Below are 112,935 nucleotides of genomic sequence, written 5' to 3'. Positions count from 1 at the left end.
TGGAAGGCTTCACCGTCGGGGTGACGGCGGCCCGCCGGGCCGAGGAGCTGGGCGCGCTGCTGGAGCGCCGCGGCGCCCAGGTGGTGCACGCCCCGGCGCTGCGCATCGTGCCGCTGTCGGACGACGCCGAACTGCTCGCCGTCACCCGCGCGCTGGCCGACGAACCGCCGGACGTGGTGGTGGCCACCACCGCCATCGGGTTCCGCGGCTGGATCGAGGCGGCGGACGGCTGGGGACTGGGCGAGGCGCTGCTGGGCCGGCTGGCCGGGACGGAACTGCTGGCCCGCGGCCCGAAGGTGCGCGGCGCGATCCGGGCGGCCGGTCTGACCGAGAAGTGGTCGCCGGCCTCGGAGTCGATGGCGGAGGTGCTCGACCATCTGATGGCGGCGGGCGTCGCCGGGCGGCGGATCGCCGTCCAGCTGCACGGGGAGCCGCTGCCGGGGTTCGTCGAGTCGCTGCGGGCCGGCGGCGCGGAGGTGATCGGGGTGCCCGTCTACCGCTGGATGCCGCCGACCGACCTCGGGCCCGTGGACCGGCTGCTGGACGCCGTCCTGGCGCGTGGCCTGGACGCGGTGACGTTCACCAGCGCGCCGGCCGCCGCCTCGCTGCTGCGCCGGGCCGCCGAGCGCGGCATCCAGCCGGAGCTGCTGGCCGCGCTGCGGCAGGACGTGCTGGTGGCGTGCGTGGGGCCGGTGACGGCGCTCCCGCTGGAGGCGCTGGAGGTGCCCAACCGGCAGCCGGAGCGGTTCCGGCTGGGCCCGCTGGTGCAGCTGCTGTGCCGGGAACTCCCGGGCCGGATACCGCCGTTGCCGGTCGCCGGCCGGCGGCTGGAGATCCGCGGCCGGGCCGCCGTGGTGGACGGCGCGCTGCGCCCGGTGCCGCCCGCCGGGATGGCGCTGCTGCGCGCCCTGGCCCGCCGCCCCGGCTGGGTGGTGGCCCGCGCCGAACTGCTGCGGGTGCTGCCGGGTGCCGGCCGGGACGAGCACGCGGTGGAGACCGCGATGGCGCGGCTGCGGACGGCGCTGGGGGAGCCCCGGCTGATCCAGACGGTGGTCAAGCGCGGCTACCGGCTGGCCCTGGACGCGGCGGCGGAGTCCGGGAAGTACTCCGGGGAGTACGGGGACGGGCGCTGAGGCGGGTCTGACGCGGGCCTGACGGGCCGCCGCGCCCCTCAGGCAGGGTTGCTCACCCGGATCTTGGACTGGCCGTGCGGCCGGGTCTCCCAGTCCTCCATGAAGCGCGCGGCCAGCCCGTGCCTGCGGGCCAGCCGCAGCAGGGTCTCGGTCCGGTAGTAGAAGTCCTCGCGCAGGACCTGGTGTTCGGCGCCCTCGGTGCGGTCGAAGGTGAAGTCGAAGAAGCCGCCCGGGGCCAGGATGCGCCCGACGTGCGCCAGGCACTCGTCGATGACGGGCAGCGGCGAGTGCGAGAAGACGCTGTGCGCGTGGACGATGTCGAAGTGCGCGTCGGGCAGGAAGTCCAGCTTCAGGTCCTGAGTGATCGTCAGATGCGGGAGCTTGTCCTGGAGTTCGTAGGTGGCGAGGGTCCGCTTGGCGGCTATCAGGATGTCCGGCGAGATGTCGATGCCGTAGTAGCCGCCGGTGTCCAGGTGGGCGATGAAGCGCCAGCCGGCCCGGAGGTTGCCGCAGCCGATGTCGAGCATCCGGTGGTCGGGGCGCAGCCCGTGCTCCACGAGGTAGTCGAACTGCATCTCACCCAGCGCCAGCCAGCGTTCGTGGCTGCGGCTGCCGACCGCGGCCTCCGGGTTGCGGCCGGTGTCCGAGGCCATCACCGCGCGGTAGTACGCGACGTGGTCGGGGTGCTTCAGGCGCAGCCAGGTGTCGCGGGCGGTGCGCCTGACGTAGGGGGCGATCCGGGCCGGGTTGCGGACCGCGTAGCCGAGCTTGTGGGTCAGCGCGGAGCGGTTCTTGAGCAGCGGGGAGGACGACATGCCGCGGACTATACAACACGTGTATACGCGCGGTGTCTACACGGGGTGTCGAGGTGCGGCGTCCATGCGGGGGCTGCCGGTGCCCGCGTGAAGTGCCCGCGCCGGGCGTCCACTTGGCGCGCCGCGCGCCGCCCTGCTCCGCCCGCGGCCTTCCGGTGGGCGGCGCGGGCGGGCACCCTGGGAACGCTCCCGTACGCCCCCGGCGCTCCCTTTCCCGTGTCCCCGTGTCCGTTCCCAAGGAGTGACAGGCACATGGCAGCCATGGCAGCCCTCTACGACCTCCGGTTCGACTGCGGGCGGATCTGTCTGGACCTGGTGGCCACCGCCGGCGGCGCCCCGGCCGCCGGCGAGCGGCTCACCGGCCCGGCGTCGCTGGCCGCCTGGCTGACCGGCGCGGGAGTGGTGCCGCCCGGCGCCCCGCTCGACGCCGTCGACGCCGGCTGGGTCGCCCGTTTCCAGGCGCTGCGCGAGCTGCTGGGCCGGGTCGTCCGGGCCGAGGTGCGCGGCCGGGCCGCCGCGGCCGACCTGGCGCTGCTCAACACCGCGGCCGAGTGCGCCGCGCCGCCCGCCGTGCGTGCGGTCCGCGGCCCGGACGGCACGCTCGCCGGCGCCCTGGCCGGTCCGCCCGACTGTGCCGGGCTGCTGGCCGCGGTGGCCCGGGACGCCGTCGCGCTGCTCACCGACCCGGCGGCGCGCGGCCGGCTGCGGCAGTGCGCCGGCGACGGCTGCCCGCTGGTCTACCTGGACACCTCGCGCGGCCGGCGCCGCCGCTGGTGCTCCAGCGAGGTCTGCGGCAACCGCGCCCGGGTCGCCCGGCACCGGCGGCGGACCGCGGGGGCCGTGTGACGCGCGGCCGGGTTCGCCCCCGTGGCCGGATCCGGTGACCGGCGCCCGGCATCCGACCGCTTTGGCCGGGTCTGCCCGACCGAACCGCCTTCCGAGTCAACATCCGACCGCCGACGTCCGGTTTTGTCCATACCTCCAGGTGCGCACCGTGCCGGGTTCGCGTACGGTTGACGGCTGCCCTACGCACAGCAGAAGGGGGCTTGGGTGGCCGCGCACAACGCCACGCACGCACCGGACCACGCACCGGATTCCGTTCGGGACCGCGAGATCGAGGCCGAGCAGGCACATCTCGACCGCGTCTACCGGCGCCTCGAGGAGAAGATCCACGAGGCCGAGTTCCTGATGGACGACGCCGCCAAGCGCGGCCAGGTCGGCACGCCCGGCGCGCTCGCCGAACGCGACGCCCAGGTCTTCCAGGCCGGCGTCCACCTCCACCGGCTCAACTCCGAGTACGAGGACTTCCTCTTCGGCCGGATCGACCTGCTCCTGGGCAAGGACGGCAAGAAGGGCCCGGACGGCGCCCACACCTCCGTCGAGCCCGCCGACGGCGTCATCCGGGACGGCCGCGCCGCCATCGCCGAGACGCTGCACATCGGCCGCCTCGGGGTCCTGGACGCGGACTACTCCCCGCTGGTCATCGACTGGCGGGCGCCGGCCGCCGCGCCCTTCTACCGCGCCACCCCGGTCGCCCCCGGACGGGTCGTCCGCCGCCGGGTGATCCGCTCCAAGGGCCGCCGGGTGCTGGGCGTCGAGGACGACCTGATGCGCCCGGAGGTCACCGCCACCCTGGACGGCCGGGAGCTGCCGGCGGTCGGCGACGGCGCGCTGATGGCCGCGCTGGGCCGGGCCCGCAGCCACACCATGCGGGACATCGTCTCCTCCATCCAGGCCGAGCAGGACATGGTCATCCGGGCCCCCGCCGCCTCCGTCACCGAGGTCGAGGGCGGGCCCGGCACCGGCAAGACCGCGGTCGCCCTGCACCGCGCCGCCTACCTCCTCTACCAGGACCGCCGCCGCTACGCCGGCGGCATCCTGATCGTCTCCCCGACCCCGCTGCTGGTCGCCTACACCGAGGGCGTGCTGCCCTCCCTCGGCGAGGAGGGGCAGGTCGCCATCCGGGCGCTCGGCTCGCTCGTCGAGGGCGCCGAGGCGACCGCCTACGACCCGCCCGCGGTCGCCCGCGTCAAGGGCTCGGCGCGGATGCAGAAGCTGCTGCGCAAGGCGGCCCGCGGGTCCCTGGAGGGGGCCGCGCCCGCCCCGTCCCGGGCCCGCGCCACCGAGGACGCCCAGCTGTCCCTGGAGGACCTCGCCGCCCCGGCCGGCGACGCCCCGGCCCCGCCGACCCGCCTGCGCGTCGTCGCCTTCGGCACCCGGCTCGAACTGGACGAGGCCGAGCTGCGCGCCGTCCGCCAGTCCGCGCTGGGCGGCACCGCCCCGGTCAACCTCCTGCGCCCGCGGGCCCGCCGGCTGATCCTGGACGCCCTGTGGGCCAAGTCCGGCGCCGCCCGCCGCTACTCGGACCCGGAGCTGGCCGCCGAGGCCCGCCAGGGCTTCGACGAGGACCTCGTCACCGAACCCGACTTCCAGGCGTTCCTCGACGCCTGGTGGCCGGAGCTCACCCCGCGCGGCGTCCTGGCCGCGATGGCCGACGAGCGCCGCCTCGGCCGCTGGGCGCGCCGCCTGCTCAACCCCCGCGAGGTGCGCCAACTCGCCCGCTCGCTGAGACGGTTGGGCGACGACGGCCGGGGCCCGCTGTCGGTGCACGACGTCGCGCTGCTGGACGAGCTCCAGCAGATCCTGGGCGCCCCCGCCCGGCCGGCCCGCCCCCGCGAGGCCGACCCGCTGGACCAGCTGACCGGCCTGGAGGAGCTGACCACCTACGCGGACCGGCTCTCCGCCGGCCGGGGCCGCAGGGAGCGCCTGGAGGAGGAGCGCACCGACTACGCCCATGTCATCGTCGACGAGGCCCAGGACCTGACGCCGATGCAGTGGCGGATGGTCGGCCGCCGCGGCCGGCACGCCACCTGGACCGTGGTCGGCGACCCGGCGCAGTCCTCGTGGTCGGACCCGGACGAGGCCGCCGAGGCCCGCGACGAGGCGCTCGGCACCCGTCCGCGCCGCCGTTTCACCCTCACCGTGAACTACCGCAACCCGGCCGAGATCGCCGAGCTGGCGTCCCGGGTGCTGGCCCTGGCCATGCCCGGCACCCCGGCCCCCAGGGCGGTCCGCTCGACCGGCCTGGAGCCGCGCTTCGGCGTCGTCGGCGGCGCCGGGGGCGCGGCCGGCACCGCCGACGAGGCGCTGGCCCGGGCCACCGTCGCCGAGGCCGAACGGCTGCTGGCCGAGGTCGAGGGCACGGTCGGTGTCGTGGTGGCGATGCGCCGCCGCGCACAGGCCCGCGACTGGCTGGCCGGCCTCGGCGACCGCGTGGTGGCGCTGGGCTCCCTGGAGGCCAAGGGCCTGGAGTACGACGCCACCCTGGTGGTCTCGCCCGCCGAGATCGCCGACGAGTCCCCGGCCGGCCTGCGGGTCCTCTACGTCGCCCTGACCCGCGCCACCCAGCAGCTGACGGTGCTCTCCGCCGCCCCGGACGACCCGGACGAGTCCGGCGTCCCGGACCTGCTGCGCGACTAGGCCCCGGAGCCGGGGCCCGGAGCCTGTGTGCTGCCATCCGAGGGGTTGTGAAATCGGGTGCGCGGGACGGGATTCGCTTGCCGGGATGGTTTGTTAGCCTTGGTGGCGGCACCGGCTCGATCCAAGCCCCCGGGCCCAACCATCGTCGCTACGAGCGACCACTTGCCGCGAGGCGAGCATGGCGGGTCGGTGTCATCAGCAACGGCGTGGGCGTCCCTCCTCCGGGAGGGGCGCCCACGGTCGTTTCCGCCCCGGCCGTGCCCGCGTGCGCGCGGTGGCTGATTCGTGTGGGGCGGTAGGGGTTCCGCCCGGGCGACCACTTCTCGTATGGTGGAAGAGTCTTTCCGGAATTCGTAGCTGGTTACCGTGTACCGGCTGGTAGGTGGGACGATCGAACGACGCGCTCCGGCTCGGCAACCCCTGAGATCCGGAGCCGCACAGAGCCAAACCAGGGAAAGCAGAGGAAGTCGGCCATGGCAACGGCGCCTAGCGTCTCGTATTCGATGACGGTGCGACTGGAGGTGCCCGCGAGCGGCACCGCCGTCAGCCAGCTCACCACGGCCGTGGAGTCCTCCGGCGGGTCGGTCACCGGCCTCGACGTGACCGCGTCCGGCCACGAGAAACTCCGGATCGACGTCACGATCGCCGCCACCTCCACCGCGCACGCCCAGGAGATCGTCTCCAAGCTGCGCGGCATCGAGGGCGTCTCGCTCGGCAAGGTCTCCGACCGGACCTTCCTGATGCACCTCGGCGGCAAGATCGAGATGTCGTCCAAGCACCCGATCCGGAACCGCGACGACCTGTCCATGGTCTACACCCCCGGCGTCGCCCGGGTCTGCCAGGCCATCGCCGACAACCCCGAGGACGCCCGCCGGCTCACCATCAAGCGCAACAGCGTCGCGGTGGTCACCGACGGCTCCGCCGTCCTCGGCCTCGGCAACATCGGCCCCAAGGCCGCCCTGCCCGTCATGGAGGGCAAGGCGGCCCTCTTCAAGCGCTTCGCCGGCATCGACGCCTGGCCGCTCTGCCTGGACACCCAGGACACCGACGCGATCGTCGAGATCGTCAAGGCCATCGCCCCCGGCTTCGCGGGCATCAACCTGGAGGACATCTCCGCGCCCCGCTGCTTCGAGATCGAGGCCCGGCTGCGCGAGGCCCTGGACATCCCGGTCTTCCACGACGACCAGCACGGCACCGCCATCGTGGTGCTCGCCGCGCTCACCAACGCGCTGCGCGTCGTCGGCAAGAAGATCGAGGACGTCCGGGTCGTGATGTCCGGCGCCGGCGCCGCCGGCACCGCCATCCTCAAGCTGCTGCTGGCCGCCGGCGTCCGGCACGCGGTGGTCGCCGACATCCACGGCGTGGTGCACGCCGCCCGCGCCGACCTGGTCGACGCCGACCCCGACTCGGCGCTGCGCTGGATCGCCGACAACACCAACCCCGAGGGCGTCACCGGCACCCTCAAGGAGGCCGTGGACGGCGCCGACGTCTTCATCGGCGTCTCCGCCCCCAACGTCCTCGACGGCGACGACGTGGCCCGGATGGCCGACGGCGCGATCGTCTTCGCGCTGGCCAACCCGGACCCGGAGGTCGACCCGGCCCTCGCCCGGCAGACCGCCGCCGTCGTCGCCACCGGCCGCTCCGACTTCCCCAACCAGATCAACAACGTCCTGGTGTTCCCCGGCGTCTTCCGCGGCCTGCTCGACGCCGCCTCGCGTACGGTGAACACCGAGATGATGCTGGCCGCGGCCCGCGCACTCGCCGACGTCGTCCTGGACGACGAGCTCAACGCGAACTACATCATCCCCAGCGTCTTCAACGAGAAGGTCGCGGGCGCGGTGGCCGGCGCGGTGCGGGACGCGGCGAAGTCCGCGGGCGAGGCTGTGACGGCCGCCACGGGGGTCTGAGACGGCGCGTCGCAGGACGTGCCCCCAGCAGGCCACCCATAGGGTGGCGGGTGACCCTCCAGGGTGCCGGATTGGCTTTACCGCCGCAGGTGGGGGCAGGATGCGTATTCGGGCGCGAGGGTCTGGCAAGCAGACCCGGGTCCGGAGACTGTCCGAGGGCCCTGGCAGCATCGGCTTCGCTGAGCCCAAACATGCGGCTGGGCCGCGTGGCACGCCGCATTGGCAAGAAGAACACGGGAGTACATACATGAACCGCAGTGAGCTGGTGGCCGCTCTGGCCGACCGGGCCGAGGTGACCCGCAAGGACGCCGACGCCGTTCTGGCCGCGCTCGCCGAGACCGTCGGCGAGGTCGTCGCCAAGGGCGACGAGAAGGTCACCATCCCCGGCTTCCTGACCTTCGAGCGCACCCACCGTGCCGCTCGCACCGCGCGCAACCCGCAGACGGGTGAGCCGATCCAGATCGCGGCCGGCTACAGCGTGAAGGTCTCCGCGGGCTCGAAGCTCAAGGAAGCCGCCAAGGGCAAGTAAGGCCCTTCCCACGGCATGTCGGGCGGCCACCCTTCCCGGAAGGGTGGCCGCCTTGCGTATGCCCGCGTACGCGCCGCTCAGGGCCCTCGGCGGGGCATCCGCAGGTGTCGCGGAGGGTCGGGGAGTGACCGGGGACGGGGACGCGGGGCCGGGAAGCGCGAAGGCGCCGCGCGGTGGTCGCGGTGCGACCGGCGCGCGGCGCCTCCTGATGCGCGGGGGCGGGGGGTCAGCCCCTCGGGTTGCCGTTCGGCAGCTCCACCTTGGCGCCCAGCTCGACGAGCTTCTCCATGAAGTTCTCGTAGCCGCGGTTGATCAGGTCGATGCCGTGCACCCGGGAGGTGCCCTGCGCCGCCAGCGCCGCGATCAGGTACGAGAAGCCGCCGCGCAGGTCGGGGATGACCAGGTCGGCGCCCTGGAGCCGGGTGGGCCCGGAGACGACCGCGGAGTGCAGGAAGTTGCGCTGGCCGAAGCGGCAGGCGGAGCCGCCCAGGCACTCGCGGTAGAGCTGGATGTGGGCGCCCATCTGGTTGAGCGCTTCGGTGAAGCCGAGCCGGGACTCGTAGACCGTCTCGTGGACGATCGACAGGCCCGACGCCTGGGTCAGCGCGACCACCAGGGGCTGCTGCCAGTCGGTCTGGAAACCGGGGTGGACGTCGGTCTCCAGGGCGATGGCGTCGAGCGAGCCGCCCGGGTGCCAGAAGCGGATGCCCTCGTCGTCGATCTCGAAGGCGCCGCCGACCTTACGGAAGGTGTTGAGGAAGGTCATCATGGAGCGCTGCTGGGCGCCCCGGACGTAGATGTTGCCCTCGGTGGCCAGCGCCGCGGACGCCCAGGAGGCGGCCTCCAGGCGGTCCGGGAGGGCCCGGTGGGTGTAGCCGTCGAGCTTGTCGACACCGGTGATCCGGATCGTCCGGTCGGTGTCCATGGAGATGATCGCGCCCATCTTCTGCAGGACGCAGATCAGGTCCTCGATCTCCGGCTCCACGGCGGCGTTCGACAGCTCGGTGACGCCCTCGGCCAGGACGGCCGTCAGCAGCACCTGCTCGGTCGAGCCGACCGACGGGTACGGCAGCCGGATCTTGCAGCCGCGCAGCCGCTGCGGGGCCTCCAGGTACTGCCCGTCGGCGCGCTTCTCGATCTTCGCGCCGAACTGCCGCAGCACGTCGAAGTGGAAGTCGACCGGCCGGCCGCCGATGTCGCAGCCGCCCAGGCCCGGGATGAAGGCGTGGCCCAGCCGGTGCAGCAGCGGACCGCAGAACAGGATCGGGATCCGCGAGGAGCCGGCGTGCGCGTCGATGTCCGCGACGTTGGCGCTCTCCACGTGCGAGGGGTCGAGGACCAGCTCGCCGGACTCGTCGCCCGGGCGCACCGTGACGCCGTGCAGCTGGAGCAGCCCGCGCACCACGCGGACGTCCCGGATGTCGGGGACGTTGCGCAGTCGGCTCGGACCACTTCCCAGGAGGGCGGCGACCATGGCCTTGGGTACAAGGTTCTTCGCACCGCGAACCCGGATCTCGCCCTCCAGCGGGGTGCCGCCGTGGACAATCAGTACGTCGTCAGTGGAGACGGTCATGGATCTCGCGTTCCTGGAGTCGGTCTGGGCCACGAGAAATGGTAAGGGCGGCCGAGGGGGTGCCCGTGGCGATGGACCGGGTCCGGCCATGTAATGGCTTTGTCACAACACGCTCCGCTACGGGCCGCCTGTGATTCGTCATCGCCTTTCGCGGTGAATGCGAAGAATGTCGCGAATGCGTCATTCGGTGCCGGACGTGTGCGCCGGGGCCTGCCGCCGTACGCCCGCCCTGTTCTCCCGGCGGGTCCGGGCGTTGACTCCCCCTTCGGGACGGAAGTGCGGGATCATGTGGCCATGACCGAGGTGTCCTCGCTCACAGGGCGGCTGCTCGTCGCCACTCCCGCGCTCGCCGACCCGAATTTCGACCGGGCGGTGGTGCTCCTCCTCGACCACGACGAGGAGGGGTCCCTCGGCGTGATCCTCAACCGCCCCACCCCGGTCGGCGTCGCCGACATCCTCGCCCCCTGGGCCGAGCTGACCGGGGAGCCCGGGGTGGTCTTCCAGGGCGGCCCGGTCTCGCTGGACTCGGCGCTCGGGGTGGCCGTGGTGCCCGGCGGCGGGACGCCCGGCGAGAGCGCCCCCTCCGCGGGCAGTGCGAGCCACGCCGGCGGCGCGGTAGGCGGGACGGCGGGTGCGCCGGTCGCGGACCCGGCCGACGGCGCCGGGCCCGGCGACGAGCCGCTGGGCTGGCGCCGGGTGCACGGCGCGATCGGCCTGGTGGACCTGGAAGCCCCGCCGGAGCTGCTCGCCGCGGTCCTCGGCAGCCTGCGGATCTTCGCCGGGTACGCCGGCTGGGGCCCCGGCCAGCTGGAGGACGAGCTGGTGGACGGGGCCTGGTACGTCGTCGAGTCCGAGCCGGGTGACGTCTCCTCGCCCGATCCGGAGCAGCTGTGGCGCGCGGTGCTGCGGCGGCAGCGCAACGAGCTGGCCATGGTGGCGACCTATCCCGACGACCCGTCGCTGAACTGAACCGCTGAACCGAACCGCCGAACCGAACTGCTGAACCGGACCGCCGGCTGCCGTCGGGCCGGGCTGCCGGGCCGTGCCGGGCGCCGCCGTACCGCGGGCGACGGGACCCGCGCGCCGGGTGGTGCGCCAGGGCGCGTGCCGGGCACTTTGTGACGGCTTCGCCATGGGGCGTTGTCGGACCCCGTCGCTATCGTTCGCAGTGCCAGGAACGTTGCGCGGTCGCACGGGCGCGACCGCGCCGAACGGACGGGGGAGAGCACCATGCACAGGCCGAGCGTGCCCGGGGACCTGGACCATCCGGAGCAGGTGTGGGCGCGGGCCGCGACACTGGCGGTGGCGGCCGCGGCCATGAGCGACGGCGACGAGTACTCCTTCGGCCCGGACGGCCTGGCCTGCTGGAACTGCGGCGGCTCGTACTGGTGGCGGCTCGGGCTCTACGACGACGGCCGCGCCCTGCTCTGCGGCCAGGACTCCGACGGCAGCTACACCCACAGCGGCGACCGGCAGATCGACTTCCTGGCCGGCGGCCCCGCATGGCTGCCCTGGGAGCAGCTGCGGGACGACGCCCGGGGCAACCTCCTCGGCTTCGCCTACTGGTACGAGGACGGCGCCTGGGCCCGTGCCCCGTATCCCGCGGCGATGCCGGACGACGGCCTGGAGACGGCGATGGGCTGGGCGGCGCCCGGTGACGCGGCGGTGCAGGAGATCACCGAGCATCTGGTGGCCCTCACCGAGACCGATGTGCACCCCGCGGAGACGGTCCGCGCGTTCATCGGGGCCGCCGCGGCCCGCACGGTCCGGGCGGCGGACGTCGCCGCGCTGCTGGACGCGGTCTGCGGCCCGGACTGCTGGTACGACGTCAGCCCGGAGGCCGCGCTGGCGTTCGCCGCGGAGCTGGGACTGACGGCGGGGGAGCGGGGTGCGGTGCCGGCGGTGGCCTCGTAGGCCCGTGCCGCCGAACTCCCGCCCGCCTCGCGGCTCTTCGCGTCGACGTCGCGCATACCGGACGCCGCGGGGCCGCCTCCGGGTGAACGGCGTGACCGGCGGGGGTTCGGCGGCAACGCCCGGCGCCGGCCGGTCGCCGCGCTGCGTTCGGCCGGGCCCAGGGGCGACGACGGCGGCCGGTCCCGGTGGCCGGCAGCGTGGCCGTCAGTGCCGGCGCGCTCCACCCAGGGCGAGGAAGCGCTCGGCCAGCGGGTGGGCGTCCCGGGCCGGCAGGGCGAGCCGCACGGGCACCGGCGGCGCGTTCTTCAGCCGGACGTAGCGGATGCCGGGGTGCGGGTGCCGTTCGGCCACCCCCTCCGGGGCCACCCCGATCCCGTGCCCGGCCGCGACGGCCTCCAGCCACTCGTCGAAGTTGTCCGCGGTGCAGGCGAGGCGGGGGCGCCGCCCGGCCGGCCACAGCTCGGGCCGGGTGGTGCCGGTGACGGTGTTGACCACCAGCGGCAGCTCGGCCAGCTCGGCCCAGTCCAGCACCCGCCGACGGGCTAGGCTCCCCGGGGCGGCGGCCCGCGGCACGGCGGCCACCCGTGGCTCCCGGAACAGCAGCGCGGTGCGCAGCCCGGCGTCCCGCGGCACTTCGCCGCGGAGCACGACGACGTCCGAATCCCCGGTCTCCAGCCCGGCCAGTGGGGTGTCCCGGCGGACGAGCCGGACCTCGGCGCCGCTCGCCGCCCTGAACTCCGTGACCAGCGTGCGGCAGGCGGCCGGCAGCATCGAGGTGAAGCCCAGCCGCAGCGTCCCCGGCCCGGTGGGGGAGCGGAGCGCGGCGGCGAGCCGGGGCAGCAGCGGCGCGAGGTCGGCGTAGAGGCGGCGGCCGGCGTCGGTGAGGGCGACCCGGCGGGTGGTGCGGTCCAGCAGCCGCACGCCGAGTGTGGTCTCCAGGGCCCGGACGGCCCGGGTCAGCGCGGGCTGGCCGATCCGCAGCCGGTCCGCGGCGTGGGTGAAGCTGCGCTCCTCCGCCACGGCGAGGAAGCCCCGCAGATGCCGTAGTTCGACTCCGTCGAGGGCCGGGTCGGTGAGCCGGTCGTCGGTGCCGGGGGCGGGCTCGCCGATGTCGTCATGGGCCGGACCCGCCGCGGTGCCGGCGCCGTCCTCGATACCGCGCAGACCATTCATGCCGCCCCAGCATAAGTGCTCCGTGCGGGCATTTCCCCGAACATCCGGAGACTGCCTACGTTTCCCCGCAAGCGGTCCGCCCCGGGCCGGGGAAGGTCCCCGGCCCGCCGGACCACCAGGGGAGATGAGCGCGGTGCGCAAGGTCTGGTTGCTGACGCTGGGGGCCTTCACCCTCGGCCTGGACGCGTATGTGATGGCGGGGCTGCTACCGGTCATCGCCGCGGACGTGGGCACCCGGGTGTCCCTCGCCGGCCAGCTGGTGACGGCCTTCACCCTGGCCTACGCGATCGCCGCGCCGCTGGTCGCCGGACTGCTCTCCGGCGTGCGGCCCCGGCTGCTGATCCTGGTCGCGCTGGCCGTCTTCACCCTCGGCAACGGCCTGACCGCGCTGGCCCCTTCGCTGGGCACGCTGCTGGCCGCCCGGGTCGTCGCGGGCGCCGGAGCCGGGGTCTACTCCGCGCTGTCCACTGCGGCCGCCGCGGCGCTCGCCCCCGCCGAGCAGCGCGGCCGGGCGCTGGCGCTCGTCATGGGCGGGATGAGCGCGGGCACCGTGCTGGGCGTGCCGATCGGGGTGCTGCTGGCCGAGCACACCGGCTGGCGGGCCACGCTCTGGCTGGTCACCGGGCTGGGCGCGGTCGCGTTCGGCGGGCTGGCGGCGCTGCTGCCGCAGGTCCCCGCGGCGCCCGCCGTCCCGGTGCGGGCCCGGCTGGCGGCCATCGCCGACCGCAACGTGGCGCCCGTCGTCACCGTCTCCTTCCTCGCCGCGGTGGCAAGCCTCGGCCTCTACACCTATCTCGCGCCGGTGCTGGCCGCGGCCGGCGGCGTCCACGAGGTCACCCCCTATCTGTGGGCCTGGGGCGCCGGCGGCGTCCTGGGGAGTGTGCTGGCCGGGCCGCTGGTGGACCGCACCGGGCGGGTGCGGACGCTGGCCGGCGCGGTGCTGCTGGTGGTCGCCGCCGCCCAGGCCCTGCTGCCCACCCTGGCGGACGTGGCGCTGCCCGGCGCGGCGGCCGCGCTGGTCGCCTGGGGCGCGGCCGGCTGGGCCTTCCAGGTGCCGCAGCAGCACCGGCTGCTCCAGGCGGGCGAGCAGCGCGGCACGGTCGCCCTCGCGCTGAACAACTCGGCCCTCTATCTGGGCAGTGCGGTCGGCTCGGCGCTCGGCGGACTGGCCCTGGCGGCGGGCCTGCCGCCGGCGGCGCTCCCCTGGGCGGCGGCCGGCGTCGCGGCCCTGGGACTGCTGGTGCATCTGGCGGCGGGCCGACGCTCCCGGCCCGCGCCGCGCGTGAGTACCCTTGGCACTTATGAGCACTCTTGAGCCCGAGCGCGGGGCAGGTACGGGGACCCTCGTAGAGCCGACACCGCAGGTGTCGCACGGCGACGGCGACCACGAGCGCTTCGCCCACTACGTCCAGAAGGACAAGATCATGGCGAGTGCGCTCGACGGCACTCCCGTCGTGGCGCTCTGCGGGAAGGTCTGGGTACCGGGCCGCGACCCGAAGAAGTACCCGGTCTGCCCGCTGTGCAAGGAGATCTTCGAATCCATGGGCGCCGGCGGCGACAAGGACAAGGACGGCGGGAAGAAGTAACCGCCGGCCGCGGCGCGCGCCTGCAAGGCGCGGCGCCCCGGCCCGCCGCCCCGCGCACGAGGGTCCGCACGGGCCCGGGTCCCTGGTGGGCCCGGGCCCGTCGCCGTGCCCGGCGCCTGTGCCGCCCCGGCCCGGGACGGGCCGGACGTCGGCACGGGCCGCCCGGGGCGGGTTTCTCCGCGCGGCGGCACGGTGAAGACTGACGTCGTGACAGATCTGGAGACCGCACCCCCCACGGGTCTGATCCCGGCCCCGCTCAGCCGCGACCCGGGCGACGCCGGAGCCCGCCCCCGGACCGTGCGGCTCGGCGCGGAGACCGCGCTGGCCGCCGCCCCCGGCACCGAGGACACCGCCCGCTGGCTGCGCGCCACGCTCGGCGCCGCCTTCGCCCTGCCGCTGCCGCCCGGCTCCGCCGAGGCACCGGACACCCTGGCGCTCGCCCTCGACCCGGCCCTCCCCGAGGAGGGCTACCGCCTCGACGCCGACGCCCGCTGGGGCGTGCGCCTGACCGGCGGCGGCCCGGCCGGCGTCTTCTGGGGCGCCCAGACGCTCCGTCAGCTCCTCGGCCCGGCCGCCTTCCGGCGCGCCCCGCTCGACCCGCGGCACACACCGGGCCTGCCCGAGCAGACAGTCGAGGACGCCCCCCGCTTCAGCTGGCGCGGCCTGATGCTGGACGTCGCCCGGCACTTCCTCCCCAAGGACGGGGTGCTGCGCTACCTGGACCTGATGGCCGCCCACAAGCTGAACGTCCTCCACCTCCATCTCACCGACGACCAGGGCTGGCGGATCGAGATCCTGCGGTATCCGCGGCTGACCGCGGTCGGCGCCTGGCGCGAGCGCACCCGGCTCGGCCACCGCGACTCCCCGCTCTGGGACCCGCGCCCGCACGGCGGCCACTACACCCAGGACGACATCCGCGAGATCGTCGCCTACGCCGCCGAGCGGCAGATCACCGTCGTCCCCGAGATCGATATCCCCGGCCACTCCCAGGCCGCCATCGCGGCATACCCGGAACTGGGCAACACCGACGTCATCGACACCACCTCCCTGAAGGTCTGGGACACCTGGGGCGTCAACCCCAACGTACTGGCACCCACCGACAACACCCTGCGCTTCTACGAGCACGTGCTGGAGGAGGTCCTCGGCCTCTTCCCGTCGACCTTCGTGCACCTCGGCGGCGACGAGTGCCCCAAGGACCAGTGGCGGGCCTCGCCCACCGCCCAGGCCCGGATCGCCGCGCTGGGCCTGGACGGCGAGGACGGCCTGCAGAGCTGGTTCGTCCGGCACTTCGACCGCTGGCTCACCGCCCGCGGCCGGCGCCTGGTCGGCTGGGACGAGATCCTCGAAGGGGGCCTGGCCGACGGTGCGACGGTCTCCTCCTGGCGCGGCTGCGCGGGCGGGATCGCCGCCGCCAAGGCCGGCCACGACGTCGTCATGTGCCCCGAGCAGCAGGTGTACCTGGACCACCGTCAGGACCCCTCCCCGGACGAGCCGGTGCCGATCGGCCACGTACGGACCCTGGAGGACGTCTACCGCTTCGAGCCGGTGCCACCGGAGCTGACGGGCGAACAGGCCGCGCGGATCCTCGGCACCCAGGCCAACGCCTGGACCGAGGTCATGGACAGCCCGCAGCGCCTCGACTACCAGGTCTTCCCGCGGCTGGCCGCGTTCGCCGAGGTCGCCTGGTCCCGGCTGCCCGCCCCGTCCGCCCGCGACTACCAGGACTTCACCCGCCGGATGGCCGACCACTACGCCCGCCTCGACGCCCTCGGGGTGGACTACCGCCCGCCCGGCGGCCCCCACCCCTGGCAGCGTCGCCCCGGCATCCTCGGACGCCCCTTCGACGGGTCGCCCCCAATCGTGTGAGCCCTCCGGCAAGCGGGGCGCCCGTCCCGCCGGACCCTGGAACGGTGGAGCACGTCCACCGGAACCGGCGGACGGAACCGGCACGGGCCCCGCACCCTCTTCGGGGACGAACACCGCTTCGCGCACCCTCGCGTACCGGGTCCGCGAAGATGTGCCAGAGTTGCCACGTCCGGGCCGTGAGCACGTACCGTACGGCGGAGCGGAACTGCCGGGACACCGGGGAAGGGGCAGCTGGGTTGACCACGCACGCACCGCACGCGTCGCAATCGGTGACGTTGCCGGCCTCGCTCGACGAGGCGGTGGCGGCACTCACCGCCATGCCCGCCGCCGTGCCCGTCGCGGGCGGCACGGATCTCATGGCGGCGGTCAACGCCGGACTCCTCAGACCCGCGGGCCTGGTGGGCCTCGGCCGGATCAGCGAGATCCGCGGCTGGCAGTACCTCGACGGCCATGCGCTGCTCGGCGCCGGCCTCACCCTCGCCCGTATGGGGCGCCCCGACTTCGCCGCCCTGATTCCCGGTCTGGCGGCCGCGGCCCGGGCGGCCGGCCCGCCGCAGATCCGCAACGCCGGGACCCTCGGCGGCAACATCGTCAGCTGCGCCCCCACCGGCGACACCCTCCCGGTGCTGGCCGCCCTGGAGGCCACGGTGATCATCGCCGGCCCCGGGGGCGCCCGCCGCGAGATCCCGGTCAGCCATCTGCTCACCGGCCGCGAGATGCTCGATCCCGGCGAACTCGTCGGCTTTGTACGGGTTCCGCTGCTGCACGCCCCGCAGACCTTCCTCAAGGCCACCGGGCGCACCGGCCCCGGCCGCGCCACCGCCTCCGTCGCGCTGGTCCTGGACCCGGCCCGGCGCTCGGTGCGCTGCGCCGTCGGCGCGGTCGCCGCGATGCCGCTGCGGCCCCTGGAGGCCGAGCAGTGGGTGGCCTCGCTCATCGACTGGGACGGCGAACGCGGCCTGGTCCCCGAGGCGCTGGCCGCCTTCGGCGACTACGTGGCCGCCGCCTGCATCCCCGACCCGGCGCCGCCGCAGGACGGCACCGAACCGGCGACCCTGCCGCCGGCCGCCCTGCACCTGCGCCGTACGGTGGCAGCACTGGCCCGCCGCGCACTTGGGAGGGCGCTCTCGTGAGCGATGCAGACAACCGCCATCCGCAGCAGCCGCACCCCGAGCAGGGTTGGCAGCCGCTGCCGCCGGGCGGCGAGTACGAGTCGGAGGCCACCGCCTTCGTCCAGCTCCCCGAAGGCTTCACCACCGGCGCGTACGGCGCCGGTTACCGCACGCCGGGCGCCGACCCGCTGGCCGCGCCCGGCCACGGCTACACCCCGCCGGCCTCGTTCCCCGCGCACTCGGCCGTGCCCCCGGTACCGGGCGCGGGCACCGACCCGGCGGCCACCGGGCAGTGGACGATGCCGTTCACCGACCCGTCCACCGGCTACGCCGACCCCGCGGCGGGCTACCCCGATCCCGCAGGACGGCAGGAGGCCGCACCGCACCAGGACCCGGCCGCCGCCTATCAGGCCAACACCCCCGAGGGCGCCCAGCCGTGGGGTGGCGAGCAGGTGCACTGGCCGGTCGCCGGCAGCCCGGAGGCGGCCGGCGGCGCGTGGACCGTCCCGGCGGCCGACGACGTCCTGGAGGAGTCCGGCGAGTACCGCGTCGGCGACGACCACCTGGCCGGCCACGGCGGCGCCGCGGCCTATCAGGGCGGCGGCTACCCCGGCGTGCCCTACGAGGGCGAAGGGGCCGCCGGCCGGGCCGACTCCGGGGAGACCGGCGCCACCGGCCACTGGAACTTCACCGCCGGCCTCGACGCCACCGGCGTGACCGCAGGGGCCCCCGGGACCGTCGACGCGGACCACGCCACCGGTGCCGCGGGGGGCGCCGCCGCGGGGGAGCCGTTCCCCGCGCCCGCCGACGCCCCCTACGCACCGGGCGCCACGCCGGCCCCCACGGGTGGTGCGACCGGCCACTGGTCGCTGCCCGCCGACGCGCTGGCCCAGTGGCCGCCGGCCGGGGGGACCCACCCGCAGGACGGGACCGCCGGCCAGGACATCGCCACCGAGGTGCCCGCCCCGGCGGGCGCCGAGGGCTGGTCGGTCCCGGTGGTGCAGGGCGAACAGCACGACACCACGGGGGAGTTCGCGCTCGGCGCCGTCGGCCACGACGCCGGAGCCGGTGCCCCCGCCGCTCCTGCCGCCGCCCCCGGCATGCCCGCCGGGGAGCACACCGCCGCCGGGCCCGCGGCGCTCGACACCCACGGCGCCCTCGCGACGCCGGAGGCCCCTGCGCAGGCCCCTGCCGCCGCCGTGGCCGCTCCGGAGGCCGTGGACGCCGGCCCGGTGCCGGCGGGGCCGCACGCGGCCGCGGAGGCCCCCGAGGCGCCCGCTCCGGACGCCGCGCGGGCCGAGCACCCGGCGGAGCCCGCCGCGGAGCCCGGTGCCTCCGCCGCCGGACCGGCCCCCGCCGGCGCCGAAGCGCCCGCGCCCGCCCGCGACATCGAGGACGCCCCGGCCGCCGTCGCCACGGCGCCCCCCGCGCCCGAGCCGCCCCCCGCCGCCCCGGAGGGCGCCGCCGCGCCGGACGCCCCGGAGGCCGTGGACGCCCCGGCCTTCCTCGACGGCCACGACGAACACGACGAACACGACGAACACCCCTCGGCCTCCTACATGCTGTGCGTCAACGGCATCGACCGCCCGGTCAAGGACGCCTGGATCGGCGAGTCGCTGCTCTACGTGCTGCGCGAGCGGCTCGGCCTGGCCGGGGCCAAGGACGGCTGCTCCCAAGGGGAGTGCGGGGCCTGCTCGGTCCAGGTGGACGGGCGGCTGGTCGCCTCCTGCCTGGTGCCCGCCGCCACCACGGCCGGCAGCGAGGTCCGCACCGTCGAGGGGCTCGCGCAGAACGGCGTCCCCTCCGACGTCCAGCAGGCGCTGGCCGCCTCCGGGGCGGTGCAGTGCGGCTACTGCGTACCGGGCATGGCGATGACCGTGCACGACCTCCTGGAGGGCAACCACGCCCCCACGGAACTGGAGACCCGCAAGGCGCTCTGCGGCAACCTCTGCCGCTGCTCGGGCTACCGCGGTGTCCTGGACGCCGTCGCCGACGTGGTGAAGTCCCGCGCCCAGGCCGGCGAGGCGGCCGAGGCCGCCGCCGCGGAGGCACCGGCCGAGACCGCCCGCATCCCCCACCAGGCGGGACCCGCCGACCCGATGGACGGGGCACCGCACAACCAGGATCCGCAGCCGGGAGGCGCTGGATGAGTGAGCGCGGCATCGGGTTCCCCCCGGCCGGCAGCCGGATGAGGACCGTCGACGGGCGCGCGCCCCGCGCAGGCGGGTGCGAGTGGAGCGGGGTCTCGGCATGAGTGGAACGACTGAAGGCGCCGTGACCGCGACGCCCGCGGCGGGCGTCCAGATCCCCGTCGAGCCGCCGCACGGGCTCGGCGTCTCCCTGATGCCCGCCGACGCGGGGGCCAAGACGGAGGGCACCTTCCCGTACGCCGCCGACCTGTGGGCCGAGGGCCTGCTGTGGGCGGCCGTGCTGCGCTCCCCGCACCCCCGGGCGCGGATCCGCTCCGTGGACATCCGGCACGCCACGGAGATGCCGGGCGTGCGCGCCGTCGTCACCCACGAGGACGTGCCCGGCGACAAGGGATACGGCCGGGGCACCGCCGACCGGCCGGTGTTCGCCCGGGACGAGGTCCGCTACCACGGCGAGCCGATCGCCGCGGTGGCCGCCGACCACCCCGACACGGCACGGCTGGCCGCCGCCGCCATCGTCGTCGAGTACGAGGTCCTGGAGGCCGTCACCGACCCCCAGCTCGCCTTCGAGGCCGAGCCGTTGCACCCCGACGGCAACCTCGTCCGGCACATCCCGCTCCGCTTCGGCGACGCCGAGGCGGTGGGCGAGGTGATGGTCGAGGGCTTCTACCGGATCGGCCGGCAGGACCCGGCGCCCATCGGGGCCGAGGCCGCCCTCGCGGTGCCGCGCCCGGACGGCGGGGTGGAGATCTACACGGCCTCCACGGACCCGCACGGCGACCGTGACCTGGCCGCGGCCTCCTTCGGCCTGGAGCGGGAACAGGTCAAGGTCGTGGTGACCGGCGTGCCCGGCGCCACCGCGGACCGCGAGGACCCCGGCATCCAGCTGTCCCTGGGGCTGCTGGCGCTCCGTACGGGCTGCCCGGTGAAGCTGGCCGCCACCCGGGAGGAGTCCTTCCTCGCGCACGCCCACCGGCACCCGACGCTGCTGCGCTACCGCCACCATGCCGACGCCGACGGCAAGTTGGTCAAGGTGGAGGCGCAGATCCTGATGGACGCGGGGGCCTACGCGGACACCTCCGCCGAGGCGCTGGCCGCCGCGGTCTCGTTCGCCTGCGGTCCGTACGTCGTCCCGCACGCCGTCGTCGAGGGCTGGGCGGTGCGCACCAACAACCCGCCGTCCGGGCACATGCGCGGCGAGGGCGCGCTCCAGGTCTGCGCCGCCTACGAGGGCCAGATGGACAAGCTCGCCGCCCACCTGGGACTGGAGCCGGACGAGATCCGCCGGCGCAACGTCATGGCCACCGGCGACCTGCTCCCCACCGGGCAGACCGTCACCTGCCCCGCCCCGGTGGGCGAGCTGCTGCGCGCCGTCACCGAGGCGCCGCTGCCCGAGCTGCCCAAGGACACCCCCGAGGCGGACTGGCTGCTGCCGGGCGGCCCCGAGGGCGCGGGCGAACCGGGCGCGGTCCGCCGCGGGGTCGGCTACGCCCTGGGCATGGTGCACATGCTGGGCGCGGAGGGCGCCGACGAGGTGTCCACGGCGACCGTCAAGGTCAGCGGCTCGGTCGCGACCGTCATCTGCGCGGCGGTGGAGACCGGTTCGGGGTTCTCCACACTGGCGCGGCAGATCGTCCAGGAGACCCTGGGCGTCGACGAGGTGCACGTCGCGGGCGTGGACACCGATCAGCCCCCGGCCGGCCGGGCCTGCCACGGGCGGCACACCTGGGTCTCCGGCGGCGCCGTCGAGCGGGCCGCGAAGATGGTCCGCACCCAGCTCCTCCAGCCGCTGGCCCACAAGTTCGGGATGTCCACCGAGCTGCTCCAGATCGCCGACGGCAAGATCACCTCGTACGACGGGGTGCTCAGCACCACCGTCGCCGAGGCGCTGGACGGCAAGGAACTGTGGGCCACCGCCCAGTGCCGGCCGCACCCCACCGAGCCGCTGGACGAGACGGGGCAGGGCGACGCGTTCGTCGGCCTCGCCTTCTGCGCCGTCCGCTGCGTCGCCGACGTGGACATCGAGCTGGGCACCGTCCGGGTGGTGGAGATGACCGTGGCCCAGGACGTGGGCCGGGTGCTCAACCCCCGTCAGCTGCGGGCCCGTATCGAGGCCGGGGTGACCCAGGGGCTGGGCGCCGCGCTGATGGAGAACCTCCGCACCACGCGCGGCCAGGTCCGCCACCCCGACCTGACCGGCTATGCGCTGCCGACCGCGCTGGACGCCCCGGACATCCGGATCGTCAAGCTGGTCGAGGAACGCGACGTGGTCGCGCCGTTCGGCGCCAAGGCGGCCAGCGCGGTGCCGGTGGTGACCGCGCCGGCCGCGGTCGCGTCGGCGGTCCGCGCCGCCACCGGCCGTCCGATCGGCCGGCTGCCGATCCGACCCCAGGCGGCCGTGGCGCAGCCGGTGCAGATGCCGGCGACCTCCCAGCCGCAGTGACGACGCCGCGCGGCGCGGGGCCGGCCTCGGCCCCGCACCGCGCGGTCCCGCCGATCCGCGCGCATCCCCTCCACGACCTGCGATTTCACTCTCCGTCACGGCGATTGTCAGTGCGGTCACCTACCGTTGTTTTCAGCGTGCGAATCCGCGCGCGGCGCCGGTGATCGGTGACGGCGACGACGTCGAGGCGACGTTGCCGGTGACCGGCGGACGGCCGACCGGCGGCAGGTGCCGCCGGACGCGAGGGGGGCGAGCAAGGTGCGCGAACTGCACGGGGGACGGGGACACGGCCGCACGGGAGCCGGAGCCGGCCGGGCCCGAACTCGCGGGCGCAACAGGGGAGTCGGCGCGGTCCGGAGCCTTCCGGCGCGCCTGAGGGCGGCCCCCGCCGTTGTCGGGGCCGCCGTCGGACGACTGCGCCGAAGCGCCCGCGCACGATGCGCCGAGGCGCTGCGCGGAAGGAGGCCGTGGCGGGATTCGAACCCACGTAACTCGCTTTGCAGGCGAGTCCCTGAACCACTCGGGCACACGGCCGGGATGCGGTGCGTCTCCGACTTTAGGCGGCCGGGCGGGGGGCCGGGCAAGGGTGGCGGGCGGGTTGCCATGAGGCTGCAACACGCGGTTCACACAAGGACGGTGGCCGGTGGGACGGCGGGCTCAGGGGGCGTGGAGGAAGCCCTCGACGAGCGGGCGGAAGAGGTCCGGTTCGTCGACCCAGGGGTAGTGGCCCACGAGGTGCAGCGGGCGCAGCCGGGCGTCCGGGAAGGAGGCGGCGACCAGCTCGCCCGCGCGCATGCCGGCGACCGCGTCACGGTCGCCGGTGACCACCAGGACCGGGCAGGTGACCCGCCGCAGTCCCGCCAGCAGCGCCCGCCGGGCGGCCTCGTCCACGCCCTGCCAGAAGCCGGCGCGCGGTACGGGCCCCAACTGCGCGCCCTCGGCGGCCGCGTGGGCCCGCTGCGGCGCCTCCCAGCGCCCGTAGGCCAGCGGTGCCGCGTCGTACAGCAGCTCGCGGACCTGCGCCGGGTCGGATGCCTCGGTCAGTTCCCGGACCGCCGCCGCGGCCCGCGGCCACCACTCCTCGTGCTTGCGGGCCTCGAAGATCTCCCGTGCGTCGTCGGGGAGTTCGCCCTGCAGCCGGGAGCCGGGGCAGACCAGCACCAGGCGGGTCAGCCGCTCGGGGTGGGCCGCGGCGTACGCCTGCGCCACCGTGGCCCCGGCGTCGTGGCCGAGCAGGGCGAAGCGCTCCAGGCCCAGGTGGGCGCGGAGTGCCTCGACGTCCTCGGCGAGGTGCGGGAAGGCGTACCGCCCGGGGTCCGTGGCGGCGGGCGAGGCGCCGGTGCCGCGGCCGTCCGGGACGATCAGCCGCCGGTGCTCCGCCAGGCCGCCGAGGTCTCCCAGGTAGGCGGCGTCCCGGCCCGGGCCGCCGGCCAGGCATACCAGGGGCGGCAGCGATGAGTCGGCGGGCCCGAGCACGCGGTGGTGCAGCTCGGCGCCGTCGTAGGTGCGGAAGTGCGGCATACGGACAGCTTGCCGGACGGTGCGCCGCCGCCCGGCGACCGGAACGCCGCGGCGGGGGCGGGCACGGGGGCGGCCGCGGCCGTCGGCGTAGGACCGACGACCGAGGGAATCCCCGACTCCGGACAGGGGCGCAGCCCCTTTACGGCCCTTACGCTGGCCCGATGACCGCTGACCCCTCCAGCCCGGCGGACGCGGCCCCCGCGGCCGCGACGGGCAGCACCGCCGCATCCGACACCGCCGTACCCGATATCGCTGTACCCGACATCGCCGGCACCGCCACCGCTCCGGAAGCGGACCGTACCCCCGCCGGGGAACGGATCCCGCCTGCGGGGCCGGCGGCCGAGGGCTCCGGCGGCGTCCTCGGCCGGGAGCACCGTGCCCTGACTCTCGGCATCATCTCCGTCGTCTCGCTCATCGCCTTCGAGGCGAGCGCGGTGAACACCGCCATGCCGGTGGCCGCCCGGGCCCTCGACGGCATCGGGCTCTACGCCTTCGCCTTCTCGGCGTTCTTCACGGCCAGCCTGTTCGCGATGGCGCTCTCGGGGGTGTGGAGCGACCGGCGCGGGCCGCTGGCGCCGCTGTTCAGCGGGATAGCGGCGTTCGGCGCGGGACTGGTGGTCGCCGGCGGGGCGCAGAGCATGGGGATGTTCGTCGCCGGGCGCGGTGTGCAGGGCCTGGGCGGCGGCCTGGCGGTGGTGGCGCTGTACGTCGTCGTCGGCCGCGGCTATCCCGAGCGGCTGCGGCCGGCGGTCATGGCGTCGTTCTCGGCGGCCTGGGTGGTGCCGGTGATCGTCGGACCGCTGGTCGCCGGGACGGTCACCGAACAGTTCGGCTGGCGCTGGGTGTTCCTCTCCATACCCGTGCTGATACTCCTGCCGCTCGGGGTGATGCTGCCGGCGCTGCGCAAGCTGCCGCGCACGGCCCCGGGGGCGGACGGCGGCCTCCGGCGGATCCTGGGCAGCCGCCGCTGCCGGCTGGCGCTGGCGGTCGCGGTGGGCGCGTCGCTGCTGCAGTACGCGGGCCAGCACCCGAGCCTGCTCGCGCTGCTGCCGGCCGCCGTCGGGCTGGTGCTGCTGGCCCCGGCGATCGTGCGGCTGCTTCCCCGCGGCACGTTCCGGGCCGGCCGCGGGCTGCCGACGGTGGTGCTGATGCGCGGTCTGGCCGCCGGGGCGCTGGTCGCCGCCGAGAGCTTCATTCCGCTGCTGCTGGTGACCCAGCGCGGGCTGTCCGCCACCCTCGCCGGCCTCTCCCTCACCGGCGGCGGACTGACCTGGGCGCTCGGCTCGTACGTGCAGAGCCGCCCGGGTCTGGAGGCCCACCGCGAGCGGCTGATGGGCCTGGGCATGGCCCTGCTGGCCACGGCGATCGTGCTGGTGCCGCTGGTGCTGGTCGACGGGGTGCCGGTCTGGACGGTCGCCGCGGCGTGGACGATAGGCGGCTTCGGCATGGGGCTGAACATCTCCAGCGGCGGTGTGCTGCTGCTCAAGCTCTCCCGGCCGGAGGAGGCGGGCAGCAACTCCGCCTCGCTGCAGATGTCCGACGCGCTGGGCAACGTGGCCTTCGTCGGTGTCGGCGGGGTGCTGTTCGTCGCCTTCGGCGGGGGCTCGATCGCCGCGGCCGGTGCCGCGCCGGGCGGTCCCGCGGGCGTCGGGGCGAGCCACCCCGCGGCCTTCCTGGCCGTCTTCGCGGCGATGGCGGTGGTGGCGGCGGCCGGTGCGCTGGTATCGGTCCGGCTGCGTCCGAAGGCCGGCCGGGCCGGGGGCCGGTGACCGTCCGGCGGGCCGGTGTGAGCTGTCTCCCACCCCGTCGCGGGAGCGGCCGTTCCGCGCCGGGCGGGCCGGGCGGCACCGGTAGGCTGACGCGGTTGCCGATCGCCGACCTCAGCCGACGGAGACCGTGACTACCACCAGCGCCACCAACAGCCATCACCTGTCCCCGGCCTTCCCGGGCCGGGCCCCGTGGGGTACCGCGAACAAGCTGCGTGCCTGGCAGCAGGCGGCCATGGACCGCTACATCCAGACCCAGCCCAGGGACTTCCTCGCCGTGGCCACCCCCGGCGCCGGCAAGACCACCTTCGCGCTCACCCTCGCCTCGTGGCTGCTGCACCACCACGTCGTGCAGCAGGTCACGGTGGTCGCGCCGACCGAGCACCTGAAGAAGCAGTGGGCGGAGGCCGCGGCCCGGATCGGCATCAAGCTCGACCCGGAGTACAGCGCGGGCCCGCTGGGCCGCGAGTACCACGGCATCGCGATCACCTACGCCGGTGTCGGGGTCCGCCCGATGCTGCACCGCAACCGCATCGAGCAGCGCAAGACCCTGGTGATCCTGGACGAGATCCACCACGCCGGCGACTCCAAGTCGTGGGGCGAGGCGTGCCTGGAGGCGTTCGAGCCGGCGACCCGGCGGCTGGCGCTGACCGGCACCCCGTTCCGCTCGGACACCAACCCGATCCCGTTCGTGGCCTACGAGGAGGGCAACGACGGGATCCGCCGGTCGTCGGCCGACTACACCTACGGCTACGGCAACGCGCTCTCCGACGGCGTGGTCCGCCCGGTCATCTTCCTCTCCTACAGCGGCAACATGCGCTGGCGCACCAAAGCCGGCGACGAGATCGCGGCCCGGCTGGGCGAGCCGATGACCAAGGACGCCGTCTCCCAGGCGTGGCGCACCGCGCTGGACCCGCGCGGCGAGTGGATGCCGAACGTGCTGCGGGCCGCCGACCGTCGGCTGACCGAGGTCCGCAAGGGCATCCCGGACGCCGGTGCGCTGGTCATCGCCTCCGACCAGGAGCAGGCCCGGGCGTACGCCAAGCTGATCCGGGAGATCACCGGCGAGGGCGCGACCCTGGTGCTGTCCGACGACGCGGGCGCCTCGCAGCGGATCGACGACTTCTCGCACTCCGACGACCGCTGGATGGTCGCGGTCCGGATGGTGTCCGAGGGCGTGGACGTGCCCCGGCTCGCGGTCGGCGTCTACGCCACCACGATCTCCACCCCGCTGTTCTTCGCGCAGGCCGTCGGCCGCTTCGTGCGGTCCCGCAAGCGCGGCGAGACCGCGTCCGTCTTCCTGCCCACCGTCCCGATGCTGCTCGGCTTCGCCAACGAGATGGAGGTCGAGCGCGACCACGTCCTGGACAAGCCGAAGAAGGACGGCGAGGAGGACCCGTACGCCGAGTCCGAGCAGGAGATGGACGAGGCGAACAAGCAGCAGGACGAGGACACCGGCGAGCAGGAGCAGTTCTCCTTCGAGGCGCTGGAGTCGGAGGCGGTCTTCGACCGGGTGCTCTACGACGGCGCCGAGTTCGGCATGCAGGCGCACGCGGGCAGCGAGGAGGAGCAGGACTACCTCGGCATCCCCGGGCTGCTGGAGCCCGACCAGGTGCAGCTGCTGCTCCAGAAGCGGCAGGCCCGGCAGATAGCGCACAGCAGGAAGAAGCCGGACAGCGAGGCGGACCTGCTGGAGATCCCCGCCGAGCGGCGGCCGGTGGTCACGCACAAGGAGCTGCTGGAGCTCCGCAAGCAGCTCAACACCCTGGTCGGCGCCTACGTCCACCAGAGCGGCAAGCCGCACGGAGTGATCCACACCGAGCTGCGCCGGGTGTGCGGCGGCCCGCCGAGCGCGGAGGCCACGGCCGGGCAGCTCAACGAGCGCATCCGGAAGGTGCGCGAGTGGGCGACGCGGATGCGCTGAGCGCGTGCCGCGGGGGAGGCCGGGCCGGCCGCCCGCCACCCGTCGCCACCGCCTCGCCGACCACCACCCGCCGCCGGTGTCCGTGGCGCAGCAGTTCCGTGGAGGCCCGGTGCGGGTTCGGTGGGGGAACGGTGCGGATGCGTGGCGCGGCCCCCTTCTACCGGATCGCAGGCCAAACTGCCACCCCGCAGCGGGGTGGCGCATCCTGACTCCTCCGAGGGCGGCTCACGGTGCGGACGAGCCCGGATATTCCGGGCGGCGACGCCCGGATTCTGGACGGACTCTTCCGCTGACCGGAGCGGATCGCTACTGTCCCGGTCACGCACACGCCCCGTGGCAGCGCCGCCGCGGAGCGCAGCCGGTGCACAGCGGCCGGCGGCTCCAGGGCGCTGTTTCCGGGACGGACAGCGCTCCGCGTACGGACGCCGCCACTCACTCCAGGAGGGGCGTCGTGACCGCAGAGACCTCTCAGACGCTCGACCGAGGACTGCGCGTCCTCAAACTTCTCGCCGACACCGACCACGGGCTGACCGTCACCGAGCTCTCGCAGAAGCTCGGCGTCAACCGCACCGTGGTCTACCGCCTGCTGGCCACGCTGGAGCAGCACGCCCTGGTGCGCCGGGACGCCGGCGGCCGGGCCCGCGTCGGGCTGGGCGTGCTGCGCCTGGGCCGCCAGGTCCACCCGCTGGTCAGGGAGGCCGCGCTGCCGGCGCTGCGCTCGCTCGCCGAGGACGTCGGGGCCACCGCGCACCTCACCCTCGTCGACGGCGCCGAGGCGCTGGCGGTCGCGGTCGTCGAGCCGACCTGGACCGACTACCACGTCGCCTACCGCGCCGGGTTCCGCCACCCGCTGGACCGCGGAGCCGCCGGCCGGGCCATCCTCAAGGCCCGCCAGGGCCGCCTCCACGACGGCGGACTCGCCCTGACGCACGGGGAGTTGGAGGCCGGTGCCAGCGGTGCCGCGGCACCGCTGCTCGGGGTCAGCGGCATAGAGGGCAGCGTCGGTGTGGTGCTGCTGGCGGACGACGTCGGGCAGCGGATCGGGTCGCGGGTGGTGGACGCGGCCCGGGAGGTCGCGGAAGCGCTGCGCTGAGCCGGCGGCTCGCACACGGCGGCCCGTACACGGCGGCGGCGCGCGGCGGCGGCGCGCACGTGGCCGGTGTGGGGACCCTGTGGCGCTGCCGTGTGGCCCGGCGCCGCACGGGGCGGACGGGGCGGGGGTCATTTAGGGTGGCGGGGTGTCCTCACGCGCCCGTGCCCTGCTGGTCTGCACCGCCCTCGTCCTCGCCGTCCTCGTGACCGCGGCCCTGGCGCCGCTGCCGTACGCGGTCGCCTATCCGGGCGTCACGGCCAACGTCCTGGGCGACGACAAGGGCAAGCCGGTGATCACCGTCTCCGGCGCCCGTACCCGCGACACCAGCGGGCAGCTGCGGATGACCTCCATCACCGCCACCGGACCGGACGCCTCGGTCCATCTGCCGGACGTCGTCCGGGCGTGGTTCCGCACCGACGAGGCGGTGATGCCGCGCGACTCGGTCTACCCGGTGGGCAACAGCACCGAGGAGATCGCCGAGCACAACGCCGAGCAGATGAAGCAGTCTCAGGACAGCGCCACCCGGGCCGCGCTGAGCCGGCTCGGCAAGTCCCCCAAGGACGTCAAGGTCACCCTGAGTCTGGCGGACATCGGCGGGCCCAGCGCGGGCCTGCTGTTCGCGCTGGGCATCGTCGACAAGCTCGACGGCGACGGCGCCGGGCACGACCTCACCGGCGGCCGGACCGTCTCGGGGACCGGCACCATCGACGCAGACGGCGCGGTCGGCGCGGTCGGCGGGGTGGCCCTGAAGACCCAGGCCGCGCGCCGCGACGGCGCGACGGTCTTCCTCGTGCCGCGCGCGGAGTGCTCGGACGCCCGCGCCGAACTCCCCGCCGGGATGCGGCTGATCCCGGTCACCACCCTGGACGGCGCGGTGGACGCCCTCAAGGCCCTCAACTCCGGTGGTGCGGTGCCCAGTTGCGCCGGTTGAGCCGGGAGCCCGAGGGTGGCCGGGGCCGCCCTCGGGGGTTCGCCCGGAGGTGCGCTCAGAGGGTCGCGATGGTCTCCTGGTCGGCGTAGCGGAAGCCGTCCTCGTCGAAGTAGAAGACGGTGACCTTCACCTCGTCGCCCTTGGCGAAGCCGCCCCCGCCCGTCTTGAGCTTCACCTGCGCGACGTGGTCGGCGTAGTCGCAGACGAGCTTGTCGCCCTTGACGGTGCCCGCGCCGCGCGTCGCCAGCTTGGACGAGGTGAGCTGCTCGGCGTTGGCGACCAGCTCGTGGTGCATGCCGGGGTCGCAGGAGTACGTGACGTTCACCTTCAGGCCCGGCGCGTCCAGCGCGACCTTGTCGATGTGGATCAGGTTGGCCTTGGCCGCGGCGGTCGGTGCGGCGGCCAGGGTGCCGGCGCCGACCAGGGCGGCGACGGTGGCGGCACCGGCGAGACGGTGCCGGAGGCGGGATGCCCTCATGGAGTTTTCTGCCCTTTCCCCCTGTCGCGGCCGTCCGTGCGACGACTGCGACACTTGTTCGCTTTCGGGTGGCGCAACCATACGTGATCTTGCGGGGGTCCGGGCCCTTTTCCGCACACTCGCCCCACCCGGCGGGCCTCAGCCGCCGCCCTCCCTGATGAACCCCTCCTTCAGCAGCCACTCCTTGGCGACCTGGTGCGGGTCCCGGCCCTCGACGTCCACCTCGGCGTTGAGCCTCTGCGCGACGGCGTTGTCCAGGGCCGCCGTGACCGGCGCGAGGACGTCGGCGATCCGCGGATGGCGCGCGATGCTGCGGGCGTTGATCTCCGGCGCGGCGTTGTAGTCGGGGAAGAAGTGCCGGTCGTCCGTCAGCACCGTCAGCCCCATCGCCTTGATCCGGCCGTCCGTGGTGAACACCTCCCCGAAGGTGCAGGACGTGCCCTTCGCCGTCTCGGTGTAGACCACGCCGCCGGTCATCCGCCGGACGTTGCCCGGCGGGATGCTCATCCCGTACGCCTTGGCCATGCCGGGCAGGCCGTCGTTGCGGGTGGCGAACTCGTTCTCCACGCACAGCGTGACCGCGCCGGGGTCCTTCTTCAGCAGCGCGGCGACGTCGGAGAGGGTGCGCACCCGGTACTTCTTCTCGTCGGCGGCGTTCAGCGCCAGCGCGTAGGTGTTGTTCAGCCGGGACTGCGGCAGCCAGACGATGCCGTTGCGGCGGTCGGCGTCCCGCACCGCCGCCCACTGCCGCTGCGGGTCCGGGATCGGTTTGACGTGCCCGAGGTGGGTGATCCAGCCGGTGCCGGTGTACTCGTACATCCCGTCCGCGGTGCCGGTGCGGACCGCCTCCCGGGCGCCGATGGTGCCCTGGATGTTGGTCTTGTCGACGACGGTGGCGCCGGCCGCCTTGAACACCAGCCCCATGATCTGGCCGAGGATGATGTTCTCGGTGAACTCCTTGGACGTGACGGTGAGCTCGGCGCCCTTCAACGGCAGTCCCCGGCCCACCGTCCCGGGCCGGACGTCGTCCGGCATCGGGCTGCCGCTGACCAGCCCGCAGCCGCCGAGCAGCGCCGCGGCCGACAGCACCGCGCCGGCCGCCGCGGGCCCGCCCCGGCGCCCCCGCGCCCGCCCCCTCACGTCGCCACCTCCAACCCGCGCGGCCGCAGCAGCAGTTCGGCCAGCGAGGCCAGCCACTCCACCAGCAGCGCCAGCGCCACCGTCAGCACCGAGCCCAGGATCAGCACCGGCATCCGCTGGGTGATGATCCCCGCCGAGATCAGGTCGCCCAGCCCGCCGCCCCCGCCGAACGTGGCCAGCGTCGCGGTGCCCACGTTCAGCACCAGCGCGGTCCGCACCCCGGCCAGGATCAGCGGGACGGCCAGCGGGAGTTCGACCCTGGCCAGCACGCCCAGCGAGGACATCCCGATCCCGCGGGCCGCCTCGGTCAGCGTCGGATCGATGCCGCGCAGCCCGGCGAGGGTGTTGGCCAGCACCGGCAGCACGGCGTAGACGACCATGCCGACGATCGCCGAACGGGCCCCGATGCCCAGCCAGATGACCAGCAGCACCAGCAGGCCGAGCGCCGGGACCGCCTGCCCGAGGTTGGCGAGCGCCATCGCCGGCGGGGTGGCCCGGCGCAGCCGCGGCCGGGTCAGCGCGATGCCCAGCGGAATCGCGATCACCAGCACGAACACCGTGGACACGGCGGTCAGTTCCAGGTGCTGGCGCACCGCCAGCCACACCTTGCCGTGGTCCACCGCCTGGTGCGCGATGGAGTCCAGGCGGGCGCCGCGGAACCACAGCCAGGTCGCCAGCAGCGCGGCGGTCAGGAAGGCCGGCATGAACGTCCACTTCTGCCAGCTGATCCGGCGCCCGCCCGGCGCGGCGGGCCCGACGGCCCTGCCGGCCCCGACGGGTGCCGTCCCGGACGCCGTCTCCGCGTCCCGCGGCGGCTCCGCCCCGCCGGTCCCCTCCGACGGCCCGCCGCGGCCCCCGCCGCCCGGGGACGCGCCCGGCCTCACGCCCGGCCTCCCGCGCCGCCCTGGGGCCCGCCGGCACCGTCCAGGCCCTCCTGGGCGAGCTGGGTCCGGTGGGCGCGCTGCGCCCGGAGCTGGTGCTGTTGCTCCAGGGCCTCCAGGCGGTCCTCCTCCAGCAGTTCGTGGACGTTGTTCATCAACGTCTCCATGTCGACCACACCGGTGTACTCCCCGCGCCGGCCGGTGACCGCGACCCGGCCCGCGCTGTCGGTCAGCACCGCCTCCAGGGCGTCGCGCAGCGTCGCGTCCCTGGTCACCGTGTCGGTGACGAGGGTGCCGGCCCGGGCCAGCGACTGCTTGGCCCGCGAGAGGTCGCCGCGGCGCAGCCACTTGTACGGGCGGCGGTGCCGGTCCAGCAGCAGCACCTCGTTGGTGTCGCCGTCCCGCAGCAGATCGAAGATCGACTCCAGCGGGTCGTCGAGCTGCGCGGTGGGGAAGTCGACCACCCCCACGTCCCGCACCCGCGTCAGGTTCAGCCGCTTCAGCGCCGCCCCGGCGCCCACGAAGCCGGAGACGAAGTCGTCCGCCGGGTTGGTGAGGATGGCCTCGGGGGTGTCGAACTGGGCGATGTGCGAGCGCTCGCGGAGCACCGCGATCCGGTCGCCCAGCTTGATCGCCTCGTCGAAGTCGTGGGTGACGAAGACGATGGTCTTGTGCAGCTCGTGCTGGAGCCGGATCAGCTCGTCCTGGAGGTGGTCGCGGGTGATCGGGTCCACGGCGCCGAACGGCTCGTCCATCAGCAGCACCGGCGGGTCGGCGGCGAGCGCCCGGGCCACCCCGACCCGCTGCTGCTGACCGCCGGAGAGCTGCCGCGGATAGCGGTGGTGGAACTCGCCCGGGTCCAGCCCGACGAGGTCGAGCATCTCCGCCACACGGTCCCTGGTCCGCGCCTTGGACCAGCCGGTCATCCGCGGCACCAGCGCGATGTTCTGCGCCACCGTCATGTGCGGGAAGAGCCCGGACGCCTGGATGGCATAGCCGACCTTGCGGCGCAGCCCGACCGGGTCGATGGCGGTGACGTCCTCGTCGCCGATCCGGATCCGCCCCGAGGTCGGCTCGATCAGCCGGTTGATCATCTTGAGCGTGGTGGACTTGCCGCAGCCGGACGGCCCCACGAACACCACCGTCTCGCCGGCCCCGATCTCCATGCTGACGTCCTCCACGGCCGGGGCGGGGGTGCCGGGGTAGACCTTCGTCAGATGTTCCAGCCGGATGGCGGCGCCCGTCGAGGCGGCCGGGCGCGCGGCCCGCTCCGTGGCGCCGGTGCTGCTCCGGCGGCTCCCGTTCGGCTCAGGCACGGATCCCCCTGGGAATGGTCAGGCGTCCGATCAGGACGTAGGCGGCGTCGAAGAGGAGGGCCAGCACGGCGATCCCGAGCGTGCCGGCGAGCACCTGGTTGAGCGAGTTGGCGCTGCCCAGCGAGGCGATCCCGCGGAAGATCTCGTTGCCCAGGCCGGGGCCCGAGGCGAAGGCGGCGACGGCCGCGATGCCCATCAGCATCTGGGTGGCGACCCGGATACCGGTGAGGATCGGCGGCCAGGCCAGCGGGAGTTCGACCCGGAGGAGCCGGGCGGCCCGCGACATCCCGATGCCCTTGGCCGCGTCCACCAGCGCCGGATCCACCCCGCGCAGCCCCACGATGGCGTTGCGCACCACCGGCAGCAGCCCGTACAGGGTCAGCGCGACGACGGTCGGCGCGACACCCAGGCCGACGATCGGGATCAGCAGGCCGATCAGGGCCAGCGACGGAATGGTCAGGATCGTCGCGGTGGCCGTCGTCGCCAGCGCCCCGGCCCACTCGCTGCGGTAGGTGGCGACGCCGATGACGACGCCCAGCACCGTCGCGATCACCATGCACTGGAAGACCGCGCTGGCGTGCTGGAACGTGTCCGTCAGCAGCTGGGTGTGCCGACTGCCGACGTACTCCCAGAAGCTCACCCGTCGCCTCCTGCCGTCCGTCACCGCTCCCGGCCGCCCGGAGCCGGCCGCGGCCGCCCGGAGCCGGCCGCGGCCCGCCGCCGTCAGCCTCCCGCGGCCTGCTTCACCAGCGGGATGATCCGGAGCGGAACCGGATTTTCCATGACGATCGCCGTCGATGCCCGCACAATGCCATCAAAGCCCACGACCAGGTCGATAACCCGCTGGAGATCGGCGTTCGACCGCGCGACGAGCCTGCAGAGCATGTCCCCGTGTCCGGTCGTTGTATGCAGCTCCAGCACTTCCGGAACGGACGCCAAGTGGGCCCGTACGTCGCTGCCTTGGCCCTGTTTGATCTCCAGGGTCGCGAACGCGGTCACCGGATAGCCCAGCGCTGCCGGGTCCACGTCCGGCCCGAACCCCCTGATCACGCCATTCGACTGAAGCCGGTCCAGCCGCGCTTGCACCGTCCCGCGGGCCACCCCCAGCCTGCGGGACGCCTCCAGCACGCCGATCCGCGGCTCCCGGGCGAGCAGTTCCAGCAGCGCCCCGTCCAAATGATCGATCGCCACGGCCGTCACCTCCGATTTCGATGGTCATCATGTACAGATCGCCCGGCGAAACCGTCGAGTTGCTGTGCATAGTGCCCAGCGATTGCACAAACTATTGCGCACCTTGTGGATCGGCGGGACTCTGCGGACATGGCAGAGACCACGATGCACACCCAGCCCACCACCCCCGCCACGGCCCGGCAGGCGGACCCCTTCCCGGTCAAGGGGATGGACGCGGTCGTCTTCGCCGTCGGCAACGCCAAGCAGGCCGCGCACTACTACGCCACCGCCTTCGGCATGCGGCGGGTGGCCTACCAGGGCCCGGAGACCGGCAGCCGAGAGACGGCCAGTTACGTCCTGGAGTCCGGCGGCGCCCGCTTCGTCTTCACCTCCGTGGTCAAGCCGACCACCGAGTGGGGCCGCTTCCTCGCCGACCACGTGGCCGCGCACGGCGACGGCGTCGTCGACCTGGCCATCGAGGTGCCGGACGCCCGCGCGGCGTACGCCTACGCCGTCGAGCACGGCGCGAGGGGCCTCACGGAGCCCTACGAGACCAAGGACGAGCACGGCACGGTCGTCCGCGCCGCGATCGCCACCTACGGCCAGACCCGGCACACCCTCGTGGAGCGCTCCGGCTACGACGGTCCGTACCTGCCGGGCTTCGTCGCCGCGCAGCCGCTGGTCGCCGCTCCGGCAAAACGTTTCTTCCAGGCGATCGACCACTGCGTCGGCAATGTCGAGCTCGGCATGATGGACGAGTGGGTGGCCTTCTACAACAAGGTCATGGGCTTCACCAACATGAAGGAGTTCGTCGGCGACGACATCGCCACCGAGTACTCGGCGCTGATGTCCAAGGTCGTCGCGGACGGCACCAAGAAGGTGAAGTTCCCGCTCAACGAGCCGGCCGTCGCCAAGAAGAAGTCCCAGATCGACGAGTACCTGGAGTTCTACGGCGGCCCCGGCGTCCAGCACATCGCGCTGGCCACCAACGACATCGTCGCCTCCGTGCGCCAGATGCGGGCGGCCGGCGTCGAGTTCCTCGACGTCCCCGACACCTACTACGACACCCTCGGCGAGTGGGTCGGCGAGACCCGCGTCCCCCTCGACGAGCTGCGCGAGCTGAAGATCCTCGCCGACCGCGACGAGGACGGCTACCTGCTCCAGATCTTCACCAAGCCGGTCCAGGACCGGCCGACCGTCTTCTTCGAGATGATCGAGCGGCACGGCTCCCTCGGCTTCGGCAAGGGCAACTTCAAGGCCCTCTTCGAGGCCATCGAGCGCGAACAGGACCGGCGCGGCAACCTCTGATCGCATACCGGTTCCCGGCCACTCCGCGGGGCGCTTCCCGGCCACTCCGTGGGCCGTACACGATCTTCCGTGTGCGGCCTGCCCGCCCGTCGCCCGACCTCCACCCCCAGAAGACAGCGCTGCGCGCTGGCCCCATGGCAGGGTGAGGGCATGGACCTCATCGAACGTCTGAGCGCCGGGCTGCCGGCGGAAGCGCTGCTCACCGACCCCGACGTCACCGGCTCCTACGCCCGGGATACGGCCAACTTCTGCGACGCCGGCAGCCCCGCCGTGGTCGTCCTGCCGCGCACCGTCGAGCAGGTCCAGCACGTGCTGCGCACGGCCACCGAGCTGCGCGTCCCGGTCGTCCCGCAGGGTGCCCGCACCGGCGTCGCCGGCGCCGCCAACGCCACCGACGGCTGCATCGTCCTCTCTCTGGTGAAGATGGACCGCATCCTGGAGATCAACCCCGTCGACCGGATCGCGGTGGTCGAACCGGGCGTCGTCAACGCCGTCCTCTCCCGCGCCGTCGGCGAGCACGGCCTCTACTACCCGCCGGACCCCTCCAGTTGGGAGACGTGCACCATCGGCGGCAACATCGGCACCGCCGCCGGCGGCCTGTGCTGCGTGAAGTACGGCGTCACCGCCGAGTACGTGCTCGGCCTGGAGGTGGTCCTCGCCGACGGCCGGCTGATCAGGACCGGCCGGCGCACCGCCAAGGGCGTGGCCGGCTACGACCTCACCCGCCTCTTCGTGGGCTCCGAGGGCAGCCTCGGCGTCGTCGTCCGGGCCACCCTGGCGCTGAAGCCCGCGCCGCCCCGACAGCTCGCCATGGTGGCCGAGTTCGACTCGGTGACGGCGGCCGGCGACGCGGTCTGCCGGATCATGGCCGAGGGCCACACCCCCTCCCTGCTGGAGCTGATGGACCGCACCAGCGTCCGCGCGGTCAACGCCATGGCGCAGATGGGCCTGCCGGACACCACCGAGGTGCTGCTGCTGGCCGCCTTCGACACCCCCGACCCGGCGGCCGACCTGGCCGCGGTCGGCGCGCTGTGCGAGGCGGCCGGCGCCACCCAGGTCGTCCCCGCCGACGACGCCGCCGAGTCCGAACTCCTCCTCCAGGCACGTCGGTTGGCCTTCACCGCCCTGGAGCGGATCAAGCCGGCGATGCTCATCGACGACGTCTGCGTGCCCCGTTCGCAGCTCGCCACGATGCTGGCGGGCGCCGCCGCCGTCGCCGAGAAGCACGACCTCACCATCGGCGTCTGCGCGCACGCCGGCGACGGCAACACCCATCCGCTGGTCTGCTTCGACCCGGCCGACCCGGACGAGGAGCGGCGCGCCCGCGAGTCCTTCGACGAGATCATGGCGCTCGGCCTCCGCCTCGGCGGCACCATCACCGGCGAACACGGCGTCGGCGTCCTGAAGAAGGACTGGCTGGCCCGCGAGCTCGGCCCCGACGGCGTGGCCCTGCACCGCGGCATCAAGCAGGTCTTCGACCCGCTGGGGATCCTGAACCCGGGGAAGTTGTTCTGAGGTTCCGAAAAGCCGCTCCGGGGTCCCGGCAACGGCTTCCGGGGTCCTGGAAGCCGTCCCGAAACCCCGGTGGGACGTGCCGCGTTCCTCATGACCGATATCCCCGCGGCGCCGCCGTACCGCGTGCCGTCATGCGCACACGGACCTCGCTCTGCACGGCCGGCAGGCGTTCCCGGCGCCGACCGCGGCCGTATCCCGTCCTGTGCCCGGCGGCTCGGCTCCCCGGACCGGCAGACGCCCGCCGGTCGGAGAGAGGAGCCGCCGATGACGGGGGACGGCCCGTGCCGCCCCGGACAGCACCGCCCCGCCCGGGCGCACTGACCGCCGCCGCGCCGGCCGTTGTCAGTGCCGGGGGATATAAGTGGTGACCATGAACGCTGCACCCCTGCACTGGAAACTCGTCGTCGACGCCCACGACCCGCATGCCCAGGCCGACTTCTGGGCGGGCGCGCTCCGTTACGAGATCGAGGACCACAGCGCCCTCGTCGGCCGGCTCCTCGGTCTCGGCGCCGTGACGGCCGAGAGCGTCGTCGACCACCACGGCCGGCGCGCCTGGCGGGACGCGGCGGCGGTCCGCCACCCCGACGACCCCTTCGACCCGGACAGCGGCACGGGGCTCGGGCGGCGGCTGCTCTTCAACCGCATACCGCGCGGGGAGACCGAGGCGGGGAAGAACCGGCTGCACATCGATCTGCACGGCCCTGCGGGGCGGCGGGACGCGGAGGCGGAGCGGCTCTGCGCCCTCGGCGCCCGGGTCCGGCGCAAGGTCGTCGAACCGGCCGGCGAGTGGGTGGTGATGACGGACCCGGAGGGCAATGAATTCTGCCTGCACTAGGGCGAGTTCCTCCTTGGGTCCGCATCGGGGCGGGGCCGGCGGCCGGCGGCCCCGAACTCCTCAGCCGTACGCCTCCAGCGCGTCCCGGAGGCGCTCCGCCGGGCCGTTCAGGAGCAGTGCGCGCAGGGTGCCCGGCGGGTCGCAGAGGTGGACGTACTCCTCGTCGTCCTCGTCGTCCCGGTCCTCGTCCCGGTCCTCGTCCTCGTCCGGTTCGGTGCGGGGGGCCTCGACCATGGGGACGTCGTAGGGGTTGTCGGGGTCGGTGGGGGGTTGCGGGCGGCAGCGCCAGACGGCGCCGCACGTTCTGACCTGGACCTCGCCGAGGTACCAGGCGGCGCCGGCCAGGAACGGTTCCTCCTTCGCGGCCACCATCTGCTCGTAGGTGGTGAAGCGGGCGCGCACCAGGGCTTCGAGCCGGTCCAGGGAGGCGGGGGAGAAGTCCCAGTCCGCGGGGGTGCCGCCCGCCGCCTCGGCCCAGGCGGGGAAGGCGTCGCGCCGTGCGGCGAGCCAGGTGTCGAGCCGGTGGTTGTGGTACCAGTCCGGGGCGCCCAGGTCGTCGGCCGCGGCCAGTTCCGCCGACTCCGCGTCCGTGAGCGGCGGGAGGGCCGGCGGAGCCAGGTGCTCCGGGCGGGCCTGGTCCCAGAGTTGTTCGGGCCAGGTCCCGCGTCCGGTGCGCACGCGGTGCGGGCGGGCGTCGGGGAAGCGGTCCACGATCTCCCGCAGGTCCTGGCCGGCGACCGCCTCGCGCAGCATCGCCCAGGGGTGTTCGGCGTGGCCGTCGTAGCGCAGCCGCTGGCTGACGAAGACGCTGCCGGTCCAGGGGTCGTCCGCCGCGTGCGACGTGCCCGGCGGGGCGTCGGGGTCGACCTCGCGGTACTGCCACAGGGCGCCCTTGTTGTGGACGACGTACTGGCCCACGTACCAGGCGGCCATGATCCAGAAGGGTTCGTCGGCGACCCGGTCGTAGTCCTCGACGGTGCGGAAGTGCTGGCGCAGCAGCGCCTCCATGGCGTCCAGGGAGGCCGGGGCGAAGAGCCAGCGGTCGCGGCCGCCGGCCTGCTCCGCCCACCAGCGGAGGTGGTCGACCATGCGCGCGTTCCGCCAGCGCTCCGGGGTGCGGCAGGCCGAGTGGACCGCCCCGGCGTGCACCCACGGCGTGCGGACCTGCTGCGGCCACCACTCGGGATGCTCCCGCTGACGGGCCCTGACCGCCCTGCGCAGCAGCCGCGCCGCCGTGGCGAGGACCTGCCCCGACGCCTCGCGCAGCGCCTGGCCGACGACGAGCAGTGGCACGACCGGCGGGTGGCCGAGGGCCGGGTCGGGGCGGACGACGGGCAGGCCGTCGGTGCCCGCGGTCGCGTCCCAGTCCCAGCGGCCGCCCGCCTCCTGGAGCAGGGTCTCGCCCAGGTAGGCGGCCACGGCCTCGATGTGGAGCGGGGTGGCGTCGTCGTCGCCGTCGTCGACGGAGCAGGAGTCGAGCAGTGCCCGCTCCACCTCCGGCAGGGAACGGGCGCTGTAGTCGTGCTCCCAGTCGTCGTGGACGAACTGCTCGGCGTAGAGGGTCATGAGGTCGTGCAGGCGCTCGATCCAGAGGTGGAGCCGGTGGGCGGGCGAGCCCTCCGGGGCGTGCCGGCCCGCCAGGTAGGCGGGTGTGCCGTCCGGCGCGGTGCCGGCCGCGTCCGGTATGAGGCCGTCCCCGCGGTCGTCCGTGCGCTCGTCCATGCGGTCGTCCATCGCGTTCCCCCGTGCAGTCGGTGATCGGAGTCGACCCTAGAGGAGCCGGCTCGTTCCGGTCGGGCAAGTCCCTTGGTTCTCAAGGGAGTCTGGGCGGGGGAGTGGCCGGGAGCGGGACGCGGGCCGTGCAGCAGGTCGTCGAGCCCTAGGATTTCTGGCATGAACACCTACACCGCGTTCGCCGTCTTCGTGCTGGCCGTCGCCATGCTCGTCACCTCCCTCGACCGCCGTACCAAGCCGCTGGAGCGGCGGTTGGCGCGGCTGGAGCGGAAGGTGGACCTGGTGATGGCCCACCTCGGGGTGGAGGAGGTGCCGGACGCGCGGATGGCCGAGATCGACGCGCTGCTCGCGCAGGACAAGAAGATCGCGGCGATCAAGCTCTACCGCGAGCTGACCGGCGCCGGTCTCGTCGAGGCGAAGGAGGCCGTCGAACGCCGGATGCGGTGAGCCCACGCCGGGAAGAGGATGTCGGTGAGGGCCCGGGGACCCGGCCCACCCCATGCGCGGCAGGGAGCGAGCGCCGATGTCAGCGAACCGGACGAGCGAGGCGACGGAAGCGGCCGCCGCCGACACCTACGACGTCATCGTGCTGGGCGGCGGGCCGACCGGCGAGAACCTCGCCGACCGGGTGCACGCCGGCGGTCTGAGCGCGGTGCTGGTGGAGCACGAACTCGTCGGCGGCGAGTGCTCCTACTGGGCCTGCATGCCCAGCAAGGCGCTGCTGCGTCCGGTCACCGCCCGCTCCGAGGCACGCCGGGTGCCGGGGCTGAGGGACGCGGCGGCCGGGCCGCTGGACGCGCCCGCCGTCCTCGCCCACCGCGACGCGATCGTCTCCTACTGGAAGGACGACGGGCAGGTCCGCTGGCTGGACTCCGCCGGCATCGACCTCGTCCGCGGCCGGGGGCGGCTGGTCGGGCCGCGGCGGGTGGCCGTCGACGGCGGACGGACACTGGTCGCCCGGCACGCGGTCGCGGTCTGCACCGGCAGCCGGCCGGTGCTGCCGGACGTCCCCGGGCTGGCCGAGGCCGGGCCGTGGACCAGCCGGGACGCCACCAGCGCCAAGTCCGTGCCGGGCCGGCTGGTGATCGTCGGCGGCGGGGTGGTGGGCGTCGAGATGGCGACCGCCTGGCGGGCGCTGGGCGCCGCGGTGACGCTCCTGGTGCGCGGCGACGGTCTGCTGCCCCGTATGGAGCCGTTCGCCGGGCAGTTGGTCGCCGAGTCGCTGGCCGAGGCGGGGGTGACCCTGCGGACCGGCGTGGCCGTGCGCGAGGTGCGGCGGGAGGCACCGGGCCGGCCGTTCACCGTCCACCTCGGCACGGGGGACGCGCTCATCGCCGACGAGCTGCTGATCGCGACCGGCCGCGCCCCGCGCACCGAGGACCTGGGGCTGGAGACCGTCGGCCTGACGCCGGGCGGCTGGCTGGAGGTGGACGAGACCCTGCGGGTCACCGGCGTGCCCGGCGGCTGGCTCTACGCCGCCGGCGACGTCAACCACCGCGCCCTCCTCACCCACCAGGGCAAGTACCAGGCCCGGATCGCCGGCGCCGCGATCGCCGCCCGGGCCCTCGGGGTCCCGGTCCTGGAGTCCGACCGCTGGGGCGCGCACAGCGCCAGCGCGGACCGGCACGCCGTCCCCCAGGTCGTCTTCAGCGACCCCGAGGCCGCCGCGGTGGGCCTGAGCGCCGCCGAGGCCGAGCGCGCCGGGTACCGGATCCGCGTCGTCGACCACGACCTGGGCGCGGTGGCCGGCGCGTTCCTGTACGCCGACGGCTACCGCGGCCGCGCCCGGATGGTCGTCGACCTGGACCGCGAGGTGCTGCTGGGCGCCACCTTCGTCGGGCCGGGCGTCGGCGAGCTGCTGCACTCGGCCACCGTCGCGGTCGCCGGCGAGGTCCCGATCGCACGCCTCTGGCACGCGGTCCCGGCCTACCCGACGATCAGCGAGGTCTGGCTGCGGCTGCTGGAGACGTACCGCGGCGACTGAACGGGGGCCGGGCCCCGTCCCCGCGCCGCGGTGGTCCCCCGCCGGCCGGGCGGCGCGCCGGATGCGGCGCGGCGCCACCCTCACGCCCCCGGCTCGGCCCCGTCCGCCGGCCAGGGGTCGGTCGGCCCGGCGTCGTCCCGGGAGGCCAGCGCGAGCAGCGCGCTCAGCCCTTTGTCGAGACCGAGGTGCGGGCCCTCCGAGCCCGGCGGCACGATCCGCAGGGTGCGCTCCAGCCAGGCCGACACCGCGGCGGCAGGCGCTTCCAGCAGCGCGTCGCCGTCCGGCGAGGACAGCGCCATGCAGACCAGGCTGCGGCCGTCCAGCTTCGTCGGCCAGACCCGCACGTCGCCCTCGCCGGACGGCCGGAACACGCCCTCGACGAGCAGTTCGCGGGCGAACGTCCAGTGGACCGGGGCGTCCGACCCGACGTGGAAGGTGACATGGACGGCGTACGGGTCGTCCGTCCGGTAGACCAGCCGGGCCGGCACCGGAATGCTGCGCTCCGGCGACAGGACCATGTTCAGTTCCAGTTCGCGTTCCACCGAGGTGTGCATCTCTCTCCGCCTCTCTCCGGCTCCCTGCGCGGGCCCGTGCGCGGACCCGCACCGGGAGAGAGCGGCCGGCGGCCGGACTCTTACACGACTTCGGAGAAGTTTTTTCCGCTGAGTTCCCTTGAGTTCCCTGTGGTTCCCGGGGCAGGGGAAGAACACGGTTGCGACCCGGGGCCCGATGGATGTGGACGCCCGGTTGCGGCAGACTGCACCCCGACACCCTCCAGGCCGAGAACAGATACGGGACTTCGGACATGAGCGCCCCTACCTCAGGATCCGCCGGCGGCAGCCCCACGCCAGGCTTCTACCCGGACCCGTCCATCCCCGGCTACATCCGGTACTGGAACGGTGCCGCATGGGTGCCGGGCACCAGCCGCCCGGCCCCCGCCGAGGGCGAGCCGATGCCGGCGCCGCCGCCCGGCACGGCTCCGGCGGCCCCCGCCGCCGTCGAGGAGACCGGCCCGGTCTTCCTGGACGAGGCCGGCCCGTCCGGCGCCGGACACGCGGTCGTGCGCCCGCACGACGACGCCGAGGCCCCCGGCGCGAGCGGCGGCGGCCCGGAGGGGGCGTCCGGCTGGCACGCCGACGCCGCCCGGCAGTCCGGCTTCGGCGAGGACGGCCGGGTCTCCTGGGGCGCGCCCGGCCAGGCCCCCGGCGGCGCGCCGGCCGGCGGCGCCTCCTGGGGCGCGCTCCCGCCGCAGCGCACGGCGGAGACCGACCGGGCCGCGGCCGGCGAGGCGCCCGGCGCCGCCCCGTCCGCGCCGGACGCCCCGGCCGACGGGACGGTCACCATCCGCGCCGTGGACCCCGGGGCCCGCCGCGGTTCCGGCGATCAGGGGACCACCGCGATCCGCGCGGTCCGGCCCCAGAACGCCGCCGCCGGGGACGCCGCCGGCAAGGCGCCCGCCGCGGACCACGGCACCACCGCCTTCCGCGCGGTCCGGCCGGACGCCGGCGAGGGCGGCCGCCCGGCGGCCCGCAACGAGACGATGGCCTTCCGGCTGCCGGCGGGCGAGCGGCCCGCGGCCGGCCCGGCCGGCGGCGCGCCGCAGTCCCTGCCCGCCACCGGGACGCCGTCCCAGCAGCCGTCCGCCCAGCAGCCGCCGGCCCCGCAGGCGCCCCGCCCGGCCCCGCCGCAGGCCGCCCAGCAGCCCCCGGCCGCCGCCCCGGCGCCCTCGCCCGCCTTCCCGGCGCAGGGCGCCGCCGGCGACGACGGCGTCATCCCCTGGAAGCCGCCGACCGCCGACGTCTTCTTCGCCGCCGCGCAGGCCGCCCAGGGCCACCCGGCGCCGCTCGGCCGCCGGCTGGCGGCCCGGCTGATCGACACCGCGGTGCTGGCCCTGGTCACCCTCGCGGTGGCGCTGCCCCTGTGGTCCACGGTCACCGACCACATCGACGCCAAGGTCGAGGCGGCCAAGCAGTCCGGCCGCCAGGTGACGGTGTATCTGGTCGACGGCACCACCGCCCCCGTCTTCCTGACGATCCTGGCCGTCGTCCTGATCGGCGGCGGCCTCTACGAGGTGCTGCCGACCCTCAAGTGGGGCCGCACGCTGGGCAAGAAGCTCTGCGGCCTGCGGGTGCTGGACATCGAGAGCCACGACACGCCGGAGACCGCGCAGGCGGTCAAGCGCTGGCTGGTCTACGGCGTGCTCGGGGTCGTCGTGGTCGGCGTGGTCAACGCCCTGTGGTGCGTGTTCGACAAGCCGTGGCGGCAGTGCTGGCACGACAAGGCGGCCCGTACCTTCGTCGCCTCCGAGGCGGCGGCCGACTGACCGTCACCCGGTCGTTCCCCGGGCCGTCACCCGCCCTGACGGCCCGGGTACCCCGATCGGACTCCGCCGGATGCGGCGCCCGGCCGCAGGCGGTCGACTCGGGCCATGAGTACCGACCAGCCCCGGCCCGGCCCCGGTGAACCGCCCGAGAACGATCCGTTCCTGAAGCAGCCGCAGGAGCCCCCGGCGGGCGGCGCTCCGCACGACGACGCCCCGCGCAACGGCTCCCCGCACGGCGCCGGCCCGGGCGAGGGCGCCGGTCCTCCGCCGCCCGCCGGCCCCCCGCCGCCGGGCGGCGCTCCACCCCCGGGCGGCGCCCCGCCCCCGCCGCCCCCCGGTGCCGGCCCCCCGCCGTCCTACGGCGGCGGCCCGTACGGCGGGCCCTCGGGAGGCGGCCCCTACGGCTCGGGGGAGTACGGGGCCGATCCCCTGGCCGGAATGCCGCCGCTGGCCAACCGCGGCAAGCGGCTGCTGGCCCGGATCATCGACGCGATCATCATCGGCGTCCCGGTCACCCTGATCATGAGCGCGATCGTCGGCTGGGTGGACTACTTCAGCACCACCAGCGCGGAGACCAGCAAGCAGGCGACGGTGTCCGGCGTGGCGATGCTGGTGTACCTGATCTACGAGGGGGTGATGCTGAGCACCCGCGGTCAGACGGTCGGCAAGATGGCGATGCGGATCCGGGTCGCGATGCTCGCCGACGGCTCGATCCCGACCCCGCAGGCCGCCTGGACCCGGGCCGCGGTCTACACCCTGCCGGAGATCGTCCCGTGCTGCGGCTTCATCTTCTGGCTGGTCAACGTCCTGTGGTGCACCTGGGACCAGCCGTACCACCAGTGCCTGCACGACAAGGCGGCCCGCACGGTGGTGGTCGCGACGGACTGATTCCCTTACGGGAAGACTCCCTTACGGGGAGATTTCCGTAAGGGACAGGGGACCTGACGAGGCGTCAGGCGTCCGGGTTCAGCGGGTGTGCTCGCCGACCCGGGCCCCGGCGCGCGGCCGCTGCCGCTGCCCGGCCGGGGGCGGCACGGCCCGCAGCGGGGCGGCTCCCTCGGGGGCCGGGGCGCCCGCGCCGCCGCGGCGCACCACCCGCGACATCCCCGGCATGGGCACCGTCATGGCGACCAGCAGCCCGAGCCCGAGGCCGGCCAGGGCGATGACCGCGGCCCCGATCCCGGTCTGCGTCTGCGAGAGCAGCAGCATCGCGAGGGTGGAGAGAAAGACCGTGGCCGAACCGTAGACGAGCTGGGTGGCGGTCGGACGAGGCATGGCGGAATCCGTCCTCGGAGGGTCGGCGGGGGTGTGGGACGCCCGGCGGCGCGCCGCCGAACGAGCCTACGATTCCTTGTGCCCGGGCGGAACGGAAGGTAAGCGTGACCTTACCCACCGTCCCGGAGCACGGGGGCGCACGGCACGGTCGCGGAGCGGTCCGGCACGGCCGCCCGGGGCGGCATCCGGCCTGCTGGGCGGTGGGGCGCATGCCCGTCGGGCATATCCCTCCGGGCGGCCTGCCGGGCCGCCGAACCATCCGGAAGCTATGCGTCCGCTGTCCGATAGCTGTGAAAACCAAGCCGGATAACGTACTTGGGCGTGCACACACACGTCAAGATCTGTCTTTTCTTCCCCACATCCGGTCGAATGCCCTCCAGCATCGGCCAGTTGAAGGGGAGGACTTCGCCAAGTGAGACACCACCGAAGACTGTTCGGAACGGCCGCCCTGGCCACGGCAATCGCCGCCACCGGGGCGGCCGTTCTCTCGACCGGGGTGGCCGCGGCCGACGCCCGGCCGTCCGTCGCGTCCACCGTCCGCCAGGACCCGGCCCCCGAGCGGGCCGACGCCCACGACCTCAAGGGCCCGTTCAGCGACCGTCAGCGTGCCCAGCGCACCGAGGCGCTCCAGCAGGTCATATCCGGCGACGCCGAGGCGACCGAGCGCGGGGGCTCCAAGGTCGTCAGGCTCGGCAAGGGCAAGTACGTCGAGCTGGCCCGGGAGAAGACCGACAAGATCTTCACCATCCTCGTGGACTTCGGTGACAAGGTCGACGACACCACGATGTACGACCCGGACGGCGACGGTCCGCTGCCGCCGGTCAAGAAGTACGGCGGCACCCCCGGCCCGGCCCACAACCGGATAGCGAAGCCGGACCGCGCGAACGACAACAGCACGGCCTGGCAGGCGGATTACAACCGGCAGCACTACCAGGACCTCTACTTCTCGCACGACAAGAAGAAGGAGTCGCTGGCCAAGTACTACGAGAAGCAGTCCTCGGGCCGCTACTCCGTGAACGGCCAGGTCTCCGACTGGGTCCGGGTCCCGTGGAACGAGGCCCGCTACGGCTCCAACTACTGCGGCTCCACCAACTGCCCCAGCGCCTGGGACCTGATCCGCGACGCGGTCAACCAGTGGGTCACCGACCAGAAGGCCAAGGGCCGCACCGACGCCCAGATCAAGGCCGACCTGGCCCAGTACGACCAGTGGGACCGCAACGACTACAACCACAACGGCAACTTCAACGAGCCCGACGGCTACATCGACCACTTCCAGATCGTGCACGCCGGTGAGGACGAGTCGGCCGGCGGCGGCGCCCAGAAGACCGACGCCATCTGGGCGCACCGCTGGTACGCGTACGGCACCGACGCCGGCAAGACGGGCCCCGCGGGCAACAAGGCCGGCGGCACCCAGATCGGCGACACCGGCTTCTGGGTCGGCGACTACACCATGCAGCCGGAGAACGGCGGACTCGGCGTCTTCGCCCACGAGTACGGCCACGACCTGGGCCTGCCGGACGAGTACGACACCACCGGCAAGGGCGAATCCTCGGTGGACTTCTGGTCGTTGATGTCGGCCGGCTCCTGGCTCGGCCGCGGAAAGGGCGCCATCGGCGACCTGCCCGGCGACATGAGCGCCTGGGACAAGCTCCAACTGGGCTGGCTCAACTACGCCACCGCCAAGGCCGCCACGCCGTCCCGGCACACCCTGGGCGTCGCCGAGTACAACACCAGGAACAAGCAGGCGCTGGTCGTCGACCTGCCGGCCAAGAAGGTCACCACCGAGATCGTCAGGCCCGCCGAGGGCGCCACGCAGTGGTGGAGCGGGATGGGCGACGACCTCTCCAACACCCTGACCCGGACGGTGGACCTCACCGGCAAGTCCCGTGCGGCGCTCACCCTCAAGGGCTGGTGGGACACCGAGAAGGACTACGACTCCGTCTACACCGAGGTCTCCACCGACGGCGGTGCCGACTGGACGCCCCTGGACGGCACCGCGAACGGCGCGCCGCTGCCGCGCGACGCCTCCGGCAAGCCCGCGCTGACCGGCACCGTCACCGCCCCGCAGGACCTGGCCTTCCCGCTGGACGCCTACGCCGGCAAGAAGATCGGCCTGCGCTTCCGCTACCAGACCGACGGCGGCGTCGCCCTGAAGGGCTTCACCGCCGACGCCCTCACCGTCACCGCCGACGGCGCCCCGCTGTTCACCGACGACGCCGAGCACGGCGACAACGGCTGGACCAGCAAGGGCTTCTCGCGGATCGGCTCGTCCTTCACCAAGGACTACCCGCAGTACTACCTCGCCGAGAACCGCCAGTACGTGTCCTACGACAAGACCCTGAAGTCCGGCCCGTACAACTTCGGTTGGAAGACCTCCCGGCCGGGCTGGGTCGAGCACTTCCCCTTCCAGAACGGCGTGCTGATCTGGCTCTGGGACACCTCGCAGCGGGACAACAACGTCGGTGTGCACCCCGGCGTCGGGCGGATCCTCCCGGTCGACGCGCACCCGGCGGCCGAGCGCTGGGCCGACGGCACCCTGATGCGCAACCGCTTCCAGACCTACGACGCGACCTTCACCGGAGCCCGGACGGACGCCCTCACGCTCCACAAGGACGGCGCCACGGTGAAGATCAGGTCCAAGCCCGGGGTGCGGGTCTTCGACGACCGCCACGGCGTCTACTACGACAAGGCGAACCCCACCGGCGGGGTGATCGTTCCTGACACCAACACCAAGATCTCGATCACCAAGGAGGCCCGGGACGGCTCGACGGTGCTCCTCACGGTCGGCCCTGCGAGTAAGTAAAAAGTAAAAGTCGCAGGTCACGGCGTTGTCGGCCGCCGCCCCCTAGCGGGCGGCGGCCGATAGGCGTTTAGATGCGTCCTACAGTTCCTTGTTGACGCCGAGTCTCACGGGGGAGATATGACGAGGACCAGAGGCGGGTTCATCAGGCTTCCCGGCGGAAGCGTGGTGGTCGCCCTCTCGCTGCCCAGGCCGGACCACGGACCGCTCTGCGGGCCCTACGACGGCGGCTGCCGCATCCGGGTCCTGGTGCACGCGGTGAACCGCCAGCGCGCCCTGACCAGGCTGCGCAACCTCGGCCTGCGGGCCGTCTACCTGCGCGGCAACACCGAGCCGCCGACCCCCGACGAGGTCACCGCGGTCCTCCACCACCCCGACGGCCTGGTCTGGCGCGAGACCCCCGACGACGACACCGAGTCCTGGCACCCGATACGCGCCCTGCTGCGCCAGAGGACGTCCGGCGCCGCGACCAGCCCGTCCGGCACTCCGAGCCCGTCCGGCGTCTGAGGACGAGTGGCTGAGCGGGCCGCGACACGGGCCCGCTCAGCCCCCGGCCACCACCGGCTTGCCGCTCAGCTCCGCCCCCGCCGCGCGGAGCTCGGCGAGGGCCGCCTCGGTGCTCTCGGCGGCCACCCCGGCCGTCAGGTCCAGCAGCACCCGCGTGGCGAACCCTTCGTGGACGGCGTCCAGCGCGGTGGCCCGCACACAGTGATCCGTGGCGATACCCACCACGTCGACCTCGGTGACCCCCCGCTCGCGCAGCCACCGCGCGAGCGGGGTGCCGTGCTCGTCGGTGCCCTCGAAGCCGCTGTACGCGGCCGTGTGGGCGCCCTTGGAGAAGACCGCGTCGACCGCGCCGGAGGCGATCGCCGGTGCGAAGTTCGGGTGGAAGCCGCTGCCCTCGGTGCCGGCCACGCAGTGCGCGGGCCAGGATGCGCGGTAGTCGGGGCGGTCGGAGAAGTGGTCGCCCGGGTCGACGTGGTGGTCGCGGGTGGCCACCACGTGGCGGTAGCCGCTGCCGGCCGCGGCGCCCACCAGATCGGTGATGGCCGCCGCGACGTCCGCGCCGCCCGCGACCGCGAGGCTGCCGCCCTCACAGAAGTCGTTCTGTACGTCGACGACGATCAGTGCCCGGTGCATGGTGCGTGCCTTCCGGCTGGGGTTCGAAGGGGGCGCGAGGTCTGGTGTGACCGAGGGTAGCCACTGCGGGCGCGGCGCGGGAGGGGTGCGGGCGGCCCCGCCGCACCCCGCCCGCCGCCCGCGCGGCTCAGACGAACTCGGTGGGCAGCACCGGCTCCCCGCGGGAGAGCTGCGTGGCCGACAGCGGCAGCCCGGCGCGGGCCGCGATGTGGCGGTCCCGGGCGGCGTCCAGCGGCTCCCGGGCCACCACCTTGCCGCCGCTGACCAGCGGCACCTGGAGCAGCCGGTCGGTCAGCCCGGCCGGCACCGGGCCGGTGCCGACCACCTCGGCCTCCGCCACCCCGTGCTCGTCCGGCCGGCGCGCCGCCCACTTGCGGCCGCCCACCGAGGACTTGGCGCCCATCGACTTCTTCGCCACCGGCCGCAGCGGCGCGCCCGGCTCGTCGCTGTCCGCCCGCGCCACCAGCTTGTAGACCATCGAGCAGGTCGGGTGCCCGCTGCCGGTCACCAGCTGGGTGCCGACGCCGTACGCGTCCACCGGCGCGGCGGCCAGCGAGGCGATGGCGTACTCGTCCAGGTCGCTGGTGACCACGATCCTGGTCTTGGTGGCGCCCAGCTCGTCCAGCTGCTGGCGCACCCGGTGGGCGATCAGCAGCAGGTCGCCGGAGTCGATCCGCACCGCGCCGAGGCCCGGCCCGGCCACCTCCACGGCGGTGCGCACCGCCTCGGTGACGTCGAAGGTGTCCACCAGCAGCGTGGTCCCGCTGCCCAGCGTCTCGACCTGCGCGGTGAAGGCGTCCCGCTCGCTGTCGTGGAGCAGGGTGAAGGCGTGCGCGCTGGTGCCGACGGTGGGGATGTTGTAGCGGAAGCCGGCCGCGAGGTCGGAGGTGACGTGGAAGCCGCCGACGTACGCGGCGCGGGCCGCGGCCACCGCCGAGAGCTCGTGGGTGCGCCGGGCGCCCATCTCCATCAGCGGCCGGTCGCCGGCCGCCACCGCCATCCGGGAGGCGGCCGCGGCCACCGCCGAGTCGTGGTTGAGGATCGACAGGATCACCGTCTCCAGCACCACCGCCTCGGCGAAGGTGCCCTCGACGCGCATGATCGGCGAACCGGGGAAGTAGACCTCGCCCTCCGGGTAGCCCCAGATGTCGCCGCGGAAGCGGTAGTCGGCCAGCCAGTCCAGGGTCGGCCCGTCGAGGATGCCGCGCTCCCGCAGGAAGCCCAGGATGGTGTCGTCGAAGCGGAAGTTCTCCACCGTGTCCAGCACCCGCCCGGTGCCGGCCACCACGCCGTAGCGGCGCCCCTCCGGCAGCCGTCGGGTGAAGACCTCGAAGACCGACCGCCGGTCCGCGGTCCCGGACCGCAACGCGGCCTGCAGCATGGTGAGTTCGTACTGGTCGGTGAAGAGCGCAGTCGACGGCACGGCCACCGGCAGCCCCAGGTCTGCTGTGTTCATGGGGAAGATGCTACCCCTCATACTCGTCAGTTTGACGATAGTGGTCCGCGGTCCACCCGGCGCCCCTGCGCGCCACGCCCGTCGCGGCCCGTGCGCGGGGGCATTTGTGCGTCCCCCGCCCCCGGGTGGCAGCATGGGCCCTGTGAGCGCCCATCCGTCACCCATGAGCACCCTCCGCCCGCACCACGGCAGCCTCAGCGTCCCGGTCGAGATCGAGCGCCCGGAGGCCGAGGAGGCCGCCTTCGCGGTGCCGGAGCCGGACGTCCCGTGGGTCACGGTCGTTCACAACGACCCCGTCAATCTCATGAGCTATGTCTCCTACGTCTTCCAGACGTACTTCGGCTACTCCAAGGACAAGGCGCACCGGCTGATGCTCGACGTCCACCACAAGGGCCGCGCGATCGTCTCCAGCGGCAGCCGCGAGGAAATGGAACGCGACGTGCAGGCCATGCACGGCTACGGCCTGTGGGCCACGCTGCAGCAGGACCGCGGATGACCGGCCAGTTCGAACCGCTGCCCGGCGGCGGCGCCGCCGCCCCGCTCGACGAGGTCGAGATCTCCATCCTGCGCAGCCTGGCCGTCCAGCTGCTGGAGCTGATCGGCCCGGGCGACGAGCCCGCCGGCGGGGACGACCCGCTGGCCGCGCTGTTCGCCGAGGGCCCCAGTGAGCCGCCGTCCGACCCGGTGCTCGCCCGGCTCTTCCCCGACGCCTACGGCGGCCCCGACCTCGTACCGGACGACGATGTGCGCGCCGCCGCCGCGGAGTTCCGCCGCTACACCGAGAACGACCTGCGGGCCCGCAAGCGCGAGGACGCCCTGGCGCTGGTGCGCGCACTGGACGCGCTGACGGCGGAGAGCGGCGGCGCGGTGCTGCGGCTCAAGCCGGACGAGTGCCGGCAGTGGCTGGGCGCGCTCAACGACCTCCGGCTCGCCATCGGCACCCGGCTGGAGGTCACCGACGAGGAGGACGGCGGGGAGCTGCTGCGGCTGCCGGACAGCGATCCGCGCAAGCCGATGGTGCTGGCGTACTTCTGGCTCGGCGGCCTCCAGGAGACGCTCGTCGAGGCGCTGACCGGCTGATCACGGGGCCGGCGGGCGGCTCCGGCGCGGAACCGGCGCGGGCTCGCCCGGCCCCTTCCGCGTTCGCTCAGCGGAGGCTCAAATCCGGATAACGATCGCGTTACCACACCCGTGTGCTCTGTTGCGTATTTCGCCCTTTGTCCTGTTTTTCCTGCGCGGCAATTCGCATCCTCCCTGGTCGGTTTCCGGTGAGCCGTGATAAAAGTTCTCGACCTGCCGTCAGTGACGCCACCCCTGTCACTGCGGGAGCGCTGAGCCGGCCGACCGTCGGCGTGCAGGACTCCATCCGGGGGGATCGGGACCCGATCCGGGAAGAACCGGATCGGTATGGAGAAAGGCGCACCACTCATGACCTCTGTGCAGGTCGACAAGAATCGCGACGGCAACGAGGCCGCCGGCGAGGCCCCTGAAGAGGGCTATCAGCGGGGTCTGGGCAATCGCCAGATCCAGATGATCGCCATTGGTGGCGCCATCGGTACCGGTCTGTTCCTCGGAGCGGGCAAGGCCATTTCCAAGGCCGGACCGAGCATCATCCTGGCGTATGCCATCGTCGGTCTGGTCATCTTCCTCATCATGCGGGCCCTGGGCGAACTGCTCATGTACCGGCCCGTTTCCGGCTCGTTCTCCGAGTACGGCCGGGAGTTCCTCGGCCCGTTCATCGGCTTCGTCACGGGCTGGACGTACTGGCTCTTCTGGGTCGTCACCGGCATCACCGAAGTGACCGCCGCGGCCACCTATGTCCAGTACTGGAACGAGGGCATACCGCAATGGGTCTCGGCGCTGGTCTTCACCGTCGCGCTCTTCGGCATCAACCTGATCTCGGTGAAGATCTTCGGTGAACTGGAGTTCTGGTTCTCGATGGTCAAGGTCACCGCGATCATGGGCATGATCCTGATCGGCCTGGGCGTCATCACCCTCGGCTTCTCCAAGGCCGGGGACACTGCCTCGTTCACCCTGCTCTGGTCGCACGGCGGCTTCTTCCCCAAGGGCATCGGCGGCACGCTGATGACCCTGCAGATCGTGATGTTCGCCTTCCTCGCCGTCGAACTCGTCGGCGTCACCGCGGGCGAGGCGAGCAACCCGAAGAAGGTCCTGCCCAAGGCGATCAACACCGTGCCGTGGCGGATCGGCCTCTTCTACATCGGTGCGCTCATCATCATCCTGTCCGTCGTCAGCTGGACGGTCTTCAAGCCGGGCGTCAGCCCCTTCGTCGCCGCCTTCCAGCAGATCGGCCTGCCGGCCGGCGCGGGCATCGTCAACTTCGTCGTGCTGACCGCCGCGCTGTCCTCGGCCAACTCCGGGATGTACTCCACCGGCCGGATGCTGCGCGACCTCGCGCTCAACGGCCAGGGCCCGAAGTTCTTCACCAAGCTCAGCAAGAACGGCCTGCCCACCCGGGGCACCGGCATCTCGGTCGCGCTGATGCTGTTCGGCGTCTACATCAACTACCAGTGGCCGGGCGACGCGTTCAACTACGTCGTCTCCTTCGCCACCATCTCCGGCATGTGGGCCTGGATCGTCATCCTCCTCTCCCACCTGCGCTACCGGGCCAAGGCCGACCGCGGCGAGCTGCCGCAGTCCGACTTCAAGGCCCCCGGCGCCCCGTACACCTCGATCTTCGCGCTGGCCTTCATCGCCATGGTGATCGTGATGATGGGCGTCGACCCCGACACCCGGATCTCGCTCTACGCGGCCCCCCTGTGGGCCGTCATCATGGGCGTCGGCTACCTGGCGATCAAGCGCCGGGACGCCGCCCAGCTCAACGGCGCGTCCACGGAGCCGGCCGAGAAGGGCTGACATCCCACGGAGAACCGGCCGGAAACCACCGGCCGTCCAGCATGCGGGCCCGCGCGTACCACTCTTCGGTACAGCGCGGGCCCGCTGTCTGCCCGCCCGTCGCCCGCCACCACCCTCAACCGAGCGCTTCGCGCGCCTCTTATCCTTGGCCGCATGCTGACCCTCACCAAGGCCCTCCACGACCAGATCGTCGCGCACGCCCGGCAGGACCACCCCGACGAGGCGTGCGGCGTGGTCGCGGGCCCGGCCGGCAGCGGCCGCCCCGAGCGGTTCGTCCCGATGCTCAACGCCGCCCGCTCGCCCACCTTCTACGAGTTCGACTCCGCCGACCTGCTCAGGCTCTACCGCGAGATGGACGACCGGGACGAGGAACCGGTCATCATCTACCACTCGCACACCGCCACCGAGGCGTACCCCTCGCGCACCGACATCTCCTACGCCAACGAGCCCGGCGCGCACTACGTCCTGGTCTCCACCGCCGACACCGACGACGCCGGCCCCTTCCAGTTCCGCTCGTTCCGCATCGTGGACGGCGAGGTCACCGAGGAAGAGGTCCGGATAGTCGAGAGCCAAGTCTGAGGCGTGGGCCACCCCATACCGGAGCCCCGTCGCTCTCCGTACGTGCCGTGACCTGGGCGTTCGCCCCCGGTCGCGGCACGTACGGAGAACGGCACCGGCCCCGCGTCCCACCTGTCGTACAGCGGTCGACCGCATCCTGAGACGGGCTTCCAGAAGCCGGACCGGGAATCGATACGATGACCGCATGGTTGAGCGTGTCGTGTGCGGAACGAGCGAGCGGAGGCCGGGTGTGCAGGCGCACGCCCCGCTCGCCGTGCGTCGCTCCGCATCCGCCCTCCTGGGCGCCTTCGGCTGCGGAGCCGCCCGACTGCACGTCGACCTCTGCCGCCTCTCCAGCGCCATCTGTCCGCGCTGCGCCGCGAGCTGACCACCGCCTGCCGCGGCGCCGCGCCGCGCCCCCGCGGGCCCGCGCCCGGTGCGCACCGCACCGCCCGCACACCGCCGCGGTGCACCGCGCACACCCGCCCGCACCGCCCGCACACCGCACCCGCCACCGCACCCCGAACTCCGACAGGAGCACTCCCATGGCCATCGAGGTCCGCATCCCGACCATCCTGCGCAGCTACACCGACGGCCGGAAGGCCGTCGAGGGCAGCGGGGCCACGCTCGACGCACTCTTCAAGGACCTGGACGGCCGGCACGCCGGCATCCGCGCCCGCCTGGTCGACGACGCCGGGGAGCTGCGCCGCTTCGTGAACGTCTACCTCAACGACGAGGACGTGCGCTTCCTCGCCGGCATCGGCACCGAACTCGGCGACGGCGACAGCGTCACGATCCTGCCCGCCGTGGCCGGCGGAAGGGTCTGAGGGACCGTGCGGTACGACTCCCCGCTGGCGGCGGTCGGGAACACCCCTCTCGTCCGCCTCCCGCGCCTCTCGCCCTCCGAGGACGTCCGCATCTGGGCGAAGCTGGAGGACCGCAACCCCACGGGCTCGGTCAAGGACCGGCCCGCGCTCCACATGATCGAGCAGGCCGAGAAGGACGGCCGGCTCACCCCCGGCTGCACCATCCTGGAGCCCACCAGCGGCAACACCGGCATCTCACTGGCCATGGCGGCCAGGCTCAAGGGCTACCGCATCGTCTGCGTGATGCCCGAGAACACCTCCGCCGAGCGGCGCGAGCTGCTCGCCATGTGGGGCGCCGAGATCATCTCCTCGCCCGCCGCCGGCGGCTCCAACACCGCCGTGAAGGTCGCCAAGGAACTCGCCGCCGAGCACCCCGACTGGGTGATGCTCTACCAGTACGGGAACCCCGACAACGCCGGCGCGCACTACGCCACCACCGGCCCCGAGATCCTCGCCGACCTGCCCTCGGTCACCCACTTCGTGGCGGGCCTGGGCACCACCGGCACCCTGATGGGCGTCGGCCGCTATCTGCGCGAGCACGTCCCCGGCGTGCGGATCGTCGCCGCCGAACCCCGCTACGACGACGTCGTCTACGGCCTGCGCAACCTCGACGAGGGCTTCATCCCCGAGCTCTACGACGAGTCCGTCCTCACCACCCGCTTCTCCGTCGGCTCCGAGGACGCCGTCCGCCGCACCCGCGAACTCCTCGCGACCGAGGGCATCTTCGCCGGCATCTCCACCGGCGCGGCGCTGCACGCCGCCCTCGGTGTCGCCCGGAAGGCGGTCCGCGCCGGCGAGTCCGCCGACATCGTCTTCGTGGTCGCCGACGGCGGTTGGAAGTACCTCTCCACCGGCGTCTACACCGCCGAGTCGACCGAGGCGGCGATCGCCACGCTGCACGGCCAGCTCTGGGCCTGAAGGCCCCGCGACCCGAAGGGGTGGCCGCCGGCGTCCGCCGCGGCCACCCCTTCGCGCACCGCCCGCCGCCGGTCCCGCCGCGCGGCCGGCACCCCGGGACTTCCGCCCACCGGAAGCCGGCGCGCGGCGGCCCGCCGAACCCCCACCCGGACTGGTGATTCCGCCCACAGCTCGCCCCACCAAAGGCGCCTCACGCCCTTTTGCGCCTTACGCTCGTGGGCACCGCACCGACCGCCAAGGACCCGGCAGCAGCCCGCACAGCACCGTCGGGACCGCCCGTTTCGGCACCGCCGGCCGCCGCCCTCCCCCAGCTACCGCGGGTGGGGGTGCCCCCAACGTCAGCTGGGGGAGTGCCCCCAGCCCATGGAGGTTCACGCCCGCATGAAGCTCACCGTCGTCGGATGCTCGGGGTCGTTCCCCTCCGTGGAATCGGCCTGTTCGAGCTACCTCCTGGAGGCCGACGGCTTCAGGCTGCTCCTCGACATGGGCAACGGCGCCCTCGGCGAGCTGCAGCGCCACTGCGGTCTCTACGACCTGGACGCCGTGCTGCTGTCGCATCTGCACGCCGATCACTGCATCGACCTGTGCGGCTACTTCGTCGTCCGCTACTACCGCCCGGACGGCGGCCGTTGCGCGCCGATGCCGGTCCACGGCCCGGCCGGTACCGAGCGCCGGCTGACCGCCGCGCACGCCGACCTGCCGCACGAGGCGGCGATGAGCGAGGTCTTCGACTTCCGCACGCTCACCCCCGGCACCACCACCATCGGCCCGTTCACCGTCCGCACCGAGCTGGTCAGCCACCCCGTCGAGGCGTACGGCTTCCGCATCGAGCACGGCGGCCGCACCCTGACGTACTCCGGCGACACCGGGCCCTGCGCGGCGCTGGACCGGCTCGCCGAGGGCGCCGACCTCTTCCTGTGCGAGGCGTCCTTCACCCACGGCAAGGAGGACATCCCGGACCTCCACCTCAACGGCCGGGAGGCCGGCGAGCACGCCCGGCGGGCCGGCGCCGGCCGGCTGGTGCTGACCCACATCCCGCCGTGGACCGACCCGGACATCAGCGTCCGCGACGCCCAGAAGGTCTACGACGGGCCGGTCGAGGTCGCCAAGGCCGGCGCGGTCTACGAGGTCTGAGCGCCGGGCCGCCGGCGCCTACGCCTCCCCGGCGCCGCCGGCCCCGTCCAGTCGGGACAGCAGCTGCCGCAGCCCACCGAGGTCGTCGGCCAGGCCCCGGCCGGCGCCGCGGTCCGCGGCCTTCCGGCAGGCCGGCTCGACGAGTTCGTAGCGGCCGCTGGCCAGCGCGGCCGTGGCCTGCACCTCGAACAGCCGGCCCAGCAGGGCGCGGTTGTCCGGCGTCTCCCACCGCTCGGCCCCGCCGAGCTGCTCGGCGAGCGCGGAGAGCCGGGACAGCAGCCGGCTGGTCTCCAGCACCCCGCGGAAGTAGGCCGCCTCCACCCGGCCGCCGACCTCCTCCAGCCGCCCGGACCAGTGCAGGATCTCCTCGGCCCCGCCGAACCCCAGCGCCAGCTCGCACAGCAGCACCCAGGAGTCGTGCCGGCGCTCGCTCACGTAGTCGGCGGCGGTGGGCGGCAGCGCCTCCACGGCGCCGGCCAGTTCCGCGAAGCGCTCCCGCAGGACGTCCGGGGCGGCCGCCGCCGGGTCCAGGGTGTCGCGGATCGCGTGGTAGACCCACTTGGGGTTGTCGGGCTCGTCCCGGCGGGCCAGCGCCAGCAGGTGCCCGTTGCGCCGGTGCTTCTGCTTGCGGGCGATCTCCTGCGGGGTGTAGCCGGAGTGGTCCAGGCGCAGCGGCACATAGACGCGGGGCGGGTTGCCGCCCGCCGCGTCGTAGGGGCGCTCGTGGACGCGGCCCCGGAACGACAGGGACGTCGTCGCCCGGAGGATGCGGCGGTTCTCGGTGTAGACGGTGCCGTCGGTGTCCACGACGGTGGGGCAGACCACGAGGTCGGTGTCCGGCAGGACGTGGTCCAGCGCCCGGAGCACCCGGCGCAGGTGCCCGGCGTGCTCCGCGCACAGCACCTCGTCGGCGTCGACGAACATCACCCAGCCCGCCGCGACCTCGCGCAGGGCGAGGTTGCGGTGGTGCGCGAAGTCGTCGCACCAGGGCGCCTCGACGGTCCGCACGCGCGGGTGCGCCGCCTCGGCACGGCGCACGGTGTCGTCCGTGGAGCCGGAGTCGACCAGCAGGACGCGGTCGGCGTCCTCGGTGAGCGCGGCCACGCACGCCTCGACGAGCCCGGCCTCGTCCCGGGCGAGCACCGCGCCGGTGACGGTGGGGACGGGGGTGCGGGCGTAGCCGTCGACCAGCTCCCCGGCGCCGGCGGCGGCCAGCGGCGCCGCGGCGAGGTCCGGGCTCACCGCGGCGATCAGGCGCAGGTCCGCGAGGAGCGGCGCGGTGGGATCGGCGGCGGCGTGCCGCAGCAGGTCGGAGAGGTTCATGTGAGGGCTTTCTCGGGGACGTCCGTACGGGGCGGTGACGAGGGGGCCTCGTCCAGGCAGAAGGCGAGGTCGAACTCCGCGCCCCGGACGTCCCCGTGGGCGACGACGAGCTTGGTCGCGTCGAGCGCGGCCAGATCGGCCCAGATCTCCCGGAAGGTCTCCCGGTCGATGCCGCTGAAGCTCTCGTCGAAGAGGTAGACGCGCGGGGCGAGCAGCAGCGCGCGGGCCAGCGAGAGGCGCTGCAACTGCCCCCGGGACAGGCCGGTGCCGCCCTCGCGCAGCGGCTGGTCCAGCCCGTCCGGGAAGGCGTCCACGACCTGGAGGAAGCGGGCGGTGCGGCAGGCTTCCCGGATCTCCTCCTCCGGCCGCGCCACGCCGAGCGTGAGGTTCTCGCGCACGGACGCGGCGAGCACGGTGGGGGCCTCGGGGACGTAGAGGACATGGCGGCGCAGCGTGGGCTCGGCCATGTCCGAGACCTCGGCGCCGCCGAGCGTGATGCTTCCCTCGTAGCCGGGGGTGAGGCCGGCCACGGCGGTGAGCAGGGTGCTCTTGCCCGAGCCGTTGCTCCCGCGGATCAGCGCGCGCCGCCCGGCCGGGACGCGCAGGGACAGGCCGTCGACGGCCGGGCGCGGCGCGGCCGGGTGCGTGACGCGCAGCGCGTCGACCACGAGGTCGAGGGGGCCGGCCGGGACCGGGCTCCTGGGCCCGCCCAGTGCCAGGCGGGGGTCGTCCTTCTGGAGCGCGATGTCCCGGTAGCGGCCGAGCGCCGCCGAGGTGCGCTGCAGGGTGATCTGGAGGGAGGCGATCGACTCCATGGACGTGAGGAAGTAGCCGGCCATGGTCAGATACGAGAAAACCTGCCCGATGGTGAGTCCACCGCGGTGGACGTAGAGCAGCGCGACCCAGGTGACCACGATGGTGAACACCGACTGGTTCACGACCTTGATGACGCTGTTGAGGTTTTCCAGCCGGCCCAGCCGCTTTTCCGAGTCGATACGCCGGTCGAGCAGCGAGGTCAACCGCCGCCGGGCGTAGTCGCGCCGGCCGTAGGAGACGAGTTCGGCATGCCCCTGAAGGAGGTTGACGGCTTCCGATTTCAGAGTGGCATCGCGCTGCAGGGCCTCTTCCGCGGATTCCCGGATGGCCGGGAAGAGCAGATAGGAACTCAGCGCGTTGAAAATGACCGGCGGTATGAGGAAGAGGAAGAGGACCGCATTCGTGGCGAGGAGGTAGAGACCGACCGAGAGCACCACGAAGACATCGATCGCGGCGCCGATACTGGTCGTGGTGACCAGCCCCTGTATTTCCTGCACATCGTCGAGCCGGCTGACCAGGTCGCCCGTTCTACGGGTCCGGAAGAACGCCGGCGACAGATTCAGCAGCTTTTCCGTGTAGCGATTGGAGAGCCGGCGCTGCAACAGCTGACTGAGGGTCACCACCAGGCGCCCGCGGCCGTATTGGAGCCCGGCCGCGGCCAGCGCGACCGCGATGAACGCCCCGCAGAGCGCGGCCAGCGCGCCCATGCTGCCGTCCTGTACGACGGTGTCCACCGCCACCTGGACGAAGAGACCGATGGCCAGCGCCAGCAGCGAGACGACGATGGTGGCGAGCAGGATGAGCGTCAGCGCCCGCCGGTTCTCCCGGAGCGCGTCCCACAGCAGGCGCGGCGCGTGCAGGGCCTTCGCCCGGGCGCGCAGCGACGGCCCCCGGGTGGCGGGGGTGTCCGTGACCAGGGTCTCGCCGGTGAAGACCGCCGCCAGCTCCTCGGCCGAGACCCGGCGGACGCGGGAGAAGAGCGGGTCGCCGACCACGAACTCGCCCCGGTCGGTGACCTCGTGGACGACCACGAAGTGCCGGAAGCCGTCGTCGGTGAGCACGATCGCCGGCCCGGCCAGCCGCACGGCCCGGGCCAGCTCGTCGACACGGAGCCGGAGCAGCTCGGCGTCGACGCCGTAGCCGGCCAGCGTCTCCTTCAGGCCGAGCAGGCTGGAGCCGCCCTCGCCGAGGCCGATGGACTCCCTGAGGATCGCCGTGTCGACGAGGATTCCGTGGCGGCGGAGAATGCTGCGCGCACACGCGGGCCCGCAGTCGCTCTCGCCTTCCTGATGCGTGTGGAACTTCTGCCACTTCACCGAAGTGCTCCCGTGCGCTAAATGCAGAAAACAGGCGTGTGCCCTTTCTCAAGGAGAAGGGCACACGCCGGGAAGTGGACTTTAGCCCCACGGGTTCCCGTAGTAGTCGCAGCCGTTGCTCTTCCAGGTCTTGTACCAGTCGGTCATCGAACCGCCGCAGGCGAACGGGTTCAGCGACTGGGCGTAAATCGCCTGGCACTGGAGCTTCGACAGCCGCGGCTTGCCCTCGCCGGAAGCGGCGGCGGCTTCCTCGTCGGTGAGCGCGGTGAACTTCATGTCACGAAGAGCAGAAAGACTCATGACATTCCCCTCCTGATTCACAGGTGAACCAACTTGCGGACGGGAGTGGTCGTCCCCCGTCGACTCACCGGTAACTTATCCGCCGAATGCCGGCGAGGCAAGGCTCGATTTGCCTTTCCGGGGTGACCCGGATCTCCGTGGCGCAACTTCCGGGAAATAGTGGGAAGTTGGCTGCCGGAGAACCGGAAGACCCCGGGTTCCCTTCCGGCAAGGAAGGGAACCCGGGGTCAACGGCCGGGAATTACCGGCTACTTGGCCTCGGCCTTCTGGAGCTCCGCCAGCTCCTCGTCGGACTCGCGGCCCGGCGTGGGGAGGTTGAACTTGGTGATGGCGAAGCGGAAGACCACGTAGTAGACCGCGGCGAAGCACAGCCCCACCAGGGCCAGCCCCCACGGGTTGGACGCGATCCCCAGATTGAGGAGGAAGTCGATCGCGCCGGCCGAGAAGCCGAAGCCGTCCTTCATGCCCAGCGCCCACGTCAGCGCCATGGAGACACCGGTGAGCACCGCGTGGATCGCGTACAGCACCGGGGCGATGAACATGAACGTGAACTCGATCGGCTCGGTCACACCGGTGATGAACGCGGTGAGCGCGAGCGAGAGCATCATGCCGCCGACGACCTTGCGGCGCTCGGGACGGGCGCAGTGCACGATGGCCAGACAGGCGGCCGGCAGCGCGAACATCATGATCGGGAAGAAGCCGGTCATGAACTGGCCGGAGGTCGGGTCGCCGTGCAGGAAGCGCGCGATGTCGCCGTGGTTGCCGTTGTAGTCGCCCGCCTGGAACCACGGGAAGGAGTTCAGCAGGTGGTGCATGCCGACGGGGATCAGCGCCCGGTTGGCGACACCGAAGATGCCCGCACCGACCGCACCCGAGCCGACCAGCCACTCGCCGAAGTTGTGCAGACCCGTGCCGAGCACCGGCCAGATGAGACCGAAGACGACGCCTATGACCAGGCCCGCGAAGGCCGAAAGGATCGGCACCAGCCGGCGGCCGCCGAAGAAGCCCAGCCACTCGGGCAGCTTGGTGCGGTAGAAGCGCTGGTAGAGCAGGGCCACCACCAGGCCCATCACCACACCGCCGAGCACACCGGCGTTGACCGGCGCCGCACTCATGACGATCTTGCCGTCCACGACCGACGCGACCTTCGGCAGGTTCTTGTCGGTGAAGGTCGCCAGCACCTTCTGGAAGACGAGGTAGCCGGTCACCGCGGCCAGCGCGGTCGAACCGTCCGACTTCTTGGCGTAACCGATCGCGATGCCGACGGCGAACAGCAGCGGCATGTTGTCGAGGATCGCGCCGCCGCCGGCCGCCATATAACCGGCGATCTTGGTGATCACGGTCGGGAACGACTCCCGGCCGAGCATGTCGGCGTTGCCGAGCCGGACGAGCAGGGCGGCTGCGGGCAGCACGGCGACCGGCAGCATCAGGCTGCGGCCGATGCGCTGCATGACAGCCATCGCGCCGGAACCCTTCTTCTTCTTGTCGGCCGCGGGGGCGGCACTGGCCGTGGACACAACTTCCTCCAGTGGGCAAGGCGCCGCCCGGGCAAAAGGGGTGGGGGATGACGGCGTCTCGGGGACGCGGCCGACCGGCCGCATGATCCACACCAACCAAGTGGTGTAGACCTGTTGTAGCACGGCGGAGCCGCCACGAGGAACCTGCGGATAAACCCGTTCCCGCCACGACCCGTGGAAAGCCCACGGGCCCGCTCCCGGACGGGCCCTATTTCACGTTCTCGCGCTCCATCGCATCCCCCACCTCGTCCGGCTCCCGCCCCGGCGTCTGGAGATCGAATTTCGTGATCGCGAAACGGAACAGCACGTAGTAGAGCCCGGCGAAACACAGACCGATCGGAATGATCAACCAGGGCCGCGTCGCCAACCCCCAGTTGATGACGTAGTCGATCAGGCCGGCCGAGAAACTGAAACTGTCGTGCACCCCCAGCGCCCAGCTCACCGCCATCGACACCCCCGTCAGCACCGCATGCAGCACGTACAGCGCCGGCGCCACGAACATGAACCCGTATTCGATCGGCTCGGTGATCCCCGTGACACAGGAGGTCAGACCCACCGACAGCATCATCCCCGCGATCTCCTTGCGGCGATGCGGCCGCGCGCAGTGCGCCATCGCCAGCGCCGCCGCCGGCAACGCGAACATCATGATCGGAAAGAACCCGGTGGTGAACTGGCCCGCCGTCGGATCACCCGCCAGGAAACGGTTGATGTCACCGTGCACCACCGTCCCGTCCGGCTTGGTGAAACTCCCGAACTGGAACCACAGCGGAATGTTCAGGAACTGATGCAGCCCCACCACCAGCAGCGCACGGTTCGCCACCCCGAAAACCCCCGCACCCCACGCACCCAGCGCCGTCAGCCACTCACTGAAACGCATCAGCCCCGCACCCACCGGCGGCCACACGAACAGAGCGCACACCGCGAAGACCAGCCCCACGAACGCCATCACGATCGGCACCAACCGGCGGCCGTTGAAGAAACCCAGCCAGTCCACCAGCCGCACCCGATGGAACCGCTGCCACAACCAGGCCGAGAGGAACCCCATCACGATGCCGCCGAACACCCCCGGATTCTGGAACGCCGCCTGCGTGACCTTCGCCGAGGTGTCCACACACACCCCGTTCCACAGACCGGCCTGGGTGTACTTCTGCCCCACCGCACAAGCCGACGGGAACGCGTGCAGCACCGAGTAGTAGACGAGGAAACCGACCACCGCGGCCAGCGCCGTCGACCCGTCCGCCTTCTTCGCCATCCCGATGGCCACCCCGACGCAGAACAGCAACGGCAACCCCAGCCCCGAGTCCAGCAGCGCCCCGCCCGCCCCCGCGAACACCTTCGCGACCGCGTCCCAGCCGAGCCCCTTCGCACCGAAGACATCCGGCTGACCCAGCCGGTTCAGAATGCCCGCCGCCGGCAGCACCGCGATCGGCAACTGGAGACTGCGGCCCATCTTCTGCAGACCCTGGAAAAGGCCCGCCGCCCGGTCCCTGAGCGACCCCTCCGGCCCCTTACCGGACTCCGCGCCCGCTGCGTCCGCACTCATCCACGCCCTCCGGGTGCTCCCCGCGCCGCCCCGCCCCCGCCCGGCCCGCCGCTTGCCGCATACTGGTGGTGTAGACCACTTGTCGGAGGGGGCACTTCCGGAAACCCCCTCCGACATTCGCCATCTTTCGCCATGGAGCGGACGAGCGCCCCTGGAAGGGGGCTGAACGTGCGTTACCGTGTGAAATCCGCACGGCGGAAGCGCCGACGGCCGAGACAAGCAGGAGTGGACATGGCCAGCAAGGCTGAGAAGATCGTCGCCGGGCTCGGCGGCCTCGACAACATCGAAGAGGTCGAGGGCTGCATCACTCGCCTCCGCACCGAGGTCAACGACGCCTCCCTCGTCGACGAGGTCGCCCTCAAGGCCGCCGGCGCCCACGGCGTCGTCAAGATGGGCACCGCGATCCAGGTCGTCATCGGCACCGACGCCGACCCCATCGCCGCCGAGATCGAAGACATGATGTGAGCTGATCCCCCCACGGATCACCCCCGAGGGCCCCGCACCCGTGCACACCCACGCACCGGAACGGGGCCCTCGGCACAGCCGATAGGGTCGTCACCATGTCTCGCATCGACGGCCGCACCCCCGAACAGCTCCGCCCCGTCACCATCGAACGCGGCTGGAGCAAGCACGCCGAAGGCTCCGTCCTCGTCTCCTTCGGCGACACCAAGGTCTTCTGCACCGCCAGCGTCACCGAAGGCGTCCCCCGCTGGCGCAAGGGCACCGGCGAAGGCTGGGTCACCGCCGAATACGCGATGCTCCCCCGCTCCACCAACACCCGCGGCGACCGCGAATCCGTCCGCGGCAAGATCGGCGGCCGTACCCACGAGATCTCCCGCCTCATCGGCCGCTCGCTCCGCGCCGTCGTCGACTTCAAGGCCCTCGGCGAGAACACCGTCGTCCTCGACTGCGACGTCCTCCAGGCCGACGGCGGCACCCGCACCGCCGCCATCACCGGCGCCTACGTCGCCCTCGCCGACGCCATCACCTGGGCCCAGCACAAAAAGCTCATCAAGCACGGCCGCAAGCCCCTCACCGGCACCGTCAGCGCCGTCAGCGTCGGCATCGTCGACGGTCTCCCCCTCCTCGACCTCTGCTACGAGGAAGACGTCCGCGCCGAAACCGACATGAACGTCGTCTGCACCGGCGACGGCCGCTTCGTCGAGGTCCAGGGCACCGCCGAAGCCGCCCCCTTCGCCCGCACCGAACTCGACGCACTCCTCGACCTCGCCGTCACCGGCTGCGCCACCCTCGACACCGCCCAGCAGGAAGCACTCGCCCGCACCCTCTGACCGACCCCACCTCCGGGGCGGGCGGCCCTACCCCACCCCGCCCGCCCCCACCACCCACCGGGCACCCCACCCGCCGCGTTTCCTCCCCTGCCGAGCCCACCGCACCGCACCCCACCCCGGCGCCCGGCTCGTACGCATCCCCCGCACACCCCCGGGGAAGAAACGCCCCATGCCCCGCCCCCGCCCGCACCGCCCTGCCGCCGCACTGCTCGCCGCAACGGCCGCCACCGCCCTCGCCTTACCCCTGCTCACCTCCTGCGACACCGTCCGGAAAGCCGTCGACTGCGCCCACACCGCCGGCGCCGTCGTCGACGGAGCCGACAAACTCCGCAAGGCCGCCGACCACGCCCTCGACGACCCCAAGGAGACCGACCGGCTCCTCGACGGCCTCGACACCGACCTCGAGAACCTCGCCGCATCCGCCCACGACCCCGACCTCTCCAAGGCCATCGGCCGGATGAAGAACGGCATCGCACAGGCCCGCACCGCCCTCGACCACGACCAGGCCCCTGACCTCGCCCCCATCAGCCGGGCCGCCGGCGAGATCACCACCGTCTGCACCCCGGGCGACAAGGAATAATCACGCCCCATGGAGTCACAGACCGGCCGCCCGGCAGCCCCCCGCCGCCTCGTCCTCGCCACCCGCAACACCGGCAAGATCGCCGAACTCCGCGCCATCCTCGACGCGGCCGACCTCGACGTCGAACTCGTCGGCGCCGACGCCTACCCCGACGTCCCCGACGTCAAGGAGACCGGCGTCACCTTCGCCGAGAACGCCCTCCTCAAGGCACACGCCCTGGCCCGCGCCACCGGCCTGCCCGCCGTCGCCGACGACTCCGGCCTCTGCGTCGACGTCCTCGGCGGCGCCCCCGGCATCTTCTCCGCCCGCTGGGCCGGCCGGCACGGCGACGACCGGGCCAACCTCGACCTGCTGCTCGCCCAGCTCTCCGACATCGCCGACGAACACCGCGCCGCCCGCTTCGCCTGCGCCGCGGCCCTCGCCCTCCCCGACGGCACCGAACGCGTCGTCGAGGGCACCCTGGAGGGCATCCTGCGCCACACCCCCGCCGGCACCGGCGGCTTCGGCTACGACCCCGTCCTCCAGCCCCTCGGCGAGACCCGCACCTGCGCCGAACTGACCCCCGCGGAAAAGAACGCCATCAGCCACCGGGGCAAGGCGTTCCGCGCGTTGGCGCCGGTGGTGCGGGAGTTGGTGGGCTGAACCAATGAGTCAGGCCCCGTACCTTCGATCTGAAGGTACGGGGCCTGATCTACCTGTGGGCCCGGTGGGACTTGAACCCACGACATACCGGATCTAAACCGGCATCCTCTTGCCAGCTGGGATACGGGCCCGCAGCGCTCCTACTCTACTGGGCGCTACGGTCCGCTCGTCGCCCTCCCCTGCACCAGGTGCTGGTGATCGCGTGGCAGTTGGGGCACAGCAATCGGAGGTTCTCCCTGCGGTCGTCGCTCCAGTCCCCGCTGATGTGGTCGACCTCCAACGTCATGGGCTTCCCGAGCCATTCGGGGCCGACGCCGCACCTGGCGCACTGCTCGGGCACACCGACCTCCCGGAGCGCTCGTCGCAGCTGACGGGTTGTCGTGCGCCGTCTGCCGTCGTGCTGGACCAGGATCTCTTCGGGGCGCCTGGCAGGCACGGGGCCGGGCTTCCCGCGCAGATGCGCCTGCCCCAGGAAGTGCTCCGTCGGGAGTCGTTCTGCTGCGATCCACTCGCGCAGCATCGCGCGCTGGCGCGCATTGCCGGGCCGCCCTAAGCGGCGGAGTACTTCAGCGAGGGAAACCGACTCGGCCACTGCGGTGCGCAGAACCTCGGGTGTGGGGCGAGTTTTGCGCCGGGTCATACTGCCGCAGTGCCGGAAGTGCGAGATGTCGATCCCGAAGTGCTTGAAGCGCCGGCAGAGGTAGCGGCGGAGGCTGGTGTACGGCTGGGTGCCGAAGAACGCAATGACCTCGTCGATGTCGGAACATTGCGTGGCTGCTTCGGCCAGTCGCTCGCGGGTGTACTGCACGCCACTGCTCATGCCGCGTCACCCTTTGCGCGTCCCTTGCCCCGCCCTCGATAACTATCCGTCGTCGCATGGCAGTTGGGGCAGAGGAGTCGGAGGTTTCCGATCCGGTTGTCGCGCCAGTTGCCGTCGAGGTGGTCGACCTCCAGGGGGAGCGGTTCCCCCTGCCAGACCGCTTCGATTCCGCACAGGGCGCAGTGCTCGGCTACGCCCAGCTCACGCATCGCCCTCTTGAGGCGGCTGTTCGGAATGCGCGTGGCGTGCGCCGATGTGGCCTTGACGAGGATCTCCTCGGCCGTTCGGCGGCGTTGGTTGCACCTCATGTTCTCCGTGCGGGCCGCAGTCGTGAAGTGCGAAGTGTCGATCCCGTAAGCCCTGATCCGGCGGCTGATGTGGGTGTGGTGTCCGCCCACGACCTCCAGGCCGAGGTGGCGGAGGACTTCGCACATGTTCGTCGAGGCCGACACCGCGGTCCGGAGTACCTCCGGCGTCCACCGCACCCCCTCCCGCTCGAAGTGCGAGGTGCCCACCCCCAGTTTCCTCATCCGCTCCCGGAGGTAGTTCCGCTGCGCGCTCCGCGGATCCGCTCCCAGCCTCCCCAGCGCCTCCGACAGCGTCCGGGACGTCGCCGCCGCGGCCTCCAGTCGCTCCCGGGTGTACGGACTCACCGGCATGATGCCCCCTCAACTCCGGCGCACCAGGCCCACCCCGTGCGCTCTCTCGTCCTTCGAACTGAGCAACGATCGAACGCGGGGGTGGTCACGGTAGGTGAGCGGTTGAGCGGTCAGGGTCAGAAGCGCGGCTCCTGGGTGCGTTCGGCGATGAGGGCGAGCGCCTCCTCCTTGGTGGCGACGGAGGGCGGGGAGCCTTCGAGGGGCTGTCGGGCGGTCTCCTTCATGCAGGCGACGGCGATCACGCCGATGAGGGCGGCGCCCATCGTGTAGTAGGCGGGCACCATGACGTTCTTGTGGAAGGCGTTCATCAGGGCGGTGATGACCAGGGGTGTGGTGCCTCCGAAGAGGGAGACCGCGAGGTTGTAGCCGATGGAGAGGGAGCCGTAGCGGACGCTGGTGGGGAAGAGGGCGGGCAGTGCGGCGGACATGGTGCCCAGGAGGCAGAGGAGGGAGAGGCCCAGCAGGGCCGTGCCGCCTCCGACCGCGACCAAAGAGCCCCGCTTGACCAGGAGGAACGCGGGGATGGCGAGGACGAGGAAGCCGACCATCCCGCTCATCAGGAGCGGTTTGCGGCCGTAGCGGTCGTTGAGTTTGCCGACGGTGGGGAGCAGGCAGATCAGGACGACCATGGTGACCAGCAGGATCAGCAGGCCGTGGGACTCGTCGTAGTCGAGGGTGTCCGTGAGGTACGTCGGCATGTACGACAGCAGCATGTAGTCGGTGATGTTGTAGGCGCCGACGAGGGCGATGCACAGGATGAGCGCGGGCCAGTGGTGGGTGAGGATCTCGCCCAGTTTCCGGCCCGCGGAGTCGGCGGGGTGGCGGGCGGACTCGTCCTCGGTGTGGCCGGGGGTGTCGGCCGGGGCGTGGTTCTGTGCGGACTCGAACTTCTGGAAGGCCGGGGTCTCGTCGAGTCGCAGTCGCAGGTAGAGGCCGACGAGGCCGAGCGGGCCGGCGATCAGGAAGGGGACGCGCCAGCCCCAGGTGAGCATGGTGTCCGGGCCGAGTGCGGTGTTGAGGAGGAGGACGATGCCGGCGGCGCCGGTGTAGCCGATCAGGGTGCCCATTTCCAGGAAGCTGCCGAAGTAGCCGCGTTTCTTGTCGGGTGCGTACTCGGCGATGAACGTGGAGGCGCCGCCGTATTCGCCGCCGGTGGAGAAGCCCTGGATGAGGCGGAAGAGGATGAGGAGTGCCGGGGACCACAGGCCGATGGCGTCGTAAGAGGGGATGAGGCCGATGGAGAGGGTGCCCAGCGCCATCATGATCATGGTGAGGGCGAGGACCTTCTTGCGGCCGATGCGGTCGCCGAGGGGGCCGAAGTAGGCGCCGCCCAGTGGTCGGACGAGGAAGGCCACGGCGAAGGTGGCGAAGGAGGAGAGCAGGCTGGTGGTGGAGCTGCCGGTGGGGAAGAAGACCTTGCCGATGGTCAGGGCCAGGTAGCTGTAGATCCCGAAGTCGAACCACTCCATGGCGTTGCCGAGTGCGGCGGCCTTGACGGCGCGGCGGACGGTCGGTTCGTCGGTGACCGTGATGTCGGTGCGGCGGAGCCGGGGGTTGCGGCGTCGGTCGATGGCGCGGAAGAGCGCCCGGTGGCGTCTGCGCGCCGCTCGGTCCGACCGCGGTGCGGAGTGGCTTTCTTCGGGACTGAGGTGCGGCACGCGGTGGTCCTCCCGGTCGGTCGGCGCGCGGTTGGGCTGCGCGGGCGTGGGAACTACGACGTGTGCGCCTGCACGCTGGAGGGCGGGTCGAAACACTGTGGGTGGTGATCGCGAGGTATGTCACCTGGAATCCGTCCGTCCGGTGCATGTCGGAGGGGCGGAGGGTTGTCGTGCGGGGGCGGCTTGTTACAGGACTGGTACACAGCCGTGGGGTCACCGCGGCATTCGGGCAATCAGCCTGTGTCGGGGGGAGAGGAGAGTGGCGGTGGCGAAATGGCATCTTTTCCGGCGCAGGTCTGCCGAAGGGGTGCTTTCGTCGTCGGGAAGTGTGGGAAGTGGCAGCCGCCGGGCGGTGCCGTGTGTGCGGGCTCCGGGGGCCGGTGCGGGGCTGTCGCGGCGGTCGTTGTTTGCTTGGTGGGGTTGACGGGGCGAAGGTGCCCCGGGAGGAGTGTGTGATGACCGACCGCGAAGGGGCCCGCTGGAGGCGCGGGCGCACCGCCCTGGTGGCCTTTGTCGTGGTGACGGCGCTGGCGGCCGGCGGGGTGTGGTTCAGCCAGGCGTCGCAGCGTGCGTCGGCGGTGGATGCCGCGCCGAAGACCTCGGCCGTCCAGGGTGTGAAGTCCGACGGTGCGGTGAAGTCGGGTGCCCGGCCGACCGGCGGTCTTCCGGGTGTCCGGGACTGTGGGATCGGGGAGCCGGAGATCCGTCCTCAGGTGATCACGTTGACCTGCGCGGATGCCGGGATGGTGGCGACCGGTATCACCTGGGAGCGCTATGACGCCGACGAGGCCGAGGGGCACGGTGTGGTGCAGGTCGAGAAGACCGCGGCCGGGGTGGGCACGGATGCCGGGTACCGGGCGACGTTCCGGCTCTACGGCGCGAAGAAGGTCGACGGCGCGCGGGCCTTCACGGGCCTGGAGGTGACGTACGAGGGCTCCACGCCGCTCGGTGACACGACGGAGATGTATAACCTCGCGTGATGGGCATTCGAGGCCGGATCGCCCTGGCCATTTCGGGTATGACGGCGCTTGCGGTGGTGGTGCTCGGGTTCGCCGTGCACCACATCGCGGACGCCGAGCGGGAGCGGTCGGCCCGGGCGTATCAGGACGAGCGGCTGAGTTCGGCGCTGCAGATCTACGAGCGGGACGGGACGCTGGCGCTGGGTGCGCAGCTGGACGACGCGACGCTGCCGTCGCCGCTGCGGGAGGCCGTCTTCCATGATCGTTCGGGGACGTATCTCAGCGGTGGCGACGATCCGCGGGTGTGGGCGGCGACCGGGGTCGGTGGCGAGGGTGAGCGGCCGACGCGTTCGCTGTCGGTGTCGGCGGCGTACCCGGAGGACGATCCGGCGCAGGTGGCGCTGGACCGGGCGCTGCTGATCGCGGGGTGCGGCACGGTCGTGCTGATGGCGGTGGTGTCGTGGTTCGTGGCGCAGCGGCTGTCGCGGCGGTTGCGGTTGAGTGCGGCGGCGGCCCGGCGGATCGCGGCGGGTGAGCCGCCGGACGCGGATGCGTTGGCCGGTGACGGTCGGGACGAGGTGGCCGAGTTGGGCCGCAGTGTGCATCACATGGCGACGTCGCTGGCGGCGCGGGTGGAGGCGGAGCGGGAGTTCACCGCGGATGTGGCGCACGAGCTGCGGACGCCGGTGGCGGGTCTGGTGGCGGCGGCGGAGCTGTTGCCGGAGCCGCGGGCGGTGGAGCTGGTGCAGGACCGGGCGCAGGCGATGCGGCGTCTGGTGGAGGATCTGCTGGAGGTGTCGCGGCTGGACGCGGGGGTGGAGCGGGCCGATCTGGACGCCTGTGAACTGCCGTCGTTGGTGCGGGGGATCGTGCAGCGGGCGGCCCGGCAGCGTGGGGTGGACGACCTGTCGGTGTCGGTGGTGGTCGAGGGGGAGCCGCGGATCGTGGAGACGGACCGCCGGCGGGTGGAGCGGGTGCTGGTGAACCTGCTGGCGAACGCGGCCAAGCACGGGGAGCCGCCGATCGAGGTGGTGGTGGCCGGGGCGCGGATCGTGGTGCGGGATCACGGGCCGGGTTATCCGGCGGAGTTGTGTGCGGAGGGGCCGCGGCGGTTCCGTACGGCGGCGCCGGAGCGGGGTACGGGGCACGGGTTGGGGCTGACGATCGCCGCGGGGCAGGCGGAGGTGCTGGGGGCGCGGTTGGAGTTCGGTGCTGCTGCGGGCGGTGGTGCCGAGGCGGTGCTGGAGTTGCCGGACCGGGCGACGGTGACGGTGCCGGAGACGGCGGCGACGGCACCGTGAGTGGTGCGGCCGCCGCCGGCCGTGGCCCGGCGGGCGCGGGGGTGCCGGGGGCTACAGCGCCAGATCCTTGATGATCTTGGCGACGTGGCCGGTGGCCTTGACGTTGTAGAGGGCCCGTTCGACCTTGCCGTCCTCGTCGACGACCACGGTGGAGCGGATCACCCCGGTGACGGTCTTGCCGTAGAGCTTCTTCTCGCCGAAGGCGCCGTAGGCGGTGAGCACCTCTTTGTCGGGGTCGCCGAGCAGGGTGACCTTCAGGTCCTCCTTCTCGCGGAACTTGGCGAGCTTCTCCGGCTTGTCGGGGGAGATGCCGATGACGTCGTAGCCGTGGCCGGCGAGGAAGTCGAGGTTGTCGGTGAAGTCGCAGGCCTGCTTGGTGCAGCCGGGGGTCAGTGCCGCGGGGTAGAAGTAGACGATGACCTTGCGTCCCTTGTGGTCGGCGAGCGAGACCTGCTTGCCGTCGGCGTCGGGGAGCGTGAAGGCGGGTGCGGTGTCGCCGGGCTGGAGTCGCTCACTCATGGTGGGTCTCCGTCTCCTTGCGGTGGTGCTGCGGATGGTCGGACGTCCCCGACATTAGCCAGCGGGGGGCCTGGTGTGCGGCGGGGGCGTCGTGGCGGCGCGAAACGGGGGTGCTGTGGGGCGCACGCGGGTGCGAGCTGACAGACTGTCCTTCACGAATCGGCACATGATCGAAGTGGCCGGTTCCGTACGAGGCGGCCCCGGTACGCGTCCGGCCCCCGTACGCATCGGCACGAGATGACGGAGGCGGCGCGGTGTCGGAAGCCAGGACCCCTGCCCAGATCGAGGCGGACATCGTCCGCAGGCGGCAGGATCTCGCCGTGACGCTCGACGAGATCGGCGTTCGGCTGCACCCGAAGACGATCATGGACGAGGCGAAGGCGAAGGCGACGGCGGCGGTGGACCGTACGGCGGGGCGGGCCTATGTGGCCGTCAACCGCCTGGTTTCGGACGTGCGCGGCCAGCTGGTGTCCGAGGAGGGGGCGCCGCGTCTGGAGCGGATCGTCCCGGTGGCCGTGGTCGGGGTGGCGGTGGTCGGTCTGCTGGTGCTGGGTTCGAAGAAGCGGCGCAAGTAGCGCGTTCCCGGGGCCCGTCCGGTCCACCGGATCCGGCCCGCGGTGCGTGAGTGCCGCCGTGGGACAGGTACGGTCGTGCCGTGAGCCCGAATAACACCAAGGACACCCACGACAAGCTGCCGATCCGGATGCTGCACGACCGTGTGCTGGTCCGGACGGACATCCCCGAGGGCGAGCGCCGTTCGTCCGGCGGCATCGTCATTCCCGCGACCGCGGCGGTCGGCCGTCGCCTGGCCTGGGCCGAGGTGGTCGCGGTGGGGCAGAACGTACGGACCGTCGAGGTGGGCGACCGGGTGCTCTACGACCCCGAGGACCGGGCGGAGGTCGAGGTGCGCGGGGTGGCGTACGTGCTGATGCGCGAGCGTGATCTGCACGCGGTGGCCGCGGAGCGCCTGGAGGGCGCCGACGACTCGACCGGTCTGTATCTGTAGCGCCGCGTTCGTGGCCGAGGGGCTCCCCCGTCGGCGGTGATCCGTGTCACCGCCGGTGGGGGAGCCTTTTGCTAGCCTCGGGGGCACCCGACGAGACGCGCCGTACCGGGTCAGGACAAGACGACGCACCCCTGTTGAAGCTCTTTCACGGAGGTGCCGTCATGGCATGGATCCTGCTCCTCGTCGCCGGTCTGCTGGAGGTCGGCTGGTCGATCGGGATGAAGTTCACCGACGGGTTCACCCGGCTGTGGCCCAGTGTGGCCACCGGCGCCGGCATCGTCGCCAGCATGGTGCTGCTCTCCTACGCGGCCCGGACTCTGCCGATCGGCACCGCGTACGGCGTCTGGGTCGGCATCGGCGCAGCCGGGGCGGCGGTGGTCGGCATGCTCGTGCTCGGCGAGCCGATGACCGCCGCGCGGATCTTCTTCATCTGTCTGCTGCTGGTGGCGGTGGTGGGGTTGAAGGCCACGTCCGGCCACTGACGGCGCCACCGGCCGACGGCCGCCGCCCGCCGGCCGGTCAGCCGCCGCCCCAGTGCCGGGTCAGTTCTTCCGCGTCGGGCGGGACCACGGTCGGGAACTCCTCGGTGGGTTCGGTGGTGGGCGGCAGGTCGGTGGGGGTCGGGGGCAGGGTCGGCTCGCCGGTCGGGCCGGTGGGGGCGCCGGTCCCGGTGGGCGTCCCGGTGCCGCTGGGGGTGGGGCTGCCGGACGGGCCGGTGCCGGGGGAGGCCGAATCGCTCGGGGACGCCGACGCATCGGCGGACGGCGAGGCGGACGGGCTGGGTTCGGCGCCCTCCTGGAGCCGCAGGTCGAAGTTGCGGACCGGGTGGCCGGCCAGCGCCGCCGACGTGTAGTCGGCCCAGATCCGGGCGGGGAAGTCGCCGCCGTTGACGCGGTCCAGGCCGGCCGCGCCGTAGAGCGGTTCCTGGGCGGCGGTCTGCGGGTGCTGGCCCAGGACGGCCACGACGGTGGCCAGGTCGGGGGTGTAGCCGGCGAACCAGGCGGCCTTGTCCTGCTCGGCGGTGCCGGTCTTGCCGGCCGCCGGGCGCCCGGCGGCCTGCGCGGCGGTGCCGGTGCCGCCGTCGACGACGCTGCGCAGGATGTGGGTGGTGGTGTCGGCGGCGGCCCGCTCGACGGCGGTGGTCTGCTCGCGCTCCGGCAGGTCGATCTCCTCGCCGGCTTTGGTGACGTGGTCGACCAGGGTGTACGGGAGCTGCCGGCCGTGCCGCGCCAGGGTCGCGTAGACCTCGGTCATGTCCAGCACGCTGGGGGTCGCGGTGCCCAGGGCGATGGCGCCCCGGGAGGCGGCGAGGCCGGGGGCGTCGGCGGGGACCCCGAGGGCGACCGCGGTCTTGCGGACGGTGCCCGGGCCGACGTCGATGCCCATCTGGGCGTAGACCGCGTTGACGGACTTGTCGGTGGCCTCGGTGACGGTGATCGGGCCGTAGGAGCGGTCGTCCTCGTTGGCGGGGGCGAAGCCGGTGGGGCGGCCGTGACTGATCGTCATTCGCTTGTCGGTGCCGTCGTAGACGGTGCGGGGGGTGATCGGGGAGCCGTCCTGGGTGACGGAGTGGTGCTGGACGGCGGCGGCGAAGACCAGCGGCTTGAAGGTGGAGCCGACCTGGTAGTCGCGCCGGGTGGCGCTGTTGACGTACTGCTTGGCGTAGTCGACGCCGCCGTAGAGGGCGACGACCCGGCCGGTGGCGGGGTCGATGGAGGCGCCGCCGGCCCGGACCGCGCGGTCCACCGCGCGGTCGCCGTCGAGCCGGTCCATCAGCTGGGTGCGGACGGATCTGACGAAGGCGTTCTGCCGCTTGCGGTCGATGGTGGTGGTGATGCGGTAGCCGCCGGCCCGGAGGGTGTTCTCGTCGACGACGTCGTGGCCGGTGAGGTAGTCCCGGACGGCTTCGACGAGATAGCCGCGCTGCCCGGAGAGGCCGGCCGAGGCGCGGGCCTGGACGAGGGCGGGGAAGGTCATCGCGGCGCGTTCGGCGCGGCCCAGCCACTTCTGCTCGACCATGCCGTCCAGCACGTAGTTCCAGCGGGCCACGGCGCGCGGCCGGTTCTCGGGGTGGGCGGTGATGTCGTAGGCGCTGGGGGCGTTGAGGAGCGCGGCGAGGTAGGCGCCCTCGGCGGTGGTCAGGGCGCCGACGTTCTTGCCGTAGTACGCCTGGGCGGCGGCCTGGATGCCGTAGGCGTTGCGGCCGTAGTAGCTGGTGTTGAGGTAGCCCTGGAGGATCTGGTCCTTGGACTCCTCGCGGTCCAGCTTGATGGCGATGAAGAACTCCTTGGCCTTGCGGGTGAGGGTCTGTTCCTGGCCGAGGTAGTAGTTCTTGACGTACTGCTGGGTGACGGTGGAGCCGGACTGTCTGCCCTTGCCGATGACGGTGTTCCAGGCGGCCCGCAGCATCGCGGCCGGGTCGACCGCGGACTCGGCGTAGAAGTCCCGGTCCTCGGCGGCCAGTACGGCCCGCTGGACGGTCCTGGGCACCTGGCCGAGCGGGACGTTCTCGCGGTTGACGTCGCCGTCGCGGGCCAGTTCCGTGCCGTCGGAGTAGAGGTAGACGTTGCTCTGCGCCTTCGCGGCGCTGTTGGCGGGCGGGATGCCGACGAGGAGGTAGCCGGCGGTCAGCCCGCCCACGATCAGCAGCAGCAGGAGCAGTACGCCGCCCACCGTCATCCGCCAGGTCGGCAGGAGCCGGCGCCAGCCCGTGCGCCGGGGGCGGGCGGCGGCTGCCGCGTCGGTCTCGTCGGGCTCGCCGGGCTCGCTGCCCGTGCCGTCGTGCCGCGCGTCGTCGCTCATGTCTGTGTGACTCCTCGGCCACCGCCGGAGGTTGTACCGCGGCGGAGCGGTGTCGTGTCAGGACCTGTGTGGTGTCGGGCGGGTGCGGACCGGGTGCGGGTCGTACGGACCGCGGTGCGGTGTGCCGTGCGGTGCGCGCGTGCGGTGTTCCATGCGCTATGCCGGGAAAGGCAACTGACGCCCGGTAGAAAACTTTCGCATCATCTGTCCCGTTCGTCGGGGGTGGCACGCAACCGCGTCCGCCCCGCGAGCGGCCGAACGCGCCCCTGCCCCACCCGAACGAGTGATAAATCGATGGTGCCCACCGCGGGCGGACCCTAGGCTCCGATGCCCGCCGTCCGCACACCCCGGACGGAACGGCCACCAACGGACCGGCCACGAGCCGATCGACCAGGAGCGGGGGGAGCACGGCGTGTTGTACGTCGCGGTGGCGGCCGGCAGCTTCCGGCGGTACGCCACCTACCGCGCCGCCACCGTCGCCGGCATCGTCACCAACACCGTCTTCGGCTTCATCATCGCCTACACCTACCTCGCCCTGTGGGACCAGCGGCCGCACCTGGGCGGCTACGGCCCGGCCCAGGCGCTGACCTTCGCCTGGGCCGGACAGGCCCTGCTGGCCGTCGCCCTGATCGCCACCGGCGGCCTGGACGAGCTCCAGGAGCGGATCCGCAGCGGCGACATCGCGGTGGACCTCTACCGGCCCGCCGACCTCCAGCTGTGGTGGCTCGCCGCGGACCTGGGCCGGGCCGGCCTCCAACTGCTCGGCCGCGGCGTGGTGCCGCTCGCGGTGGGCGCCCTGGCCTTCCCGCTGGCGCTCCCCGGCGACCCGCCGACCTGGGGCTGGTTCCTGCTGTCGGCGCTGCTGGGCGTCGTGGTCAGCTTCGCGCTGCGCTACCTCGTCGCACTGTCGGCGTTCTGGCTGCTGGACAGCTCCGGACTGGCCATGGTCGGCGGGCTGTCCTGCATGTTCTTCTCCGGGATGGTGCTGCCGCTGCGGGTCTTCCCCGGCGGACTGGCCGACGCCGCCCAGCTGCTGCCGTGGGCCGCGCTGCTCCAGGTCCCGGCCGACATCCTGATCGGCGCCCGGACCGGCCCGGCGCTGCTGCGCGGACTGGCGTTCCAGGCGGCCTGGGCGGCGGCGCTGCTGGCCCTGGGGCGCCTGGTGCAGTCGGCCGCCACCCGCAAGGTGGTGGTCCAGGGTGGCTAGCCGGGACGGCGGCCCCGGCGCACCCGAGGGTCCGCTGCGCGCCCTCGGGCACGGGGTGTACGCGTACGGGCTGATCGCCTGGATGTGGGTGCGCTCCACGCTCGCCTACCGGACCTCGTTCGCCCTGATGACGTTCGGCAACTTCGCCGGCAGCGCACTGGACTTCGCCGCGATCCTGCTGATGTTCTCCCGGGTCCGCGCGCTCGGCGGCTTCACCCTCCCCGAGGTCGCCTTCCTCTACGGCACCTGCAGCCTCGCGCTGGGCCTCGCCGACCTGGTCGTCGGCAACGTGGAGCGGCTGGGCGCCCGGATCCGCGACGGCACCCTCGACACCCTGCTGCTGCGCCCCGCCCCGGTCTACGCCCAGATCGCCGCGGACCGCTTCGCGCTGCGCCGGCTGGGCCGCACCGCCCAGGGGCTGCTGGTGCTGCTGTGGTCGACCGGCCGGATCGCGGTGGACTGGACACCCGGCCGGATCCTGATGGTGCCGCTGATGACGGTGTGCGGCGCGGTGATCTTCGGCGCGGTCTACACCGCCGGCGCGGCCTTCCAGTTCTGGGCGCAGGACGCCGCCGAGCTCCAGAACTCCCTCACCTACGGCGGCAACACCCTGCTCCAGTACCCGCCGACGGTGTTCGCCCGCGACCTGGTCCGCGGCGTCACCTTCGTCGTCCCGCTGGCCTTCGTCAACTGGCTGCCCGCACTGTGGCTGCTGGGCCGCCCCTACCCCCTCGGCCTGCCGGTCTGGACGGCCTTCCTGGGCCCCGCGGTGGCCGCGCTGATGGCCGCGGGCGCCGCACTGGCCTGGCGGCACGGCGTCCGCGCCTACCGCAGCACCGGCAGCTGACCCCACGACACGAAGCACCACCACACCAAGTCATATGGAACGAAAGGGAGTTGCTGCCATGGACGCGGTGGGCGGGGATCCGCTGATCGAGCTGACGGGCGTCGAGAAGGTCTTCACCGTCCGCCGCCGGGCGGGCCGCTGGCGCCGCACCCGGCACCAGGTCCGTGCCGTCGACGGCCTCACCTTCCAGGTGCCGCGCGGCGAGATGGTCGGTTACATCGGGCCCAACGGCGCCGGGAAGTCCACCACCATCAAGATGCTCACCGGCATCCTGGTGCCCAGCGGCGGCCGGCTGCGGGTCGCCGGCATCGACCCCTCCCGGGAGCGCACCCGCCTCGCCCGCCGCATCGGCGTGGTCTTCGGACAGCGCACCACCCTGTGGTGGGACCTGCCGCTGAAGGACTCCTACGAGCTGGTGCGCCGGATGTACCGCGTCCCGGCCGCCGTCTTCCGCGCCAACCTCGACCGCTGCGTGGAACTCCTCGACCTCGCACCCCTGTTGGAGGTGCCGGTCCGCCAGCTCTCGCTCGGCCAGCGGATGCGCGGCGACATCGCCGCCGCGCTGCTGCACGACCCCGACGTGCTCTACCTCGACGAGCCCACCATCGGCCTGGACGTCGTCAGCAAGGCCAGGGTCCGCTCGTTCCTGCGCGAGGTCAACGCCGAACGCGGCGTCACGGTCCTGCTGACCACCCACGACCTCACCGACATCGAGCAGTTGTGCCGCCGGGTGATGGTCATCGACCACGGCCGGCTGGTCTTCGACGGGGACCTGGCCGGGCTGCGCGCCGCCGCGGACGGCGAGCGCACCCTGGTGGTGGACCTGGCCGAGGAACTCCCGCCCATCGAGGGCGTTCCCGGCGCCCGCACGGTGAAGGTGGAGGGCCCGCGGCAGTGGCTGGCGTTCCCCGCCGAGCGCAGCGCGGCCCCCCTGGTGACGGCGGTCGCCGCCCGCTATCCGCTGGTGGACCTCGCGGTGCGCGAACCCGACATCGAGACCCTGATCGCCGAGCTCTACGCGGGCGGCGGCGCGGCCCGCCGAGACCCCGGCACCCCGCCCCGGCGGCCCCGCACCGCACACCGCGGACTTTCCGCCCCTGATCCAACGGACACGCCCTAATCTGTCCGTATGACTGACGAACGGCTCCCCCAGCTGCGCGCCTCCGACGCCGACCGCGAGCGGGTGACCGAGATCCTGCGGGACGCCCTCGCCGAGGGCCGGCTGGACATGGCGGAGTTCGACGAGCGGTTCGACGCCGCCTACAAGGCCCGCACCTACGGGGAACTGGAGCGGCTCACCGCCGACCTGCCGGCGGCCGCCGCGCCCCCGCTCTCGCTCCGCAAGGAGCCGCTGCCCGACGGCGCGGTGGACTGGTCCGCGCGGATCCGCGAGGGCGCCCAGGGCTCCACGACCGGCATCGCCGTCATGGGCGGCTTCGAGCGCAAGGGCCGGTGGACGATCGGACGCCGCTTCACCGCGCTGTGCCTCATGGGCGGCGGCGAACTCGACCTGCGCGAGGCCGACTTCGCCGAGCGGGAGGTCCGGATCGACGTCTGGACGGTGATGGGCGGGGTCAACGTCGTCGTGCCGCCGGGCGTCGAGGTCGAGGTGCGCGGGCTGGGCATCATGGGCGGCTTCGACTCCCGGGAGGACGGGGTGCCGGGCCAGCCCGGCGCACCCCGGGTGATCGTCTCGGGGCTGGCCCTGATGGGCGGCGTCGGCGTGGAGCGCAAGCTGCCCAAGGAGGAGCAGCGGCGCCTCAAGGCCGAACACAAGGAGGAGCGGCGCCGGCTCAAGGAGGAGCGCCGGAAGCGCCGCGAACTGGACTGACCGGGACCGCCGGGCTCAGAGCGCGGCGGGCGCGGCCTGCCGCAGGCCGTCCACGTCCACCGCGTCGGCCATCGCACGGTAGCCGGCGTCGCTGGGGTGCAGATGGTCGCCGGAGTCGTACGCCGGCAGCAGCCGCAGCGGGTGCGCCGGATCGCGCAGCGCCCGGTCGAAGTCGACGACGTCGTCGTAGACGGCTCCGGAACGGATCAGGCGGTTGACCTGTTCGCGTACCGCGTTGAGCCGTCGGGAGTAGCCGCGGTGCCCGCCGAACGGCGTGAGGGTGCTGCCGGTGACCCGCAGCCCGCGGGCGTGCGCCCGCCGCACCACCTCCCGCATCCCCGCCACGACCTTCCGCGAGTCGAGCTGGCGCGGCGCCTTGAACAGGTCGTTCACGCCGATCTCGACCACCACCGCCTTCACGCCCGTACGGGACAGCACGTCACGGTCCAGACGGGAGAGCAGGCTGGGGCCGTTGGTGGGGGCGAGGCGGCTGCTGTCGGTGAGCAGGCGGTTGCCGCTGATGCCGGTGTTGAGGACGCCGTAGCGGGGGGCGCCCGGCTCGTCCCGCAGCCGGGCCGCCAGGAAGTCCGTCCAGCGGTGGTTGGCGCCGGGCGTGGAGGTGATGCCGTCGGTGATCGAGTCGCCGATCGCCACCACCGCACCGCGTGCCCTGGTGGTCCACACGTCCACGCCGGTCAGATAGCGCCAGTACGGACTCTGCTCCGTATAGGCGGTGCCCGCGGAGTCCTCCGTGCGGTCGCCGCGCGCCAGATAGGACGTCTGGCGGGCGTAGGGGTGGTAGGTGGCCGGCCCCGAGGGGGCCGGGGAGTACGTGGTGACCAGCAGGTCGGCGTTGCCGGGGACGGCCAGCCGGACCGGGTCGCTGGTGAGCTCGCCGCCGATCGGCAGCGTCACCGACGGCTTGCCGCCGAACGTCAGCCGGCGCATGCTGCCGGCCGTGGCGATCGGACTGCCGCTGCCCGCCGACAGGGCCAACGAGGCGTGGCTGAGCGGCAGCGGGCGGGTGCCGTAGAGGTTGGACAGCCGGATCCGGGCGCTGGAGCCGCCGACGCTGGTGTGCACGACGTTCCGGATCGACATCTGCGCATAGCCGTCCTTGGTGCCGGGCTCCGCCGAGGCCACCGCCGCCGACCAGGTGCCGACCCACTGCCCGGAGACCGCCGGCGCCGCCGAGGTCCGCGGCTCGGGCGGCGCGCCGCCCGGGAGGCCGGGAGTGCCGTCGAAACCGGCGAATATCGCCGCCGAGATCAGCACCACCACCGACGCCAGGCCGGCGAGCAGGGTGTATCCCACGCGTCTGGTCATGCCGGAGGGGTCTCCAGGGGGCTGGCGGAGCTGCGCGCTCCGGGCGGACTGGGGGCACTCCCACCCGGCGGTGGCCGGAGGAGGGCGGCGGGCCGCGGACGCCCGGTGAACAGCGTCGTCGCGGTCCGGCCGGTGATCAATGATCCCACGTACCCCCCTCAGGCCGCCCGGCGCCCTGCTCCGGATCGGGTGTCCCGGGCACCGGGAACTCGTGGCGGGTTCCGGTAGTAGGGCACTGTGGGACACATACGGGCGTACGGCCTGTACGGTCGGCGGGGGACACGGCGGGAGCGGTGGAGCGGATGGACGACACGACGACCGAGGGGGCGCGGGCCGCGGAGCCGGTGCCCGCGGCGGGCGGCGCCCCGGGCGGCCGCCCGGCGCCCGGCGGCTTCCGCTACAGCGCCGCCGACGCCGAGAAACGGCAGGCCGTCCGCCGGATGAAGACCCTGGCCACCGGGCTGCTGCTGGCCGTGGCCGTGGTCTACGCCCTGGCGAAGTGGGCCGGGGCGGCCGGCGCCGGCGCGTGGACGGGCTTCGTGGCGGCGGCCGCCGAGGCCGGCATGGTCGGCGCGCTGGCCGACTGGTTCGCGGTCACCGCGCTGTTCAAACGGCCCATGGGCCTGCCGATCCCGCACACCGCGATCATCCCCACCAAGAAGGACCAGCTCGGGCAGAGCCTGGGCGACTTCGTGGGGGAGAACTTCCTCTCCGGCGAGGTGGTCCGCCGCCGGCTGCGCTCGGTCGGCATCGGCGCCCGGCTCGGCCGCTGGCTCGCCGAGCCGGGCAACGCCGACCGGGTCACCGCCGAGCTGTCCACCGCGCTGCGCGGCGCGCTGACCGTACTGCGCGACTCCGACGTCCAGGCGGTCGTCGGCGAGGCCATCACCCGCCGCGCGGACGCCCAGGAGGTCGCGCCCGGCATCGGCGCCCTGCTGGAGAAGATCGTCGCCGAGGGCGGCCACACCCGGGTCGTGGACCTGGTCTGCGCCCGCGCCCACGACTGGCTGGTCGACCACGGCGACGCGGTGCTCGCCGCGGTCTCCGGCGGCGCCCCCGGATGGACCCCGCGCTTCGTCGACCGCAGGGTGGGCGACCGCGTCTACAAGGAACTCCTGCGCTTCGTCACCGAGATGCGCGACATGCCCGACCACCCGGCACGCGGCGCGGTGGACCGCTTCCTGACCGACTTCGCCGCCGACCTGCGCTCCGACCCCGGCACCCGCGAGAAGGTCGAACGGCTCAAGTCCGAGGTGCTGGGCCGCGGCGAGGTGCAGGACCTGATCGCCTCCGCCTGGGGCGCGGTCCGCGCGATGATCGTGGCCGCCGCCGAGGACGAACAGAGCGAGCTGCGGCTGCGGGTACGCGCCGCACTGCTCTCCCTGGGCGCCCGGCTGGCCACCGACGCCCGGCTCCGCGACAAGGTCGACGGCTGGCTGGAGGGCGCCGCGGTCTACGTCGTGACGACGTACCAGGGCGAGATCACCGCCCTGATCACCGACACCGTCGCCGGCTGGGACGCCGAACACACCTCCAAGAAGATCGAGGCCCACATCGGCCGCGACCTGCAGTTCATCCGCATCAACGGCACGGTGGTGGGCGCCCTGGCGGGCCTGTGCATCTATGCGGTCTCCCAAGCGGTGGGCGGCTGACGCCGCCGGTTTTCCCCACGTCGTCGGCGTGTCCGCCGTAGGGGTTCGCCTTGCTTGCGCCTGGCGGCGCGGGGCCGCTGCGCGGGGGCTGTTCCGGCCCGCTTCGCGGGCGTTGTTGGTCCGCTGCGCGGGGCCGGTCCGCTGCGCGGGGCGTTTCCGGCCCGCTGCGCGGGCGTTGCGGGTCCGCTGCGCGGGGCTGTCGGGTGCGGTGACGGGCCTCCGGGGCAGGGGTGTGCCGGACTGCTGCGCTTTACGTCCGGCACACCCCTGCCCCTCCGACCCGTCCCCTCCCGTTGGAGGGTGAATTCCAACCCAGTTGGGGCTGCACGCCCGGTGGGCGAGTGCCCCCCAGTGGACTGATGGGCGACCGTCCCTCAACGAGTGACCGTCAGCCCTCAACAAGCGACCGTCAGCGGACCAGCCGGCTCAGCCCCCACCCACCGTCTTATGACCCCCAACGGGAGGGGACGGGCCGGAGGGGGTGGTGTGTCGGACGTAAAGCGCAGCAGTCCGACACACCACCCCCGCAGGCCCGGCACCGCACCCAACAGCCCCGCGCAGCGGCAAACCAATGCCCGCGAAGCGGTGCCGGAACAGCCCCGCGCAGCGGACCGGCAATGCCCGCGCAGCGGCAACACAATCAATGCGCCGCAGGCGCAAAGGCCAAGCGCCGCCAGGCGCAAAAAGGCGAACCCCTACGGCGGGAAAGCCCACAACGTGGGAGGCAAGCCAAGCGCAGCGGATAGGCTAGGGCCACGTGCAAACCCAGTCACCGCCCCCGGGGTCCCGAAGGCGCAGCGCGCTGCTCTGGCTGCTGTTGCCCTACGTGCTGTTCCTGCTCGTGCTGCCGGCCGTCAACCGCGTCACCCCGACCGTGCTCGGCCTGCCGTTGCTCTTCTTCTGGATGCTGCTCGCGATCCTGCTGACCCCGGTGTCGGTGTGGCTGGCGCGCCGTGGCGACCTCCGGCGCGGCCACGGCCGGGACGGCGGCGGAACGACCGGGGGGTGCCCGTGAACGCCGCCGTCGCCACCGCGGTCTTCGCCGCGTTCATGCTGCTGACCGTCGTCCTGGGGCTGCTCGCGGTCCGCGGGCGGACGGCCGGCGGAGGGCTCACCGAGTGGTCGGTGGGCGGGCGGAGCCTGGGCGCCGTCTTCATCTGGGTGCTGATGGCCGGCGAGAGCTACACCAGCTTCAGCTACCTCGGCGCGGCCGGCTGGGGCTACAACTTCGGCGCCCCGGTGCTCTACGTCGTGGCCTACATGTCCTGCGGCTACGCCGTCGGCTATGTCGTCGGCCCGATGCTGTGGGCCTACGCCCGCCGGCACGGCCTGGTCGGCATCACCGACATCGTCGCCCACCGCTACCGCCGGCCCTGGCTCGGCGCCGCCGTCGCCGTCCTCGCCACTGTCTGCCTGCTGCCCTACATCCAGCTCCAGATCACCGGCATGGGCGTGGTCGTCTCGACCCTCTCCTACGGCACGATCAGCCTCGACTGGGCCTATTTCATCGGCTTCGCGGTGACCACCGGCTTCGTCGTCGTCAGCGGACTGCGCGGCAGCGCCTGGGTGTCGGTCCTCAAGGACATCCTGGTCGTCGTCACCCTCGGCTTCCTCGCGGTGTACGTCCCGCTGCACTACTTCGGCGGCTACGGACCCTTCCTGGACCGCGTCGTCGCCGAGAAGCCGCAGTGGCTGACCTTCCCCGGCCACGCCTCCAACGGCCTGGGCCAGACATGGTTCGTCACCACCACCGTGATCAACTCCCTGACGGTGGTGATCTTCCCGACGACGGTGGCCGGCTACCTGGGCGCCCGCAACGCCGACGCCCTGCGCCGCAACGCGATGTATCTGCCCTTCTACAACGTCCTGTTGTTCGTGCCGATGCTGCTGGGGCTGGCGGCGCTGTTCGTCGTGCCGGGTCTGACCGGCGCCGATTCCAACCTCGCACTGTTCAAGCTCGTCGTGGACTCCCTGCCGGCCTGGGCGGTCGGTGTGATCGGGGCGGCCGCGGCGCTCTCCTCGATCGTGCCGATGGCGGTCTTCATGCTGGTCATCGGCACGATGTGGGGGCGGAGCGTGCTCGGCGCGGTGCCGCGCCTGGCGTCCCGCCAGAAACTCTGGTCGCAGGTGGTCGTGGTGGTCGCCGGGGCCCTCGCGCTGATGCTCACCTACACCGCGCCCACCACCCTCGTCCGGCTCTCCCTGATCTCCTACGAGGGCATGGCCCAGCTGGTGCCGATGCTCCTCCTGGGGCTGCTGTGGCGGCGGTTGACGATGTACGCGGCGGTGAGCGGTCTGGCGGCGGGCTTCACCGTGGTGTGCGTCCTGGTCTTCGGCGGCCACGATCCCGTCTGGGGCGTGAACGCCGGCATCGTCGGGCTCGCGGTGAACGTCGTGGTGGCCCTGGCGGTCACCTGGCTCGGCTCGCGTGAACGCGGCGACGACCGCCCGGACGCCGAAGTGCTGGCGCTGGACGACGAGTTCCCTCGGGCCGGGGAGGCGGCCGGGGCCGGGGCGGCGGAGGCGCACGACACCCGGTGACGCCCGTGCCCGCCACCGGCCGCAGCTCACCGCCGTTCGCCGCCAGTCCCTGTCGTTCCCTGTCGTTCACTGCCGAGGGTGAATCCTCGAACTGGTTGTCGCGGCCGGTCGCGGGTGCGGTTACCCTGGAACGGACGGTCGGACCGGAATCGGATCGCCGACCGAGAGCGACGCAAGCGCGGGGGAGCGCGAAGGGGGGACACCGGATGTACCGCATCGTCGATGCCTGGCGGCTCTACACCGGCGCGCTGTTCTTCCTGCTCGCCGGACTCCTGCTCGCCCAGAGCGGGCTGACGACGTCCCTCGCCGCCGCCGCGACCACCGCCGCGGTGCTGCTGCTGTGCAGCGCCCTCGCCCTGGCCGCCACCGCCCGCCCGGTTCCACCGGGCCGCATACGCACGGCCATCCGCGACCGCGAGCGCCGTACGGCCTTCCTTCCGCAACGCGACCCCGACGCCGCCGGCCGCCCGCGCCCGCGAGCACCGGGCCGGGCCCTCCCGGCGGCCGCGTAGCCGCTCCGGCGCACCTCCCGACGTCCGGCTGCACTCGGGCACTTGCCCGGTCCCTGGCCTGCCCTGCCCTGCTCGGCCTGGCCCGGACCGTGCTCTGATCAGCCACGTCCCGACCCCCGACCGGTCCCACCGCTGCGCCGGTGCGTGCCCGCGCGGCTCGTCACGCCGTCTCTCCGTTCCGGCACGACGAGACCCGTGGAGGGCTCACCCATGTCCGTTTTCGACATCCTCGGCGCGGCGCTGGCGCGCGGTGCCCAGCTCATCGAACCGCTCTTCGGCGCCGCGGCCACCGCCGCCGCCATCGTCCTGTTCACCCTCGGCGTCCGCGCCGCCCTGCATCCGCTCGCCCGCGCGGCGGCCCGCGGCGAGAAGGCCCGCGCCGCCCTCGCCCCCCAGATCGCCGCCCTCCAGCGCAAACACGGCGGCGACCGGGAGCGCCTCCAGCAGGCGATGAGCGACCTCTACGCCAAGAGCGGCTCCTCGCCGCTGGCCGGCTGCCTGCCGAGCCTGCTCCAGATCCCGGTCTTCTTCGTGATGTACCACCTCTTCTCCACCGGCGGCGGCACCCTGCTGAACCACACCCTGCTGGGCGCGCCGCTCGGCGGCACCTGGCGCCGGGCCCTCGCCGACGGCGGACCGACCGGCCCTCAGAGCCTGGTCTACCTCGCGCTGTTCGCCCTGATCGCGGCGGTCGCCACCTGGAACTACCGCCGCGCCCGGGCCGCGGCGGCCGCCGCCCCGACCCCCGCCGCGTCCACCACGGCCCCGGGCCTGGGCGCACTCGGCAAGCTGATGCCGCTGCTGTCCTTCGGCACGCTGATCACGGTCGCGGTGGTCCCGCTGGCGGCCGGCCTCTACCTGGTGACGAGCACGACCTGGACGGCCTGCGAGCGCGCCCTCCTCCACCGCACCCGGAAGCCGGCGAACGCCGATGCCCCGGCAGCGGACGACAAGGCCACCGGCACCCGCAAGCCGGTGACGAGCACCACCGGGCAGCCGCGGCCGCAGCCCGACTCGACCCCCGCTGCCCCCTCCCCGGCGCCGCGGGCGGTGCGGCGGGGCGGCGCCAAGTCCCGGGCCGCGCGGCAGCAGGCGGCCCGGGCCAGGGCCAATGCCGCCGCGCGCCGACGGCCCGACGGCGCCCCGGTCGTCACTACCCCTCAGTAACGGTCCAGTCCGTGAACGGGGTCTTGCAGAGTGGACCCCGTTCTTGGAGGATCAGCCAAATCGCTCGATGGCCGTCCCCATCGGCCGGTCCGGGAGGCCCCTCCCGGACCGACCCTTCGACCACGGGAGTTGTGACGATGAAGCTGCTGCGTGTCGGACCGGTGGGGGCGGAACGCCCGGCGCTGCTCGACGGGACCGGTGTGCTGCGGGACCTGTCGGGCCTGGTCACGGACATCGACGGTGCACTGCTCGCGGACGACGCGGCACTCGCCCGGATCCGGGCCGCCGCGGCCGCCGGCGACCTGCCCGTACTGGACGGCGCCGGGCTCCGCATCGGACCGCCGGTCGCCCGGATCGGCAAGGTCGTGTGCATCGGGCTGAACTACCACGACCACGCCCGGGAGACCGGGGCCGCCACCCCCGCGGAGCCGATCGTCTTCCTGAAGGCCCCGGACACCGTCGTCGGCCCCGACGACGACGTGCTCATCCCGCGCGGCAGCGTCAAGACCGACTGGGAGGTCGAGCTGGCGGTGGTCATCGGCCGTACCGTCCGCTATCTGGAGAACGACGAGCAGGCGCGGGCGGCGGTGGCCGGTTACGCGGTGGCGCACGACGTGTCCGAGCGCGCCTTCCAGATCGAGCGCGGCGGCCAGTGGGACAAGGGCAAGAACTGCGAGACGTTCAACCCGCTGGGCCCGTGGCTGGTGACCGCCGACGAGGTACCGGACCCGCAGGCACTGGGCATCCGGCTGTGGGTCAACGGCGAGCTGAGACAGGACGGCTCGACCGCCGAGCAGATCTTCCCGGTGGCCGAAGTGGTCCGCTACGTGAGCCAGTTCATGACCCTCTACCCGGGCGACGTGATCAACACCGGCACCCCGGCGGGAGTGGCGATGGGCCAACCCGACCCCAAGCCGTATCTTCGGGCCGGCGATGTGGTGGAACTGGAGATCGACGGGTTGGGGCGCCAAAGCCAGGCGCTGCGCTTGGCTTGATCCCCACGTTGTCGGCTGTCCCGCCGTAGGGGTTCGCCTTTTTTGCGCCTGGCGGCGCTTGGCCTTTGCGCCTGCGGCGCATTGATTGTGTTGCCGCTGCGCGGGCGTTGCCGGTCCGCTGCGCGGGGGCTGTTCCGGCCCGCTTCGCGGGCGTTGCGGGTCCGCTGCGCGGGGCTGTTGGGTGCGGTGCCGGGCCGGAGGGGGTGGTGTGTCGGACTGCTGCGCTTTACGTCCGACACACCACCCCCTCCGGCCCGTCCCCTCCCGTGGGTGGTCATAAGACGGTGGGTGGGGGCTGGCCCCAGTGGTCCGCTGACGGTTGCTTGTTGAGGGCCGACGGCTACTCGTTCGAGGACGGTCGCCCATCAGTCCAGAGCCCGCAGGGACCCGGCAACCGTTGCCCCGTCTACGGGTTTTCATGACCCACAACGGGAGGGGACGGGTCGGAGGGGCAGGGGTGTGCCGGACGTAAAGCGAAGCAGTCCGGCACACCCCTGCCCCGGAGGCCCGTCACCGCACCCGACAGCCCCGCGCAGCGGACCGGCCCCGCGCAGCGGACCAACAACGCCCGCGCAGCGGGCCGGAACAGCCCCCGCGCAGCGGACCCGCGCCGCAGGCGCAAAAGGCGAACCCCTACGGCGGGAAAGCCGAAGACGTGGGGCGCGGCCCCGCCAGGGCTACGTGGGGCGCGGCCCCGCCAGGAACCGTTCGAGGGCAGTCACGACCAGTGCGTGGTCCTCGGCCTGGGGGAGGCCGGAGACCGCGATCACGCCGATGACGCCCGTGCCGCGTACCCGGATGGGGAACGCCCCGCCGTGCGCGGCGAAGCGGTCCGGGTCCAGGTGGGAGGACTCCTCGAACGTCCGGCCCTTGGCGCGGAAGCGGGCGCCGACCAGGAACGACGACTCCGCGTACCGTTCGACGACGGCGGACTTGCGGGCGATCCAGGCGTCGTTGTCGGCGGAGGTGCCCGGCAGTGCGCAGTGGAAGAGTCGCTGGGCGCCGCGCCGGATGCCGATGGTCACCGCGGCGCCCCGTTCCCGCGCCAGTCCGGCCAGCAGCGAACCCAGTTCCCAGGCGTCCTCGTTGCCGAACGCGTCGAAGACCAGGCGGCGTTCGTGCGCTTCCAGGGTGCGTATTTCGTCCTCGACGGCCGGGGCGTTCATGCGCCGTCCCCGATGCGGACCGTGCGGCCCTCGGCCGCCGACGTCCTGGCGGCCTCCAGGACCCGCAGCGCGGCCGCGGCCTCGGCGGCGGTCACCGGCGGCTCGCCGCCGTCCCGCAGGGCGCGGACGATCGCGGCGTAGTACGCGGGGTAGTCGCCCGGCAGCGTCGGCACCGGGTCGCCGCCGCCCATCCGCGGGGACGCCCCGGCGCCGAGCCGGCCCCAGCAGGCCCTCGGTTCCACGCCCCACTCCGCGTCCTCGTCGCCCGGGCGCCGGCCCTCGCGCAGCGCCGCCTCCTGCGGGTCCAGGCCGTGCTTGGTGTAGCCGGCCTTGTCGCCCAGTACCCGGAAGCGGGGGCCCAGCAGGGGTGCGGTGGCGCTCACCCAGAGGTGGGAGCGGACGCCGTTGGCATGGGTGACGGCGAGGAAGGTGTCGTCGTCGGCCTCGGCGCCCGGGCGGCGGACGTCGGACTCGGCGTAGACCGAGGCCGCCGGGCCGAAGAGGGTCAGCGCCTGGTCGACGAGGTGGCTGCCGAGGTCGTAGAGGAGTCCGCCCAGCTCGGCCGGGTCGCCGGACTCGCGCCAGCCGCCCTTGGGCTGCGGCCGCCAGCGTTCGAAGCGGGACTCGAAGCGCTGCACCGCGCCGAGCGCGCCGTCCGCGAGGAGTTGGCGGACGGTGCGGAAGTCGTTGTCCCAGCGGCGGTTCTGGAAGACCGAGAGCAGCAGGCCGCGGCGGTCGGCGAGCGCGGCGAGCTGTTCGGCCTCGGCGGCGGTGGCGGCCAGCGGCTTGTCGACGACGACCGCGGCGCCGGCCTCCAGGGCGGCGGTGGCGAGCGGTACGTGCGTCTTGTTCGGCGAGGCCAGCACGATCAGGTCGAGGTCGCCGGCGGCGGCCCGGTCCAGGACCTCCTGGGCGGTGGCCACCGTGCGGACCTGCGGGTGCTCGGCGCGGGCCAGGGCCTGCCGCTCGGGGCTGCCGGTCGAGACGGTGTCGAGCAGCAGCCCGTCGGTGGCGGCGATCAGCGGGGCGTGGAAGACCGAGCCCGCCAGGCCGTAACCGATCAGGCCGACGCGGAAGGGGGCGGTGCGGGTCGCGGTCGCGGCGGGGGCGCCGGGTGCTTCGGGGTCGCTCATGCCTTCCACTTTCGCAACGCTGTTGCCAAAGTGCAAGCAGTGCGGAGAATGGGAGGGTGAGCAGCAACGATTCCGATCACCCGGACGGCGGCGGCGAGCGGCGGGAGGGCGCGCCGGGGGCGTCGGCCGCCCCGGGGACCCCCGCCCCGCCCGGCGCCAACCTCCTTGCCCTGCGCGGGCACAACGCCGCCCTGGTGCTGGGGCTGCTGCGTACCGCGGGGGAGGAGGGCGCGAGCCGGCTGGAGCTGGCCGAGCGGACCGGGCTCACCCCGCAGGCGGTCAGCAAGATCACTGCACGGCTGCGCGCCGGCGGCCTGGTCGCCGAGGCCGGCCGCCGGGCCTCCACGGGCGGCAAGCCCCGTACCGTGCTGCGGCTCGTCCCCGGCGCCCGGCACGCCGTCGGCGTCCACCTCGACCGCGACGAGATCATCTGCGTCCTGGCCGACCTCACCGGCCGGCCGGTCGCCGTCCGCCGTGCGCCGCTGGACTTCGGCGCCGGTGCCGGGCCCGTCCTGGCCACCGTCGCCCGGGAGGTCGCGGCGCTGCGGCGGGCGGCGGGCGGACCGCAGGTGCTCGGCGCGGGCGTGGCCTGCCCGGGGCCCCTGGACCATGCGACCGGCGTCCTGCGCCAGGTCACCGGCGCCCCCCGGTGGGACGGCTTCCCGCTGCGGGACGCGCTCGCCGCCCGCCTCGGCCTGCCCGTCGTCCTCGACAAGGACACCAACGCGGCGGCCCTCGGCCTCGGTCGCACGCCCGAGGAGGACGGCGGCTCGTTCGCCTATCTCCACCTGGGGACGGGGCTCGGCGCCGGGCTCGTCCTCGACGGCGGCCTCTACCGCGGGCCGCACACCGGGGCGGGCGAGTTCGGCCACCAGGTGGTGCAGCTGGACGGGCCGCGGTGCGGCTGCGGGCGGCGCGGCTGCGTCGAGGCGCTGTGCCTGGCCGCGGTGGCCCGCGGCGACCTGCCGGCGGCGGCCCGGGTGCTGGGCGTGGCCGCGGCCAACCTCGTCGAACTGCTCGACATCGACCGGGTGCTGCTCGGCGGCCGCACCGTCCTGGCCCACCCGGAGGTGTTCCGGGACGGCGTGGCCCGGGTCCTGGCCGACCATGCGGCGCTGCGCGGCCGGCCGGGCGCGGCCTCCGGCGGCGGTCCCGGGGCCGCCGCCGCGATACCGGTGGCGCCGGCCCGCGGCGGCTCCCGCGCGGTCGCGGACGGCGCGGCGGAGCTGGTGCTGAAGGGGCTGTTCCGCTAGGGGTATGCCGTAGGGGGTGAACCCCCGTGTGTCCGGGGCGAGTTGGCGCCCGCCGTCGTGCCGCCGCGCCGTCCTGTCGGATGCGAGCCGGACGCATATCGGGTGCGTACTGGATGCGAGCCGGACGCATATCGGGTGTGAACCGGCCGGGTACCGGCCGGGTACCGGCCGCGTCCCTGCCGCGCCCGAGGGTCCCCGCGTCCGCCCGCCCGCCCTGATGCGAAGATCCCCGGGTGGAGTTCCCGTACGGCCAGGATCCTGGCGCACCCGTCCGGTCCGGCATTCCCGAGCACGGACGCATCCCCAAGTACTACGCGGCGAAGGTCGATCTCGCCGCCCTGCTGGAGGAGTTGGGCGAGGGCGAACCGCTGCCCGCCGAGCGCGAACTGGCCCTGCGCTTCGAGGTGTCCCGCGAGACGCTGCGCCAGGCGCTCCGGGAGCTGGTGCTGGAGGGGCGACTGCGCCGGATGGGGCGCGGCACGGTCGTCGCCGGGCCCAAGATGGAGCAGCCGCTCTCGCTCGCCAGCTACACCGAGGGCGTCCGCCGCCAGGGCCGCAGGCCCGGCCGGCACCTCGTCTCGCTGGACCGCTTCGCCGCTCCGCCGGTGCTCGCCCGCGATCTGGGGCTCTCCGCGGGCGACGCGGTGTGGCACATGGAGCGGGTGCTGCTCGCCGACGACGAGCGGGTCGGCCTGGAGAGCACCTATGTCGCGGTGTCCCGGGTCCCGGACCTGGCGGCCGGCTTCGAGCCGGACTCGTCCTTCTACGCCTACCTCCGCGAGCGGCTCGGCATCGCCTTCGGGGACGCGGACGAGCGCCTGGAGACGGTCCTGGCCACTCCGCGCGAGGCGCTGCTGATCGGCACGCCGGGCGCGCTGCCGATGCTCCTCATCCACCGGCTGTCCCGGGACACCGAGGGCCGTCCGCTGGAGCGGGTCCGCTCGCTCTACCGGGGCGACCGGTTCTCGTTCACCACGCATCTGGGCGGCGGTGGGGCGCGGGGGCGGACCGAGGGCCCGTAGGGGGGGCGGGGGAGGAGCCCGTAGGGGGTGGGTGGGCCCCTGGCCGATGTCTACCCGGTGGGCGGGGGCGGGCAGTTGGGGTTCAGGTCACGAAATGATAACGGGTCTAGGCCAAGTTTGAAGGCGTGTTAACCGTCCCGTCGCCGAACCGTCCCCTCCGGGTCACCCGCCGCCGCGACCGTCTGGGGCATGCGAGTCATAGTCGTCGGAGCCGGCGTGCTGGGAACCCTGCACGCCTGGCACGCAGTTGAACGAGGGCACGAGGTCCTGCACATCGAGCGGGAGGCCGAGGCCCGCGGCGCCTCGGTCCGCAACTTCGGACAGATCTGGGTCAGCGGCCGGGCCGGCGGCGAGGAGCTGGACACCGCGCTGCGCGCCCGCGAACTCTGGGAGGGCATCGGCGCCCGCGTCCCCGGCATCGGCTTCCGCGCCATCGGTTCGCTGACCGTCGTCCGCAACGACACCGAGCGCGCCGTCGCCGAGGCCGCGACCCGTCGCCCGGACGCCGCCGCCCGCGGCTACCGCCTCCTCGACGCCGCGCAGGCCCGCGCCCTCAACCCCGCCCTGCGCGGCGAGTTCACCGGCGCCCTGTGGTGCGAACGGGACGCCGCGGTGGAACCCCGGGTCGCCCAACGCGCCCTGAAGGACGCCCTGTCGGCGTCCGGCCGGTACACCTACCTCGGCGGACGGGAGGTCCGCGACGTGGTCGGCGAGCGCGCGGTCCGCGACGACCACGGCGCCACCCACCACGGCGACGCGGTGATCCTGTGCACCGGCGCCTGGCTCGGCGGGCTGGTCCGCGAGCTCGTCCCCGACCTGCCGGTGCGCCGGGTGCGCCTGCAGATGATGCAGACCGACCCGCTCGGCGAGGCGCTCACCACCTCCGTCGCCGACGCCGACAGCTTCCGCTACTACCCCGCCTACCGCGGCGACGCCCTGGACGCCCTCGACGCAGGCCAGGCGCAGACCCCGACCGCCGCCGCCCACAAGATGCAGCTGCTGATGGTCCAGCGCGCCGACGGCGGCCTGACCATCGGCGACACCCACGAGTACGAGACCCCGTTCGCCTTCGACACCGTCGAGGAGCCCTACGAGCACCTCACCGGCGTCGTCGAGGCGATCCTGGGCCGCCCGCTGCCCCGCATCCGCCACCGCTGGGCCGGCGTCTACGCCCAGTGCACCGACACTCCCCCTGGCTCCGCCGGGGGTGCCCCCAGCCGGGTCGTCCACCGCCAGCAGGTCCGCGATGGCGTCTGGCTGGTCACCGGGCCCGGCGGACGCGGTATGACCTGCTCCCCGGCCATCGCCGAGACCACCGCGAAAGCACTGGGATGGTGAGCCCGTTGACGCACCCCGACCACACCCCCGGCACCCGCCGCCCCGAGGACGTCCGGCTCGTCGTCCTCGACATGGCCGGCACCACCGTCGCCGACGGCGGCCTGGTCGAGCGGGCCTTCGACGCCGCCGCCCGCCACATGGGCGTCGAGCCCGGCAGCCCCGCGCACGCCGAGCAACTCGCCCACGTCCGCGCCACCATGGGCGAGTCCAAGATCTCCGTCTTCCGGCACCTGTTCGCCGCCCCCGACGGCGATCCGCACGCCACCGAGGAGGCCGCCCGGCGCGCCAACCGCGCCTTCGAGGCGGCCTACGGCGACCTCGTCGACGACGGCCGGATCGCCCCCGTCCCCGGCGCCCGCGCCGCGATCGAGGCCCTCCAGGCCGCCGGCCGCACCGTCGTCCTCACCACCGGCTTCGCCCGGGTCACCCAGGACGCCATCCTCGACGCGCTCGGCTGGCGCGACCTGGTCCGGCTCACCCTCTGCCCGGCCGACGCCGGCGGCCGCGGCCGCCCGTACCCGGACATGGTGCTGGCCGCCCTGCTCCGCACCGGCGCCGCCGCCGACGTCGCGCAGATCGCGGTGGCCGGCGACACCTCCTACGACATGATCGCCGGCCGCCGCAGCGGCGCGTCGGTGATCGCCGGGGTGCGCACCGGCGCCCACGACGCGGCCCGGCTGTCGGCCGCCGGCGCCACCCACGTCCTCGGCTCGGTCGCCGAACTGCCCGCCCTGCTGGGAGTGGTGTGAGATGCCCGCCCCCGCTCCCACGTCCCCCTCCGCCAAGGCCCCCGCCCCCGCGGCCGCGCCCGCCGCCCCGCCCCCGGCCTCCGGCATCCGCTTCGACCACGTCACCGTCGCCTACGGGCGGCACGGCGAGCACACCGTCCTGGACTCCCTCGACCTGACCGTCGAACCGGGCGAGGTGATGGCCCTGATCGGCCCGTCCGGCTCCGGCAAGACCACCGCGCTGCGGGCGGTCGCCGGTTTCGTCCGCCCGGCCTCCGGGCGGGTCCTGATCGGCGGCCGGGACGTGACCGACCTGCCGCCCCACAAGCGCGGCATCGGCATGGTCGTGCAGCAGTACGCGCTCTTCCCGCACATGAAGGTCGCCGAGAACGTCGCCTTCGGCCTGAAGGCGCAGAAGGTCCCGCGCGCCGAGATCCCCGGCCGGGTCGCCGAGGCCCTGGAGATGACCGGCATGGCCGCCTACGCCGGCCGGCACCCCCGGGAACTCTCCGGCGGCCAGCAGCAGCGGGTCGCCATCGCCCGCGCGCTCGCCATCCGCCCCGGCGTGCTGCTGCTGGACGAGCCGCTGTCCGCGCTCGACGCCCGGCTGCGCTCCGGCATGCTCACCGAACTCGCCCGGCTGCACCGCGAGTTGCCGGACGTCTCGATCCTCTACGTCACCCACGACCAGGTCGAGGCGCTGACCCTCGCCGACCGGATCGCCGTCCTGGAGTCGGCCCGGCTGCGCGAGTGCGGCACCCCGCACGCGCTCTACCGCAGCCCGCGCACCGCGTTCACCGCGTCGTTCGTCGGGACCGCCAACCTCCTGCCGGTCACCGTGCGCGGCGCCGGCGGCGTGGAGTTCGCCGGCCGCCCGCTGGCCGTCGGCACCGGGGACGCCACCCCGGGCGCCACCGCCACGCTCTGCGTCCGCCCGCACCTCCTCGGCCTCGGCGCGGGCCCCGACCCGGACGGCAACACCCTGCGCGGCACCCTCACCGAGGTCCAGTGGCGCGGCGCCACCCACCGCCTGTACGTCGAGGTGGCCGGCCACCGCGTGCTGGCCGACGTGCGGGAGCTGCGCGAGACCCCGCCGCCGGGCACCGAACTCGCCCTGCACTTCGCCCCGCAGGACGCGGTCCTCGTCCCGGCGGGCCTCCGGGCGGACGCCCCGGCAGGCGTCCCGACCGGCACCCCGGCGGACGGCCCGGACGGCGGGGCACACCATGCCTGACCGCTCCCCGACGGCCGCCGGGCCGCGCCGCCCCCGGACCGCCGCCCTGTGGGCCCTGCCGCCCGTCGCCGCCCTCGCGCTGGTCTTCCTCTACCCGCTCGCCCTGGTGGCCCGCCAGTCCGTCACCCCGGAGAACGGCGGCGGACCGTCCACCGCCCCGTACACCGCCGTGCTGGCCACCGCCTCCTTCCGGGACGCGCTGGCCAACACCGTGCTGATCGCGGTCGGCGCCACCCTCGGCGCGCTCCTCCTCGGCCTGCTGCTCTCGCTGGTCATCGCCTTCGTCCCGTTCCCCGGCGGCCGGGCGCTGGCCCGCTTCGTCGACGTCTTCCTGGCCTTCCCGTCCTTCCTGATCACCCTCGCCCTGCTGTTCCTCTACGGCACCGCCGGTATCGCCAACGGACTGTGGACGGACGTCACCGGCGCCGCCCACGGGCCGCTGGACTTCCTGCACACCCCCTGGGGCGTGCTGCTGGCCGAGGTCACCTACTTCACGCCGTTCGTGATGCGCCCGCTGCTCGCCGCGTTCACGCAGGTGGAGACCGCGCAACTGGAGGTCGCCGGATCGCTGGGCGCCGGTCCGTGGCGGATCGTGCGGACGGTGATCCTGCCCGAGGCACTGCCCTCACTCGCCGCCGGCGGTGCCCTGGTCCTGGTGCTGTGCCTGAACGAGTTCGGGATCGTGCTGTTCACCGGCGCCAAGGACGTCGTCACGCTGCCGGTGCTCGTCTACTCCAAGGCGATCCTCGACGGCGACTACACCGGCGCCTGCGTCGTCGCGGTCGTCGACATCGCCCTGTCGGCCGCCCTCTACGCCCTCTACCGCACGGTGACGGCCCGCACCACCACCCGCCGCCGGCCCGCCCCGGCCGCGCCCGCAGCCGTCTCCACCGCGGACGCCCCCGCCCCGACCCCCGTCCCCGCCCTCGCCGCAGGAGGCGCCGACCGTGCTCGTCCATAGCGCCGCCGCCCGCCGCACCGTCCAGGCGGTGTTCCTCCTCCTCTTCGTCCCGGTCTTCGCCCTGCCCCTGCTGGTGATCCTCGCCGCCTCCCTCGCCGACGGCTGGAGCGGCGCCCTCCCCTCCGGCCCGACCCTGACGCACTATCAGGACATCGCCCAGGGCGACGCCCTGACCGCCCTGACCACCAGCGTCCTCACCGCCCTCGCCGCCAGTGCCGCGGCCCTGGCCGCCGGCACCTGGGCCGCCCTGGCCGCCGAGAAGCTCGGCCGGCGCGGCCGCCGGCTCCTCGACGCCCTCTTCCTCCTGCCGGTCGCCGTCCCCTCCGTCGTCGTCGGCCTCGCCCTCCTCGTCGCCTTCTCCCGGCCCCCGTTCCTCCTCAACGGCACCCCGCAGATCGTGATCATCGCCCACACCGTGCTGGTCACCGCCTTCGCCTACCAGTCCGTGACCGCCGCACTCGCCCGCCTCGACCCGGCGTACGAACAGAGCGCCGCCGGCCTCGGCGCCCGCCCCGCGTACGTCCTGTGGCGGGTCAAACTCCCCCTGCTGCTGCCGTCGTTGACCGCGGCCGCGGGCCTGTGCTTCGCCCTCTCCATGGGCGAGCTGAGCGCCACGATGATGCTCTACCCGCCCGACTGGACGCCGCTGCCGGTCCAGATCTTCGCCGCCACCGACCGCGGCGCCCTCTTCACCGGCGCCGCACTCGCCGTGGCCCTCATGGCCACCACCCTCCTCGTCCTGTTCGGCGTCTCCCGCGTCCGCACCAGGGCCACCTACCGCTGACCCCCGCGCCGCCCGCCCGTCCCCCAGGAGCACCCGCCATGCCCAGCCGCCCGCACCGCCTCCTCACCGCCGGCGCCGCCGTCGCCCTCCTCGCCGCCACCGGCACCGCCTGCGGCGCCTCCGCCGCCGACCCGCACGCCAAGGAGATCACCGTCTACAGCGCCGACGGCCTCAAGAGCGAGAAGGGCGACGGCTTCTACGACAAGGTCTTCGAGGACTTCCAGCGGCAGACCGGCATCAAGGTCGACTACGTGGAGTCCGGCTCCGGCGCCGCCGTCCAGCGCCTGGCCCGGGAACGCGCCAACACCAAGGCCGACGTCCTGGTCACCCTGCCGCCCTTCATCCAACAGGCCGACGGCAAGGGCCTGCTGGACACCTACCGCCCCCAGGGCTCCGACCAGGTCGCCGCCGCCGACAAGGACCCGGGCGGCAAGTGGGTCTCCGTCGTCGACAACTACTTCTGCTTCATCTACAACAAGAAGGAGCTGAAGCAGCCCCCGGCCACCTGGCAGGACCTCACCGACCACCGCTTCGCCGGCAAGCTGCAGTACTCCACCCCCGGCGTCGCCGGCGACGGCACCGCCGTCCTCGTCAAGGCCCTGCACGACTTCGGCGGCCAGGGCCCGGCCATGGCCTTCCTCAAGAAGCTCCAGGCCAACAACGTCGGCCCGTCCTCCTCCACCGGCCAGCTCGCCCCCAAGACCGACAAGGGCGAACTCCTGGTCGCCAACGGCGACGTCCAGATGAACTACGCCAACATGAAGACCATGCCCGACCAGGGCATCTTCTTCCCCGCCGGCAAGCCCGGCACCCGCCCCACCACCTTCGCCCTCCCCTACGCCGCCGGCCTGGTCAAGAACGCCCCGCACGCCGCCAACGCCAGGAAGTTCCTCGACTACCTCCTCAGCAAGCCCGTCCAGGAACAGGTCTCCGCCGTCGGCGGCGGCTTCGCCTCCCGCACGGACGTCAAGGCCACCGACCCCAACGCCACCGCCCTCGCCAGGATCATGACCGGCGTCGACGTCTTCCGGCCCGACTGGAACGACATCGACAAGAACCTCGACACCTACATCGGCGCCTGGAAGGCCGCGACCGGAAGCTGACCGCCACCGACCGGGACCGGCGGGCCACCGCTGACTTAGGCTGGGCCCGTCGGCCGCCCCGCGAGGGCACGGCCGACGGCCTGGCCAAGCGGCCGGCCCTGGTCGACACGCACCGCAGGAGTGGCAGTGGCAGAGCGCAAGCCGATCGAGTCCTGGCTCACCGACATGGACGGAGTCCTCATGCACGAGGGCGTGCCGGTCCCCGGCGCGGACGCCTTCATCAAGCGGCTCCGCGAGTCGGGCAAGCCCTTCCTCGTCCTGACCAACAACTCCATCTACACCCCCCGCGACCTGCACGCCCGCCTCGCCCGCATCGGCCTGGACGTCCCCTGGGAGTCGATCTGGACCTCGGCGCTGGCCACCGCGCAGTTCCTCGACGACCAGCGGCCCGGCGGCACCGCCTACGTCATCGGCGAGGCCGGCCTGACCACCGCCCTGCACGACATCGGCTACATCCTCACCGACCACGCCCCCGACTACGTCGTCCTCGGAGAGACCCGCACCTACAGCTTCGAGGCGCTCACCAAGGCCATCCGGCTGATCAACGACGGCGCCCGCTTCATCGCCACCAACCCCGACGAGACCGGCCCGTCGCGGGAGGGCGCGCTGCCCGCCACCGGATCGGTGGCCGCACTGATCACCAAGGCCACCGGCGTCGAGCCGTACTTCGTCGGCAAGCCCAACCCGCTGATGATGCGCCACGCGCTCAACGCCATCGGCGCCCACTCCGAGACCTCCGCCATGATCGGCGACCGGATGGACACCGACGTGGTCGCCGGCCTGGAGGCGGGCATGCGGACCTTCCTCGTCCTCACCGGCCTCACCCGCCCCGAGGACGTCGAGCGCCACCCCTTCCGCCCCTCCCGCGTCGTCGACTCCATCGCGGACCTCGTCGACCTGGTCTGACCCGTGGTGCGGGGCCGCCCCGCCCACCCGAACGGCGCAGCCCCGCCCCGCCCCGGATGCGCCCGGCGGCGGGTCGGCGGACCTTCGGAGGTAACCGGAGGTACACCATGCACTCACCGCAGCTCACACTCTGTGCCGCCCTCGCGGCGTGCGCGGTGACGACGGCACCCGCGTACGCCGCCGCCGACGGACACGGCACCCGCCCCGCCCCGGCCGCCTCCCACGGCCCGGTCGGCCACGTCCCGACGACCGCCCACGTCCCGGCTGCCCACGTCGCGATCGCCCTCGGCCAGGCCGGCCCCGGCGCGGCCCGCCCCGCGCCGGCCGGCCTCGGCGCCGGCCGGGTCGCGGACCCGGCCGGGACCGCACCCGCGGTGCGCCTGGCGCCCGCCCCGGTCGCCCGGTCCCGCCTCACCCCCGACCGCGTCACCGCCCGCCGCGAACTGAGCAGCACCTCCGCCGTCGCCCTCGTCCTGGCGGGCGGTGCGGTCCTGGTCATCGCCGGCCAGCTGCTCCGCCTCAGGCTCCGGCTCCGCCGCGAACGCCAGGGGAGCGGCGGTGCCGACGACGAGTGAACGGACGGCGGCGGCCCCGGAGCATGCCGTGGGGGAGAACACGCCGGGGGAGGACTTCACGGGGAAGGGTGTCACGGGGAAGGACTTCACGGGGAACGGCACCACAGGGGAGGGGCCGCGGCGCCCCGCTTCTTCGACGCCCGCCGGCCCCCGCCTCCTGGTGGGCATCGCCGGCGCCGCGCTGCTGGTGGTGTGCTGGCTCTGCGGCGGCGGCCCCGACCTGCCGGACGGTGGCCCGGCACGGCTCCCGGTGACCGGCGACGCCGCCGCCGTCGGCCGCCCCCTGCCCATGCGTCCGCGCCGCGTCCCGCAACCCCGGTGGACCGCGGCGCCGTACCGCAGCACGCGTACCGCAACACGACTGAGGCCCCCCGCAATGCGAGGGGCCTCAGTCCTACGTGCGCCGCCAGGGACTCGAACCCCGGACCCGCTGATTAAGAGTCAGCTGCTCTAACCAACTGAGCTAGCGGCGCGCGCTGACGAAGAAAACTCTACACGAACTCCGGGGGTGCTCCGTACCCACGAATACGCCCCCCACGCCCCAGGCGCCTGTGACCCCCGTCACCGACCTGGCCGACGCCGCCCCGGACGCCGCCCGCCAGGCCGTCGCCCAGCGCGCACCGACCGGCGCCCACCGACCGGCGCCTGTCGGTCGGTGGGCGCCGACCCACTGCCCCGGTCACTGCCCGTTGGTCTCGCCTCCTCCGGCAACCGGGCGCTGCCCACTGATCAGCGATAACGGGGCGCTGCCCGCCGGCCCGGCCCGCCGGCCCGGCCCGCCCTCGGGCCAACCCGTCCTCCTTTACCGCATCACAAGGGCGGCCGGCCCGGGGCGAAGGCCCTGTGACATCGGGACCTTCGCCTACGGGCGCGCCCACACCGGTCTGTGAAGATCGACTGCGGGGCAACGGTCGCGGGGCAACGACTGCGGCGCGGGGCCCCGCCGCCCGCCGTGAGCCGGTCGCCCCGTCAGCATGCGGTGTCGGCCGCCCGTTGAGAGGCTGGGCTCAGCGCCGGGGCACGGCGGGTCCGCGCCGGGGCGCGGACCCCACGAGCAGTCGGCCCGGAGGTGAACGGGAATGACGGTCCCGGGAAGCGCCGCCCATGCCGCCGTGAACCCCGCCCGCCGACCGGCCTGGGCAACCGTCGGCCGACGAGCCTGGACAGCAGCCCGACGACCAGCCCCGACGACGGTCCGGCGGCCGGCCCGGATGACGGCCCGACAGCCGCGCCCGCCGGTGGCCCACAGATCATGGCGTCCATCACTACTGCGCCCTCGCCTGCAACCCCATCCCGCGAGCCGACGTCTGCTAGGACGCGAGCCCCGAACCGGGGCCCCGGGACTCGCCCCTCTTCGGAAAGGTTGATCGTCGTGGTGTCGACAGCCAAGCGCACCCTTGAGATGCAGCTCCTCCTCGGGCCGGACGAAACGGTTCCGGTGGCCGGCCGGTTCAGCTACCGCAGCGACCGCCCCTACGAGGTCGAGGTTGCGTTCCTCAGCCGCGGCGAGACCGTGGCCACCTGGCTGTTCGCCCGCGAACTGCTGCTCCGCGGGCTGTGCGGGGAGGCCGGGGAAGGGGATGTGCGGGTGCGGCCCACCGGCCGTGCGGGCACCGCGCGCCATGTGCACATCGAACTCGCCACCGACGCCGGCGTCTGCGAACTGGCGGTGCGCGCCGCCGAGCTCACCGCCTGGCTGGAGCAGACCGCGGCGATCGTCCCGCCCGGCCACGAGGCCCGCTATCTCGATATGGACGCCCACCTGGCCCGCCTGCTGGCGGGGAAGTGCTGATGACTCCCACTCCCATGACGACGACGCCCGACACCCGCCTCGCCATACGCACGAGCGCCGCCGCCGGCACGGGCGGGCCGGTCGCCACCGCGACCGCCGACCCGGCCGTCCGCATCCCGGCGCAGGCCGGCCCGCCCGGCGCCGCCGACGCCGCGCCCGCCTGCGTCGACGGCGACGGCTCCGGCGCCCCGGCCGCGCACGACCCCTGTGCGCACGGCTTCCTCCCGGAGCGGCCTCCCGTCCGCTCCATGATCGGCACCTGGACCCGGCTGGACGCCATGGCCCGCGAGGCGGCCGTCGCGACCGGCCGCGGGGCCGCCGCCGAGATCGTCGACCGCGCCGACCGCGCCGAGGAGTTGACCGCACTGCGGCAGCGCGTCTCCCGCCTCTCGCCGCGCAACGCGGAGGCCGCCGCGATGCGCGTCGCGGTCATCGCGGTGTCCTGCGGCTGGGGCGCCCTCGACCCGCAGGCGCCGGCCGCCCGAGAGGTCGCCAACGAGGCGTTCCTGGAGCTCTGGGCGGCCATCGCGCACCGCATCGACCACGACCAGTTCGTCGCCCTGCCCACCCTCGCGCTCCACAACTGGGCCCCGGAACGCAAGCCCCGCCGCCACATCCCCATCGACCAGCTGGCCCGCACCGAACAGCTGGTGCCGATCGTGCGCTGGGCCCCGGAGGGTCAGCCGCTCAGCCGCCTGGACCGGCTGATGCTCGCCGCCACCCGGCTGGAGGCGCACGGCATCTGGCTCTTCCGCCTCGCCGACACCCTGGCCGGCCGCGCCCCCGACGACTCGTCCACCCCGACGGCGCTGCGCCGCCTGGTCCGCATCCAGCACGCCCTCCGCGCCCAACTCCACTCCGAGGCGGCGGAGCTGGCGATCGCGCCCGTCAACGACCAGCAGCGCGCGGTACTCGGCGCACTCGCCGAGCAGGGCGCCCTGGAACCGCCGGTCCTCCAGGCCGCGGACGCCGTCCTGGGTATCAGCGGACGCCGCCTCGGCGAGGGCCGCCGCCAGCATCTGCGCCGGCACCTCCCGGCCCAGCACCGCGCCTGGCTCAGCGCCATGGACCGGCACTGCGCCCCCGTCCGCACCCTCGCCCACCGCGGCGGCCCCGACGCCGCCGTCTACCGCGAGGCCCAGGAATCCCTCATCGCCCTGCGCCGCACCTACACCGCCCTCGTCCAAACCGCCGCCGCCCCCACCCCGGACCCTCTCCCCGAAGCGGCCTGACCCCGACCGCCGCCCGGCCCTGAGCGATGCCGGTCCCCGAGGTGAGGAGAGGAGGCCCCCGCCTCCCCGGACCCAGGGACGGGCCCCTCGCGAACCCGCTACCGCCGTTCTCGCCTTCCTCAGCGGCCTCAACATCCACCTCGTCATCCACCTCGTCATCCGCCTCGCCTCCCTCATCGTTCTCCCCGTTCTCCCCGTTCTTCCTGTTCTCCCTGATCGCGTCGATCTCTCGGTCGCTCGTGCTCGCGGCCTCTCGATCTCGTCGTTAAGAACGCTACGGACGGCGGGAGTCGGCGGCGTCACACCACGGGTTGGTCTTCCGCCGGGGCGAAAGGGTCCAGGGATGGGCCCGGGGATGGGGCCAGGGATGGACCCACGGTTTGACGAGCCCGCCGCCACCTCACCTCACCCACCCCTCCAAAGAACTGACGTAACGTCAGTTAACTTCCGCCGCCATGGTGGACGACAACATCCGCAGCGGCAGCCCGCTCGCCCGCGACGCCTGTACCGTCGCCGAGCTCGTCCAGGCGCAGTGGGGCGACCACCGCATCGCCCTGAAGTGCCCGGAGATGGCGCTCACCCACCACCAGGTCGCCGGCGCGGCCGCCGCGCGGGCCGCCCTTCTCGGGGAGCTGCTGCCGCGCGGCGCCGAGCCGCACATCGGGGTGCTGCTCGACAACGTCCCGGAGTTCCCGCTGCGGCTGGGCGCCGAGGCGCTCGCCGGGGTCGCCGTCGCCGGCATCAACCCCACTCGCCGCGGTCCGGAGCTGCTCCGCGACATCGCCCACACCGACTGCGCTGCTGATCACGGAGCGGACCCAGGTCCCGCTGCTGGCCGGCCTCGACCTGCCGCTCCCGCCCGAGCGCGTACTGATCACCGACGACCGCGCCTACCAGGAGCTGCTCGCCCCGTACGCGGACGCGCGGCCGGTGGACGTCGCCGCCGCCGCGCCCGCCGAGCCCCGGCCCGCCGACGCCCGTCCGGCCCCGCCCCGTGCCGCTACCGCCGCTTCACGGCCGGCGACCGCTCGGCCCTCCTGGCCCGCTACCGCGAGCACGACCGGGAGCACCTCCTGGAGCGCTGACGCCCCACGCGCCGCCGGGACGCACCCGGACCCCACGTACGCCGAAGGCCCTCACCGGAGTGAGGGCCTTCGACCGTCTGTGCGCCGCCAGGGACTCGAACCCCGGACCCGCTGATTAAGAGTCAGCTGCTCTAACCAACTGAGCTAGCGGCGCCTGCTGACGAAAGAAATACTACCTGGTCGAGAGGGGTGCTCATGACCACCCTCGTGATCATGCCCGGACGGACCCCGCCCGGGGCCGCTCCCGCCCTCAGATCGCCAGCGACAGCAGGACCGGCGCGGCCTTGCGGTTGAGGGTGTCGGCGGCCTGCCGCAGGCGGTGGGCGTGCTCCAGCGGCATGGACAGGGCCAGGCAGCCGACCGTCTTGCCGGCGGTGATCGGGACGGCGGCGCAGACCGTGCCGACCGCGTACTCCTGGAGGTCCAGGACGGGGACGGTCGGCGGCTGGCTGTCGAGCTTGTGGAACAGCACCTTCTCGTTGGTGATCGTCCGGGAGGTGAGCCGGGCGGTCTTGTGGCGTGAGAGGTGGTCCATCCGCCCGTCGTGGTCGAGCTGGGCCAGCAGGCACTTGCCGACGGCGCTGGCGTGCGCCGTGCGGCGGAACTCGGCCCACTCGTTGACCTTGGGCGCCAGTGGCCCGTCGGCGTAGTGGAGGATCTTCACCTCGCCGTCGATGTACCGGCTGATGTAGACCGCCGCTCCGACCGAGTCGCGCAGCTGGTCCAGCGTGCGCTGCAGCTTGTCGCGCAGGGCGCGGCCGCGGTCGGCGCCGGATCCCAGCAGGAGCAGCGACTCGCCGACGACGTACGCGCCGTCGGAGAGCTGTTGCGCGTAGCCTTCGCGGCGCAGCATCGACAGCAGCTGCGTGAGGTGGGCTGCCGGGAGGCCGGTCTCGCGGGCGACCTGTGCGTCGGTCACGCCGTTGGCGTGCCGGGAGATCGTCTCGAGTACGCGCAGGGCGTGCTGCACCGAATGGAACGGCGCGGTCGGCTCGGGCTTCAGCGCCACGGTGTCCCCCTAGGAGGTTGGTACCGCTTGCGTCGTGACCGTCGTGGCGGGCACGACCGCGTGGAACGCGGACCGCTTCCGGACAACGGGCTCGTATCACGATAGCGGTCAACCGGCCCCGATGGAGGGGGTCTTGACCGAAAACCGGATTGGTTCACGCGTCTGTGCAGGCGCCCTGCACTCTGGCATATGCCCAGGTCATGAGCTGGTCGGGAAAGTTCCCCCGGACCGGCGGCAACGGCGTACGGAAGGCGCGCGGCCGACCGGCTGGCGGCGGGGGTTGACGGCCGTTGGTGACGTGCGGAGTTGACGCGCCATCGGGTCTTTGTCCGGGGCCCGTACGCCCCGTTCTTCCATCTGCTGCTCGATTTTCCGTCTGAGGGGCGTATGCCTCATCCGCCACGTTCATCACACCCGCCGCAGCGGTCGCAGATGTCTCAAAATCCGCGGTGGGCGGGCCCCGGCACCTCGCCACCAGGAAGGCGGGCAGGCGGGCGGGGAGTGCCGGAGCGCGCACCACGTGCCGCGCTCCCGCACGCCCCGGGCGGCCCCGCCGGGACCGCGGCCCGCCGCGCCGCCTACAGCACCGCGCTCAGGAACTCCCGGGTCCGCTCGTGCTCCGGGGCGGTGAAGATCTGCTCCGGCGGGCCGAACTCGATGACCCGCCCCGCGTCGAACATCATCACGCAGTCGGAGATGTCCCGGGCGAAGTTCATCTCGTGCGTGACGCAGAGCATGGTGATGTCCGTGCTGTGCGCGATGTCCCGCAGCAGGTCCAGGACGCCGGCCACCAGCTCCGGGTCGAGGGCCGAGGTCACCTCGTCCAGCAGCAGCACCTGCGGGCGCATGGCCAGCGCCCGGGCGATGGCGACCCGCTGCTGCTGGCCGCCGGAGAGCTGCGTGGGGTACTTGTCGAGGTGGGCGGTGAGGCCCACCAGGTCCAGCAGCTCGCGGGCGCGGTGCTCGGCCTCGTCCTTGTCCAGGCCGAGGACGTGCACCGGGGCCTCGGTGATGTTCCGCAGCACCTTCATGTTGGGGAAGAGGTTGAACTGCTGGAAGACCATTCCGATGTTCTTGCGGATCTCCCGGCTGTGGCGGTCGCTCGCCGGGACGAGCCTGCCGCCCTTCTCCTCGTGGGTCAGATACCGGTCGCCCAGCCTGATGGTGCCCTCGTCCGGTTTGAGCAGCGTCATCATCAGCCGCAGGATCGTGGTCTTGCCGGAACCCGACGGGCCGATCAGCGTGACGTGCTTGCCCGGATAGACCTTCATGTCGAGTGCATCCAGGACGGTGTGCGCACCGAACCGCTTGGTGACCGCCTCGAAGCGGATCAGCTCGGTCTCCCCGGAGGACCCGGGCTCGCCGGCGGTGGGCGGGGTGTTCGGGGTGCTGTGGTCAGCGGACAAGGCGGCGCTCCAGGGCTCGCAGGAGAAGAGAAGCGGGGTAGGCGATGGCGATGAAGGCGACTCCGACGACCGTGTACGGCTCGACGGTCTGGAAGGTCTGGGAGGAGAACTGCCGGGCCTGGCCCAGCATCTCCAGCACGCCGATGGCGAAGAGCATCGGCGAGTCCTTCAGCATCGCGATGACGTAGTTGCCGAGCGCGGGCACCACCCGGCGGATCGCCTGCGGCAGGATCACCGCCGTCCAGGTGCGGCGGCGCGGCAGGCTGAGCGCGATCGCCGCCTCCCACTGGCCGGCCGGCACGCCGTCGATACCGGCGCGGTAGACCTCGGCGGTGTACGTCGAGTAGTGCAGGCCCAGCCCGATCACACCGGTGACCAGGGCGCTGAGCGTGATGCCCCACTCGGGCATCACATAGAACAGGAAGAACAGCTGCACCAGCAGCGGGGTGTTGCGCACGAACTCGGTGATCACGGTCACCGGCCAGCGCACCACCTTCAGGGACGAGCGCTGCGCCAGCGCCCACACCAGGCCGAGCGCGAAGGCGATCAGCGAGCCCAGCACCAGGGCCTGCAGCGTGACCAGCACGCCCTTCCAGAACGTCGGCAGAAAGGCGCCGACCGCGGACCAGTCGAACTTCATCGGGCCTCACCTTCCGCGGGAGCGGCGGCACCGGTGACCGCCGGACCGGTGACGGGGCCCGGCCGCGGCCGCAGCCGCAGCGGCGACCGCCCGGCCGGCGCCTGCCCGACGCCCGCCTTGGCGTGCCGCTCCACCGCCCGCATCCCGCGGGTCAGGACGAACGCCAGGACGAAGTACATCACCAGGATGATCGTGTAGACGGGGGCGCTCTGCGCGGTGGCGTTGCGCACCAGGGAGGCGCCGAAGGCGATGTCGCCGACGCCCAGGATCGACACCAGCGCGGTGCCCTTGAGCAGCTCGATCAGCAGGTTGTTGAACGGCGGGACCATGCCCGGCCACGCCTGCGGCAGGACGACCTTCCGCAGCTGCTGGGCCGGCGAGAAGCTCAGCGCGATGCCGGCCTCGCGCTGGCCCGGCGGCACCGCGGCGATCGCGCCCCGCACGACCTCGGAACCGTACGCGCCGTACGTCAGACCCAGCGTCAGCACCGCGGCCCACATCGGGACCAGCTGCCAGCCGAACCCCATGGGCAGCACGAAGAACATCCAGAACATCAGGATCAGCGCGGAGGTCCCGCGGAAGATCTCGAAATAGGCCCCGGACAGGAACCGCACGATCCACCGCCGGTGGGTGCGCGCGAGCCCGATGCCGAAGGCCACGACGGCGGCCAGCGCCGCGCTGTAGACGGTCAGCTGGACGGTGACCCACACGCCCTTGAGGAGGAGTTCCCACAGGCCCCAGGTGATGTCAGTCATGGCCGGCACTTCTCCTTGGCGGTGATCTTCGTCATCTGCTGCGTGGTGAAGCCGAAGGGCCGCATGAGGTCCAGGAGTTCCCCGGAGCGCTTCATCTTGTGCAGCTCGCGGTTGAACGCGTCGCGCAGATTGGTCTCCGGAGTCCGGAACGCGAAGCCGCCGACGTCGATCACCGGCTTCCCGTCCACGTACGGGGTGACCTCCGGTGTCGCCTCCGCCCGGGTCGTCCGCGACTGGCGGACGACGTTCCGCACCGTCACCGCGGTGCCGACGAAGACGTCCACCCGCCCCTGCTCGACCGCCAGCAGCCCCGCCAACTGGTCGGGCAGCGTGGTCATTCCCCTGACCCCCGCCGCCTTGGCGTAGTCGATCTCGGCGTAGCCGACACCGGTCGCCATCCGCGCCCCGGTCCGGGCGATGTCCTTGTAGGTGCGCAGCTTCAGCGGATTGCCCTTGCGGACGATGAAGGCGTCCAGCATCTGGTACTCGGGATCGGCGAAGATCACCTGTGCGCAGCGCTCGGGGTTGATGTACATCCCGGCCGCGACCACGTCGAACTGCTGGGAGTTCAGCCCCACGATCAGCGACCCGAAGTCGGTGGGGAAGGGCTCGACGCGCGGGACGCCGAGCCGCTTGAAGATCACCCGGGCGATGGTGGGCGCCGAACCGGTCATCTTGCCGTCGGTGCCGATGTAGCCGTACGGCTGCTCGCCGGCCACGCCGAGGGTGACCGAGCCCTTCCTGCGCAGCCGCTCCAGCAACTGCCCGCCGCCCGCCGCCTCCGTGGTCGGGACCCGGCTGCAGCCGCTCGCCGCGCCGATCGCACCCGCTGCGCCGAGCGCCGCCACCCCCGCGAGCAGCGACCGGCGGCGAAGGCCACTGGTCCGATGTCCGGTTATCTCGGGTCTCCGGGTGGTGAGTCGTATGCGGTGTGGTCCTTGATTGTCTGAGGCCGTGCTCTGTGGTGGAGCCATGGGCGCGCGGCTACCCGAAGCGTTCACGCCTATGCCGATCGTTTCGAGCCCTTCACACCGCCGCAGGAGATGTTCCGTACGCCGGTAATGCCCCCTACGCTCGGGATATGACCGATCGCTTCATCGAAGTCTCCCTGGACAAGCGCGGCGTCGGCTGCACGGCCAAGTTGCTCGACGATCGTGCCCCGCTCACCTGTGCCGCCGTCTGGGACGCGCTCCCGCTCGGCGGCGACGTCTACCACGCCAAGTACGCCCGCAACGAGATCTACACCCTGGTGCCGCCGTTCGCTCCGGAGGAACCGCCGCTGGAGAACCCCACCATCACCCCGATCCCCGGCGACCTGTGCTACTTCACCTTCAGCGACACCCAGTTGGGCACCGCCTCCTACGGCTACGAGCGCGATGCCGGGCACCGCGGCCGGGCCACCGTCGTCGACCTCGCGCTCTTCTACGAGCGCAACAACCTGCTGATCAACGGCGACGCGGGCTGGGTGCCCGGCATCGTCTGGGGCGCGGTCGTCGACGGCCTGGACCGGATGGCCGACGCCTGCCAGGACCTCTGGCGCGCCGGCGCCCTGGGCGAGACGCTCAACTTCCGGCGGGCCTGAGGGGGCTTACGGGCCGGAGGGTCTGACGGCCCTGACGGGTCTGACGGGTCTTCTGGCGTCCTTTCCTCGGAGGGGCGGACGCTCCCGGGGGAGGCGGCCCCCCCCGGGGGAGGCAGGCCCTCCGGGGGCGTCGACACCCGAACACCCTCCCGGGGCGCCGCCGCCGGAATACCCTCCGCCACCCCCGCGTTGTGGCCCCCGAGGGGGCCCGCCCACCCCCTACGGGAAGTGTTCGCCCCCTCCCTAGGTGACCCGCCCCCTCCCCGCCCCGCCCCTACGAAACCACCGGCCCCGGGATCTCCGCCGCCCCCGCCTCGTACAGCGCGTGCGCGGCACGCAGTACCAGCGCGTCCGCGTGCCGCGCGCCCACCAGTTGCACCCCGATCGGCAGCCCGGCGCCGTCCACCCCGCAGGGCACGGTCGCGGCGGGCTGCTGGGTGAGGTTGAACGGATACGTGAACGGCGTCCAGCCCGTCCACCGCGTGTGGCCGGAACCAGGCGGCACTTCCCGGCCGGCCGGGAACGCGGTGATCGGCTCCGTCGGCGTCACCAGCAGGTCGTACACGCTGTGGAAACGGCCCATCGCCCGCCCCAGCGCCATCCGTACGTCCACCGCCGCCAGATAGTCCAGCGCGCTGTAGCGGGCCCCCTCCTCGCAGATCTCCCGCAGTCCCGGATCCAGCAGCTCCCGGTCGGCCGGCCCCAGCGGCTGCACGAGCCGGGCCGCGCCGCTGAACCACAGCGTGTGGAAGGCCGCCACGGGATCCGCCACCCCCGGATCGATCTCCTCCACCTCCGCGCCCAGCCCCGCCAGCGTGTCCACCGCCCGGCGCACCGCGGCCGCCACCGCCGGCGCCACCGGCACGTCCCACCCCAGCGACGGGCTGTAGGCCACCCGCAGCCCCGTCACCTTCCCGGCCAGCGCCTCCCGGAACGACCCCGCCACCGGCGCCAGCTGCGACCAGTCCCGCCAGTCCGGGCCGCAGATCACATCCATCATCAGCGCCGCGTCCGCCGCGTCCCGCGTCATCGGCCCCACATGCGCCAGCGTCCCGAACGGGCTCGCCGGATACGCCGGCACCCGCCCGTACGTCGCCTTCAGCGCGAAGATCCCGCAGAACGACGCCGGGATCCGCACCGACCCGCCGCCGTCCGTCCCCAGACTCAGCGGCCCGGCCCCCAGCGCCACCGCCGCCGCACTGCCCCCGCTGGAGCCGCCCGCGGTGCGCCCCGGGTCGTACGGATTGCCCGTCACCCCGTGCCGCGGACTGTCGGTGACGCCCTTCCAGCCGAACTCCGGGGTGGTGGTCTTGCCGACGAACACCGCCCCGGACTCCCGCAGCCGGGCCACCGCCGGCGCGTCCTCGTCCCACGTCGCACCCTCGGCCCGGACCGTCCGCGAGCCGCGCAGCGTCGGCGCACCCCGCATCAGCAGCACGTCCTTGACGGTCACCGGCACGCCGTCCACCGGCCCGGCGGGCGCGCCGCGCCGCCAGCGCTCCGCCGACGCCGCGGCCTGCGCCAGCGCCTGCTCGGCGTCGATCCGGGTGAAGGCGTTGACGGCGGCCCGGGCGGTCTCGGCGCGCTCCAGCACGGCCCGGGTCGCCTCGACGGGGGAGAACTCGCCGGCGGCGTAACCGGCGAGCAGACGGGTGGCGGTGAGGTCGGCGAGGCGGGTCGGTCCGTTGGTCATGCGTCCTCCGAGCGTCGGCCGCCCCGGGCGGGGCGGCGGGCGGGGCACGGACCGCCGCGGGCCGGGCCCGGACGGCCCGCGCGGTCAGGTCACCGGTACATATCCGAGGCGTTTGTCGACCACGTTGCGCAGTGGCTCGCCGGCCGCCCACCGGTCGAAGTTGTCCTGGAACTGCTCGGCGAGCGCGTCCCGCCAGCCCAGGGTGTCGCCGCTCATGTGCGGCGAGACGATCAGATGCGGCACGTCCCACAGCGGGCTGTCCGCGCCCAGCGGCTCGTCCGCGAAGACGTCCAGTGCCGCCGCCGCGATCCGCCACTCCCGCAGCGCCGCGACCAGCGCGTCCTCGTCGACCAGCGGCCCGCGGGCGACGTTGACGAAGCGGGCCCGCCGCGGCATCAGGGCGAACGCCGCGGCCCCGAACATCCCCCGGGTCTCCTCCGTCAGGGGCGCCGCGCACACCACCCAATCCGCGTGCGGCAGCAGTCCGTTCAGGGCCCCCGCGGCGTGCACCCGGCCGAACTCCGGATCGCCGGTCCGCTCACGTCGCCCGACCAGGTCGACGCCGACACCCAGTGCCAGCAGGGTGCTGCCGACGGCCCGGCCGATCGGCCCCGACCCGACCACCACCGCCCGGGTGCCGGCCAGCCGCAGCGTCTCCCGGTGCTGCCAGCGCCGCTGCCGCTGCAGCTCCCAACTCCCGTAGAAGTCCTTGGCCATGGCGATCACCAGTCCGGCGACGTACTCGGCGATCGGCTGCTCGAAGACCCCGCGCGCGTTGGTGACGACGGTGTCGTCGGCGATCAGCGCCGGGCACAGCAGCCGGTCGACGCCGGCGCTGGCGGTGTGCACCCAGCGGGGCCGCGGGCCCTGCCCGGGCCAGCTCTCCCGGATCGCGTCGGAGGTGAAATCCCAGGCCAACAGCACGTCGGCGGTGGGGAGTAGACCGGCCAGGGACGGCTCGTCGGAGAAGACGATCTCGGCTCGGCCGGCGAGCCGGTCCAACCGCGGAGGCGGTTCGGAGCCCAGAACGAGGACGGTGGGGACGGTGGGGACGGTGGTGCTTCCGGGGTCGTCGGTGCTGTCGGTGCTAACGGACATAGGCCAGAGAAACCGTTCTGAAAACGAGTGCCCCGTATCGCGGAACAGGGCGCCGACAGATGCCTGAGATGCGAGGATTGACCACGCTAAGAAGTCGTATCTACCGTGTCAACAACGGCTCTGTCCCGACGTCCCCGGCTTGTCCGGCTGCACCACCTCTCCGGCCACTGGCCGTGCCCTCCCAGCCCTTCGCGCCTTCTAGGGGCCTTCATGGACGTCTCTTTCCTGGGTGGCCCACAGCCGCAGCTCGGCGTGGGTGTCGTCGCTCCCTTCGACTTCGCGCTCGACCGCGAGCTGTGGCGCTGGGTCCCCGACGACGTGTCCCTCCACCTGACCCGAACTCCCTTCGTGCCCGTCGAGGTCAGCCTCGACCTGGCCCGCCTGGTCAGCGAGCACGAGACCCTGGACGCCGCAGTCCAGGCACTGTGCGCGGTGTCTCCGCAGGTCATCGCCTACGCGTGCACCTCCGGCAGTTTCGTCGGCGGCATCGCGGGCGAACGCGCGATGTGCGCGGCCATGACCCAGGCGGGAGAGGTGCCGGCCCTGACCACCTCGGGCGCCGCGCTGGAGGCCCTCCGCGAGATCGGCGCCCGGCGCATCGCCGTCGTCACCCCGTACACCAAGTCCGTCACCCGATCCCTGGAGGAGTACCTCGCCCAGGCGGGCATCACCGTCACCGGCCGTG

102 protein-coding genes, 4 tRNA genes, 1 pseudogene and 1 riboswitch (2 of these 108 only partly in view) are annotated in these 112,935 nt (G+C 73.4%); of the genes and pseudogenes, 68 read left to right on the top strand and 39 right to left on the bottom strand.

Features of this window, described 5'->3' with window-relative positions; genetic code table 11:
• Window positions 1-1,133, top strand: partial view of a uroporphyrinogen-III synthase gene (locus tag K2224_RS02445; RefSeq protein ID WP_221905028.1) — the 3' portion only. Its footprint begins 67 nt before the window's first position; 1,133 of the gene's 1,200 nt are visible here — the last part of the coding sequence; the start codon falls outside the window, past its left edge; the stop codon is at window positions 1,131-1,133.
• Between the two features lie 38 nt (window positions 1,134-1,171).
• On the opposite strand, the gene K2224_RS02440 is transcribed toward K2224_RS02445, so the two are convergent.
• Window positions 1,172-1,948, bottom strand: a complete 777-nt coding sequence (locus tag K2224_RS02440; RefSeq protein WP_221905027.1) for a class I SAM-dependent methyltransferase — start codon at window positions 1,946-1,948, stop codon at window positions 1,172-1,174.
• 261 nt (window positions 1,949-2,209) lie between these two features.
• Between K2224_RS02440 and K2224_RS02435 the strand changes: the two genes are divergently transcribed.
• The 4 genes from K2224_RS02435 to K2224_RS02420 all read left to right on the top strand — a co-directional run bounded on the left by K2224_RS02435 (window position 2,210) and on the right by K2224_RS02420 (window position 7,864).
• Complete coding sequence (locus tag K2224_RS02435) at window positions 2,210-2,794, top strand: ABATE domain-containing protein (RefSeq protein ID WP_221909384.1); 585 nt, start codon at window positions 2,210-2,212, stop codon at window positions 2,792-2,794.
• Window positions 2,795-2,998: 204 nt separating this feature from the next.
• Window positions 2,999-5,428, top strand: a complete 2,430-nt coding sequence (locus tag K2224_RS02430; RefSeq protein WP_221905026.1) for a UvrD-helicase domain-containing protein — start codon at window positions 2,999-3,001, stop codon at window positions 5,426-5,428.
• Window positions 5,429-5,901: 473 nt separating this feature from the next.
• Complete coding sequence (locus K2224_RS02425; protein WP_221905025.1) at window positions 5,902-7,335, top strand: NAD-dependent malic enzyme; 1,434 nt, start codon at window positions 5,902-5,904, stop codon at window positions 7,333-7,335.
• Window positions 7,336-7,582: 247 nt separating this feature from the next.
• The gene (locus K2224_RS02420; RefSeq protein WP_004951951.1) at window positions 7,583-7,864 is read left to right on the top strand and encodes an HU family DNA-binding protein; all 282 of its coding nucleotides are present in this window, start codon (window positions 7,583-7,585) and stop codon (window positions 7,862-7,864) included.
• Between the two features lie 226 nt (window positions 7,865-8,090).
• Here the strand turns inward: K2224_RS02420 and murA are convergent, their stop codons facing one another.
• Window positions 8,091-9,437 carry a UDP-N-acetylglucosamine 1-carboxyvinyltransferase gene (gene murA, locus K2224_RS02415; RefSeq protein ID WP_221905024.1) on the bottom strand — a complete coding sequence of 449 codons (1,347 nt, stop codon included), beginning with the start codon at window positions 9,435-9,437 and terminating at the stop codon, window positions 8,091-8,093.
• 294 nt (window positions 9,438-9,731) lie between these two features.
• Between murA and K2224_RS02410 the strand changes: the two genes are divergently transcribed.
• A complete protein-coding gene (locus tag K2224_RS02410) occupies window positions 9,732-10,406 on the top strand; it encodes a YqgE/AlgH family protein (RefSeq protein ID WP_221905023.1) in 675 nt (224 codons plus the stop codon).
• A 261-nt stretch (window positions 10,407-10,667) separates the two neighbouring features.
• Window positions 10,668-11,351 carry a hypothetical protein gene (locus K2224_RS02405; RefSeq protein WP_221905022.1) on the top strand — a complete coding sequence of 228 codons (684 nt, stop codon included), beginning with the start codon at window positions 10,668-10,670 and terminating at the stop codon, window positions 11,349-11,351.
• Window positions 11,352-11,555: 204 nt separating this feature from the next.
• On the opposite strand, the gene K2224_RS02400 is transcribed toward K2224_RS02405, so the two are convergent.
• Window positions 11,556-12,524 (bottom strand): LysR family transcriptional regulator, encoded by a 969-nt coding sequence (locus K2224_RS02400; protein ID WP_221905021.1) that lies wholly within the window; start codon window positions 12,522-12,524, stop codon window positions 11,556-11,558.
• Between the two features lie 124 nt (window positions 12,525-12,648).
• Here K2224_RS02400 and K2224_RS02395 point away from each other — a divergent pair, with 124 nt between their 5' ends.
• The 6 genes from K2224_RS02395 (at window position 12,649) to K2224_RS02370 (ending at window position 21,681) form a co-directional block, all read left to right on the top strand.
• Window positions 12,649-13,839 carry an MFS transporter gene (locus tag K2224_RS02395; RefSeq protein WP_260692307.1) on the top strand — a complete coding sequence of 397 codons (1,191 nt, stop codon included), beginning with the start codon at window positions 12,649-12,651 and terminating at the stop codon, window positions 13,837-13,839.
• The gene (locus tag K2224_RS02390) at window positions 13,826-14,110 is read left to right on the top strand and encodes a DUF3039 domain-containing protein (RefSeq protein ID WP_026247947.1); all 285 of its coding nucleotides are present in this window, start codon (window positions 13,826-13,828) and stop codon (window positions 14,108-14,110) included. Before K2224_RS02395 ends, K2224_RS02390 begins: the two co-directional genes overlap by 14 nt.
• Before the next feature lie 207 nt (window positions 14,111-14,317).
• The gene (locus K2224_RS02385; RefSeq protein WP_221905020.1) at window positions 14,318-15,976 is read left to right on the top strand and encodes a beta-N-acetylhexosaminidase; all 1,659 of its coding nucleotides are present in this window, start codon (window positions 14,318-14,320) and stop codon (window positions 15,974-15,976) included.
• Between the two features lie 236 nt (window positions 15,977-16,212).
• Window positions 16,213-17,109 carry a xanthine dehydrogenase family protein subunit M gene (locus K2224_RS02380; RefSeq protein ID WP_221905019.1) on the top strand — a complete coding sequence of 299 codons (897 nt, stop codon included), beginning with the start codon at window positions 16,213-16,215 and terminating at the stop codon, window positions 17,107-17,109.
• Window positions 17,106-19,238 carry a (2Fe-2S)-binding protein gene (locus K2224_RS02375; protein ID WP_221905018.1) on the top strand — a complete coding sequence of 711 codons (2,133 nt, stop codon included), beginning with the start codon at window positions 17,106-17,108 and terminating at the stop codon, window positions 19,236-19,238. The genes K2224_RS02380 and K2224_RS02375 overlap by 4 nt, the downstream gene beginning before the upstream one ends.
• Before the next feature lie 100 nt (window positions 19,239-19,338).
• The gene (locus K2224_RS02370) at window positions 19,339-21,681 is read left to right on the top strand and encodes a xanthine dehydrogenase family protein molybdopterin-binding subunit (RefSeq protein WP_221905017.1); all 2,343 of its coding nucleotides are present in this window, start codon (window positions 19,339-19,341) and stop codon (window positions 21,679-21,681) included.
• 462 nt (window positions 21,682-22,143) lie between these two features.
• Here the strand turns inward: K2224_RS02370 and K2224_RS02365 are convergent.
• Window positions 22,144-22,215: transfer RNA gene (locus tag K2224_RS02365), tRNA-Cys, on the bottom strand.
• Between the two features lie 123 nt (window positions 22,216-22,338).
• Entirely contained in the window at window positions 22,339-23,202 is an 864-nt protein-coding gene (locus K2224_RS02360; protein ID WP_221905016.1) for an alpha/beta fold hydrolase, read from the bottom strand.
• 161 nt (window positions 23,203-23,363) lie between these two features.
• Here K2224_RS02360 and K2224_RS02355 point away from each other — a divergent pair, with 161 nt between their 5' ends.
• From K2224_RS02355 to K2224_RS02340, 4 genes are all read left to right on the top strand, one after another.
• Complete coding sequence (locus K2224_RS02355) at window positions 23,364-24,971, top strand: MFS transporter (protein WP_221905015.1); 1,608 nt, start codon at window positions 23,364-23,366, stop codon at window positions 24,969-24,971.
• Window positions 24,972-25,098: 127 nt separating this feature from the next.
• Window positions 25,099-26,892, top strand: coding sequence for a DEAD/DEAH box helicase (locus K2224_RS02350; protein WP_221905014.1), 1,794 nt, complete (start codon window positions 25,099-25,101; stop codon window positions 26,890-26,892).
• A 451-nt stretch (window positions 26,893-27,343) separates the two neighbouring features.
• Window positions 27,344-27,985: an IclR family transcriptional regulator gene (locus K2224_RS02345; protein ID WP_221905013.1), complete on the top strand. Its 642-nt coding sequence runs from the start codon at window positions 27,344-27,346 to the stop codon at window positions 27,983-27,985.
• A 145-nt stretch (window positions 27,986-28,130) separates the two neighbouring features.
• Complete coding sequence (locus tag K2224_RS02340; RefSeq protein ID WP_221905012.1) at window positions 28,131-28,916, top strand: S16 family serine protease; 786 nt, start codon at window positions 28,131-28,133, stop codon at window positions 28,914-28,916.
• Window positions 28,917-28,971: 55 nt separating this feature from the next.
• Here the strand turns inward: K2224_RS02340 and K2224_RS02335 are convergent, their stop codons facing one another.
• The 6 genes from K2224_RS02335 to K2224_RS02310 all read right to left on the bottom strand — a co-directional run bounded on the left by K2224_RS02335 (window position 28,972) and on the right by K2224_RS02310 (window position 33,922).
• Entirely contained in the window at window positions 28,972-29,394 is a 423-nt protein-coding gene (locus K2224_RS02335; RefSeq protein ID WP_221905011.1) for a hypothetical protein, read from the bottom strand.
• Window positions 29,395-29,532: 138 nt separating this feature from the next.
• Complete coding sequence (locus K2224_RS02330) at window positions 29,533-30,534, bottom strand: glycine betaine ABC transporter substrate-binding protein (RefSeq protein ID WP_221905010.1); 1,002 nt, start codon at window positions 30,532-30,534, stop codon at window positions 29,533-29,535.
• A complete protein-coding gene (locus K2224_RS02325) occupies window positions 30,531-31,418 on the bottom strand; it encodes an ABC transporter permease (protein WP_221905009.1) in 888 nt (295 codons plus the stop codon). Before K2224_RS02325 ends, K2224_RS02330 begins: the two co-directional genes overlap by 4 nt.
• Window positions 31,415-32,647 (bottom strand): ABC transporter ATP-binding protein, encoded by a 1,233-nt coding sequence (locus tag K2224_RS02320; RefSeq protein WP_260693399.1) that lies wholly within the window; start codon window positions 32,645-32,647, stop codon window positions 31,415-31,417. The genes K2224_RS02325 and K2224_RS02320 overlap by 4 nt, the downstream gene beginning before the upstream one ends.
• Before the next feature lie 76 nt (window positions 32,648-32,723).
• Window positions 32,724-33,371, bottom strand: coding sequence for an ABC transporter permease (locus K2224_RS02315; protein WP_221905008.1), 648 nt, complete (start codon window positions 33,369-33,371; stop codon window positions 32,724-32,726).
• A gap of 83 nt (window positions 33,372-33,454) precedes the next feature.
• Window positions 33,455-33,922, bottom strand: coding sequence for an Lrp/AsnC family transcriptional regulator (locus K2224_RS02310; RefSeq protein WP_026247941.1), 468 nt, complete (start codon window positions 33,920-33,922; stop codon window positions 33,455-33,457).
• Window positions 33,923-34,051: 129 nt separating this feature from the next.
• On the opposite strand from K2224_RS02310, the gene hppD reads away from it, so the two are divergent.
• The 3 genes from hppD (at window position 34,052) to K2224_RS02295 (ending at window position 37,559) form a co-directional block, all read left to right on the top strand.
• Complete coding sequence (gene hppD, locus K2224_RS02305) at window positions 34,052-35,209, top strand: 4-hydroxyphenylpyruvate dioxygenase (RefSeq protein WP_221905006.1); 1,158 nt, start codon at window positions 34,052-34,054, stop codon at window positions 35,207-35,209.
• Between the two features lie 150 nt (window positions 35,210-35,359).
• Window positions 35,360-36,724 (top strand): FAD-binding oxidoreductase, encoded by a 1,365-nt coding sequence (locus tag K2224_RS02300; protein ID WP_221905005.1) that lies wholly within the window; start codon window positions 35,360-35,362, stop codon window positions 36,722-36,724.
• Between the two features lie 370 nt (window positions 36,725-37,094).
• Window positions 37,095-37,559: a VOC family protein gene (locus K2224_RS02295; RefSeq protein WP_221905003.1), complete on the top strand. Its 465-nt coding sequence runs from the start codon at window positions 37,095-37,097 to the stop codon at window positions 37,557-37,559.
• Window positions 37,560-37,619: 60 nt separating this feature from the next.
• Here K2224_RS02295 and K2224_RS02290 read toward each other — a convergent pair whose 3' ends face one another.
• Complete coding sequence (locus K2224_RS02290) at window positions 37,620-39,281, bottom strand: hypothetical protein (RefSeq protein ID WP_221905000.1); 1,662 nt, start codon at window positions 39,279-39,281, stop codon at window positions 37,620-37,622.
• Between the two features lie 171 nt (window positions 39,282-39,452).
• Here K2224_RS02290 and K2224_RS02285 point away from each other — a divergent pair, with 171 nt between their 5' ends.
• On the top strand, window positions 39,453-39,740 hold the full coding sequence (locus tag K2224_RS02285) for a ribosomal protein L7/L12 (protein ID WP_221904999.1): 288 nt from the start codon (window positions 39,453-39,455) through the stop codon (window positions 39,738-39,740).
• A 76-nt stretch (window positions 39,741-39,816) separates the two neighbouring features.
• Window positions 39,817-41,277, top strand: a complete 1,461-nt coding sequence (locus K2224_RS02280) for an NAD(P)/FAD-dependent oxidoreductase (RefSeq protein ID WP_221904997.1) — start codon at window positions 39,817-39,819, stop codon at window positions 41,275-41,277.
• Window positions 41,278-41,357: 80 nt separating this feature from the next.
• Here the strand turns inward: K2224_RS02280 and K2224_RS02275 are convergent, their stop codons facing one another.
• Window positions 41,358-41,831, bottom strand: a complete 474-nt coding sequence (locus K2224_RS02275; protein ID WP_221904996.1) for an SsgA family sporulation/cell division regulator — start codon at window positions 41,829-41,831, stop codon at window positions 41,358-41,360.
• A gap of 251 nt (window positions 41,832-42,082) precedes the next feature.
• Between K2224_RS02275 and K2224_RS02270 the strand changes: the two genes are divergently transcribed.
• Window positions 42,083-43,600, top strand: a complete 1,518-nt coding sequence (locus tag K2224_RS02270) for an RDD family protein (protein ID WP_221904994.1) — start codon at window positions 42,083-42,085, stop codon at window positions 43,598-43,600.
• Window positions 43,601-43,705: 105 nt separating this feature from the next.
• A complete protein-coding gene (locus K2224_RS02265) occupies window positions 43,706-44,488 on the top strand; it encodes an RDD family protein (protein ID WP_221904992.1) in 783 nt (260 codons plus the stop codon).
• Window positions 44,489-44,566: 78 nt separating this feature from the next.
• Here K2224_RS02265 and K2224_RS02260 read toward each other — a convergent pair whose 3' ends face one another.
• Window positions 44,567-44,875, bottom strand: coding sequence for a hypothetical protein (locus tag K2224_RS02260; protein WP_221904991.1), 309 nt, complete (start codon window positions 44,873-44,875; stop codon window positions 44,567-44,569).
• A gap of 412 nt (window positions 44,876-45,287) precedes the next feature.
• On the opposite strand from K2224_RS02260, the gene K2224_RS02255 reads away from it, so the two are divergent.
• Together K2224_RS02255 and K2224_RS02250 are read left to right on the top strand one after the other, a co-directional pair.
• Window positions 45,288-47,678, top strand: coding sequence for an immune inhibitor A domain-containing protein (locus tag K2224_RS02255; RefSeq protein ID WP_221904989.1), 2,391 nt, complete (start codon window positions 45,288-45,290; stop codon window positions 47,676-47,678).
• A 117-nt stretch (window positions 47,679-47,795) separates the two neighbouring features.
• On the top strand, window positions 47,796-48,182 hold the full coding sequence (locus K2224_RS02250; RefSeq protein WP_221904987.1) for a hypothetical protein: 387 nt from the start codon (window positions 47,796-47,798) through the stop codon (window positions 48,180-48,182).
• Window positions 48,183-48,218: 36 nt separating this feature from the next.
• On the opposite strand, the gene K2224_RS02245 is transcribed toward K2224_RS02250, so the two are convergent.
• Both K2224_RS02245 and K2224_RS02240 read right to left on the bottom strand, forming a co-directional pair.
• Window positions 48,219-48,815: an isochorismatase family protein gene (locus tag K2224_RS02245; RefSeq protein WP_221904985.1), complete on the bottom strand. Its 597-nt coding sequence runs from the start codon at window positions 48,813-48,815 to the stop codon at window positions 48,219-48,221.
• Window positions 48,816-48,942: 127 nt separating this feature from the next.
• Window positions 48,943-50,271: a nicotinate phosphoribosyltransferase gene (locus K2224_RS02240; protein WP_221904984.1), complete on the bottom strand. Its 1,329-nt coding sequence runs from the start codon at window positions 50,269-50,271 to the stop codon at window positions 48,943-48,945.
• A 163-nt stretch (window positions 50,272-50,434) separates the two neighbouring features.
• On the opposite strand from K2224_RS02240, the gene clpS reads away from it, so the two are divergent.
• The 8 genes from clpS to K2224_RS02200 all read left to right on the top strand — a co-directional run bounded on the left by clpS (window position 50,435) and on the right by K2224_RS02200 (window position 56,624).
• Complete coding sequence (clpS, locus tag K2224_RS02235; RefSeq protein ID WP_221904982.1) at window positions 50,435-50,767, top strand: ATP-dependent Clp protease adapter ClpS; 333 nt, start codon at window positions 50,435-50,437, stop codon at window positions 50,765-50,767.
• Window positions 50,764-51,351 carry a DUF2017 domain-containing protein gene (locus tag K2224_RS02230; protein ID WP_221904977.1) on the top strand — a complete coding sequence of 196 codons (588 nt, stop codon included), beginning with the start codon at window positions 50,764-50,766 and terminating at the stop codon, window positions 51,349-51,351. The genes clpS and K2224_RS02230 overlap by 4 nt, the downstream gene beginning before the upstream one ends.
• Before the next feature lie 348 nt (window positions 51,352-51,699).
• Window positions 51,700-53,148, top strand: a complete 1,449-nt coding sequence (locus tag K2224_RS02225; protein WP_221904976.1) for an amino acid permease — start codon at window positions 51,700-51,702, stop codon at window positions 53,146-53,148.
• 153 nt (window positions 53,149-53,301) lie between these two features.
• Window positions 53,302-53,727: a Mov34/MPN/PAD-1 family protein gene (locus K2224_RS02220; protein ID WP_221904975.1), complete on the top strand. Its 426-nt coding sequence runs from the start codon at window positions 53,302-53,304 to the stop codon at window positions 53,725-53,727.
• 184 nt (window positions 53,728-53,911) lie between these two features.
• On the top strand, window positions 53,912-54,094 hold the full coding sequence (locus K2224_RS02215; RefSeq protein ID WP_221904974.1) for a putative leader peptide: 183 nt from the start codon (window positions 53,912-53,914) through the stop codon (window positions 54,092-54,094).
• A gap of 157 nt (window positions 54,095-54,251) precedes the next feature.
• On the top strand, window positions 54,252-54,533 hold the full coding sequence (locus K2224_RS02210) for a MoaD/ThiS family protein (RefSeq protein ID WP_221904973.1): 282 nt from the start codon (window positions 54,252-54,254) through the stop codon (window positions 54,531-54,533).
• A gap of 6 nt (window positions 54,534-54,539) precedes the next feature.
• Entirely contained in the window at window positions 54,540-55,490 is a 951-nt protein-coding gene (locus K2224_RS02205; RefSeq protein ID WP_221904972.1) for a PLP-dependent cysteine synthase family protein, read from the top strand.
• Window positions 55,491-55,871: 381 nt separating this feature from the next.
• Window positions 55,872-56,624 (top strand): MBL fold metallo-hydrolase, encoded by a 753-nt coding sequence (locus K2224_RS02200; RefSeq protein WP_221904971.1) that lies wholly within the window; start codon window positions 55,872-55,874, stop codon window positions 56,622-56,624.
• Window positions 56,625-56,642: 18 nt separating this feature from the next.
• Here K2224_RS02200 and K2224_RS02195 read toward each other — a convergent pair whose 3' ends face one another.
• The 5 genes from K2224_RS02195 to K2224_RS02175 all read right to left on the bottom strand — a co-directional run bounded on the left by K2224_RS02195 (window position 56,643) and on the right by K2224_RS02175 (window position 63,439).
• On the bottom strand, window positions 56,643-57,947 hold the full coding sequence (locus tag K2224_RS02195) for a glycosyltransferase (RefSeq protein ID WP_221904970.1): 1,305 nt from the start codon (window positions 57,945-57,947) through the stop codon (window positions 56,643-56,645).
• Complete coding sequence (locus K2224_RS02190) at window positions 57,944-60,079, bottom strand: peptidase domain-containing ABC transporter (protein ID WP_221904969.1); 2,136 nt, start codon at window positions 60,077-60,079, stop codon at window positions 57,944-57,946. Before K2224_RS02190 ends, K2224_RS02195 begins: the two co-directional genes overlap by 4 nt.
• An 81-nt stretch (window positions 60,080-60,160) precedes the next feature.
• Window positions 60,161-60,379 carry a hypothetical protein gene (locus K2224_RS02185; RefSeq protein WP_221904967.1) on the bottom strand — a complete coding sequence of 73 codons (219 nt, stop codon included), beginning with the start codon at window positions 60,377-60,379 and terminating at the stop codon, window positions 60,161-60,163.
• A gap of 248 nt (window positions 60,380-60,627) precedes the next feature.
• A complete protein-coding gene (locus K2224_RS02180) occupies window positions 60,628-61,896 on the bottom strand; it encodes a PTS transporter subunit EIIC (RefSeq protein WP_221904965.1) in 1,269 nt (422 codons plus the stop codon).
• A 208-nt stretch (window positions 61,897-62,104) separates the two neighbouring features.
• Window positions 62,105-63,439 (bottom strand): PTS transporter subunit EIIC, encoded by a 1,335-nt coding sequence (locus tag K2224_RS02175; RefSeq protein WP_221904963.1) that lies wholly within the window; start codon window positions 63,437-63,439, stop codon window positions 62,105-62,107.
• Window positions 63,440-63,571: 132 nt separating this feature from the next.
• Here K2224_RS02175 and K2224_RS02170 point away from each other — a divergent pair, with 132 nt between their 5' ends.
• The 4 genes from K2224_RS02170 (at window position 63,572) to rdgB (ending at window position 65,953) form a co-directional block, all read left to right on the top strand.
• Entirely contained in the window at window positions 63,572-63,904 is a 333-nt protein-coding gene (locus K2224_RS02170; protein WP_313904743.1) for a PTS glucose/sucrose transporter subunit IIB, read from the top strand.
• A gap of 95 nt (window positions 63,905-63,999) precedes the next feature.
• Window positions 64,000-64,731, top strand: coding sequence for a ribonuclease PH (gene rph, locus K2224_RS02165; RefSeq protein WP_221904959.1), 732 nt, complete (start codon window positions 64,000-64,002; stop codon window positions 64,729-64,731).
• 169 nt (window positions 64,732-64,900) lie between these two features.
• The gene (locus K2224_RS02160) at window positions 64,901-65,311 is read left to right on the top strand and encodes a hypothetical protein (protein WP_221904958.1); all 411 of its coding nucleotides are present in this window, start codon (window positions 64,901-64,903) and stop codon (window positions 65,309-65,311) included.
• Window positions 65,312-65,320: 9 nt separating this feature from the next.
• Window positions 65,321-65,953: an RdgB/HAM1 family non-canonical purine NTP pyrophosphatase gene (rdgB, locus tag K2224_RS02155; protein ID WP_221904956.1), complete on the top strand. Its 633-nt coding sequence runs from the start codon at window positions 65,321-65,323 to the stop codon at window positions 65,951-65,953.
• A gap of 56 nt (window positions 65,954-66,009) precedes the next feature.
• Here the strand turns inward: rdgB and K2224_RS02150 are convergent.
• The 4 genes from K2224_RS02150 to K2224_RS02135 all read right to left on the bottom strand — a co-directional run bounded on the left by K2224_RS02150 (window position 66,010) and on the right by K2224_RS02135 (window position 69,090).
• Window positions 66,010-66,084: transfer RNA gene (locus tag K2224_RS02150), tRNA-Leu, on the bottom strand.
• A 14-nt stretch (window positions 66,085-66,098) separates the two neighbouring features.
• Complete coding sequence (locus K2224_RS02145; RefSeq protein ID WP_221904955.1) at window positions 66,099-66,773, bottom strand: HNH endonuclease; 675 nt, start codon at window positions 66,771-66,773, stop codon at window positions 66,099-66,101.
• The gene (locus tag K2224_RS02140) at window positions 66,770-67,432 is read right to left on the bottom strand and encodes an HNH endonuclease (protein ID WP_221904954.1); all 663 of its coding nucleotides are present in this window, start codon (window positions 67,430-67,432) and stop codon (window positions 66,770-66,772) included. Before K2224_RS02140 ends, K2224_RS02145 begins: the two co-directional genes overlap by 4 nt.
• 116 nt (window positions 67,433-67,548) lie before the next feature.
• A complete protein-coding gene (locus tag K2224_RS02135) occupies window positions 67,549-69,090 on the bottom strand; it encodes an MFS transporter (RefSeq protein WP_221904952.1) in 1,542 nt (513 codons plus the stop codon).
• Between the two features lie 455 nt (window positions 69,091-69,545).
• On the opposite strand from K2224_RS02135, the gene K2224_RS02130 reads away from it, so the two are divergent.
• On the top strand, window positions 69,546-70,070 hold the full coding sequence (locus K2224_RS02130; protein ID WP_221904950.1) for a hypothetical protein: 525 nt from the start codon (window positions 69,546-69,548) through the stop codon (window positions 70,068-70,070).
• Window positions 70,070-71,350, top strand: coding sequence for a sensor histidine kinase KdpD (locus K2224_RS02125; protein WP_221904946.1), 1,281 nt, complete (start codon window positions 70,070-70,072; stop codon window positions 71,348-71,350). Before K2224_RS02130 ends, K2224_RS02125 begins: the two co-directional genes overlap by 1 nt.
• 51 nt (window positions 71,351-71,401) lie before the next feature.
• Here K2224_RS02125 and bcp read toward each other — a convergent pair whose 3' ends face one another.
• A complete protein-coding gene (gene bcp, locus K2224_RS02120; RefSeq protein ID WP_221904945.1) occupies window positions 71,402-71,869 on the bottom strand; it encodes a thioredoxin-dependent thiol peroxidase in 468 nt (155 codons plus the stop codon).
• Between the two features lie 254 nt (window positions 71,870-72,123).
• Here bcp and K2224_RS02115 point away from each other — a divergent pair, with 254 nt between their 5' ends.
• The 3 genes from K2224_RS02115 to K2224_RS02105 all read left to right on the top strand — a co-directional run bounded on the left by K2224_RS02115 (window position 72,124) and on the right by K2224_RS02105 (window position 73,357).
• Window positions 72,124-72,444: a DUF3618 domain-containing protein gene (locus K2224_RS02115; RefSeq protein ID WP_221904944.1), complete on the top strand. Its 321-nt coding sequence runs from the start codon at window positions 72,124-72,126 to the stop codon at window positions 72,442-72,444.
• A 128-nt stretch (window positions 72,445-72,572) separates the two neighbouring features.
• Window positions 72,573-72,875: a co-chaperone GroES gene (locus K2224_RS02110; RefSeq protein ID WP_044363777.1), complete on the top strand. Its 303-nt coding sequence runs from the start codon at window positions 72,573-72,575 to the stop codon at window positions 72,873-72,875.
• Between the two features lie 69 nt (window positions 72,876-72,944).
• A riboswitch (guanidine-III (ykkC-III) riboswitch) is annotated at window positions 72,945-73,005 on the top strand.
• Between the two features lie 31 nt (window positions 73,006-73,036).
• Window positions 73,037-73,357, top strand: coding sequence for a multidrug efflux SMR transporter (locus K2224_RS02105; RefSeq protein ID WP_221904943.1), 321 nt, complete (start codon window positions 73,037-73,039; stop codon window positions 73,355-73,357).
• Window positions 73,358-73,394: 37 nt separating this feature from the next.
• Here the strand turns inward: K2224_RS02105 and K2224_RS02100 are convergent, their stop codons facing one another.
• Window positions 73,395-75,677: a transglycosylase domain-containing protein gene (locus K2224_RS02100; protein WP_221904942.1), complete on the bottom strand. Its 2,283-nt coding sequence runs from the start codon at window positions 75,675-75,677 to the stop codon at window positions 73,395-73,397.
• 412 nt (window positions 75,678-76,089) lie between these two features.
• On the opposite strand from K2224_RS02100, the gene K2224_RS02095 reads away from it, so the two are divergent.
• From K2224_RS02095 to K2224_RS02080, 4 genes are all read left to right on the top strand, one after another.
• Window positions 76,090-76,884 (top strand): ABC-2 family transporter protein, encoded by a 795-nt coding sequence (locus tag K2224_RS02095; protein ID WP_221904941.1) that lies wholly within the window; start codon window positions 76,090-76,092, stop codon window positions 76,882-76,884.
• 82 nt (window positions 76,885-76,966) lie between these two features.
• Window positions 76,967-77,731: an ABC transporter permease gene (locus K2224_RS02090; protein ID WP_399019937.1), complete on the top strand. Its 765-nt coding sequence runs from the start codon at window positions 76,967-76,969 to the stop codon at window positions 77,729-77,731.
• Window positions 77,732-77,789: 58 nt separating this feature from the next.
• Window positions 77,790-78,851, top strand: coding sequence for an ATP-binding cassette domain-containing protein (locus K2224_RS02085; RefSeq protein WP_260692302.1), 1,062 nt, complete (start codon window positions 77,790-77,792; stop codon window positions 78,849-78,851).
• Window positions 78,852-78,860: 9 nt separating this feature from the next.
• Window positions 78,861-79,562: a DUF1707 domain-containing protein gene (locus tag K2224_RS02080; protein WP_221904940.1), complete on the top strand. Its 702-nt coding sequence runs from the start codon at window positions 78,861-78,863 to the stop codon at window positions 79,560-79,562.
• A 15-nt stretch (window positions 79,563-79,577) separates the two neighbouring features.
• Here the strand turns inward: K2224_RS02080 and K2224_RS02075 are convergent, their stop codons facing one another.
• Window positions 79,578-80,888: an SGNH/GDSL hydrolase family protein gene (locus K2224_RS02075; RefSeq protein ID WP_221904939.1), complete on the bottom strand. Its 1,311-nt coding sequence runs from the start codon at window positions 80,886-80,888 to the stop codon at window positions 79,578-79,580.
• Window positions 80,889-81,190: 302 nt separating this feature from the next.
• Between K2224_RS02075 and K2224_RS02070 the strand changes: the two genes are divergently transcribed.
• The 6 genes from K2224_RS02070 (at window position 81,191) to K2224_RS02045 (ending at window position 87,755) form a co-directional block, all read left to right on the top strand.
• Window positions 81,191-82,540 carry a DUF445 domain-containing protein gene (locus K2224_RS02070; protein WP_221904938.1) on the top strand — a complete coding sequence of 450 codons (1,350 nt, stop codon included), beginning with the start codon at window positions 81,191-81,193 and terminating at the stop codon, window positions 82,538-82,540.
• A gap of 757 nt (window positions 82,541-83,297) precedes the next feature.
• Entirely contained in the window at window positions 83,298-83,555 is a 258-nt protein-coding gene (locus K2224_RS02065) for a DUF3311 domain-containing protein (protein ID WP_221904937.1), read from the top strand.
• A complete protein-coding gene (locus K2224_RS02060; protein ID WP_221904936.1) occupies window positions 83,552-85,081 on the top strand; it encodes a sodium:solute symporter in 1,530 nt (509 codons plus the stop codon). The genes K2224_RS02065 and K2224_RS02060 overlap by 4 nt, the downstream gene beginning before the upstream one ends.
• A gap of 206 nt (window positions 85,082-85,287) precedes the next feature.
• The gene (locus tag K2224_RS02055; protein ID WP_221904935.1) at window positions 85,288-85,593 is read left to right on the top strand and encodes a DUF6412 domain-containing protein; all 306 of its coding nucleotides are present in this window, start codon (window positions 85,288-85,290) and stop codon (window positions 85,591-85,593) included.
• Window positions 85,594-85,803: 210 nt separating this feature from the next.
• Entirely contained in the window at window positions 85,804-86,760 is a 957-nt protein-coding gene (locus K2224_RS02050) for a YidC/Oxa1 family membrane protein insertase (protein WP_221904934.1), read from the top strand.
• Window positions 86,761-86,897: 137 nt separating this feature from the next.
• Window positions 86,898-87,755, top strand: a complete 858-nt coding sequence (locus tag K2224_RS02045; RefSeq protein ID WP_221904933.1) for a fumarylacetoacetate hydrolase family protein — start codon at window positions 86,898-86,900, stop codon at window positions 87,753-87,755.
• A gap of 677 nt (window positions 87,756-88,432) precedes the next feature.
• On the opposite strand, the gene K2224_RS02040 is transcribed toward K2224_RS02045, so the two are convergent.
• Together K2224_RS02040 and K2224_RS02035 are read right to left on the bottom strand one after the other, a co-directional pair.
• A complete protein-coding gene (locus K2224_RS02040) occupies window positions 88,433-88,921 on the bottom strand; it encodes a heme-degrading domain-containing protein (protein ID WP_221904932.1) in 489 nt (162 codons plus the stop codon).
• The gene (locus K2224_RS02035; protein ID WP_221904931.1) at window positions 88,918-90,054 is read right to left on the bottom strand and encodes a Gfo/Idh/MocA family oxidoreductase; all 1,137 of its coding nucleotides are present in this window, start codon (window positions 90,052-90,054) and stop codon (window positions 88,918-88,920) included. The genes K2224_RS02040 and K2224_RS02035 overlap by 4 nt, the downstream gene beginning before the upstream one ends.
• A 56-nt stretch (window positions 90,055-90,110) precedes the next feature.
• On the opposite strand from K2224_RS02035, the gene K2224_RS02030 reads away from it, so the two are divergent.
• The 10 genes from K2224_RS02030 to K2224_RS01985 all read left to right on the top strand — a co-directional run bounded on the left by K2224_RS02030 (window position 90,111) and on the right by K2224_RS01985 (window position 99,958).
• Window positions 90,111-91,307, top strand: coding sequence for an ROK family transcriptional regulator (locus K2224_RS02030; RefSeq protein WP_221904930.1), 1,197 nt, complete (start codon window positions 90,111-90,113; stop codon window positions 91,305-91,307).
• A 233-nt stretch (window positions 91,308-91,540) separates the two neighbouring features.
• Entirely contained in the window at window positions 91,541-92,329 is a 789-nt protein-coding gene (locus K2224_RS02025; protein ID WP_221904929.1) for a GntR family transcriptional regulator, read from the top strand.
• Between the two features lie 189 nt (window positions 92,330-92,518).
• Window positions 92,519-93,667 (top strand): TIGR03364 family FAD-dependent oxidoreductase, encoded by a 1,149-nt coding sequence (locus K2224_RS02020; protein ID WP_221904928.1) that lies wholly within the window; start codon window positions 92,519-92,521, stop codon window positions 93,665-93,667.
• Window positions 93,661-94,416 carry a phosphonatase-like hydrolase gene (locus K2224_RS02015; protein WP_221904927.1) on the top strand — a complete coding sequence of 252 codons (756 nt, stop codon included), beginning with the start codon at window positions 93,661-93,663 and terminating at the stop codon, window positions 94,414-94,416. Before K2224_RS02020 ends, K2224_RS02015 begins: the two co-directional genes overlap by 7 nt.
• Window position 94,417: 1 nt before the next feature.
• On the top strand, window positions 94,418-95,629 hold the full coding sequence (locus K2224_RS02010; protein WP_221904926.1) for an ABC transporter ATP-binding protein: 1,212 nt from the start codon (window positions 94,418-94,420) through the stop codon (window positions 95,627-95,629).
• Complete coding sequence (locus tag K2224_RS02005) at window positions 95,622-96,590, top strand: 2-aminoethylphosphonate ABC transporter permease subunit (protein WP_221904925.1); 969 nt, start codon at window positions 95,622-95,624, stop codon at window positions 96,588-96,590. The genes K2224_RS02010 and K2224_RS02005 overlap by 8 nt, the downstream gene beginning before the upstream one ends.
• The gene (locus K2224_RS02000; RefSeq protein WP_221904924.1) at window positions 96,577-97,374 is read left to right on the top strand and encodes an ABC transporter permease; all 798 of its coding nucleotides are present in this window, start codon (window positions 96,577-96,579) and stop codon (window positions 97,372-97,374) included. Before K2224_RS02005 ends, K2224_RS02000 begins: the two co-directional genes overlap by 14 nt.
• Before the next feature lie 38 nt (window positions 97,375-97,412).
• Window positions 97,413-98,477, top strand: coding sequence for a 2-aminoethylphosphonate ABC transporter substrate-binding protein (locus K2224_RS01995; RefSeq protein WP_221904923.1), 1,065 nt, complete (start codon window positions 97,413-97,415; stop codon window positions 98,475-98,477).
• Between the two features lie 126 nt (window positions 98,478-98,603).
• A complete protein-coding gene (locus K2224_RS01990) occupies window positions 98,604-99,383 on the top strand; it encodes an HAD-IIA family hydrolase (RefSeq protein ID WP_221904922.1) in 780 nt (259 codons plus the stop codon).
• 107 nt (window positions 99,384-99,490) lie between these two features.
• Complete coding sequence (locus tag K2224_RS01985) at window positions 99,491-99,958, top strand: hypothetical protein (protein WP_221904921.1); 468 nt, start codon at window positions 99,491-99,493, stop codon at window positions 99,956-99,958.
• A gap of 399 nt (window positions 99,959-100,357) precedes the next feature.
• On the opposite strand, the gene K2224_RS01980 is transcribed toward K2224_RS01985, so the two are convergent.
• A tRNA-Lys gene (locus K2224_RS01980) sits at window positions 100,358-100,431 on the bottom strand.
• Window positions 100,432-101,330: 899 nt separating this feature from the next.
• On the opposite strand from K2224_RS01980, the gene K2224_RS01975 reads away from it, so the two are divergent.
• The 3 genes and pseudogenes from K2224_RS01975 to K2224_RS01965 form a co-directional block, all read left to right on the top strand.
• Entirely contained in the window at window positions 101,331-101,750 is a 420-nt protein-coding gene (locus tag K2224_RS01975) for an SsgA family sporulation/cell division regulator (protein ID WP_260692301.1), read from the top strand.
• A complete protein-coding gene (locus tag K2224_RS01970) occupies window positions 101,750-102,982 on the top strand; it encodes a hypothetical protein (RefSeq protein ID WP_260692300.1) in 1,233 nt (410 codons plus the stop codon). Before K2224_RS01975 ends, K2224_RS01970 begins: the two co-directional genes overlap by 1 nt.
• Before the next feature lie 455 nt (window positions 102,983-103,437).
• Window positions 103,438-103,942: pseudogene (locus K2224_RS01965) on the top strand (AMP-binding protein); the annotation flags it as partial.
• Window positions 103,943-104,147: 205 nt separating this feature from the next.
• On the opposite strand, the gene K2224_RS01960 reads toward K2224_RS01965, so the two are convergent.
• From K2224_RS01960 to ehuB, 6 genes are all read right to left on the bottom strand, one after another.
• Window positions 104,148-104,221, bottom strand: a tRNA-Lys gene (locus tag K2224_RS01960).
• Between the two features lie 96 nt (window positions 104,222-104,317).
• Entirely contained in the window at window positions 104,318-105,076 is a 759-nt protein-coding gene (locus K2224_RS01955) for an IclR family transcriptional regulator (protein ID WP_221904920.1), read from the bottom strand.
• 578 nt (window positions 105,077-105,654) lie between these two features.
• The gene (gene ehuA / locus K2224_RS01950; RefSeq protein WP_398199072.1) at window positions 105,655-106,482 is read right to left on the bottom strand and encodes an ectoine/hydroxyectoine ABC transporter ATP-binding protein EhuA; all 828 of its coding nucleotides are present in this window, start codon (window positions 106,480-106,482) and stop codon (window positions 105,655-105,657) included.
• Entirely contained in the window at window positions 106,472-107,122 is a 651-nt protein-coding gene (gene ehuD, locus K2224_RS01945; RefSeq protein ID WP_221904919.1) for an ectoine/hydroxyectoine ABC transporter permease subunit EhuD, read from the bottom strand. Before ehuD ends, ehuA begins: the two co-directional genes overlap by 11 nt.
• Window positions 107,119-107,877 carry an ectoine/hydroxyectoine ABC transporter permease subunit EhuC gene (gene ehuC / locus K2224_RS01940; RefSeq protein ID WP_260692299.1) on the bottom strand — a complete coding sequence of 253 codons (759 nt, stop codon included), beginning with the start codon at window positions 107,875-107,877 and terminating at the stop codon, window positions 107,119-107,121. The genes ehuD and ehuC overlap by 4 nt, the downstream gene beginning before the upstream one ends.
• A complete protein-coding gene (gene ehuB / locus K2224_RS01935) occupies window positions 107,874-108,725 on the bottom strand; it encodes an ectoine/hydroxyectoine ABC transporter substrate-binding protein EhuB (RefSeq protein ID WP_260692298.1) in 852 nt (283 codons plus the stop codon). Before ehuB ends, ehuC begins: the two co-directional genes overlap by 4 nt.
• A 233-nt stretch (window positions 108,726-108,958) precedes the next feature.
• Between ehuB and K2224_RS01930 the strand changes: the two genes are divergently transcribed.
• Entirely contained in the window at window positions 108,959-109,459 is a 501-nt protein-coding gene (locus K2224_RS01930) for a DUF3830 family protein (RefSeq protein WP_221904917.1), read from the top strand.
• Between the two features lie 274 nt (window positions 109,460-109,733).
• Here K2224_RS01930 and K2224_RS01925 read toward each other — a convergent pair whose 3' ends face one another.
• Window positions 109,734-111,152 (bottom strand): amidase, encoded by a 1,419-nt coding sequence (locus K2224_RS01925; RefSeq protein WP_221904916.1) that lies wholly within the window; start codon window positions 111,150-111,152, stop codon window positions 109,734-109,736.
• 84 nt (window positions 111,153-111,236) lie between these two features.
• Window positions 111,237-112,250: a D-2-hydroxyacid dehydrogenase gene (locus tag K2224_RS01920; protein ID WP_221904915.1), complete on the bottom strand. Its 1,014-nt coding sequence runs from the start codon at window positions 112,248-112,250 to the stop codon at window positions 111,237-111,239.
• Window positions 112,251-112,460: 210 nt separating this feature from the next.
• Here K2224_RS01920 and K2224_RS01915 point away from each other — a divergent pair, with 210 nt between their 5' ends.
• A protein-coding gene (locus K2224_RS01915) for an aspartate/glutamate racemase family protein (RefSeq protein WP_221904914.1) crosses the window boundary here: on the top strand, window positions 112,461-112,935 show its 5' portion. Its footprint extends 434 nt past the window's final position; 475 of the gene's 909 nt are visible here — the first part of the coding sequence; it begins with the start codon at window positions 112,461-112,463; its stop codon lies off the right edge, out of view.

The sequence above is a fragment of the Streptomyces sp. BHT-5-2 genome, assembly GCF_019774615.1.
Lineage (GTDB): Bacteria > Actinomycetota > Actinomycetes > Streptomycetales > Streptomycetaceae > Streptomyces.
The sequence above is the reverse complement of the archived record's forward strand: the minus strand, read 5'-3'. Positions and strand labels throughout refer to the sequence as shown.

Excerpts from the sequence above, each read along its gene's own strand:
- K2224_RS02010 (WP_221904926.1), top strand. The coding sequence starts at position 94,418 with ATGCCCGCCCCCGCTCCCACGTCCCCCTCCGCCAAGGCCCCCGCCCCC.
- K2224_RS01925 (WP_221904916.1), bottom strand. The coding sequence starts at position 111,152 with ATGACCAACGGACCGACCCGCCTCGCCGACCTCACCGCCACCCGTCTG.
- K2224_RS01995 (WP_221904923.1), top strand. The coding sequence starts at position 97,413 with ATGCCCAGCCGCCCGCACCGCCTCCTCACCGCCGGCGCCGCCGTCGCC.
- K2224_RS02160 (WP_221904958.1), top strand. The coding sequence starts at position 64,901 with ATGCCCCGCCCCCGCCCGCACCGCCCTGCCGCCGCACTGCTCGCCGCA.
- K2224_RS02130 (WP_221904950.1), top strand. The coding sequence starts at position 69,546 with ATGACCGACCGCGAAGGGGCCCGCTGGAGGCGCGGGCGCACCGCCCTG.
- K2224_RS02370 (WP_221905017.1), top strand. The coding sequence starts at position 19,339 with ATGAGTGGAACGACTGAAGGCGCCGTGACCGCGACGCCCGCGGCGGGC.
- K2224_RS01985 (WP_221904921.1), top strand. The coding sequence starts at position 99,491 with ATGCACTCACCGCAGCTCACACTCTGTGCCGCCCTCGCGGCGTGCGCG.
- K2224_RS02400 (WP_221905021.1), bottom strand. The coding sequence starts at position 12,524 with ATGAATGGTCTGCGCGGTATCGAGGACGGCGCCGGCACCGCGGCGGGT.
- K2224_RS02125 (WP_221904946.1), top strand. The coding sequence starts at position 70,070 with ATGGGCATTCGAGGCCGGATCGCCCTGGCCATTTCGGGTATGACGGCG.
- K2224_RS02175 (WP_221904963.1), bottom strand. The coding sequence starts at position 63,439 with ATGAGTGCGGACGCAGCGGGCGCGGAGTCCGGTAAGGGGCCGGAGGGG.
- K2224_RS02020 (WP_221904928.1), top strand. The coding sequence starts at position 92,519 with ATGCGAGTCATAGTCGTCGGAGCCGGCGTGCTGGGAACCCTGCACGCC.
- K2224_RS02005 (WP_221904925.1), top strand. The coding sequence starts at position 95,622 with ATGCCTGACCGCTCCCCGACGGCCGCCGGGCCGCGCCGCCCCCGGACC.
- ehuD (WP_221904919.1), bottom strand. The coding sequence starts at position 107,122 with ATGAAGTTCGACTGGTCCGCGGTCGGCGCCTTTCTGCCGACGTTCTGG.
- K2224_RS02055 (WP_221904935.1), top strand. The coding sequence starts at position 85,288 with ATGTACCGCATCGTCGATGCCTGGCGGCTCTACACCGGCGCGCTGTTC.
- K2224_RS02105 (WP_221904943.1), top strand. The coding sequence starts at position 73,037 with ATGGCATGGATCCTGCTCCTCGTCGCCGGTCTGCTGGAGGTCGGCTGG.
- K2224_RS02090 (WP_399019937.1), top strand. The coding sequence starts at position 76,967 with ATGTGGGTGCGCTCCACGCTCGCCTACCGGACCTCGTTCGCCCTGATG.
- ehuC (WP_260692299.1), bottom strand. The coding sequence starts at position 107,877 with ATGACTGACATCACCTGGGGCCTGTGGGAACTCCTCCTCAAGGGCGTG.
- K2224_RS02210 (WP_221904973.1), top strand. The coding sequence starts at position 54,252 with ATGGCCATCGAGGTCCGCATCCCGACCATCCTGCGCAGCTACACCGAC.
- K2224_RS02435 (WP_221909384.1), top strand. The coding sequence starts at position 2,210 with ATGGCAGCCCTCTACGACCTCCGGTTCGACTGCGGGCGGATCTGTCTG.
- K2224_RS02425 (WP_221905025.1), top strand. The coding sequence starts at position 5,902 with ATGGCAACGGCGCCTAGCGTCTCGTATTCGATGACGGTGCGACTGGAG.
- K2224_RS02265 (WP_221904992.1), top strand. The coding sequence starts at position 43,706 with ATGAGTACCGACCAGCCCCGGCCCGGCCCCGGTGAACCGCCCGAGAAC.
- K2224_RS02075 (WP_221904939.1), bottom strand. The coding sequence starts at position 80,888 with ATGACCAGACGCGTGGGATACACCCTGCTCGCCGGCCTGGCGTCGGTG.
- K2224_RS02285 (WP_221904999.1), top strand. The coding sequence starts at position 39,453 with ATGAACACCTACACCGCGTTCGCCGTCTTCGTGCTGGCCGTCGCCATG.
- K2224_RS02275 (WP_221904996.1), bottom strand. The coding sequence starts at position 41,831 with ATGCACACCTCGGTGGAACGCGAACTGGAACTGAACATGGTCCTGTCG.
- K2224_RS02220 (WP_221904975.1), top strand. The coding sequence starts at position 53,302 with ATGCTGACCCTCACCAAGGCCCTCCACGACCAGATCGTCGCGCACGCC.
- K2224_RS02200 (WP_221904971.1), top strand. The coding sequence starts at position 55,872 with ATGAAGCTCACCGTCGTCGGATGCTCGGGGTCGTTCCCCTCCGTGGAA.
- K2224_RS02225 (WP_221904976.1), top strand. The coding sequence starts at position 51,700 with ATGACCTCTGTGCAGGTCGACAAGAATCGCGACGGCAACGAGGCCGCC.
- K2224_RS02410 (WP_221905023.1), top strand. The coding sequence starts at position 9,732 with ATGACCGAGGTGTCCTCGCTCACAGGGCGGCTGCTCGTCGCCACTCCC.
- K2224_RS02390 (WP_026247947.1), top strand. The coding sequence starts at position 13,826 with ATGAGCACTCTTGAGCCCGAGCGCGGGGCAGGTACGGGGACCCTCGTA.
- rph (WP_221904959.1), top strand. The coding sequence starts at position 64,000 with ATGTCTCGCATCGACGGCCGCACCCCCGAACAGCTCCGCCCCGTCACC.
- K2224_RS02215 (WP_221904974.1), top strand. The coding sequence starts at position 53,912 with ATGGTTGAGCGTGTCGTGTGCGGAACGAGCGAGCGGAGGCCGGGTGTG.
- K2224_RS02110 (WP_044363777.1), top strand. The coding sequence starts at position 72,573 with ATGCTGCACGACCGTGTGCTGGTCCGGACGGACATCCCCGAGGGCGAG.
- clpS (WP_221904982.1), top strand. The coding sequence starts at position 50,435 with ATGAGCACCCTCCGCCCGCACCACGGCAGCCTCAGCGTCCCGGTCGAG.
- K2224_RS01920 (WP_221904915.1), bottom strand. The coding sequence starts at position 112,250 with ATGTCCGTTAGCACCGACAGCACCGACGACCCCGGAAGCACCACCGTC.
- K2224_RS02280 (WP_221904997.1), top strand. The coding sequence starts at position 39,817 with ATGTCAGCGAACCGGACGAGCGAGGCGACGGAAGCGGCCGCCGCCGAC.
- K2224_RS02360 (WP_221905016.1), bottom strand. The coding sequence starts at position 23,202 with ATGCCGCACTTCCGCACCTACGACGGCGCCGAGCTGCACCACCGCGTG.
- K2224_RS02050 (WP_221904934.1), top strand. The coding sequence starts at position 85,804 with ATGTCCGTTTTCGACATCCTCGGCGCGGCGCTGGCGCGCGGTGCCCAG.
- K2224_RS02245 (WP_221904985.1), bottom strand. The coding sequence starts at position 48,815 with ATGCACCGGGCACTGATCGTCGTCGACGTACAGAACGACTTCTGTGAG.
- K2224_RS02290 (WP_221905000.1), bottom strand. The coding sequence starts at position 39,281 with ATGGACGAGCGCACGGACGACCGCGGGGACGGCCTCATACCGGACGCG.
- K2224_RS02295 (WP_221905003.1), top strand. The coding sequence starts at position 37,095 with ATGAACGCTGCACCCCTGCACTGGAAACTCGTCGTCGACGCCCACGAC.
- K2224_RS02070 (WP_221904938.1), top strand. The coding sequence starts at position 81,191 with ATGGACGACACGACGACCGAGGGGGCGCGGGCCGCGGAGCCGGTGCCC.
- K2224_RS02270 (WP_221904994.1), top strand. The coding sequence starts at position 42,083 with ATGAGCGCCCCTACCTCAGGATCCGCCGGCGGCAGCCCCACGCCAGGC.
- K2224_RS02100 (WP_221904942.1), bottom strand. The coding sequence starts at position 75,677 with ATGAGCGACGACGCGCGGCACGACGGCACGGGCAGCGAGCCCGGCGAG.
- K2224_RS01970 (WP_260692300.1), top strand. The coding sequence starts at position 101,750 with ATGACTCCCACTCCCATGACGACGACGCCCGACACCCGCCTCGCCATA.
- K2224_RS02250 (WP_221904987.1), top strand. The coding sequence starts at position 47,796 with ATGACGAGGACCAGAGGCGGGTTCATCAGGCTTCCCGGCGGAAGCGTG.
- K2224_RS01930 (WP_221904917.1), top strand. The coding sequence starts at position 108,959 with ATGACCGATCGCTTCATCGAAGTCTCCCTGGACAAGCGCGGCGTCGGC.
- K2224_RS02195 (WP_221904970.1), bottom strand. The coding sequence starts at position 57,947 with ATGAACCTCTCCGACCTGCTGCGGCACGCCGCCGCCGATCCCACCGCG.
- K2224_RS02260 (WP_221904991.1), bottom strand. The coding sequence starts at position 44,875 with ATGCCTCGTCCGACCGCCACCCAGCTCGTCTACGGTTCGGCCACGGTC.
- rdgB (WP_221904956.1), top strand. The coding sequence starts at position 65,321 with ATGGAGTCACAGACCGGCCGCCCGGCAGCCCCCCGCCGCCTCGTCCTC.
- K2224_RS02440 (WP_221905027.1), bottom strand. The coding sequence starts at position 1,948 with ATGTCGTCCTCCCCGCTGCTCAAGAACCGCTCCGCGCTGACCCACAAG.
- K2224_RS02405 (WP_221905022.1), top strand. The coding sequence starts at position 10,668 with ATGCACAGGCCGAGCGTGCCCGGGGACCTGGACCATCCGGAGCAGGTG.
- K2224_RS02015 (WP_221904927.1), top strand. The coding sequence starts at position 93,661 with ATGGTGAGCCCGTTGACGCACCCCGACCACACCCCCGGCACCCGCCGC.
- K2224_RS02355 (WP_221905015.1), top strand. The coding sequence starts at position 23,364 with ATGACCGCTGACCCCTCCAGCCCGGCGGACGCGGCCCCCGCGGCCGCG.
- hppD (WP_221905006.1), top strand. The coding sequence starts at position 34,052 with ATGGCAGAGACCACGATGCACACCCAGCCCACCACCCCCGCCACGGCC.
- K2224_RS02035 (WP_221904931.1), bottom strand. The coding sequence starts at position 90,054 with ATGAGCGACCCCGAAGCACCCGGCGCCCCCGCCGCGACCGCGACCCGC.
- K2224_RS02045 (WP_221904933.1), top strand. The coding sequence starts at position 86,898 with ATGAAGCTGCTGCGTGTCGGACCGGTGGGGGCGGAACGCCCGGCGCTG.
- K2224_RS02335 (WP_221905011.1), bottom strand. The coding sequence starts at position 29,394 with ATGAGGGCATCCCGCCTCCGGCACCGTCTCGCCGGTGCCGCCACCGTC.
- K2224_RS02170 (WP_313904743.1), top strand. The coding sequence starts at position 63,572 with ATGGAGCGGACGAGCGCCCCTGGAAGGGGGCTGAACGTGCGTTACCGT.
- K2224_RS02420 (WP_004951951.1), top strand. The coding sequence starts at position 7,583 with ATGAACCGCAGTGAGCTGGTGGCCGCTCTGGCCGACCGGGCCGAGGTG.
- K2224_RS02395 (WP_260692307.1), top strand. The coding sequence starts at position 12,649 with ATGAGCGCGGTGCGCAAGGTCTGGTTGCTGACGCTGGGGGCCTTCACC.
- K2224_RS02185 (WP_221904967.1), bottom strand. The coding sequence starts at position 60,379 with ATGAGTCTTTCTGCTCTTCGTGACATGAAGTTCACCGCGCTCACCGAC.
- K2224_RS02080 (WP_221904940.1), top strand. The coding sequence starts at position 78,861 with ATGACTGACGAACGGCTCCCCCAGCTGCGCGCCTCCGACGCCGACCGC.
- K2224_RS02300 (WP_221905005.1), top strand. The coding sequence starts at position 35,360 with ATGGACCTCATCGAACGTCTGAGCGCCGGGCTGCCGGCGGAAGCGCTG.
- K2224_RS02230 (WP_221904977.1), top strand. The coding sequence starts at position 50,764 with ATGACCGGCCAGTTCGAACCGCTGCCCGGCGGCGGCGCCGCCGCCCCG.
- K2224_RS02040 (WP_221904932.1), bottom strand. The coding sequence starts at position 88,921 with ATGAACGCCCCGGCCGTCGAGGACGAAATACGCACCCTGGAAGCGCAC.
- murA (WP_221905024.1), bottom strand. The coding sequence starts at position 9,437 with ATGACCGTCTCCACTGACGACGTACTGATTGTCCACGGCGGCACCCCG.
- K2224_RS02085 (WP_260692302.1), top strand. The coding sequence starts at position 77,790 with ATGGACGCGGTGGGCGGGGATCCGCTGATCGAGCTGACGGGCGTCGAG.
- K2224_RS02240 (WP_221904984.1), bottom strand. The coding sequence starts at position 50,271 with ATGAACACAGCAGACCTGGGGCTGCCGGTGGCCGTGCCGTCGACTGCG.
- K2224_RS02145 (WP_221904955.1), bottom strand. The coding sequence starts at position 66,773 with ATGAGCAGTGGCGTGCAGTACACCCGCGAGCGACTGGCCGAAGCAGCC.
- bcp (WP_221904945.1), bottom strand. The coding sequence starts at position 71,869 with ATGAGTGAGCGACTCCAGCCCGGCGACACCGCACCCGCCTTCACGCTC.
- K2224_RS02140 (WP_221904954.1), bottom strand. The coding sequence starts at position 67,432 with ATGCCGGTGAGTCCGTACACCCGGGAGCGACTGGAGGCCGCGGCGGCG.